Here is a 115343-nt window from a genome sequence, read left to right on the forward strand (position 1 = left end):
CCGCCCAGCGCTGGCCAAGTAGCGGGCCAATTTGCCCAGGGGTGGTGACAAAAGTCATCGCCGACATGTACTGCTCGCGCGGCACGATTTTCATTACCGTTAAGCGTCCCACCGGCACCATCATCGCACCGCCGATGCCTTGCACCACACGCGCCATCACCAGTTGATCGAGCGAGGTGGAAAAGGCGCAGAGTACCGAGCCGATACTAAACAGCACAATGGCGCAGAAGAAGATATTACGCACGCCGAAGCGGTCCGCCAGCCAGCCACTAATTGGCAAAGTGATGGCCACGGTTAATACGTAAGACACGATCACCGAATGCATATTGAGCGGGCTAACATTGAGATCGCGCGCCATCGAAGGAATGGCGGTATTGACGATAGTGGTGTCCAGCGCCTGCATAAAAAAGCCAAAGGCGACGATCCACAGCTGCCAGCGCACGGTGGCGTTTTGCGAGTTCATGGAGAGTACCGTTGTATTAAAGCCAGTTTTCGCTGATTAACCCGTTTACCCGTGAAAATTCGCGCAGGTTGTTGGTAATGAGTGTGAGAGCTTCACTTCTCGCATGTGCAGCGATGTGCAAATCATTCAGACCAATGGGCGTGCCTTTCTTTTCAAGGTCAGCGCGAATCGAGCCGTAATGAAATGCTGCCTTTTGATCGTAACTGAGCACGTCCAGACGTGAAATGAAGTCTTCAACCGTGCGTAGATTCTTTTCCGGATAAGCGCTTTTTTCCGCGCCATGAACGAGTTCAGCAAGCGTAATTGATGAGATGACCATGCGCCCGACGTTGGCATTAAATCGTTCTAAAACCTCTATCGGGCGGCGTTTAATGACATAGATGACGATGTTGGTGTCCAGCATATAACGATACATTAAAAATCTTCCCTGTCAGATTGCTCCTGTGATGCACGCTCATTCATGAAATCATCGCTTACGCTGGGGCCATCGAGGAAAAAACTATCCCAGGCGTTTTCAATTGGGGTGAGAATGCGCTCTTTACCAATCGCACGCACCGTGACATTTTTCACGTTATCAGGAAAGCGTACGTCAGCAGGAATACGCACATTTTGCGTACGATTGCTTGTGAACACGGTACCTTGAGACATATAAACCTCCTTAGTTGTTACTGGATAAAGTTTACTCGCTTTATGCTATGTAGCAAGGGTGTATAGCATGATCATTCTGTAACCAATATCCTTTTTTTACGCCGACTCAGCTTATCCATCATCATGTACACCACCGGCGTGGTGTACAGCGTCAGCAGCTGGCTCATCACTAGGCCACCGGCAATGGTGATGCCCAGCGGTTGTCGCAGTTCGGCTCCGTCGCCGCTGGTCAGCACCAGCGGCAGGGCGCCAAACAGTGCCGCCAGCGTGGTCATTAGAATCGGGCGGAAACGCAGTTGGCAGGCCATGAAAATCGCATCACGCGCTGTAAGATTACCGTTGCGCTGCGCCTCCAGCGCGAAATCCACCATCATAATCGCGTTCTTTTTCACGATGCCAATCAGCAGCAATATCCCAATCAGCGCGATCAAACTGAACGGCGTGTTAAACAGTTCCAAGGCCAGCAGCGCACCGACACCGGCCGAGGGCAGGGTAGAGAGAATGGTCAGTGGATGCACATAGCTCTCATACAAAATTCCTAGCACGATATACACCGCCGCAATCGCCGCTAGCATCAGGTAAAGCTGATTGGATTGGGACTGCTGAAACACCTGCGCTGTTCCGGCAAAGCTACCGCGCACGCTGGAAGGCACGCCCAGCGCCGTCACGGTACGATCGATGGCTTCAGAAGCCTGGGATAAAGACACCCCTTCCGGCAGGTTAAATGAAATGGTCGAGGCAGCGGATAACCCTTCGTGGTTCACCGACAGCGGCGCATTGGCAGGCTGCCATTTGGCAAACCAGCTGAGTGGAATCGCTTTGCCATCGCTGTTGATCACGAACATCTGATCAAGCGCACTGATATCTTGGGTGTAGCGCGGATCGACTTCCATCACCACTTTGTACTGATTGAGCGGCTGATAAATAGTGGAGATTTGGCGTTGGCCAAAGGCGTTATTCAGCAGCGCATTGGCGGTTGAGACTTCGATGCCGAGTCGCGCCATGCTTTCGCGGTCATAAGTCAGGTCCATTTCACTGCCGTTATCCTGCTGATCCGAGTTGACGTCGGCCAGTTCGGGCAGCGCGGCAAACGCCTGGCGAATTTTCGGCTCCCACTCGCGCAGATCGGCGAGGTTATCCGACAGTAAGCTGTACTGATAGCTGGCGTTGGATTCACGCCCGCCAATGCGAATATCCTGCACCGCGTTGAGATAGAGGTTGGCACCTGGCTCTTTTGCCAGTTTGGTACGCAAACGGGCGATCACTTCCTGGGCGCTTTCGCTGCGTTCAGACAGGGGCTTGAGGGAAACGAACATTGATCCACTGTTGGTACGCGATCCGCCAGTGAACCCGGTCACATTATCCACAGCCGGATCGGCTTTGATGATGTTCATGAAATCCTGCAATTTGCCGCGCATCGCCTGGAACGAAATGCTCTGATCCGCCGAGATAAAACCGTTCAGCCGCCCAGTATCCTGCTCAGGCATAAAGGTTTTGGGAATGGAGATAAACAACCACACCGTCAATCCCACGGTCGCGAGCAGCACCATCAACACCCAGATGGCGTGATTCAACACCCAACCCAGCGAGCGCGCATAGCCGTTTTGTACTTTCAGCATCACTTTGGCGAAACCGCGCGTGCGCGGCTGGCTGCGCTTTTCCTGGGGTTTCAGCAGGTAGGCGCACATCATCGGCGTCAGGGTGATAGAGATAAACAGCGAAATCAGGATCGCCACCGACAGGGTGATGGCGAATTCAGAGAAGAAGCGGCCAATGATGCCGCCAATCATCAGCAGCGGCAGGAACACCGCAATCAGTGACAGGCTCATCGACAGCACGGTAAAGCCCACTTCGCGCACGCCGGTCAGCGCCGCTTGCAGCGGTTTCATGCCCGCTTCGACGTGGCGCGCAATATTCTCCAGCACCACAATGGCGTCATCGACCACAAATCCGGTGGCGATGGTGAGCGCCATCAGCGACAGGTTGTTAAGACTGAAACCGCACAAATACATGGCGGCAAAGGTGCCGATCAACGAAACCGGCACCGCGGCGGCGGGGATCAGCGTGGCGCGAGCATCACGCAGGAACACAAACACCACCAAAATAACCAGCACCACCGCGATGATTAACGACTGCTCCACTTCCTGTAGCGAGGCGCGAATGGTCGGGGAACGATCCTGGGCAATTTGCAGGTCGATAGCCGCAGGGATCACCTCATGCAGCAGCGGCATTTCACTGCGGATGCGATCCACCGTTTCGATAATGTTGGCATCCGGCGACTTACGCACCACCAGTAACACCGCCGGTTTGCCATTGGTCATCCCGGCGTTACGCACGTCCTGCACCGAGTCCTGCACGTTAGCCACATCGCTCAGTCTGACCGCCGCACCGTTGTTGTAATGCACCACGAGCGGCTGATACACGCTGGCGGTTTGCAGTTCATCGTTGGTGCGTAGTTGCCAGCGCTGCTGGACATCATCAATCGCGCCTTGTGGACGACGTTGATTGGCGTTGCTGATCGCGGTGCGCACCGCATCGAGCGATACGCCCTGATTAAACAGTGCCTGTGGATTGAGGTCTACGCGCACCGCAGGCAGTGAACTCCCGCCCACCGTGACATCACCCACGCCCTGAATCTGCGACAACTTCTGCGCCAGCTGGGTTGAGGCGTAATCATACAGCTGACCGGGATTATAAATGTCCGAGGTCAACGTCAGGATCATGATCGGCGCATCGGACGGGTTGGCTTTGCGATAGGTAGGACGGCTCGGCATCCCGGTTGGCAACAGGCTTTGCGCCGCGTTAATCGCTGCTTGCACATCACGCGCCGCGCCGTTGATGTCGCGATCAAAATCGAACACCAAAATCACACGCGTGCTGCCGAGTGAGCTGGTGGAAGTCATCTCACTCACGCCCGCAATGCGCCCCAGAGAACGCTCCAGCGGTGTCGCCACCGAAGCGGCCATGGTTTCAGGCGACGCACCCGGCAGCGAGGCGGAGATGACGATCACCGGGAAATCCAACTGAGGCAACGGTGCGACCGGCAGCAAGCGGAAGCCGAGAATACCGGCCAGCGCGATGGCCAGCGTCAGCAGCGTGGTCGCTACCGGGCGATGGATAAACAGCGCGAAGAACTTCACGGCTGCGCCTCAGAACGCTTAAAGCGACGGCGCGTGGCGTGAGCCAGACGATCAAACAGCAGATAGATCACCGGCGTGGTGAACAGCGTCAGTACCTGGCTGAGAACCAGTCCGCCGACCATGGCGATCCCCAATGGCCGACGTAGTTCGGCGCCGACACCGGTACTCAGCATCAACGGCAGGGCACCGAGCAGGGCCGCCATGGTGGTCATCAGTATGGGGCGGAAGCGCAGTAAGCAGGCCTGATAAATGGCTTCACGCGGTGGCATGCCTTGTTCGCGCTCGGCGGCCAGTGCGAAGTCGATCATCATGATGGCGTTTTTCTTCACAATACCGATCAGCAAGATAATGCCGATGATGGCGATGATATCCAGTTCGTTGCCGCTCAGCATTAGCGCCAGCAGCGCGCCGACGCCCGCAGTGGGTAGCGTCGAGAGTATGGTGATAGGGTGAATAAAGCTCTCATACAGCACGCCGAGCACGATATACATCGCCACCACGGCGGCGATAATCAACCAAACCGTGCTGGAGAGCGCCGCTTCAAAGGCCAGCGTGCTGCCCTGGAACTGCGTCATCATCTCAGCAGGCATGCCAACCTGATCTTCTGCCGCGCTGATGGCCTTAACCGCCTCGCCCAGCGAATAACCTTCGGCGACATCAAACGAGAAGGTGGCCGAAGGGAACTGGTCGAGATGGTTGATACTTAACGCGGCATGGCGTTCTTCCACCTGCGCGATGGCACTGAGCGGCACGCTGCCGCCCCCGCTGCTGTTGAGGCGAATACCATCGAGGCTGGCAAGTCCCGGCGTTTGTTCGTTGTTCTGCTCCAGCACCACACGATACTGGTTGGCTTGGGTGTAAATGGTGGAGATCAAACGCTGACCAAAAGCGTTATACAGCGCGTTATCGACATCGGCCATGGAGATACCCAGCCGGCTGGCGCTGTCGCGATCGACACGGATAAACGCTTCGAGGCCTTGATCCTGCCAGTCGCTGCTGACGTCGCGCAGTTGTGGCAAGGTGCTGAGTTGATCAAGCAGCTTGGGCACCCAGATACTGAGCGATTCCAGCGAGCCGGATTGTAGCGTGAACTGATACGGCGTGCGGCTCGCCTGGGTATCGATGGTCAGATCCTGCACCGGTTGCAGCCACAGCGACACGCCCGGCACTTTATCGATCTCCTGCTGCAAGCGCTTCTGCACCGCGGGAATGCGGTCATCGCGTTCACTCAACGGCTTAAGGTTGATCTGCAAACGGGCGCTGTTGAGTGCCGCGTTGGTGCCATCGACGCCAACAAATGACGTCAGACTCTGCACCGCCGGATCTTTCATGATGATCGACGCCACATCACGGGTGCGCTGCGCCATGCTGGTGTAGGACACGGACTGCGGTGCCTGCAAGGTGCCCTGAATAATGCCGTTGTCCTGCTGTGGGAAGAAGCCTTTCGGGATGGCAATCCACAACAATACGGTGAGCAGTAAGGTACCCAGCGCCACGGACAGCGTGATCCACGGGTGCTGCAACACGCGCGTCAGCCAACGGCCATAACCGGCAATAATGCGATCAAACATCGCTTCACTGGCGCGTGAGAAGCGGTTCTGCTTACGCAGTGACTCAGCACTCAACATGCGTGCGCACATCATTGGCGTGAGCGTCAATGAGACCACGGCGGAGATTAAAATCGCTACCGCCAGGGTCACGGCAAATTCGCGGAACAAGCGACCAATCACATCGCCCATAAACAGCAGTGGGATCAGCACGGCAATCAACGAAAAGGTGAGTGAGATAATGGTAAAGCCGATTTCCCCGGCACCTTTTAGCGCCGCAGTCAGCGGCTTTTCCCCTTTCTCGATGTAGCGCGAGATGTTCTCAATCACCACGATGGCGTCATCCACCACAAATCCGGTGGCGATGGTCAGCGCCATCAGCGTCAGGTTATTGATGGAGAAGCCAAGGAAATACATCGCAGCGAAGGTGCCGACCAACGAAAGCGGCACGGCAACGGCGGGAATGATAGTCGCGGGCACGTTACGCAGGAATAAATAGATGATCATCACCACCAAGCCCATCGCCAATAACAGCTCGTGCTGCGTATCGGCAACCGAGGCACGGATGTTGGTGGTGCGGTCGGTCAACAGTTTCACATCCACTGACTTCGGCAGCGTCGCGGTGAGTGAAGGCAACAGCGCACGAATGCTGTCGGCGGTGGCGATGATATTGGCACCCGGCTGGCGTTGTACGTTAAGCACAATCGCCTGCTGACGGTTAGCCCAGGCACCGAGCCAACTGTTTTCCGCGCCTTGTTCAATCGTCGCGACATCGCCCAGTCGCACCGGTGCACCGTTGTTGTAGCTGATGATCAGCTTGCGGTAATCCTCGGCGGAGGTCATTTGGTCATTGGCGGCCAGGGTAATCGAGCGGGTTGGGCCATCAAGGCTACCCTTGGCGGAATTGACGTTGGCGTTGGTGATGGCAGTGCGCACCGTTTCACTGGTCAAGCCCAGCGCTGCCAGAGCCTGCGTGTTCATTTTGACGCGCACCGCTGGGCGCTGCCCGCCGGATAGCGTCACCAGACCGACGCCGGTGACCTGCGAAATTTTCTGCGCCACGCGCGTCTCCACCATGTCCTGCACCTGCGTTAGCGGCATGCTGGTGGTGGTGACGGCCAGCGTCATGATGGGGGGATCGGCAGGATTAACCTTGCTGTACACCGGCGGGTTCGGCAGGTCGCTCGGCAACAGGTTGGTGGCGGAGTTAATTGCCGCCTGCACTTCCTGCTCGGCGACATCCAATGACAAGGTGAGCTGGAATTGCAACGTGACCACTGACGCACCACCTGAACTCTGCGATGCCATCTGCTTCAGCCCTGACATCTGGCCGAACTGGCGCTCCAGCGGGGCGGTGATTGATGATGTCACCACATCCGGCTGGCGCCAGGGTAGAGCGTGACCACCTGAATCGTCGGGTAATCCACTTCTGGCAGGGCGGAAACCGGCAGAAAACGATAGCCGAGCACGCCCGCCAGCAGGATGGCAATCATCAGCAGCGTAGTGGCGACCGGGCGCAGAATAAACTGGCGCGACGGCCCACCGCTGCTGTCTGGAGGCATCACCTGCATTATTGACGATCTCCACGGGCAGGCTGGGCGGCGCGCGTGCTGTGTGTCGCGGTGCTTTGTGGCGACACCACTTCAACGCTAGCCCCTTCGGTCAGGCGATCCAAACCATCGGTGACCACGCGATCACCGGCTTGCAGTCCGGCGCTAATCACTACTTTCTGGCTATCCTGCAAGCCTGCGGTGACACGCTTTTTACTCACTTTGTTGTCGCTGTTCACGACCCAGACAAAGTGACCGTCGTTGCTCATCTGCAAGGCAGCGGTGGGGATCACTACCGCATCTTGCAGCGTATCCACTTTCAGCCGCGCGTTAACAAACTGGTTGGGGAACAGCGTGTCATCTTGATTATTAAAACGCGCTTTCAGCTTGATGGTGCCGGTGGTGGCATCAATTTGGTTATCCAGACTCAGTAAAGTGCCGCTGGTGAGCAGGGTTTTGTTACTGCGATCCCAAGCCTCAACTATCAGCGGTTGACCACTTTTCTGCGCTTTCAGGATCTGGCTAATGTTGTTCTCAGCGACGCTGAACACCACGTCAATCGGATGGGTTTCGGTTATCACCACCAAACCGGTGGTATCGCCAGAAGTAATGTAGTTACCGACATCAACCTGCTTCAATCCCACACGACCAGAAATCGGCGCGGTGATGCGGCTATAGGTGAGATTGAGCTGCGCGCTGGCAACGCTGCCTTCATCGGCTTTAAGGGTGCCGAGCGTTTCGCTGACCAACGCGCGCTGGGTATCGAGGTCTTGCTGCGACACCAGGGCGGTTTTCGCCAGTTTTTCATAACGGCTCAAATCACGCCGTGCATTGGACAAAGTTGCCTGGTCTTTGGCCAGCTGGCCCTGCGCCTGAATTAAAGCCACTTGATAAGGACGGGGATCGATCTCGGCTAACAGCGCGCCCGCAGCGACTTGTTGGCCTTCCTGGAAATGCAACGCCATCAGTTGTCCATCAACGCGGCTGCGCACGGTAACCGTATTGGCTGCCGTCACCGTGCCGAGGCCGCTGAGGAAATAGGGCACGCTTTGGGTTGTGGCTGCGGCTGCCTGCACCGGTGCCAGAGGACGACGCCCCGCACCGTTCCCGCCGGTGCCACGGCCATGATGCTGGCCCTGCGCCTGCGGTTGTTTGCTCGGTTCTGCTGGATGCTGCCACCCGTAATATCCGCCAGCGAGTGCGGCAATCACCACAACGGTTATCAGGCTTTTTTTCATTCGGCTGTTCATTGCTCTGTTGCTCTCCAGCGGTTTCATGTTCCCCAAATGCGAAAACAAAATGGCCGTTTCGCAAACGAAATCATTGTAGTCGCCCGATCCAGGCAGAAATTGAAGGAAATAAGAATATCGTCCCGGGCGGGCTAAGTATTCATATTACGTAAACATTTTGGCAGGAAAAGGCATAAGCGCAGCGATTTCCTTTGCTAAGCTCAAAAGCAGTCATGTCTCGTTTCAATAAGGAGAACAAAATGAGTCAACAGAAAACCCGTCAGCTTGGCGACAGTGGTATTCAGGTTCCACTTCTCACTTTTGGCGGCAACGTTTTTGGCTGGACGGTAGACGAAAAGACCTCTTTTTCGCTGCTTGATGCGCTGGTGGAGAAGGGATTGTTCTTCATTGATACCGCGGATGTGTATTCGCGTTGGGCACCGGGTAACGAAGGGGGAGAATCGGAAACCATCATCGGTAAGTGGCTGAAGAAGAGCGGTAAGCGTGACAGCATTGTGCTGGCAACCAAAGTGGGTATGGAGCTGTCACCCGAGAAAACCGGTCTGAAACCGGTCTACATTCGTCAGGCCGTGGAAGATTCCTTGCGCCGCTTGCAAACTGACGTCATCGATCTTTATCAGGCACACCGAGATGATGAAGATACCCCGCTGGTTGAGACCCTGAAAGCCTTTGATTCGTTGATCAAGGAGGGCAAAGTGCGCGCAATTGGCGCTTCCAACTACAACGCGAAACGCCTGCAGGAAGCACTGGATATCAGCAAGAAAGAGGGGCTGGCGCGTTATGAGACCTTGCAGCCGGAATACAATTTGTATGACCGCCAAGAGTACGAAAACGGGCTAGAGCAAGTGGCGGTAAAAAATGGCTTGGGTGTGATCAACTATTATTCGCTTGCCAGCGGTTTCCTCAGCGGTAAATACAAGAAGCCTTCCGATGCCAGCAAAAGCAAGCGCGGGCAGGGAATTGTCGATAAGTATCTCAATGAGCGCGGCAAACGCATCATTGAAGCGTTAGAGGATGTCGCGGCTTCGCATGATGCGTCGGCCACTCAAGTGGCGCTGGCATGGCAAATTGCTCGTCCAAGCATCACGGCACCGATTGTGAGTGCCACTTCGCTGGAACAGATTGATGATCTGGTCAAAGCCACCGAGCTTGAGCTCAGTAAGCAAGAAATCGAAGAGTTGGCCAGTGCCAGCAAAGCGTAAAGTTAACGGGGCGCTGCGGCGCCCCGGTACGTTTTAGTTTTTTGACATGCAAAAAATGCCATTCATGTAAAAAAATATTCATTCATAGACCATTGTCACAATTGCGTTAATTAACTATCACCCCGTTGTTCACTGCGCACATATTTGCAAAAGTTGACATATCCCCAGCACTATCCTCTGTTCGATCCTTTCCGATAACTCACAAAAGAATAATGATCATGAACAGATTAAAAGCAGTGCAGCATATGCCCCGCCTGGCAGCGGGAACCCTGATGTTTGCGATGCTGAGTGCGTCTGCAATGGCAGCCGATGCATTTAGCTATGACTCACCCTATATGTTTGGTGACTGGGGAGGTTACCGAACGCAGTTGGAAAATGATGGGATTAAATTTGACGTCAATTACACCATGGAAAGCGCGTCTAACCTGGGCGGCGGCTCTGATAAAAACACGTCAATGCGTTACAGCGACCAATGGGCGTTTGGCGCAAACTTTGACTTGGAAAAACTGCTGAATTGGCAGGATGCAGAATTCCAGATGACCATTACCGACCGTAATGGGCAGAACATTTCCGATCAGGTGGCTGACCGCCGCACCGGTATGCTTTCATCCGTGCAGGAGGTGTATGGTCGTGGCCAAACCTGGCGTCTGACGCAGTTCTGGTTGCGTAAAGGGCTGTTTAACGATGTCGTTGACCTAAAAGCGGGTCGCGTTACTGTCGGTGAAGACTTCGACAACTTTGACAGTAAGTTCCAGAACCTCGCTTTTGGTAGCGGCCAAGCGGGTAACTGGCGTGGCGATCGCTGGTTCAACTGGCCAGTGTCGCAATGGGGCGGTCGCGTGAAGTTCAACATTACCCCGGAAGTGTTCTTCCAGGTGGGCTTCTACAATCAGAACAGTGCCAACTACGACAGCGGTAACGGTTTCCGCCTCGATACCAACAACTCTGAGGGCAACCTGGTGCCGGTTGAATTGGGTTGGAAACCGACCTTTGGTGCTGACAAACTGCCGGGCAATTACCGCATCGGTTATTACTATTCATCAGCCAATGGCGATAACTACGGAAGCTGGCGCGATGGCGCCTACCAGAGCCAGGATCACGCTTACGGCGGCTATGTGTTGTTACAACAACAGCTGACCGCGCAAGGCGGCGATGCCAGCCGTGGTTTGGGTGTGACAGTCCAAGCGGTGATGAATGACCATAAAACGTCAAAAACCGATAATTACCAGTCGATTAGCTTCACCTGGAAAGGACCGTTTGATGCACGTCCACAGGATGAGATTGGTGTCGGTGCCGCACGTATTCACGTCAATAGCGCCTATACTCGCTCGCTGCGTGAACAGAACAATGCGAACGGCGAAACCGACTTCAACAGCCCAACTTATCTGCCGATTCAGGATGGCTCGGAATATAACTACGAGATCTATTACAACGCTCAGCTGACCAAGTGGCTGCAACTGCGTCCTAATCTGCAGTATGTGGTGGCACCGGGTGCAGTGAGTGAAGTGAAAGATGCATTTGTGGGTGGCATCGCGGCGAACATCAATTTCTGATTCGCGGATGCAAACGAAAAATGGCGGCCAGACAGGCCGCCATTTTTTTCAGATCGCTTAAAGCTGCGACGCAATTTGTTGCTCATCAGTGAGCGATACAGCCGCTTTTAGTCAGCGCGATGAATCGCGCCGCTACCAAAATGCATGATGATTTGCGCCGCTACCAAAATGCATGATGATTTGCGCCACTACCAAAATGGATGATGATTTGCACCGCTACCAAAATGCATGATGAATCACGCCGCCAACCCGGTTAACGGAACATCACCTCGGCCCAACGCGCCAGACCTGCGGTAACCGATCCGAAGTCATCGCCACCGGCGATGGGGGTATCAGGTAATGCTTGCTGCAACGCGGCTCGCAGTACTGGAGAACGTGCGCTGCCGCCCGTCAGATAAATCACTTCAGGCTTAGTTTCACAGGTTGCCAGTGCCAGATGCACCTGCTCAAGAATACGTTCCAGCGGCTGGTTGATGGCTTCTTCCAACTGCGTGGCGCTGATGTCTGCTTGCAGTGACTGGGCGATAAATGCCAGTGAAGCGTCGGTTTGCTTCAATTCGGACAGCGCGATTTTGCTTTCTTCCGCTGCGCGTACCAGCCGATAGCTGAGCTTCTGCTGCCACACCTTTAGCAGGTGCGCGACTTTGTCCCCTTCCTCAGCATCACGAATCAAATCGCGCAGCAATTTGCCGCTGGCGGCTGAATAGAAGTCGCTTTGTGCAGGAACATCGTTGATCGCGACCGCATTCCACCACGGGAGTGCTGGCAGGGCGGTGCCTTTTTGCGTATTACCGCCAAGTCCAAGCAGTGGCATCAACGTTTTGAACGCCAGAATAATATCCAGATCGTTACCGCCTACGCGGCAACCACTGTGGCCCAGCAGGCTCTCACGACGATCGGTTTTATTACGCCATTCAGGCCCCATCAACAGCATTGAACAGTCGGTGGTGCCACCGCCGATGTCCACCACCAGCACGCGCGTCTCTTTATCCAGCGTGGCTTCAAAGTCCAGCCCTGCCGCCACCGGCTCAAACTGGAATTCAACGTCACGGAAGCCTGCGCGTTTCGCGGCACGCAGCAAGATGCCCTGTGCCTGTTGGTTGGCGTCTTCACCGCCGAGGCCCTGGAAGTTGATCGGACGACCAATCACCGCTTGCTCAATCGGGCGATCCAGTTGCGTTTCACCCTGCTGGCGAATGTGCAGCATCATGGCGCACACCAGATCTTCAAAGAAGGCGATTTGCTGTGGCTTAAGGCCGTTGGCGCCGAGGAAAGACTTCGGTGATTTCACGAACCACACGTCTTCCGGATCAACCATATATTGTTGCAGCGCGGTAAGTCCGAATTGCACGCTGCCCGGCGTGACTTCGATATCCTCTTCGCGGTTAAAACGCAGTGCGCGTTGTAATAACGCCGTGCCTTCACTGTCCGGTGTTGGCACCTGATGATGACGATGCAGCCATTCACTGATCGCTTCGCGCGTTGGCGCACAAATCATGGAGGGAAGCAGGCGCTGACCCTTCTCCAGTGTCAGCAGGCGCGGTGTGCCGTTATCGCTCACTGCGATGGAACAGTTGGCCGTGCCGTAATCGAACCCGATAAACATAGTGATCCCCCATGCCAGAAAAAAGGGTGCGACTTTAGCGCAGCCAGCGCAGGCTGGCAACAAGCGGGTGGTGATTACATCTGTACTTCTTGGTAAACGTGATACTGACCCCGCCCGGCATGTTTCGCGCTGTAGCAAGCGACATCCGCCTGAGACATCACGACATTACTGATGCAATTGTGCCGATCAATTTGAGTGACACCGGCACTGGCGCCGACATGATAAGGCTGATCCTGCCAGACAAAGGTATGGTCATTAACCGCCGTCACGATGCGTTGGACGACATCTCGCATCTGATCGACGTCGCTGTTCGGTAGCAAAACCCCAAACTCATCACCGCCGAGGCGTGCCAGCATATCGCTGCTGCGCAGGTGCCTTTGCATCAGATCCGCCAGCTCGCGCAGTAACGCATCGCCTGCAGCGTGGCCTGCAGAGTCATTCACCGCTTTGAACTTGTCCAAATCGATAAACACCAGCACGTGCTGGGTTTTATTGGCTGCGGCATCATTCACCAGCCGTTTCAGCTGTTGCTCAAAGCTGTGGCGATTGGGCAGACGCGTCAGCATATCGTGTGAGGCACTGTAGCTCAGACGCTTGATCATTTTGCGTGACTCACTGACATCCTGAATAACCATCACTGCACCGATACTGGCACCCGTCAACGTTTTCAACGGCGTAATGCTGTAATGAATTTCGACCTGCGTACCTTCCGGTGTGTGCAGTACCAGCTCCGCTTCCAGATCGGGAGAAGTTTTCTCATCAGGCAGCGTACAGAGTAAAAGATTCTCAACGCGCGGCCCCTTGGCACCACGCGTGATATTCAACAGCTCGGTGATCGGGACGCCCGCGGCTTTACTCTGCGTCCAGCCGCTCAAGGTTTCAGCCACCGGGTTCATAAAGGTCACGCGCATTTCATCATCGGTACTGATCACCGCTTCCCCAATGGAATCGAGGGTGATAGCCATGCGCTCTTTTTCCTGGAACAACGCTTCGTTGAGGGCGCGTAGCGGGGTAATGTCCTGACAAATCCCCAGCATGCGTTCAATTTGCCCATCCTGGCTGAGAATGCGGTTAGCCTCCGTGCGCACGAAGCGTGAGCCGGAAGGCAAGTTAACTCGGTATTCCAGATGGAAAGCACTTCGACGTTCAATGGCTTGTTGCACGGTCAGGGCGGCGGATTCACGCTCTGACGGATCCAACAGATGCAACCACACATCATAAGTTGGCACCTGATGCGGTCCGAGCGCGAACAGTTCATACATGCGCTTATCCCACAACATTTCACCGGTGAGTAAATTCCATTCCCACACGCCAATGCCACCGGCTTCATTGGCCAGCGTAATGCGCTCCATCAGGCGTCGGTTAACCTGCTCGCTCTGCTTGAGTTCTGAAATATCGACAATCTGTGCAATGAAGTAGAGCGGCTGTAGCTGCGCATCGCGCACCATTGATACCGTCAGCCGCGACCAGACGATTTCGCCATCTTTGCGGAAATAGCGTTTCTCCATGGTGTAGGTCATGATTTCACCCGCCACCAACCGTTCCAGTTGCTGCAGGTCGCTGTCGAGATCGTCAGGATGGGTTATCTGCTGGAAAGTCAGTTTTTTCAGTTCTTCTGCTGGGTAACCCAGGGTCTGACAGAGCGACTGGTTCACCTGCTGCCAACCGCCATTTGTTGAGACCAAGGCCATGCCAATAGCGGAGTACTCCATGGCATTGCGGAAGCGGGTTTCGCTCTCGCTGATATGATGTTTTTCGCGTTGAAACGCATCCATCACCAGTGCCATTACGTGGCTGGGAATCAACACCAACAAAAACGGTAACCAGGTGGTGACCTGACCCAGCAGGGAACTGGTTTGCGGCAGATTAATCCAGTTAAAGGCGAGCAAAATGGAAATGAAACTGGCGTTTAGGAAGAACAGTAGGAAGGCTTCGAATTTTGGCAGCCATACCGCACACCAGAAAAGGATGACGACGATAAAGGTAAAGGGCCAAGGCAGAAACCGGAGCGATAAGTAGCTGGCGAGCAGCGTGACGACCAGCGTCAGTAACGTTTCCAGTTGGCGGCCGGGGGCAATCAGTTGGCGCAGTGGCTTATTAGGCCACAGTAATAACACCGGGCCAAAGGCCAGTACGCCAATCACTTCGGAAATCACCCATGTAGAGAAAAAGGGCAGGGAGGCGCGGTGACCAACATGCAACATCCATACGGCCACCACCCCGCCCAGCAGCGGTGCGATTAATCCTGCGCAGACGGCAAAACGCACCCAGTCGAGCAGTGAATTTAGGGGAGCGTGGCGACGCAGGAGAGCGCGCAACATCAAACCGCCAAGAATGGCTTGCACCATATTTAAAATGGCGAATTTGACATTGCTCAGTGCCGGGCCAATGACAATCAGATTGGCTAATGCGGTGCCCACGACACAACTGATTAGCAGTAAGGGCACGTGTTTTGAGGGCGCACGAAACACCACCACTGTCATCAGGGCAGTGGAGTACCAAAGCGGGGAAATACGCCCGCTGATAACAATGAGTTCCAGGCAAAATAACGTCAATAAAAAGGCTAAAACCCCCAGCAGCAGGGCGTTCAGCCATTTTCTTTGTGATCTATCCTGTGAGGTCAATATCTCAAGGGTCATGCACGAATCCAGCAGCGCGCATCCGTTACACGACGAAAAATGCGCCAATCATTCTCTGCTTTGCATGCTAGCACATCTCAATAAGATGTCTGCGCAGAAATCTACTGTTGCTGGGAGGCAAAAGCCCTAAGGGCGAAACAGGTCTGCGCGTGTATAAGGCTTTTCCAGCCCCGCGATATTGGCAGAGAAACGTTCCAGGAATTGCTGCGTGGTGGCCACGCGGCCGTGTCCCATTAAGACGACCGGCAGTAACAGCGCGACACACACTTGTGCCAGGCTAAAGCCTTTCAACGCCGTGCGGCGCTGCGTGACCAGGAATGCACTGCTGAGGGTGAAGCCCAGCATCAACCCCGCGATTACTTCGCTAACGGAATGTGCGTGGATCACCAGGCGTGACAGGCCAACCATCATCGGAATGAGATAGCCGATGCCAATAGTCATGCTACGCCAGAAAGCCGGGAAGCGACCTGACACCAGCCACATCATCACCGGCCAGAGGGTGGCCGACATCGCACTGTGGCCGCTGAAACCGGTGAAATTAAATCTGGCGCTACCAATGCCAAAGCCGAGAAACAGTATTTTGGAGAGGCTGACAAACAGGCCAGCCAGGCCAAAAGCCAGCAGCCAATACCAGACGGTGTGGCGATTGTCACTTTTCCACGGTAATACCAATGCGATGATCACTGCGGTCGGGATCAGCAACATGCTGTCACCAAAATAGGTCAGGGTTATCCAACTCATATTTTTCCTTGGGTTTTATTGAGTCAACCCTTGTCGCGCACAACATGGGCAGATAAACAGTGTATCGATTAAGCGTCTGGCTGCAAAAGGGGATAATCTGAAAAGCCGCTGGTCCATTTCACTGGAATCACATCGGTGAAATACCTATAATTGCCGCCAACTAACCCTCTCATTCGGCCTATTGCAGTGTCTGCTTCAATTGGCTCCAGTTATCAGGTCTTAAAAAAGTATGACTGACAAGTCTCATCAGTGCGTGATCGTTGGCATTGCAGGTGCATCCGCATCCGGAAAAAGTCTTATCGCCAGCACGCTCTATCGTGAAATCCGTGACCAGGTCGGTGACGAGCATATCGGTGTGATCCCCGAAGATGCCTACTATAAAGATCAGAGCCACCTCACCATGGAAGAGAGGGTGAAAACCAACTATGACCATCCCAGCGCCATGGACCACGACTTGCTGTTGCAGCATCTCCGTGCCCTGAAAGCAGGCCAGGATATCGAATTGCCCGTCTACAGTTATGTCGAACATACCCGCACCACTGACTGCATTCACCTGAAACCTAAGAAAGTTATTATTCTTGAAGGTATCCTGTTGCTGACAGATTCGCGTCTGCGTCAGGAGATGAATTTCTCCATATTCGTTGATACACCACTGGATATCTGCCTGATGCGCCGTATGAAGCGTGATGTGAATGAGCGCGGACGTTCAATGGATTCCGTGATGAGCCAGTATCAGAAAACGGTACGTCCGATGTTCCTGCAATTTATCGAGCCTTCAAAGCAGTACGCCGACATCATTGTGCCGCGCGGCGGAAAAAACCGTATCGCGATTGATATCCTCAAGGCCAAAATCAACCAATACCTTTGAATTTACTGCGTCCGGATGGACGTGACGCGTTGAGGTTGTCACAACAGTGGCGACCTTTCGCTACACTTAGATCATGGAGTACCAGCGATGAGATTATGCGATCGCGATATTGAAGCTTGGCTCGACAACGGTAAGTTGGCGATTGAACCTCGTCCACCGGTTGAACGTATTAATGGCGCCACCGTGGATGTGCGCTTGGGTAATCAGTTCCGCACCTTCAGCGGCCACACCGCACCTTTTATTGATTTGAGTGGTCCAAAACACGAAGTCAGTGCGGCATTGGATCGCGTAATGAGCGACGAGATTGTGCTGCCAGAAGGAGAAGCCTTCTTCCTGCATCCTGGCGAGCTCGCACTGGCAGTGACGCTGGAGTCTGTCACCATCCCTGATGATTTAGTGGGCTGGTTAGATGGTCGCTCTTCGCTGGCACGTTTGGGTTTGATGGTGCATGTGACCGCGCACCGTATCGATCCCGGTTGGCAAGGGCGCATTGTATTGGAGTTCTACAATTCCGGTAAGCTGCCGTTAGCGCTACGTCCGGGTATGTTGATTGGTGCGTTAAGTTTTGAGCCTCTTTCTGGCCCAGCTGCCCGGCCTTACAACCGCCGCGAAGATGCCAAATATCGTGGCCAGCAAGGCGCTGATGCTAGTCGCATCGACAAAGATTGATGTTCGCTTGATTAATTCGAGATGCAGCAAGGCGGCAAGAGAGTGAATCCCTTGAGCTTGCACAAGTCAGTGACGGGGTGAATGAGCGCAGCCAACGCCGCTGTAGCTTGAAGTAACAGGGTGATGAGGGACTATGAGAAGAGTGATAACAACGCTGGCCATTCTATTAGTGGTGGTCGTAGCGGGTATGACGGCACTGGTATTGCTGGTCAATCCCAACGACTTTCGTACCTATATGGTACAGCAGGTAGAACAGCGCAGTGGTTATCAGCTTGAAGTGAGTGGCGACCTGCGCTGGCACGTCTGGCCGCAACTCAGTATCCTCGCCGGCCGTATGAGCCTGACGGCTCCAGGGGCCAGTCAACCTATGGTCACCGCGGAGAACATGCGTCTTGATGTCAATCTGTGGCCACTGCTGTCACATCAGCTGAGTGTCAGTCAGGTGATGCTTAAAAACGCGGTGATCCGTGCCACGCCGGATAGTGCTGCGCAAAAAACCAGTGGGTCGCCGGTGGGCCCGAGCGATGCCGAACCCGTTAGTAGTACGAATAACGCTGGTCATTCGATATCGGCAAACTACGCCTCGCTGATAGCTTACTGATTTGGCAACAATCAGGTGGTGAAGAGTACAATTTCCGTAATTTAAATCTCTCTCTGGACCAGGATGCCAGCAAAAACGCCAGCATCGAACTCGCTACGCGCATTTCGCGCAACCAACGTAATGTCAGCGTCAATCTCAAAGGCCAGATGAATGTGGCGCAATATCCGCATCGTTTGGTGGGCCAACTGGATGAAATGGATTACACGCTGGATGGCGCCAACCTGCCACCGCAGGGTATCAAGGGCACGTTGAGCGGTCAGGGAGAGTGGAACGGTGATAAGCAGCAGTTCTCTTTACAGAAGGTGCAGTTGACGGCCAACGACAGCACGTTGGATGGCAGTGCGGAAGGGCGCTTAACGCTGCCACAGCAACTTAACCTGTCATTGCACGCCACCACACTCAATCTTGATAACCTGATGGCCAGCGCGCCTGCCAGTGATAGCAGCACTGCACAACATGCGAGTGTGACCCGCACACCGGTTATCGCCGAGCCTCGCTCCCGAGAAAATGCCGATTCTCCCCTCAATCTGATGGACCTGACGTTGAACTTGAACGCCGACAACAGCGTATGGCGTGGCCTGACACTCAGCAATCTGCAAATTGATGCCAGCAATCAGGAAGGTCTGATGACGCTGAACAAGCTGCAAGGAAAAATGGGCGATGGGCACTTCTCGCTACCGGGTTCGGTGGACATTCGCCAGCCAGTCACCCAAGTGGCGCTGCAGCCTGAGATAGAAAACATCGCCCTTGCGCCTCTGATGAAAGCCCTTGAACTGCCAGAAAGCCTGCAAGGGACGGTTTCGCTCAAAGGTAATCTCAGCGGTGCAGGCTTGAGTATTGAAGAAGCTAAACGCAACTGGCAGGGTGATGCGGAACTGGAAGCCACTAATCTACAACTGGCGCAACTGAATTTGCAGCAGATGGTACGGCGTGCCGTGGCGCGCGTCAGCAATCGCGTGAGTAACGATGAGACCGACGACCAGGGCATTCAGCAACTCAGCGGACGCGTTAGCCTGAAGCAAGGCAAGATTGTGATGCCTGACTTGCAGGGTGGCAGCAGCCGACTGGCAGTTCAGACCAAAGGCAGTATTGACATGGTGAATCAGCAGCTTGATGTGACCATTAATATGATGCTGCGCGGCTGGAAGGGCGATGACAAACTGGCCGGCCTGCTGAATGACCAGGCCATTCCATTACGCATGTATGGCGGCTGGAATAATCTGCAGTACTCGCTGCCGGTGGATGATGTGGTGCGCCAGCAGATGCAGAGCGAGGCCAAATCGCGTCTGAACGAGTGGCTGGACCGCCAACCGCCAGCGAAACAGCCTTAACCAGCGCGCGATAAATCGTGTAAAGCTTGTCATATCATTGTGTTTCGGTCGCCATGAATGGCGACCCTACATTGTTCGGTGCGGTTTTCGTAGGGTGCGCATTCATGCGTACCGGGTTAAATACGCACTCATTGGCTTAAGTGGCGGCACAATGCGATGAATCGCGCCGCGACGGTGAGCAGAAACGGAATCCAATGTCCGCACCGTCTGTAGCGGCGCAATTTATTGCGCAATCTCGGAACTGGGAACAATCTCCACCTTCTGCACCCGATGGTTCTCCACCTGCAACGTACGCAGTAAATAATCGCCCACCTGCAGCTCTTCGCCCTCTTCGGGCACGTGTTGCAGGCTATCCATCAGCAATCCTGCCAGCGTGTGGTAATTGCGTTTCTCATCCAGCGGCAAACGCACATAGGCGGCTAAATCTTCCAGCGGGATGTGACCATTCGCCAGCCACCCTCCGTGCGGCAGTGGCTGAATATCATAGCGTGCATCAATCTCTTCACCTTCATTCGGCAGATTGCCCGCAATAGTTTCCATCAGATCGCTAAGCGTCACCACGCCTTCAACAGACCCGAACTCATCCACCACAAAGGCGAAATGTGTGCGGGCGTGACGAAACTGCTCCAGCGCCTGTAGCAATGTAAGTCGCTCTGGAAAAATCAGCGGCTGGCGCACCAGCGAACGTAAATCCAGTGAATGGCTGTGCAGCGACTGATGCAGCAGGTCTATCACATGTACCACGCCAAGGGGGTCCTGACCCCGTTCCGTGACAAGAATGCGGGTATGCTGGTTGCTGTCGAGCTTCGCCATGATCGCCGCGGGATCTTCACTGAGGTCGATATGCTCAATATCGTGGCGTGAGGTCATAATGCTGCTGATATGGCGCTGGCCTAACCCCAGCACGCGCGCAATCATGCGGCGTTCCTGACGATTAAACAGTGCACCTTCTTCGTTATCACTGAGTAAGGAGGCGGTATCGGCATCCAGTTCAGCGCGTTGCGCTTCACCACGAAGAATACGCAGCACCGCTTCGGAGGTGCGTTGACGTAGCGGACGACCGGCAGTGAGATAGCGACGACGATTAAACAGTGCCATCTGATTAAACATCTCAATCAGAATGGAGAAACCAATTGCCGCGTAGAGATAACCTTTTGGGATAATGAAGCCCAGTCCCTCTGCGACCAGACTAAAGCCGATCATCAGCAGAAAACTCAAGCAAAGAATCACAATGGTGGGATGGCTGTTCACAAAGCGGGTCAGTGGTTTACTCGCCAGCAGCATCAGCAATATTGCCACCGTCACTGCTGCCATCATCACTGGTAGCTCGTTCACCATTCCTACCGCGGTAATCACGGCATCCAGCGAGAAGATGGCATCCAGCACCACGATTTGCGCCACTACTGGCCAGAATTTCGCACCGTTCTTACTTTGACCTTCCTCTTCATCACCGCCTTCCAGCCGACTGTTTAGTTCGGTAGTGGCTTTATAGAGAAGAAAAAAGCCACCGGCGAGCAGCAGCAGATCGCGTGCGCTGAAGTTGTGCTGCCACAGCGTAAACAGCGGTTGCGTCAAGGTTACCAGCCATGAAAGCGACGCCAGCAGTAGCAGGCGCATCACCAACGCTAGCAGCAACCCAATCACACGGGCGCGGTCGCGCACCGTCGCGGGTAATTTTTCAACCAGAATGGCAATAAAAACCAGGTTATCAATGCCCAACACCAGCTCGAGAACGATTAGCGTGACTAATCCTGCCCAGAGCGACGGATCAAGGATCCACTCCATCATGCTTTCATCACCTGAATGTCTGAAAATGCGTTTTGTCTGATGATAGTTAATCGACACTCAAGGTACAAATAGGCGACAGCCCCCAGCCCGCCCAATTGTTTCAGTGTTTAGGCTTATTCTGAGAGGTTACCTCTGTCCGAGGTGAAGAAAGTATGGATAAACATCCCGGTCATACGATTATCACTATTTATTCTTCTCTTCACGGATAAGCGTACGTTTTTAATGCGAACTACTTGAAGGTGAGTATCGAATTAATCTGAATTTGAAGCAGGAAAGGGCCGAAAGGGATGGTATCAATACTTTTGGCTGGTAGTCTTTTTCCTAAAATAGTGCAGGGAACACGGGGCCTACTTGTAAACAAGCCAGTAATAACTAGTATAGCAACGTGTTAGTAAATATCTGCGCCAATGCTGTTATTAGCGCGCTGTTTTGCTCCTTAATGTTGTGAATTGTGATCGAGTACGAGATAAGCCAGTCATTGGCTAAGAATAATCTCACTACTTGCGATGAAAATAGATGTGTATAGCGGTATTGGCAGCGATAGCCAAGGGCGGTAGCGTTCCTGAAGTGCGTTTCTTTGTTTAATCATGTCTGGGATGGTGGCAAGGGAAGTCAGACTAATCTGTTGGTGTTTATGACAATTCTTTGGCTTTACTAAAGAGCGAATTGGCGTAGAACCTTAAAGATCGCCGCAGATTGCCTCACCAATTGCAGTGGATATATCGCTCGTTTATTACACAGGGTTGAGGCGTTAGGGATTAAGGAAATAAAATAAAAGAGTTAAATATGCGCGATAAAGAAATTACATATAAAAGTCTCCTGACGAAAATTTTACTGGCGTGTTCGGATTTAATTTGTTTCAACGCGGCATTGTTTATTGCTCTGGCGCTGATTAATTCGTTCACAGATTCTCCACTGGCAGATATTTCTGAAAAGTACCTGAATTTAAAAATCGCCACCCATGTCTGTCTATCGATTATTTGTACAGGCTGGTTCTGGGTTCGCCTGCGTCATTATACCTATCGCAAGCCATTCTGGTTCGAGTTGAAAGAGATCTTTCGTACCATTCTTATTTTTTCTGTCATCGACTTGTCAATTTCAGCATTGTCGCAATGGCAGATGTCGCGTTTTGTTTGGGTGATGACATGGATTCTGGCATTGATTCTGATTCCCGTCGCACGTGCCATTTCTAAACGCGTACTGAATCATTTCGGTATGTGGAAAAAGCAAACCATCATCATCGGCAGCAATCGAAATGCACAGGAAGCCTGGCAGGCGCTGCAGAGTGAAGAGGTGATGGGATTTGATGTGATTGCCTTCTTCGACGTGGATGGGAGCTGCCCGCAGGCCAGCATCTCTGGCATCCCCGTCCTGCACAACGAACAAGAGCTATGGCAGCTAACGAATAGTGAAACCCAGTTCATCGTCGCGGTGGAGTTTGAGCAAAGTCAGCATCGTGACAACTGGTTGAAAATGTTGGCAATGCACAATTGTCGTTCGGTTTCAGTCATCCCCACCCTGCGTGGTGTACCGCTTTACGGCACCGATATGGCCTACATCTTTAGCCATGAAGTGATGATTTTGCGTGTTAACAACAACCTGGCGAAACGCACCTCGCGCTTCTTGAAACGTGCTTTCGATATCGTTGGCGCACTCGGCATCATTATTGCGTTGTCGCCCGCGCTGTTGGTGCTCGGCTTTATGGTTGGACGCGACGGTGGCCCGCCAATCTATGGTCACGAACGCGTGGGTATGAACGGTCGTAAGTTCAAATGCCTGAAATTCCGCTCGATGGTTATCAACTCGAAAGAGGTGCTGGAAGAAGTGCTGCGAACAGATCCGGTCGCGCGCGCCGAGTGGGATAAAGATTTCAAACTGAAGAATGACCCACGTATCACCAAAGTTGGCCACTTTATCCGTAAAACCAGCCTGGACGAGCTGCCGCAGCTGTGGAACGTCGTTCGGGGTGACATGAGTTTAGTGGGGCCACGTCCGGTGATTGAAGATGAACTCTGCCGTTATGCCGGTGATGTTGATTATTACCTGATGGCGAAGCCAGGCATGACGGGATTGTGGCAGGTGAGCGGTCGTAACGACGTTGATTATGAAACGCGCGTCTATTTCGATTCGTGGTATGTCAAAAACTGGTCGCTGTGGAATGACATTGCGATCTTGTTTAAGACGGTGGGTGTCGTACTAAAACGCGACGGCGCTTATTGATAGAACGTAGGGCAGGGGACGAAATCATTATCCCCGCCTGAAAATGCCGGTGCTGGGAGTGCCTTAACTGATAACTGCCATTATCGAGCATGAATAGAGTGGGGATGGGCCGGCAGGTTATTGACTCCCCCCTTATTGATGTCGTCCAAGGGCACGGTGACAACATAAAACCAAGGGAGCAAATGATAATGACCCACAGTTTCAGTGTTTAACCCGTCACGTTTATTTTTTTATAAGACGCTACACAGCGGCGTTTTCGCCTCTATCAATCATTAACTGATAGCGAAGAATCAGATGATAATGAAAATTAAATTGATACCTTTACTGGTATCCGCGACTTTTCTCTCCGGGTGCACCATTGAACCAGGTTCGCACCTTTCCACTAGCGGAAAAGATGTCATTGAGCAACAGGATAGCAACTTTGACATCGACAAATACGTAAACGTCTTCCCGCTGACGCCACGTCTGGTTGAACAGATGCGTGCTAAGCCACTGGTTGCGCAAGCTAATCCAGCGCTGCAAACCGAAATTCAGAGCTACGAATACCGAGTAGGTATCGGCGATGTCCTGAACGTCACCGTGTGGGATCACCCCGAGCTGACCACGCCTGCGGGCCAGTATCGTAGCGCCAGTGACACCGGTAACTGGGTACAGGCCGATGGCACTATTTTCTACCCGTATATCGGTAAAGTGCGCGTTGCAGGCCGTACCGTAACAGAAATCCGCGCTGAGATTGCGCGTCGCCTCGCGCAGTTCATTGAAAGCCCGCAGGTGGATGTCAACGTTGCGGCGTTCCGTTCGCAGAAAACCTACGTTACCGGCTCGGTCACCACCTCCGGTCAACAGGCCATCACCAACGTACCGCTGACCGTGCTGGATGCGGTTAACGCCGCCGGTGGTTTAGCTGCCGATGCCGACTGGCGTAACGTTGTGTTGACGCACCAAGGTAAAGAACAACGCATTTCACTCCAGGCGCTGATGCAAAACGGCGACCTGAGCCAGAACCATCTGCTTTATCCGGGCGATATTCTCTACGTTCCGCGTAACGATGATCTGAAAGTCTTTGTCATGGGCGAAGTGAAGCAGCAGGCCACGTTGAAAATGGACCGCAGCGGCATGACGCTGGCTGAAGCGCTGGGCAATGCGCAGGGTATGGACCAAACCACCTCTGACGCGACCGGTGTGTTCGTTATCCGTCCGATTCGCGGCGCTAATCGTACCAAGATTGCCAACATCTATCAGTTGAACACCAAAGATGCGGCATCCATGGTGATGGGCACCGAATTCCAACTGGAACCGTACGACATCGTCTACGTCACTGCGACCCCGATTACCCGTTGGAACCGTGTGATTTCTTCGCTGCTGCCAACCATCGTGGGTATCGACGATGCAAGCTCCGCAGCACTGCGTTTCCGCAACTGGTCTAACTAAGGTTTCAGTATGATCAAGTCCGTGTTAGTTGTCTGCGTCGGCAATATCTGTCGCTCCCCTACCGGGGAGCGTCTGTTCCAGCGCGCGCTACCTAAAACCCGGGTGGCTTCTGCAGGGCTCGGTGCCCTGAAAGGCTACCCGGCGGACCAGACAGCCAGCGATGTAGCCGCATTACACGGTGTATCGCTGGATGGACATCAGGCACAGCAGTTAACGGCCAGCATGTGCCGTGACTATGACCTGATTCTGGTCATGGAGAAGCGTCACGTTGAACAGGTGAATCGCATCGACCCAGCTGCTCGCGGAAAAACCATGCTGCTTGGGCACTGGCTCAATCAGCAGGAAATTGCGGATCCGTACAAAAAAAGTCGCGAGGCCTTCGAAGAGGTCTACGGGTTACTGGAAAACGCTACCCAGAAATGGGTCAACGTACTAAGCCGATAGTTGGGAATACCCATGAATATTAAAAACAAGGTTATGACCGCGCCAAAAGAAGATTCGAGTGGATGGGATCTGGCGCATCTTGTGGGACAGCTAATTGATCATCGCTGGATCATTGTTGCCGTTACCGCCTTCTTTATGCTGGTGGGAACGCTCTACACACTGTTTGCGACACCGATTTACAGCGCCGATGCCATGGTGCAGGTGGAGCAGAAGAATACCGCATCGGTTCTGAATGAATTACAAGATGTGCTGCCTACCACACCGGCTTCTGATACTGAAATTCAGATCGTTGAGTCGCGTATGGTGATTGGCAAAACGGTAACTGACTTGGGTCTGGATACCGTGGTGCAGCAGAACTACTTCCCGGTGATTGGTAAAGGTTTATCGCGACTGATGGGCAACAAGCCGTCAGAAATCGCCATCTCTCGCTTAGAGATTCCAAAGACCATTGAAAAGCGTACCGTCCAACTGGAAGTCACGGGGCCGCAAACTTACACCGTCACCAGTGATGGCGATGAGCTGTTTAAAGGTCGTGTGGGTCAGTTAGAGCAGCACGGTGAAGTGACCATGCTGGTGAGCGGCATCCAGGCAGATGAAGGCACCAGCTTCAACGTTACCAAGCTTAGCGATTTGCAGGCCATTAAAAACGTGCTGGGTGCGTTGACGGTTGCGGATAAAGGTAAAACCACCGGTGTGCTGGGTATGGAATTCCAGGATGAAGATCCGGTACAAGCCAGCCGCGTCCTGAATCAGATTGTGAACAACTACCTGTTGCAGAACGTTGACCGCAAGTCTGAACAAGCTGAAAAGAGCCTTGAGTTCTTACGCACTCAGTTGCCGCAGGTGCGTAGCGATCTGGACACTGCTGAAGACAAACTGAATACCTATCGTCGCCAGAATGAGTCGGTTGATATGTCGCTGGAAGCGAAGTCAGCGCTTGACTCCTCCGTCAGTGTGCAGAGCCAGCTGAACGAATTGACATTCAAAGAGGCAGAAGTTTCTCAGCTCTATACCAAAGATCACCCGACGTATCGTGCGCTGTTGGAAAAACGCCAGACGCTGGTAGACGAGCAGAATAAGCTGAACAAGAAAATTGCCGGCATGCCGCAAACCCAGCAAGAGATTCTGCGTCTGACGCGTGATGTCCAGTCAGGTCAGGAAATCTACATGCAGTTGCTGAACCGTCAGCAAGAACTGGGTATCAGCAAAGCCAGTACCGTAGGTGATGTGCGCATCATCGACAATGCAGAAACGGCGGGCAGCCCAGTAGCACCGAAGAAGCTGCTGATCATCGTAGCCAGCTTTATTCTGGGCTTGATGTTGTCTATCGGCTTGGTGCTGTTGAAAGCGCTGTTCCATCACGGTATCGAGAATCCAGAGCAGCTCGAAGAGTTGGGCATGAATGTCTACGCCAGCGTGCCGCTGTCTGAATGGCAGCGTAAAAAAGACACCGAAGCCTTGGCGCGTCGTGCTCACAAAGAGAAAAGCGATCCGCACAATACGCTGTTGGCGCTGGGTAATCCGACTGACCTCTCTATTGAAGCGATTCGTAGTCTGCGTACCAGCCTGCACTTCGCCATGATGGAAGCGAAGAACAATATCCTGATGATTACGGGTGCAAGTCCTGGTATTGGTAAAACCTTTATCTGTGCCAACCTTGCCACCTTAGTATCGAAAGCAGGTCAACGTGTGCTGTTTATCGATGGTGATATGCGTCGTGGTTATACCCACGAACTGCTGGCCGCGGATAATAAAACAGGTCTCTCCAACGTGCTGTCCGGCAAAAGCGAGTTTTCGCCGAGCATGATTCAAAAGGGCGTATACGGATTTGATTTCCTGCCACGTGGACAGGTGCCGCCGAACCCTTCTGAGCTGTTGATGCACCGTCGCATGAGTGAACTGCTGGATTGGGCGAGTAAGAACTACGACCTGGTGCTGATCGATACACCACCAATTCTGGCGGTCACCGATGCTTCTATTATCGGTAAGCTGGCGGGGACGTCGTTGATGGTGGCACGTTTCGAAACCAACACCACCAAAGAACTGGATGTCAGCTACAAGCGCTTCGCGCAGAACGGCATCGAGATCAAAGGCGTCATCCTTAACGCCGTGGTACGTAAAGCGTCGAATGCCTATGGTTATGGCTACGACTACTACAACTACGAGTACGGTAAAGAAACCAAGAGCTAACCTTTGGGGCGGATTATCCGCCCCTTTTTATTCCTCGTCATAATTTGTCCACAGCAGCATTGGAGCTTGTGCTGCCTTGCATTGACACAAATTATCGAGAGGAAGCTTTCATTTAAACATACACACAGCACAGTCTTAGGAAAGTCCGTGATGGATCGCTGCAGCTCAATGAGAAAGAGAAATAACGGCATGATTTTTCAGAACAAAGCCGATTCCTTTCTGAGGGCTGTCCGCGTTACCGTTGAACCTGGAACAGCTGTTTAAGAGGTGCTGGCAATGCAGGACATTCGCTTCTCAATTGTTATTCCCGCCTATAACGCGTCGGAATCAATTGTCACAACGCTGGATTGCGTTAAAGCGCAAACCTACCGTAATTTTGAAGTCATTATTGTCGATGACAAATCCGCTGATGCAGCCAAGCTGGCGCAAGTGGTGCGCAGTGAGCGTTATCAGGATCTGGATATCAAGCTCGAGCTGTCTGAGGTCAAACTCAACGGAGCTGGCGCACGTAATAAGGGTATTGAACTGGCGACAGGTGACTTCATTAGCTTCCTGGATGCTGATGATGAATGGCAAGCCGACAAGCTGCAGATCGTACACGACACCATCGTCAAACTGCAGGCGCAGGGAAAATCGCATTACGTGATTTTCAGCCAGGTCAATATTCATCAAGATGGTCAGTACCTCAAAGTCATGCCGATGCAGCCGCCGGGAAAAAATGAAACGGTTGCTGAATATCTGTTTGGTTGCTATGGCTTTATTCAGACCAGCACCATCGTGTTGAAACGCGAAGATGCCGAAAAAATCCTTTTTGATGCGCGCTACATTCGCCATCAGGATTACGACTTCTGCATCCGCGCTGACCGCATGGGCTATGAGTTCGTGATGATTGACAAGCCTTTGGCCACGTACCATCTGGTGACCAAATTTGGTTCCAAACACAAAGGTGAATCGGTCAAGTATTCCTTCTTCTGGCTGGATACCATGAAGCCGCATCTGACAACGCGCGATATCCACACTTACAAAGCGTTTAAATTGCCGCTGCGCTACAAGATGGATGGCAATTCGCTGTTGGCGAGTCTCAGTTTTGCACGCTATTTCTTCCTGACTAATCGCGACAATCGCGCTTATTTCATGAATCGCCTGCTTGATAAGGTGAAATCGCGTTTCTCAGGTGGGCGCGCGGTTTCCTGATTCATTTTTTTAGACTTTCACTTGCTCCCGTATCGGGGGCAATTTTTTGGTTCCTGAAACTCCGGGTATTCAAATGACAAATCATGTTGGCACCGTCGGTATTGTGATGCCGATGTATAACGCACGTAAAACGGTATTGCGTGCGGTTGAGTCGATCGTCAATCAGACCTATAAAGACTGGCATCTCTATCTGATTAACGACCAGTCCACCGATGATTCGCTGGCCTTTGTCCGTGAACATTGTACCGATGCACGTATTACGATCCTGAGTAATGAGGTGAATCTGGGTGCCGCGGAAACGCGTAACGTGGGCTTACGCGCTGCGAAAGAAGAGATTATTGCGTTTCTCGACAGCGATGACGAATGGCACGCGGAGAAACTCGCTGAGCAAACCGCAGCGATAGCCGCGGGAGATGATTTTGTTATTACGCACTATCACTACAAAACCAAAAGTGCCGACCACGACATTCTGTACAGTAAACCCTATCTGCAGCAGGAAAACTTCGTGAAGAAGCAGTATCGCGTCTGCTTTTCTTCCGTATGTTTCCGCCGTCCTCCACAGGGGATCTTCTTCCAGCGCAAAGGCCACGAAGATTTCCTGTTCCTCTATGAGTTGTTCCTCCGCTACAAGCAAGCCCGGGTGATCCAGAAAACGCTGGTCAACTATTACGAGCTGGGTGATTCGTTGTCACGCAACAAAAACAAAGCCGCAAAATGGCACCTCGAATTATTAAGAATTATCTATAAAAACAATCCGTTAAAAATCTATTACTATTACACGTGGTACATGGTGAACGGCGTACTTTTCGCCCTTAAGCACCGCTAAGACCCGATGTTCTTCACGCTGCCGCTGTGTTGGCTGCGCACGTTCTTCCCGGTCACTTACCTGAGTAAGCACCGAGGACTGAACGCACTTGCCGCTTGGCCGCAACGCAAATGACTAGGGTCTGGAATTGGGAATATTGAGGTGAAAAGAATCAGATGAAAAAGATCGTCTTAGTGATTAAAGATGCCTATTCGTATGCGGGCACAGAGAACATCTGCAATTTCATGTCGGAGTGTCTCGGTGAACAGCATGCCGTCACCATTTATTCGCTGGAAGGAAACGGCAAAACCTTTTACCCGTTCGATCGCGTAAAAGAGATTGTCACTTTTGAAGGCCACAGTAACCCGATTAAAAGTGCGGTCGCGCGTATTCATCAGGAAGGCTTCGACAGCGTATTTCTGATCAGCATGGGCCGCCTGAGCGTGATGTTCGCATTCTGGAATCTGATGGCGCTGAAGAAAAAGCGCTTTAAGGCCTACGCCTGTGAGCACATCGCGATTAACTCGTTCAGCAAGCCTATCAAGCTGCTGAAGTGGATGCTGCTGCGTTATTACGACCAAGTTATTGTCCTGACAGATAAAGATCATCAGGTGTTTAGCCGCTGGAATATTGCCAGCAAGCAGATTCCTAATCCGGTGGTGTACAAAGCCTTCCAGCGTCAGACGCGCAGCCGCCAGGCTCTGGCCGTAGGTCGTCTCGATAATCAAAAAGGTTTCGATCTGCTGCTGGATATCTGGGCTGACTTTAGCAAAACCCATCCTGAGTGGAAGCTGGTGATTGCGGGTGACGGTGAACTGCGCCAGCAGCTGCACGATCAGTCTGCGGCACTGGGCATAACTGACAGCGTCAATTTCGTCGGCAAAGTCAGCAACATCAATGATTACTACCGCGATAGCGATATGGCGCTGATGACCTCACGCTATGAAGGTCTGCCGCTGGTGCTGCTGGAAGCCAAATCATGGTCACTCCCTGTCGTGGCATACGACTGCCCAACCGGGCCGCAAGAGATCATCAATCATGGCGAAGATGGTTTTCTGGTGCCGATGAACGATAAAACCACATTCCTGGCGCGCATGGACCAACTGGCCAGCGATGATGGCCTGTTCTACGCCATGAGCGAAAAAACCAAAGAAACTGCACTGAAGTTTGACGGAAACCAGATCAAACAAAGCTGGCTTGCATTGGTTTAAACCAATCATTCATGCCGCAGGAAGGCGGCAAATGCTTGAGTCTCCCGTGCGCTTACATCAGTAAGTCACCGGGCGAAGGCTAGCAGGCAACGCCCCAGTGGCGTGAAGTATGACGGCGAGATGCCTCCGGGATCACACTTATGGCCCTTAAGGCCCAATATGACCACGGGATTTAAAGCATGAAAAGAAGAGAAGTCTTGCAGACCGCAGCCTCCTCCATTGTCGCCGCGCTCTCGGTGAGTGCGTTTTCCAGCTATGCCGCAAAAAGTGGTCAGCCTGCGTTGAAAGCTGTCGATCCGTCGACCGTTCCGCAGGGTGATGTTCCTATTTTGACGCCAGAAAATGTCTACACAATGCCACCCCAGTTCTGGCAGAACTTTGAGGGGAAACTATGGATTGGTCAGGCGGGCCAGGATGCCAGTAAAGCGGGTCAACAAATCCCCGTGTTTCTGCGTGACGCCAGCGGCAAAGTGTCGCAAATCAGCCAGCCCATTGCCCTGAATAAAGGTAATTTTGCGCAGTTTATTCACGATAATGCCGCGCTGATTGCGAATCCTTCACACTCTATGGTGGTGGAGGACAATCAGGGAAACACGTTGTTTTCCATCGCGGATGTTTCACGTCCTAACCAAAGCAATTTTAGCCAGCGTCTGGCGCAGCCTAATGGTTATCAGTTGATTGGTGAAATTCCTTCGGTGGAAGATCTGCGCAAAACGCGTCCGCTGTTTGCGGGGGCGAAGATCAAGCTTAAAAGCTGGCACGAAGGGTTGGAAGTGGGCGGCGGTGAATTCGTTGGCGCCTTCGGTGAAGGCAAAGATGACGGTGGGGTGATCTTCTCGGGCAACGGCTTTTATTGGCGCCGTGTAGTGGAAGATTTCAACCGCCTGTCGCTGTTTGACTTTGGCGCGATTGCCGATGGAAAAACCGATGCTGCGCCGGCAATCAAAGCGATGTATCAGTGGTCAAAAGATGCCGATCAGCCTATTTGCGTGCAGTTCCCAGCGGGAACCTTCTTTGTTTCAGGCTGCGATTTTGGCGATGAACAACAGCGCTTCTTCCGTATCTCAGGCGCGATGGTCAACTTTGGCTATTTCCCGGCGACCACGCTGGTGTCAGATGGCCGTTCCGAATTCCTGTTTTCGGTGAATGCACGCTGGACCGAAATCTCAAATCTCAATTTCAACGGCAACAATGACCAGCGCCCGAACAAACAAGGTTTGTTCCACAACACCTGTCCGGGCGGCCAGTTCTTCCGTGGGGCCAGCCTGCGTTTTAATCGTGTAGGCGGTGTCTGCCTCAGCCTGATGGATACGCTGGATTGCAAAATTGACCAGTGGTACGCCCAATCCTGTACCGGTGATGTCATTAAAGCCACTTGGTCAGGACAGAAAATCGGCGTATGGGATCACAGCACGGCGATTGAGCTTTCCAACTTCAACGCCCAGCACTGCTCGGGCGGCATGGTGCTGAATCTGCCACGCTGCGGTCAGTCACTGATTCACAACGGCTGGATTGAACATACCGAACATCCGGGTGATATCTCTGACGGTCAGTGGATTATCGATGCACTGAGCCTGGAAGATTGTAAGAACCCGCTGATCGCCCACAACTCGCGTCTCAATATGCGCCAAACCAACCTGCAGTCCGGCAGTTGGATCGACAACTCGCTGCAGGGAAAACCTTGGTTAAGCATGTGGGAGATGGGTTCGACGCGTGTTGAATCCTACGGTGTCGCCATTGATGGCAGCCTGAAATACAACTACATCACTTCGCGTTTTCGCCTCAGTAATAACACCAATCAGGAAACCTGGTTTGAATTAGCTAACTTCTTTTCACCGACCGTGGGTGACAGTTGGGAAATCGAGGTGTTTGGTCAGTCGCAGTTCAACAACGGCACGATGAACCAGCCGTTGATGGATGTCATTGATGGCAAAACCACAGGCGGACGCGCGGTTATTCAACTGCAACGCAAAACCAATAATGCCGAGGCGAGCTGGTCAGCAGAGGGCAGTTCTCCGGTGCTTGAGGTGCGCTTTGAAACGCGCAGTAAATCGGACACCCGAGTTTTCGTCAAACTGGCGGGCTGGACGCCGACTGCTGTGGTGCTGATTAAAAGTACCGCGAAGGACCGATTCCTGACCGGACAGTGCGCGCGTGTTGACGCAAAAATGGATAAGGGCAATCCCCCCAGTGGTAGCCAGCAAGCGCCGCAGCGCTTCAGTCTGCACAATGGTAAAGCGGGGATTGGCGGGAATGAGCAGGGCGACTTGCTGCTTGCCTCTCGCGCATTGAAGCCGGAACAGGTGGATACGCGTGCACCTAAAGGTTTTGTTTCGGTGGTGATCAACGGTGAGCAGGTTGCGCTGCCGTATTTTGCGTTGAAGTCCTGATAACAGTACTAAGCCGTAGCGGCGCAATTGAGTTTTACGCGATAAATCGCGTCGCTGCGGGGATGAGTCAGAGAGTTATGGCGCGGCCTGGACGGCGCCCAAAATATTAGAAGTCATTCATTTAGGGCATTGTTCCCATTAGCAGTTTTTTACACAGAGTTCACTTTGCCAGTTCAGGAAATGGCGCGGCTTGTAAAAATTAAAAAAATTTATCTGGAGTGTTTATGAAGATTTTATTGGTGGGAAACCATACCTGTGGAAATCGTGGGGATGGCGCGATTTTGCGTGGACTGATTGATTCGTTAAAGTCTGCCCGTGGGGACATCGATATCGATGTTATTAGCCGTTATCCAACAAGCTCCGGATATTTACTGCAGCAGGATATCCAGCAAGACTCCCTGTTTCTGCACAATAGCAAATCAGCTAAAGGGCTGGTGGGCAGCGTAAAGCGTAAAGTGGCGAACCGCTTGATGCCCGACATCATGATGGCACACCTGGGTAAAGGTGGGTTGTACAAATCGTTTTCGGTCCCACCTCATCTGACGGCGTTTACCCAAAGTCTGGCAAAATATGATGCGATCATTCAGGTGGGTGGCTCATTCTTCGTCGATCTTTATGGTGTTACGCAGTTTGACCACGCGCTCTGTGCACTGATGGCGAAAAAGCCGCTGCACATGATTGGCCACTCAGTAGGACCGTTCGAGAATCCTCGTGTTAATGCACTGGCCAACTTCGTGTTTGATCGCGTCGATAGCCTGGTGTTGCGTGAAGAAGTCAGCTTCGACCGTCTTAAACAAGACGGCGTCACCACCAACCGGGTGAAGAAGGGCGTCGATACCGCCTTCTTGGTGAAAGCGCGTGATGTGGAAAACCCGAGCCACAACCTGCTGCACTGGAAAAACATCATCAGCGCACGTAAAACCATCGCCATTACCGTGCGTGAATTGGCACCGTTCGATAAACGCCTCGGTGTCACGCAGAAAGAGTACGAAGCCGCCTTCGGTAAAGTGATCAACGCGATGATTGCGGAGGGCTATCAGGTGGTGGCTTTCTCTACCTGTACTGGCATCGACAGCTACGCCAAAGACGACCGCATGGTGGCGCTGACGCTGCGTGATCACGTTGATAACCCTGAGCATTACCACGTCATCATGGACGAGTTCAACGACCTCGAACTCGGCATCCTGCTAAGCCATTGTCACCTGACCATCGGCACCCGTCTGCACTCCGCCATCATCTCCATGAACTTTGGTACTCCGGCTGTGGCCATCAACTACGAGCACAAATCTCTCGGCGTGATGAACCAGCTCGGCTTGCCGCAAATGGCCACTGACGTGCAGAGCCTGATGGACGGTTCACTGATCGACCGGGTGCAAACCGTGCTGGCCGATTACGACAACGTGAAGCGCAAAGTGGACACCGCGGTGGAGCAGGAGCGTGAAATTGGCAACCGCATTACGGCAGAAATTCTCAACGTGCTGGGGTAAGTGATGAAGCTGACCTTTTTCACCATGCGTTTTCCGGTTGCCTCTGAGACGTTTGTCCTCAATCAGGTGACGCATTTCATCGACGCAGGCTACGACGTGGAGATTATCTCCGTGTTCCCAGGCGATATGATTAATCGCCACGCCGCGTTCGATGATTACAATCTGGCAGCGAAAACACACTATCTCCTGCCGGAAGAGAAAGTCTCGAATCTCGATAAACTGACGCAGCGCATTGGTTTAATGCTGCCGAAGATCGCAAAACCTGCGCTGATCAAATCGCTCAATGTCGGGCGTTACGGCGCGCAGGCCAAAAAATTGCTGTTGCCAGCGATTGTCGCTAATGCCAAGCAAACCTTCACTGCCGATGTCTTCCTGGTGCACTTTGGCTACGCCGGTGCGCTGGCCAATAAGTTGCGTGAACTCGGCGTGTTAAAGGGCAAGCAGGCGACGGTGTTCCACGGAGCCGATATTTCGCGTCATCACATTCTTGAAGAGCACAAACTCGACTACGTCAACCTGTTCAAACAGAGTGAATTGATGCTACCGATCAGTCATTTGTGGGAGAACAAGCTGATTGAAATGGGGTGCCCACGCGAGAAAGTCCATGTGACGCGGATGGGCATTGAGCCGGAGAAGTTTAACTTCATGCCGCGTGAAGCATTTCATCAACCGCTGCGTATCGTCTCGGTGGCGCGTCTCACTGAGAAGAAAGGGCTGGATGTGGCGGTCAAAGCCAGCGAAATCCTGCGGGATAACGGAGGACAGTTCCAGTTCACCATCATCGGGAACGGTGAGCAGGATGGCATGATGCGCGAGCATATTGCCCGCGCGGGGCTGGAAGAGTTTGTCACCATGCCGGGTTTCAAGCCGCAAGATGAGATTCGTCAGGCGCTCAATGATGCCGATATCTTCCTGTTGCCGTCTAAAACGGCGGCTGATGGTGACATGGAGGGGATTCCGGTGGCGCTGATGGAAGCGATGGCGGTGGGACTACCGGTGGTCTCGACCTATCACAGTGGTATTCCAGAGCTGATTCAGAACAACGTCAGCGGCTGGCTGGTTTCTGAAAATGATGCCGAGGAGCTGGCACAAACGCTGTTGCGTTTATCACGTGGCGATGTGGATGTCGCACCTGTAGTCGCTGCTGCTCGTAAAAAAGTGGAAACCGAGTTCAATCAGCACATTGCCTATGGTGAGCTGGCCAAAATTCTGGAGCAAATGGTGTGAGCGGATTAAAGAAACAGGCCGTCTGGCTGTTTGGCAGTACCTGCTTTGCAGCGTTGTTGCAGGTGTTACAGCTCAGCGTACTGGCGCGTAAACTGGAAACGCATGAGCTGGGCTTATTGGCCATTATCAATGCCATCCTGGCCGTGGCGACGGTTTTGCAGGATATGGGGATGAGCAGCTACATCGTGCATCGTCAGGACATCAATCGCCGTCAGCAAAGCACCATTTATTGGGTGAACGTTTCGCTCAGCTTGTGCACCGGCTTGATCATGCTGGCGATTGCCTTCCCGGTGGCATGGTTCTATCACCTGCCAGAGCTTACCGGGCTGATCATGCTCACCAGCCTCAACTTCTTGGTACTGGGGCATCTGTCGCAGTACCAGGCGCACTATGTGAAATCAAAACGCATGGTGACGCTGGCGAAAATTGAGATGGGAACCAAACTGTTCGCGTTCATTTGCACCGTAGCGATGCTGTATTACACGTCGCTCACCGTGGCGGCGGCCATTCTCGGGCTGTTTATCAATGCCTTCACGCGCATCCTGTGCATGATCTACTTTGGTGATAAGTCATGGCGTCCGACCTGGGAGTTTGAAGCGAAAACGTTCATCAGCGCGGTGCGTTACGGTATTTATCAGCTTGGCTCCCAGACCATTAACCAGTTACGTACCCAAGCGGATGCCCTGATTGTGGGTAAAGTGATGGGCGCGGAGATGCTGGGTATCTATTCATTGGCGAAAGAACTGATTCTGCAGCCATTGAAACTGGTCTCCCCGGTGATTAACCGTCTGGCTCTGCCGCGTTTCGCGGAGAAACAGCACGATCCTGAACAACTGAAAAAGCTGTTCCTGAGAGGTACTTTCGTCATCATGTTATTCAGTAGCGTGATGTATCTGGCGATCGGCATTCTGTCGCCGGTGATTGTCCGCGTGCTGTATGGCGCTTCACATGAGCAGGTTTACCATCTCATCCCGCTGATGCTGCTGTTTGGTATGCTGCGTCCAATGGGGGGCTTAACGGGTGCGATTTCGCAGGCGAACGGCAAAACCAATGTCGAATTTTACTGGAATATCGTGGCGAGCCTGGTGGTCGTCGTGGTGCTGGCGACGACCTATATCTGGCCAAACGTCCTGTATGTCGCGCTAACGCTGTCGATTTCACAGGTGCTGATCTCGGCCTTTGCGCATCCCTTCTTTATTAAGCCGGTTATTGGCATCCGCTTTATGCCATATGCACGCCAGTGGGTGTCAGTGTCGGTGGTGTTTGTTGGCCTGATGGTGCTGGTGAATCACTTCAACTTGTTTGTGATGCCGGAGTGGTTTGAGGGCTGGCTTTAAGTATCCCTTTCAACCTCTTATAAATCCGTAGCGGCGCCATTTATGGCGCGTTATAGCCGCAGTGCTGCTGCCAACATGCGCGATAAATCGCGCCGCTACGTTTCCCCGCTGGTTTGCATCTTTGCAGCGCCATTTGTGGCGTAATGCCGCTCACTTAAGCTAATCAGTGCGTATTCAATCCGGTACGCATGAATGCGCACCCCACGAAAACCGCACCGAACATGTAGCGGCGCCATTTATGGTGTAATGCCGCTCACTTAAGCCAATCAGTGTGTATTCAACCCGGTACGCATAAATGCGCACCCGATGAAATTCGCACCGAACAACGTAGGGGCGCCATTTATGGGGACCGAAACGCACTTAAATGACACACATTACGCCGTTTATGGCGCGATCTACCCGCGTGCACCACGATCAAATCCCGCTGAATTCATTCTGTAAACCACTGGTCTTAACCGCGCCCACTTTTACACTCACCTCCCACTGTTTTTCAGCAGTTTAACGCGTCCATTTTGCTTCGATCAGGCGAAGCGGCAGCGGGGTGCTTTTCCGATTTTTGATGTCGTGACAGAGAGTTAGTGCCGGTTTTTCAGATTAAGATTATACTTGCTGCACCGGCCGATCCTGCATAATCGACCCCACGTATTCACTTCATGAAATGGAATAAATATGACCAAGCTTAAAGCAGTAATCCCGGTTGCGGGTCTCGGTATGCATATGCTCCCTGCAACAAAAGCTATCCCGAAAGAGATGCTGCCAATCGTCGATAAACCAATGATTCAATACATTGTTGACGAGTGCGTCGCTGCGGGCATCAAGGAGATTGTGCTGGTCACCCATGCTTCCAAAAATGCAGTGGAAAACCACTTCGACACCACTTATGAGCTGGAAGCGCTGCTTGAAGCACGCGTTAAGCGCCAGTTGTTGAGCGAAGTGCAATCAATTTGTCCGCCCGGCGTGACCATCATGAACGTGCGTCAGGCGAACCCGCTGGGTCTGGGACACTCTGTACTCTGTGCTCGCCCGATGATCGGCGATAACCCCTTTGTTGTGGTGCTGCCAGACGTGTTGCTGGATGACTCAACGGCTGACCACCTGCGTTATAACCTTGCAGCTATGGTTGCTCGTTTCGAAGAGACCGGCCGTTCACAGGTTCTGGCTAAGCACATGCCGGGTGAAGATCTGACCGAATACGGTGTTCTGACCACTGAAGCGGCGATTGATAACCCAGGCGATATCAGCACCATCACCAACATCATCGAAAAACCAGAAGCGGGCCAGTTAGATTCTGACCTGACTGCGGTAGGTCGCTATGTGCTTTCCGCCGATATCTGGGCAGAACTGGAAAAGACCGAGCCAGGCGCATGGGGTCGTATTCAGCTGACCGATGCCATTGCCTCTCTCAGCAAGAAAAAACCGGTTGATGCACAATTGCTGACCGGTACCAGCTTCGACTGTGGTAAAAAATTGGGCTACATGCAGGCATTCGTTTCTTACGGTCTGCGTAACAACGCGCAGGGTCGTGATTTCCGCGAAGCTATCCAGAACATCCTGGCGAAATAATCCATTCTCATGCCGCGTCCTTTACGCGGTTTAAAGGAGTACACATGGCTATTTTGGTAACGGGCGGAGCAGGTTATATCGGCTCCCATACGGTGCTGGCGCTGTTAGAGCGCGGTGACGACGTTGTGGTCCTGGATAACCTTTGCAATGCTTCACGCGAAGCGGTTAACCGCGTGGAGAAGCTGTCTGGCAAGAAAGCTGTGTTCGTTGAAGGCGACATCCGCGATCGCGCCTGCCTGCGTGACTTGTTTGCGGCTAACGACATCTCTGCCGTGATTCACTTTGCGGCGTTGAAAGCAGTGGGTGAATCCACCCGCATGCCGCTGGAATACTACGAGAACAACGTCGCGGGTACCGTGGTGTTGCTCGAAGAGATGCGCGCTGCAGGCGTGTGGAACTTCATTTTCAGCTCGTCAGCGACAGTATACGGCGCCGATGCACTGGTTCCTTATGTGGAAACCACGCCAATCGGTGGCACCACCAGCCCGTACGGCACTTCTAAGCTGATGATCGAATTCGTTATGCGCGATTTCGCGAAAGCCGATCCGAATTTCAAAGCCATCGCACTGCGTTACTTCAACCCAGTGGGCGCGCATGAGTCCGGCGAGATTGGCGAAGACCCAACTGGCATCCCAAACAACTTGCTGCCGTACATTGCGCAAGTGGCGATTGGGCGTCTGGAGAAGCTGGGTGTGTTTGGTGATGACTACGACACGCCAGATGGCACTGCGCAGCGCGACTACATCCACGTGGTGGATTTGGCCGAAGGTCACTTGAAGGCTCTGGATCATCTGCCGAAAGTGATAGGCTACAAAGCGTATAATCTCGGTGGCGGGGTAGGGTTCTCAGTGCTGGAGATGATTAAAGCCTTTGAGAAGGCATCCGGCAAGGCGATTCCGTTCGAGTTTAAGCCGCGTCGCGACGGTGATTTACCGGCGTTCTGGGCTGATGCGACTCTGGCGAATAATGAGCTGGATTGGCGTGTAACGCGTGGTATCGATGCGATGATGCGCGATACCTGGAACTGGCAGTCGAAGAACCCGGATGGGTTTAAGTAATCTTCACACCATCAAGCGGACGTAATGTCCGCTTTTTTTCGCCCCTCATTTGACCCACTTCTTTTTTTCGTCACTTTCTGATTGCTTCCAAAAGCCCGCAGGTAGACGATCCTTCAATGACTCAACCGCACAAACGGTTAAATAGTAAACCATCGCTAACTGGCGAAGGCCATATGGGTCGTGTTCACTCAACCACAGTGGTAAAATTAAGTCCTGAAACAATTAATTCTTTCTGAACATTTCTAAAGAATTAAAATTATTTCAAGCAGATAGTGCTAGAGACCGAAAATAGGCACTATGCTTAAAGGTGATTTTTACACATCAGCATGTTGGGAGCTGTAACCCAAGGGCGGTAGCTTTGCCTGTTGCTAATGTAGCGAATACTTTTTCTCCTCTGGCCGGGATCTCTCGGCCGCAATGTCAGGAACAACCCAACGTTATGAAGATTTTAATTACTGGTGGTGCAGGTTTTATCGGATCAGCTGTGGTGCGTCATGTTATCAATGACACCAGTGATGAGGTGATTAACGTCGATAAACTGACCTACGCGGGCAACCTTGAATCGCTTAAAACGGTCAGTGATACCTCGCGTTACACCTTCTGCCATGTCGACATTTGCGACGGTGTTGCTTTGTCTAAAGTCTTCGCTGAACATCAGCCGGATGCGGTTATGCATCTCGCGGCAGAGAGCCACGTGGATCGTTCCATTACTGGGCCTGCTGAATTTGTGCAGACTAACGTTGTTGGCACCTACGCCTTACTTGAAGCCAGCCGCCAGTACTGGATGGCTTTACCCGAAGAACGTAAAAACGCTTTCCGCTTTCATCACATTTCAACGGATGAAGTCTATGGTGACTTGCCACACCCGGATGAAATGGAAGGCGAGCTTCCTATGTTCACTGAAGAAACGCCTTATGCGCCAAGCAGTCCATATTCTTCAACCAAGGCCGCCAGCGACCACTTAGTGCGTGCCTGGGGCCGTACTTATGGTTTGCCGATTGTGGTGACCAACTGTTCGAATAACTATGGCCCATACCATTTCCCTGAAAAACTCATCCCACTCATCATCAGCAATGCCTTAGAAGGCAAGCCTTTACCCATTTATGGTAAGGGAGACCAAATTCGTGATTGGCTGTATGTAGAAGATCACGCACGCGCCTTATATACCGTCGTTACCCAAGCGAAAACCGGCACGACTTACAATATTGGTGGCCACAACGAGAAGCAAAACCTCGAAGTCGTTCACAAGGTCTGCGAGTTGTTAGATGAATTACGTCCGAAAGAGACGCCTTACTCTCAACAAATCACCTACGTGGGTGATCGCCCTGGTCATGATCGCCGTTATGCGATTGATGCATCCAAGATTGAGCGCGAGCTGGGATGGAAACCGCAGGAAAGCTTTGAAACGGGTTTGCGCAAAACGGTGCAGTGGTATCTGGATAATCATGAATGGGTTGAGCATGTTAAAAGCGGTGCCTACCAGAACTGGATTGAACAAAACTACGAGAAGCGCAGCTAATGAAAATCTTGCTACTGGGTAAGAATGGCCAGGTTGGCTGGGAGCTTCAACGTGCGCTAGCACCATTGGGTGAGGTTATCGCTTTAGACCGCCATTCATTGGATTATTGCGGTGACTTGACTAATCCTGAAGGTATTGCGAAATCAGTACGCGATATTCAGCCTGATGTCATCGTTAACGCTGCTGCCTACACCGCAGTGGATAAAGCTGAAAGCGATTTACAGAATGCTGAGTTGATTAATGCCGCCAGTGTTGAAGCGTTGGCTAAGGCAGCTCGCGATGTGAACGCCTTACTGGTTCACTATTCAACTGACTACGTCTTTGATGGCAGCGGTGAGCGCCCGTGGTGTGAAGACGATGTGACTTCGCCCCTTAATGCTTATGGCAAAACCAAGCGCCAGGGTGAAGAAGCGATTGAGGCGTATGCGCCCAACTATCTTATCTTCCGCACTAGCTGGGTTTACGCTGCCAAAGGTAATAATTTCGCTAAAACCATGATCCGCTTGGCGCAAGAGCGTGAAAGTCTTTCCGTCATCAACGACCAATTCGGCGCGCCAACGGGGGCGGAATTGATCGCTGATTGCACCGCACATGCCATCAGAACCACATTGGTTGAACCAGAAAAACGCGGTATCTATAATCTGATTGCTTCAGGGGTTACCACATGGCATGCCTATGCAGATTTAGTTATTGCGCATGTGCGTGAAAAAGGGTTACCGATTAAAGCCACAGCGATCAACACTGTTGATACCTCCGCCTTTGCGACGCCAGCAAAACGCCCATTAAATTCCAGACTGAACACCAGTAAATTCACCACTGCATTTAATTTAACCCTGCCTGAATGGAAGGTTGGAGTTATTCGCATGTTAGATGAAATTTATCACTGAGTGTCTTAAAGTCAGATTAACAAATTGAAGGATAACGTTGTGACGAGTAAAAAAGGAATCATCCTTGCTGGCGGTTCAGGAACGCGCCTCTACCCAGTAACGATGGCAGTGAGTAAGCAGTTATTGCCCATCTATGATAAGCCAATGATCTACTACCCGCTTAGCACACTAATGCTGGCGGGAATTCGCGATATCCTGATTATCAGTACCCCGCAAGATACGCCACGTTTTGAAAGCCTGCTTGGTGATGGTTCCCAATGGGGTTTAAAGATTCAATATAAGGTCCAGGAAAGTCCAGATGGTTTAGCTCAAGCCTTCATTTTGGGTGAAGAGTTTATCGGTGATGATAACTGCGCGTTGATTCTCGGCGACAATATCTTCTATGGTCACGACCTTCATAAACAACTTGAAGATGCCTCTAACAAGAAAGATGGCGCAACGGTCTTTGCTTACCATGTGCATGACCCAGAGCGTTATGGCGTGGTTGAGTTTGATAAAACCGGGAAAGCGATTTCTCTGGTCGAGAAACCCACTGAGCCGAAAAGTAACTATGCAGTGACCGGCCTCTATTTCTATGACAACAGCGTTGTTGAACTGGCTAAGAATCTTAAGCCCTCTCCACGTGGTGAACTGGAAATTACCGATATCAATAATCTCTACCTTGAGAAGGGCGAACTGTCTGTCTCTATTATGGGACGTGGGCATGCATGGCTTGATACTGGAACACATCAGAGCTTGATGGAAGCGAATAATTTTATTCAGACCATCGAAACACGTCAGGGGTTGAAAGTAGCCTGCCCAGAAGAGATTGCTTACCGTATGGGCTTTATCGATGCTGACAAGCTTAAAGAGCTTGCTCAGCCGCTGCTGAAAAATGATTACGGCAAATATTTGATGGCGTTATACAACGGAAAATTATAATGAAGATTATTGATACTAAAATTCCAGATGTAAAAATTATTGAGCCAAAAGTGTTTGGTGATGATCGTGGTTATTTTTATGAAAGTTTTAACCAAGATATTTTTAATAAGGCTGTAGGCCGAAATGTAGAGTTTGTTCAGGATAATCACTCAATGTCCAAAAAAGGGGTGCTGCGTGGTTTACATTATCAACTGGACCCTCATGCGCAAGGCAAATTGGTACGTTGTGTAGAAGGTGAGGTTTTTGATGTTGCAGTCGATATCCGTAAATCCTCCAGTACCTTTGGACAATGGGTTGGTGTTCATTTAAGTGCTGAAAACCATCGCCAGTTATGGATCCCAGAAGGATTTGCACATGGTTTTCTTACGATGAGTGAACGAGTACAGTTTGTTTATAAAACGACGAACTACTATGCACCTCAATCTGAAAGAAGCATTTTATGGAATGATGCTGAGATCAATATAAACTGGCCTAAATTGGATTCGTATACTCTATCCAGCAAAGACGAAGTCGGACTATCTTTTAGCAATGCAGAGCTATTTGAATGATATGATTAATCACAAAAGAGTCGCCATTCTTCTTTGTACTTACAATGGAAGTGAATACTTAAAAAAACAGATTGACTCAATTGTTGAACAGACAGAAAAGAATTGGGTTATTTTTGCGTCAGATGATGGTTCCAGTGATAGTACATTAGATATTCTTAATGAATATCGAACTAGTTTAGGTTATGAAAAGTTTAATATCGTGAAGGGACCAGGCAAAGGATTTGCCTGGAATTTTCTATCATTACTCGAGACTTGTGGTGAGCATTTTGATTATTATGCATTTTGCGATCAAGATGATGAATGGTTTCCAGAAAAATTAGAAACTGGAATTTCAGTACTAAATTATTGTGAGTTAGCTAATCCTGCCGTGTACTGCGGCAGGACTCAATTAGTCGATGAGCATAACAACGACATAGGTAAGTCACCACTTTTCAAGAAACCACCTTCTTTTAAAAATGCTTTGATCCAAAGTATTGCCGGTGGAAATACGATGATGTTGAATGTTTCAGCCCGTAATATTGTTCTTAAAACTCCGCGTTATGAAAAAATAATTTCCCATGATTGGTGGGTTTACATCATTGTTACTGCGGTAGGTGGTGATATTTATTATGATCCCAATCCAACAATCAGATATCGTCAGCATACAGGAAATATTGTAGGTTCAAATATTGGTTGGTTTGCTCGGTTTAAGAGGATTTCCGGACTACTTGATGGACATTTTAAAAGCTGGATTGATGCTAACCTGTTAGCCTTGAAAAAATCTAATCAAGAATTAACCTATGAAAATAGAATAATTCTGCATGATTTTGAAAAGGCCAGAACCAGTGGCTTCTTCACAAGGGTAAACATTTTCTTTAAACTGGGGATTTATAGACAAACATTCCTCGGAACCCTAGGTTTATTTGTTGCCATTCTTTTTAAAAAAATGTGATTGTTGAACCTACTATCTAAAGGTGGAATTTTGCAGCAACAAAAAATACACGGTACATCTTTATGGTCTCTATGTAAGAACACACATGTCAACCGTCATATTATATTTGAAATGACGAAAAGGGACATAATCAGTAGGTATAAAGGCTCAATTATGGGCCTGCTGTGGTCTTTCATTAATCCAATATTTATGCTTGCTGTTTATACCTTAGTTTTCTCAGAGGTTTTTAATGCGAGATGGGGAACTGCAAGCGCTAATGAGTCTAAAGCCCAATTTGCTATAATCTTATTTGCCGGGTTGATTGTTCATGGGATTTTTAGCGAGGTTCTCACTAAATCTCCGGTGTTAATATTAAATAATGTTAATTATGTGAAAAAAGTGGTTTTCCCACTTGAGTCCTTCCCGGTAATCGCTCTGCTCTCCGCATGTTTTCAGGCAATAATCAATACAATAGTGTTGTTGCTGGCTTTTTTATTGTCTAACGGTTTTATTCACTGGACAGTATTTCTTTTTCCGCTAGTGTTTGTTCCCGTGATGATTTTAACCCTTGCGTTGAGTTATATAATTTCTTCTCTAGGCGTTTATCTACGGGATCTTGGGCAATTCATTACACTACTCGTTACCGTTATACTATTTCTTTCCCCAGTGTTTTACCCTCTGTCGGCAGTTCCAGAAAAGTATCAATCAATAATATTACTAAATCCACTAACGTTTATTATTGAACAAATGAGAGAGATTATTATCTGGGGGAGAATTCCAGATCTCTCAGGTTTACTTACCTATACGTTAGTATCGCTAATTACTTTATGGTTTAGCTATTTCTGGTTCCAAAAGACACGTAAAGGATTTGCAGATGTTATCTAATGAAAATGCCCTAGAGATTATTGACGTCAGTAAATGTTATCAAATTTATGATAATCCTATCAGGCGACTTAAGCAGTTTATTGTTCCTAATTTACAAAGTAGACTTGGGAAAGTGCCAAGGGTTTATCATGAAGAATTTTGGGCACTTCAAGATATTAGCTTCAATTTGCCGAAAGGTGAAACAGTTGGCATTGTTGGCAGAAATGGTTCAGGAAAATCCACTCTGCTGCAAATAATTGCTGGCACTTTGTCACCCACTCAAGGAACAGTTAACGTCCATGGAAGGGTCGCTGCATTATTAGAGCTTGGCGCTGGATTTAATGGCGATTTTACAGGCCGAGAAAATGTCTATTTAAATGGTGCACTACTCGGTTTAACTAAAGAAGAGGTGGATCAGAAATTGGATGATATTTTGTCATTCGCTGATATTGGCCACTTTATTAACTCCCCAGTAAAATCTTATTCCAGCGGGATGATGGTACGTTTAGCATTTGCCGTGCAAGCGCAAATTGATCCTGATATTTTAATTGTCGATGAAGCACTGGCGGTTGGTGATGCAAAATTTCAGGCTAAGTGCTTTGCCAGACTCAGGCAATTAAAAAATAATGGTACCTCAATTTTATTTGTTTCTCATGCTACAGAGCAAATCATTACACACTGTGATAAAGCCATTCTTTTAAATGATGGCATGGTTATGGACAGTGGCGCACCGAAAAATATTATCAATCAATATCTTGACCTGTTATTCGGTAAATCATCGCCTACAAACGCTGCAAGAAAGAATGAAGATGAACATGTTGAATTTGCCAGTGAACAAGAAAAAAAACAGTCCGAAATGTTCACTGATAAAGACGACGTTAGCCCGATTCAATCTCTCAAAGCGGACGGATTTGAAACCAGAAGGAATTACAATCCCAATGAATATCGTTGGGGTGATAGAAAGGCTGAGTTGTTAGATTTCTCCCTCTCGCAAGGGCAAGAAGAATATCCTGTGATTGTTAAAGAACAAGGCAAACTAACATTCAACTTTTTATTGAAGTTTCATGAGACTATCTTTAAGCCAATATTTGGTTTTGCAGTTAAAACTTTAGATGGTGTTACTATATATAATACCAATTCAAAAATACTCGGAATTCCACTTATTGAAATAGGTGAACCAGGGGAAACTCACAGAGTTAAGATTGAAATTCCAGTTAAACTTTATCAAGGTGATTATTTTATCTCTATTGGCATAGCAAGTTATGATGCGTCCGGAGAAGTTGTGCCTCATGATCGTCGCTATGATTCGATTCATATTACTGTTGAACCTACCCCAGAGTTTTTAGGGCTTGTAAATTTAGAGGCAATGATTTCCTGTGATAAACAATCAAATTAACTTAATTCTTCAGGAACATGATTTTATCTATGATTCCGAGCTTAATATCTGGATAGAAAGAGATAAAGAGAAATTCAATTATAATGACGGTGATGAGCATGAGAATTATATTCTTGATGTCGTGAACAATTCTATTGACTGCTCCGTATTATCCCAAGAACTCGCAAGCCAAATAAAGGACTGGCCTTCTCAGTATCACCTGACTCCGAAAAGAGCTAATTTATTACGACCATTCGGCGATAAATTTAAAGGAAAGAGAGTACTTGAAATCGGTTGCGGCTGCGGGGCTATCACAAGATTCGTTGCGGAATGTGGCGCAAATATTACTTCTGTTGAGGGAAGTAAGAGGAGGGCCACTATTACCCGTAGTCGCTGCAAGGATCTTGATAATGTCACGGTTATCTGTTCCTCTAGCCAAAACTTACCCGATATTGGTCAGTTTGATTATGTACTGCTCATTGGAGTGCTTGAATATGCTCAATGTTTTTTGGGCAGTGATGGACAAAAAAGTCTTCTGCAATCCTGTAAGTCAAGGTTAACACCCACTGGTGATTTGTTTATTGCGATCGAGAACCAGTTAGGTATGAAATACCTTGCTGGTACAAAAGAAGATCATCTTGGTATTCCCATGGTGGGCATCAATGACGCGTATTATGAGAATGGTGTTAAAACCTTTGGTCGTATAGAATTAAATAAAATCATTAAAAGTGTAGGCTTTTCCGAAATTCAAGAGTATCTACCCTTCCCAGACTATAAGCTCCCTACATTGCTAATTACGCCAAAAGGGCATGAGGAGTATAATGAGCTTATATATCCTTTAGTTAGTGAAATACACTATAAGGATGCACAGCGTTCAGAAACATACACTTTTTCTCTTGAACAAGCTACAAAGTTAATCTGGAAAAATAAGCTTTCAGCTGATTTATCTAATTCGTTTCTGATGATTGTATCTGAAGGCAATGCCAAATCAGATGATGACGGATCTTTAGCTTGGTATTATTCCGATGTCAGAAAAGATGACAGCAGTAAGAAGATAAGATTTTTTGTCGACAATAATAATATCAACACTGAAACCTTCAAGTTAGGCGGCCAGTTAATCTCAACTGAAAAATATCATCAGGGTGAGAGTCTATGGCTTGAATTAGTTAGTCTGGTTAATAAACATAGTTGGCTGGTAAAAGATGTTACACTGTGGGCCAAAAACTGGATTAGGGCAGTTTTAAATGATGCCGGTGAAAAGAGGGATTTGAAATGGGATTTAGAGTTGCCCAAAAAATATCTTGATGCAACCCCTTTTAATGTCATAAGTACTGAGGATGGTCCAAAGATATTTGATCTTGAGTTGGAAATTGACAAGCCACTTCTGATATCCCACCTTGTTTTTAGAGGGGTATTCAATTCCTTGTTAAGACTCACATCTATTGCACCGACTCAAGATGTCCCTGATTATAATATATTTAATTTAACTAAAAGAATTTTGTTAGAACTCTTCCCCGGTATGAATGATAATGCGGTTGAAAAATTATTATCTGATGAAGTAGATCTTGTCTTTGCAATTATTAATGTTAATAAAAATGACTTAATTGAAAGATATAAGAACTCCTTCTTCGTTGTTCGAAATTCGTTAAATGATTTAAATGCTGAGTTGACGAGGACTTACCATAAGAATGAAGAGTTAAATAATAAGAATGAAGAGTTAAATAACAAGAATGAAGAGTTAAATAATAAGACTGATGGGTTAGGCATTGCTCTCACTGATGGTGATAATGAAATAAAATCACTTTTAAATAAGGTGAGAGAGTTAGAGGTGAAAGTCAAAGAGGTTGAACTTGAAGGGGATTCTATTAGGGAAGAATTGAAGATAAAGAACGGATATATTGATGATGTTCATTCATCCAGAATGTGGAAGTTAGCATCTTTGTTTAAACGAGTTGTTAACCCTTTTGGGAAGTAAAGTGTATTAATTATCTGGCAAGGGGGCAATACAGTTGAAAATTTTTAGATTTGCCAAAAGAATGCTGACGCAGGGTGAGCATGATCTTATTAAGTATCGTATTAAGTTAATTACTAAGATTATTAGAGAAGATGGTGTAAAAGCAGCATATGGAAGAGTAAAGTCTGCTTATGGTAATACCTCTTCTGTAAATACACTGCGTTACTCTACACCTCTAAATGCAAGTCAAGTCGCTTCGTTATCTTCACGTGACACATTGCTAGAGGCGTGGTTAAAAAATGACTTTAAGAAAGCCGCAATAAAAGTAAATGAGCAAAGTCATTATGTCCCTAAGGCTTTAGATAGCCTGGAAGGTGCTGAACTACCTGTAAAAGTTATCGCATATTACCTACCTCAATTTCATCCCTTCAAAGAAAATAATGAATGGTGGGGCGAAGGTTTTACGGAATGGACAAATGTCAGTAAAGCAAGGCCTCAATATCTTGAACATCAACAACCACGGTTGCCAGGTGAATTGGGGTTCTACGATTTACGTTTGCCAGAAATCATGCGTCAGCAAATTAGCCTTGCTAAACAATATGGAGTAAATGGATTCTGTTTCCATCATTATTGGTTTGGTGGTAAGCGACTGATGGAAACTCCTGTCCAGAATCTCTTAGAAGATAAAACTCTGGATATTGAATTCTGTTTGTGCTGGGCGAATGAAAACTGGACTCGCAGATGGGATGGTCTGGAAAATGATGTTCTAATCGCACAGAACCATTCACCAGAAGATGACATTGCATTTTTAGATGATATTCTTCCTGCGCTTAAAGATGAAAGATATATTAAAATCGATGGCAAACCTGTACTAATTTTATATCGTGCAGGAACGCTGCCTGATGCAAAAGAAACTGGGAAGCGCTGGCGTGAACATGCTCTAAAAAATGGCTTGCCTGGACTTTATTTAGTGGTTGTCAATGCATTTGAAGTTACCAGTCCAGAGCCTTATGGTTTTGATGCTATCGTCGAATTTCCTCCGCATCAGGTTGGGGCGCAAGATATTACCGATAGTATCACCATGCTCAACAAAGATTTCAAAGGACGCATATACGATTATGAAGAGTTAGCTCTGCGAGCAGGAAGCATCACCAACGAAAAATTCCCCTATTTTAAAGCAGTTATGCCTTCATGGGATAATGAAGCCCGTAAACCAGGACAGGGGTTCTCCTTCTATAACGCTAAGCCAGAGCTTTATGCCAAGTGGTTAGATAGCGCAATTAAAACCACTATGAAACGCCGGCCAGAGGAGCGTCTCGTCTTTGTCAATGCATGGAATGAGTGGGCTGAAGGGGCGCATTTAGAGCCAGACCGCCATAATGGATATGCATATCTACATGCAACTGCCAATATTTTGAGAAATTCATTATCTAAATATCAGTGTGATAATGAATTGATTGAGGCAATTAATCAACAGTTCAAACCAAGTTCCGACTCTGCTGTCATTCTTCATGCTTATTATGAAGATTTGGCATGTGATTTGGTTGAGAAGTACATTTCGCAACATTCGAATGTTCTTGATCTTATTATCACTATCCGTAGTGATGTTAAGCAGTCAACGTTAGATCGTATTAAGGCTGCATTCAATAATGTATTCTTCATTCTTGTTGATAATCGTGGTAGAGATATCAGGCCCTTTATTAAAGCACTGAAGATTGCGGATGGATTTGGCTATAAATACATTTGCAAAGTTCATACTAAAAAGTCTCCTCACCGTGTTGATGGCCAAAAATGGCGTGAGAGTTTGTTTGGTGATCTACTTAGCTCTAAAGAACGAGTTATCGATATTATAGATGCTTTCAAAAGGGAATCAGATCTTGGTGTCATTGCACCAGCTCTTTCAATAACCGACCTCTCGATACCGGAAATAAATTTAGGTAATCGTTATTGGCTCGATAAGCTCTTTGAACGCTTGCAAAAACCGGAATTGTCAAAAGACTATAAAACCTCATTCCCGGCAGGATCAATGTTTTGGTTCAGAAAAGATGCTTTAGAGCCCTTGGCAAGTAACTTGATCGACGAAGATGAATTTGAGTTGGAAGCGGGTCAACTTGATGGCACGCTGGCTCACAGTATTGAGCGAGTGATAGGAGCAGTTGCAACTCAACAGCATTTCCGACTGATTGAAACCACTTCCCTGTAATAATAACGCATCACTCTGTACAAAGAGTGATGCGTTTTACTGTTTACTATCATTTTTTATTGGTAGCGCAGTTGTGATTCGGATGTGGTTGTGCTTTAACCCTTTGTTTAATGTGCTATTTTTTTTCATCTATTTTCATCCTTCGATCGCACCAATCATTACCTCTTATCATCTCTCTTGAGTTAACATATCGGTCACTTATTGCATGGTGTTACCAGTAACACCATGCGAGACCACTGACAGGAGTATGTAATGTCCAAGCAACAGATCGGCGTTGTAGGTATGGCAGTTATGGGTCGCAACCTGGCTCTTAACATTGAAAGCCGCGGTTACACTGTTTCTATCTTCAACCGTTCGCGCGAGAAGACTGATGAAGTCATCGCTGAGAACCAGGGCAAGCAACTCGCCCCATACTACTCAGTGGAAGAGTTCGTAGAATCTCTGGAAAAGCCTCGTCGTATTCTATTGATGGTGCAGGCGGGTGAAGCTACGGATAAGACCATTGCTTCTCTGACACCACATCTCGACAAAGGTGACATCCTGATCGATGGCGGTAACACCTTCTATAAAGACACGATTCGTCGTAACAAAGAACTGTCTGATCAGGGCTTCAACTTTATCGGTACCGGTGTTTCCGGTGGCGAAGAGGGCGCACTGAAAGGCCCATCTATCATGCCTGGCGGCCAGAAAGAAGCTTACGAGCTGGTAGCCCCAATCTTGCACAAAATTGCTGCAGTAGCTGATGAAGATGGTGAGCCGTGTGTAGCTTACGTGGGTCCGGATGGTGCGGGTCACTACGTGAAAATGGTTCACAACGGTATCGAGTATGGCGATATGCAGCTGATCGCAGAAGCTTACTCACTGCTGAAAGGTGCGTTGAACCTGAACAACGAAGAGCTGGCTGCGACTTTCACTGAGTGGAATAACGGCGAGCTGAGCAGCTACCTGATCGACATCACCAAAGACATCTTCACTAAAAAAGATGAAGACGGTAAATACCTGGTTGATGTGATTCTGGATGAAGCGGCAAACAAAGGTACCGGTAAATGGACCAGCCAGAGCTCACTGGATCTCGGCGAGCCACTGTCTCTGATCACTGAATCTGTGTTCGCACGTTACCTCTCTTCTCTGAAAACCCAGCGTGTTGCAGCTTCTAAAGTGCTGACCGGTCCAAAACCGAAAACCGTTGAAGGTGATAAGGCTGAGTTCTCTGAGAAAGTACGTCGCGCCCTGTATCTGGGTAAACTGGTTTCTTATGCTCAGGGCTTCTCTCAGCTGCGCGCTGCGTCTGAAGAGAACAACTGGGATCTGAACTACGGCGAAATCGCGAAGATCTTCCGTGCTGGTTGCATCATCCGTGCTCAGTTCCTGCAGAAAATCACCGATGCTTACGCAGAAAACGTGGACATCGCTAACCTGCTGCTGGCACCGTACTTCAAAAATATCGCTGATGAATACCAGCAGGCACTGCGTGATGTAGTGGCTTACGCGGTACAGAACGGTATTCCTACTCCAACCTTCTCGGCAGCCATCGCCTATTACGACAGCTATCGTTCAGAAGTTCTGCCAGCTAACCTGATTCAGGCTCAGCGTGACTACTTCGGTGCGCATACTTACAAGCGCATTGATAAAGACGGTGTATTCCACACCGAGTGGCTGGACTAATAGCAATGAGGCTTCCTTCGGGAAGCCTCAACTTTTTACACCACCAACAACTCACCCTCTCTTCCCGCATTTTCCCCCGCAAGCCTAACCACCAGCATCCCCGCCGTAGCAAACTTCATCAGGTTCCTCGCATACAGCACCCCACCAAACTCTGCCACCAACGGCGTCACATGATCGTTTATCGGGTCCACAATCTCCGCTACCACTTCGCCCGGTTTGATCCACTCGCCCAGCTCACGGCGATTCAACAGCAGCCCAGAGTGCGGTGCATGAATGTACTCACAACCTGCCAGCGGTGTCGCAGGATTAATCAGGGCAGGGGACTCACCCAGTTCACCAGCAATATAGCCACCTTCAATCAACGCATTGATAATCGCATCCGCATCCTTCTCCGCCTGTTCAGGAGAAACATCTGCAACCCCACGTAACTCCAGTGTCACCGGCAGCAATCCACGGGGCATCGGGTACTCACTACCAAACCGCTCAGCTAGCGTCAGCCAAGGCTCGCAGCAGGCCTCATCAAACGGCTCGCCACCAGAGATTTGCGCCAGCAGCTGAACTTCACTGCCCAGCCAGCGTGCAAGCGGTTCAATCTCCTGCCAAGCGTGAGGGGTTGTGTAGAGGTGCGGCAGTGCATCCCAGTCACAGTGCAGGTCAATCATTAAGTCTGCCTGGCTGGCCATGCGCATCAGCGTGAAACGCTGTGCTTCCAGTTCGGTTTTGGCAATACGGTCGCGGTAATGACGGTCTATAGCATCACGGATCAGTCGCTTGTTTTCGTATTCGCTTTGCGTCAGTGAACCGGCCAGTTCGGTAGCCAGTGTTTCTCCCAGTGCGGGAAAACGACGATTAAAATCTTGGCCGGATAAGGTATGAAAACGGCCCAAATGGCTGCCGTGCCAGTGCTGTCCCATGGCGAGAGGATTGGCGACTGGCACTAGCGTGATTTTTGATTTGAGTTGTCCAGCCGATTCCAGCGCCAGCAGCTTATGTTTCAAATACCACGCCACGGCCATACCTGGTAGTTCATCGCCGTGCAGTGCCGCCTGAATGTAGACTCGCTGCTGTGAATCGGTACCGAAATGGAAGCTGACGATTTCGCGCTGTGTACCGAGGGAAGCACTTAACAGAGGATGATGTTGTTGTTGCATAATGCTGTCGATGTCCTGTATCCACGGCACGATAAGCGTCGTACCTGATTAATTTATTGAATGGAATTATAGTTCTGCTGAGAAAATGAGCGGGGAAAGACGTCACAAATTATAGTAACAGGCTTGTAGAACCCATGCATTGGGCGGCCTCAAGGCCGCCTCTACTTGAATGACTTTACTGCTGGATCGAGATATCCGTTGCGAAGTACTTCTTCTGGATCTTATCGAAGGTGCCGTTCTTTTTGATTTCCGCAAAAGCGTTATCCAGCGCTATTTTCAGCTCGGTATCACCTTTACGCAGACCAATCGCCGTACCAGGACCGATAATTGGATCTTCAACAATCGGGCCAGCCAGCTCGAAATCTTTGCCTTGTGGATGCTTCAGGAAGCCGTTTGCTGCCTGCGCCGCATCGGTGAACACTACATCCAGGCGACCAGAAATTAAATCACTCTCAACTTGAGCTTGGTCGCCGTATGGCACCACATTCACGCCGTGTGGCTGCCATTTTGCCAGCGCATAGCGTTCCTGCACGGTTCCCTGCTCTACGCCAACCGTTTTGCCTTTCAAGGATTCAGCCGTTGGCAGCAAGCCAGAGCCTTTGCGTGCAATCAGCTGGGTGTGCGTATCGTACAACGGCACAGTGAAGTCAATCTGCTTCAGGCGCTCTTCGGTGATACCCATATCTGAAAGAATCGCGTCGAACTTACGCGCCTTCAACGCAGGGATCATGCCGTCAAACTGGCTCTCAACCCAGACGCATTTAGTTTGCATCTGCTCGCACAGGGCATTACCCAAGTCGATATCAAAACCAACCAGCTTGCCTTGTGGTGTTTTGGATTCGAAAGGAGGATAGGTGGGATCAACAGCGAAGCGTACCTGATCAATCTTTGCCTGTGCGCCAAATGCGCAACCTGCCAGTACAGCTAGCGCCAGCGTCTGACGCAGGCGGGCAGTAAAACGAGAACTTGCCATAATATCGGTCTTCTTTTTTCGTGATGTGGAATAACGCAGAGTACCGATCACTGTTCGCTATGGCAATTAACAGATTATTTTCACAACGTTACCACTATGCAGTGCACGATAATCTTCCACCTTCAGCACCACGGATTTCTCAAGCAGGCCCGCGTTAAAGGCAATCTCTTCGTAACGTTCAAACAGCAAAGGGTCCACCACCAACTTCAGATCGGGGTGAAAACTGAAGGGCGGAATCGCACCAAACACACAGCCGGTTAACGCGTCCACTTCTGCTGGAGAAGCCAAAGAAGCGCGACGTCCACCCACAGCTTCAGCCACTTTGCTCAGGTCTGCTTGTTGGTCAGCGGGCAATATCGCCAGCACGTGCTGTTTGATACCTTTACCTTTCACATGGCACACCAACGCCTTAGCACCTTGTCCCACTTCCGTACCACGGTTCGCGGCTACGGCTTCACACTTACCCGTTGCTTCATGCTCCATCAGACGATAGCGGGCGTGGTGCTGGTCGAGTAGGGCGATCAGTTTTTCATGGGTAGTCACAGGGGAACCGTCCTTATTAAGCACAACAAATTGCGCCGCTACGTGCCGGGTGCAGAGTGTGATAAATGCGCGGGTGAGTAGCGACGCGATTCATCGCGTGATTTGAGAAGCATACTGCTCAAATTTAGCTTTTGGAGACAATGTTGAGAAGCATACTGCTCAAAATCAGCCTTTGGAGCCAATTCTGAGCAGCTTATTGCACAATCCGTTATTTATGACGCGCACGCAGATTGTTAATGATGGTGCTCAAATCCAGGTCTTGATCCTGCAGCAATACCATCAGGTGGTACAGCAAGTCAGACGCTTCATTGGTCAGCTCATGGCGGTCATTGACCGTGGCAGCCAATGCGGTTTCCACGCCTTCTTCACCCACTTTCTGCGCGATACGCTTGGTGCCGCTGGCATACAGTTTCGCGGTGTATGAACTCTCAGGATCGGCGCTCTTACGCGAAGCCAATAACTGCTCCAACTGATACAGGAACGCCCAATCTGGCGCAGCCGGTGAGAAGCAGCTTGATGTTCCAAGGTGGCAAGTCGGCCCAATCGGGTTCGCCAATACCAGCAGTGTGTCGTTATCACAATCTGGCGTGATGCTCGCGACCTGCAAGAAGTGTCCAGAGGTTTCACCTTTGGTCCACAGGCGGTTTTTGGTGCGGGAGAAGAAGGTGACGTTGCCTTCCGCCAGCGTCTTTTGCAGCGCTTCCTCATTCATATAACCGTGCATCAACACTTCGCCAGAGACGTTGTGCTGGACGATAACAGGCATCATGCCCGCGGTTTTGGCCCAATCCAGTTTGGCCAGTTGTTCTGCAGTTAACACGCGCGAATCTCCACACCGTTGTCGATCAGGAAGTTTTTCAACTCGCCGATATTGATAATTTGTTTGTGAAACACTGAAGCGGCCAATGCGCCATCCACGTTAGCCTGCTCGAAGGCCTCAAGGAAGTGCGGCATGGTGCCTGCGCCGCCCGAAGCGATCAGGGGCACTTTACAGACATCGCGCACCTTCTTCAGCTGCACCAGATCGTAGCCGTTACGCACGCCATCCTGGTTCATCATGTTCAGTACGATTTCGCCCGCGCCCAACTTCTGCACTTCCTGCACCCAATCGAGGGTTTCCCAGGTGGTGACACGCGTACGTGATTCATCGCCGGTGTACTGATTAACGTGATACTTGCCGGTTGCTTCATCGAACCAGGTATCAATACCCACCACGATGCACTGCACGCCAAAGCGATCGGCCAGGCGGGTAATCAGAGTTGGGTCAGCCAGCGCAGGGGAATTGATGGAGATTTTGTCAGCACCATACTGCAGAATGCGCGCTGCATCTTCCGGGGTTTTGATGCCACCGGCGACACAGAAGGGAATGTCGATCACTTCCGCTACGCGAGATACCCAGCTTTTATCCACTACGCGGCCATCTGAAGAGGCGGTGATATCGTAAAACACCAGCTCGTCAGCCCCTTCCTGCGCATAGCGCTGTGCTAAAGGTACGATATCGCCAATGATCTCGTGATTACGGAATTGAACGCCTTTCACCACTTGCCCGTCACGTACGTCGAGACAAGGAATTATCCGTTTTGCCAGCATGCAATCGCCTCCGCTACGGTGAATTTATCTTCCAATAAGGCACGACCGACAATCACGCCCTGTGCGCCACTGCCACGTAGGGCAGCGATGTCATCCAGCGAGCCGATGCCGCCAGAAGACTGGAAAGCGATATCCGGGAAGGCGGTGGAGACTTCTTTATACAGCTCAACGTTGGAGCCGCTCAGGGTGCCATCACGTGAGATATCAGTGCACAACACGTGCTTCAAGCCAACCGGTTGATACCAGCCGATCACCTCTTCCAGTGTCACACCTGCCGCTTCCTGCCAGCCGCTGATTGCCACTTCTTTGCGATTGTTGGCGTCAATACGGACATCCAGAGCCAGCACAATGGCTTCAGCACCAAACTCTTTGAACCAGCTTTTCACTTCTTCCGGTTGCTTCACTGCTGTGGAGCCGACCACCACACGGGTCGCGCCAGCAGCCAGTAATGCTGCTACGTCATCCCGGTTACGGATGCCGCCACCGACTTGTACCGGCACATTCACGCCGCGCAGCAGGGTGGTCAGCAAAGGGATCTGGCGCTTGGCCGGATCTTTAGCACCGGTTAGATCCACCAGATGCAGCACTTCAGCACCTTGACGTTCGTAATCCTGCAGACGCGGCAGCGGATCGCTACCGTAGTCGCGCTGTTGGCCGTAGTCGCCCTGATGCAGGCGCACCACTTTGCCTTCGATTAAATCTAATGCGGGGATAATCATCACATCTCCAGGAAGTTTTTCAGCAACTGCGCGCCTGCTTTGCCAGAACGCTCCGGGTGGAACTGCACGCCGAAGAAGTTATCTTTCTGCAACGCAGCGGTGAACGGGTGGCCGTAATCGCACTGGGCGATGGTATTGGCGTTCACCGGCATGGCGTAGCTGTGCACAAAATAGAAATAGCTGCCGTCTGGGATATTGCGGAACAGGTGGTTGCCTGCCTGCGCTGTGATCTGGTTCCAGCCCATATGCGGCAAGGGCAAACCTTGGGTATCCATTAGGGAAACCGGCTCATCGAGAATGCCGAGCGTGCTAACGCCACCGTTCTCATCGCTGCCGCGTCCCAGCAGCTGCATGCCAAGACAAATGCCCAGCACCGGTTGGGTACAGGCTTTGATCAAATCGATTAAGTCGCGCTCCTGCAGCTGGTTCATGGCGGCCTGCGCGGTGCCCACGCCCGGCAGCAACAGCTTATCGGCGCGCAGCACCACATCCGGATCGCGGCTCACTTCTGGCGTATAGCCGAGGCGCTCAATCGCCCACTTCACCGAGGAAAGGTTGGCGCACCCGGTATCGAGAATCACCACATTCATCACAGCACTCCTTTCGAGCTCGGCAGGGTGTTGCCTTCCACGCGAATCGCCTGGCGCAAGGTGCGGCCAAAGGCTTTGAACAGGCTTTCCACACGGTGATGGTCGTTCTTGCCTTTGGTTTTCAGGTGCAGGGTGCTCATCATGGCGTAGGAGAGAGAGCTGAAGAAGTGCTCAACCATCTCGGTGCTTAGATCGCCAACGCGCTGATAGCTAAACTCGGCTTTGAATTCGATGTGCGGACGGCCAGAGATATCCAGCGCGCAGCGCGCCAGGCACTCATCCATCGGCAGCACGAAGCCGAAACGACCGATGCCACGTTTGTCACCCAGCGCTTTCAGCAGGGCTTCACCCAGCGCCAGACCGGTATCTTCCACGGTGTGATGATCGTCGATATACAGATCGCCTTTCACATCGATATTCATGCGGAAACCGCCGTGTACCGCAATCTGATCCAGCATGTGGTCAAAGAAGCCGACGCCAGTGTTGATCTTGCTGCCGCCTTCGCGGTCCAGCCACACTTCCACTTTGATCTGTGTCTCTTTGGTATCGCGTTGTACCAGCGCATGGCGATCGCGTTTGGTCAGTTGCGTTTGAATCGCATCCCAATCGATCCCTTCCTTGCCATAGCGTAGACCCTGAATGCCCATATTCTCGGCCAGCTGAATATCGGTGAGGCGGTCGCCGATCACATAGCTGTTCGCCGTGTCCAGTGCGCCTTGTGCCAGCCAGGCTGCTACCATTTTGGTTTTCGGCTTGCGGCAATCGCAATGGTCATCGGGCATGTGTGGGCAGATCAGGATGTCACTGAAGTTGATGCCCTGCGAGGTCAGGATCTGCATCATCAGGTTGTGTGGGCCATCAAAATCAGCCTGTGGGAAGCTGTCTGTGCCCAAGCCATCCTGATTGGTGATCATCACCAGCTGATAACCGGCATTTTGTAGGGCCAGCAGCGCAGGAATGGCATTCTTTTCAAACGCCAGCTTTTCCATGCGATCCACCTGAAAATCGGTTGGTGGTTCAGAGATGATGGTACCGTCGCGGTCGATAAAAAGGGTCTTCTGGCTCATGCTTACTCCACTGATAAGGCTTGCAGCGCGGCGATCAGGCGCTCGCACTCTTTACGGGTGCCAATAGAGATGCGTAGGCATCCCGCAAGGCCGGGGTTTTTATTTTGGTCGCGCAGAATAATGCCTTGATCCCACAGCGTTTTAAACACTTTTGGCGAATCCGTGAAGCGCGCCAGAATGTAGTTGGTTTCGCTCGGAAATACTTGCTGCACCACGCTCAGCTGTGGCAGCTGTTCAAACAGCCAGGCGCGGTTGGCATTGAGCTCTGCAACGTGCTGACGCATCAGGGCAATGCCTTGTTCGCTCAGCGCTTGGCCCGCCACATCGGCAACCGGGGTGGCCAGTGGATAAGGGGCGATCACTTTCATCAGTAGATCAATCACGGGCTTGTTGGCCAGCGTGAAACCGCAACGTAAGCCTGCAAGAGCAAAAGCTTTTGACAGGGTGCGCAGGATCACCAAGTGCGGGTAATCTTTCAACCAGCCAGCCAATGTCGCTTCCGGGCAGAACTCGATATAGGCTTCATCGGCGACCAGCAGCGCTTTGCCGGCGGTCATCTCCAGCAGCTTGCGGATATCATCTGGGTTGATCAGGTTGCCGGTCGGGTTGTTCGGGCTGCACATGTACACCACTTTCACGCCGTCCAGCTGCTCGGCAATGGCGGGCAAATTTAGCTGCCAGTCATCCAACGCTGCCACCGTGCGATACTCGATACCGATGGTTTCCGCGCTGACGCTGTACATACCGTAAGTCGGCGGGCAAAACAGGATCGCGTCTTTGCCCGGTTCACAAAAGGCGCGCATTAACAGTTCGATACCTTCATCAGCGCCACGACTAACAATCACTTGCTCAGGCAATAAACCGGCATAAGCCGCATAGCGCTCAATTACAATCTTCGGCTGGCATTCTGGATAGCGGTTCAGCGTCTGCTGTGACAGCTCAAACGGCACCGGCAGCGGGAATTCGTTGGCATTCAGCCACACATCACCGTTACCACCCAGACGACGCGCCGATTGATACGGCGTCAGCGCACGCACATTGGCGCGGGCTAAATCTTCAATGCTCATGCTTGCTCCTTCAGCGCGGCAACGCGCAGGGTGACGGCGTTTTTTGTGGGCTTCCAACTGCTCAGCGGCGGCTAAGGTTTCAATGGTGGCGGCCAGATTGAGGAAGCCTTGCGGCGTCAGCTCTTGCACCGTCATTCGCTTCTGAAAATCGGCCAGACCGAGGCTGGAACAGGTTGAAGTGTAACCGTACGTCGGCAGCACGTGGTTGGTGCCGGAGGCGTAATCGCCCGCAGATTCCGGTGACCAGTCGCCAAGGAACACCGAACCGGCGCTGGTGATCGCATCCACCAGATCACGCGGCTGGCGCGTCTGGATGATCAGGTGCTCTGGACCGTAGAAGTTAGAGATTTCCACACATTGCGCCAGATCGCGCAGCACAATCAGGCGACTGCTCTCCAATGCCTGACGCGCCGTAGCCGCACGTGGCAACTGCGCCAGCTGCTCTTCGACTGCCAGCGCCACGCCTTCTGCCAGTTTCAGCGAAGGAGTTAATAGAATCACCTGTGAATCCGGGCCGTGCTCCGCTTGCGACAACAGATCTGAAGCTACAAAGGCTGGCGTCGCGCCTTCATCGGCAATCACCAGCACTTCAGACGGGCCGGCCGGCATGTCGATGGCTGCACCATCCAGACGTTGGCTGACCTGACGTTTCGCTTCGGTGACGTAGGCATTGCCAGGGCCAAAGATTTTGTCCACTTTTGGCACGGTTTCAGTACCGAAGGCCAGCGAAGCAATCGCTTGCGCACCGCCTACCTGAAACACTTCTTTCACGCCGCACAGCTGCGCCGCATACAGAATCTCATCGGCAATCGGCGGTGGCGAACACAGCACCACACGTCCACAACCGGCAATACGTGCTGGCGTGGCCAACATTAATACGGTTGAGAACAGTGGGGCAGAGCCGCCAGGGATATATAAACCTACTGATTGCACCGGACGGGTGATCTGCTGGCAGCGCACGCCAGGTTGAGTCTCGATATCTACTGCGGGCAAAATCTGGGCGTTGTGGAAGGTCTCGATATTCCCCACGGCCACTGCCATCGCCTGCTTCAGCGTATCGCTCAAACGATCGCTTGCTGCTTGCATCTCTTCCGGCGTGACGCGCAGGTTTTCCACCTGCGCTTTGTCGAAGCGCGCGCTGAATTCACGCAGCGCGTCATCGCCATTTTCTTTCACTTTCACCAGCACATCGCGCACGATTTCACTGATGCTCGCCGAAGCCGAAATCGCTGGGCGCATCAGCAGCGCTTGCTGCTGTTGTTCATCACACTGTTGCCAGTCAATCGGGGTCATGATTGTGCTCATGCTGCTACTCCAACATTTTTTCGATTGGCAGTACGAGGATCGAGCTGGCGCCCAGTGCTTTGAGTTTTTCCATGGTTTCCCAGAACAGGGTTTCGCTGCTCACCATGTGCATTGCCACGCGGCTGACATCACCCGCCAGCGGCAGTACGGTTGGGCGCTCAGCACCTGGCAGGAGGGCAATCACTTCTTCCAGACGTTCGCTTGGTGCGTGCAGCATGATGTACTTAGATTCACGCGCTTTAATCACGCCCTGAATACGCATCATCATTTTATCGACCAGCTCTTGCTTGGCCGCCGGCAGTTCGCCGTCACGCTGAATCAGTACCGCTTTAGAGCGATAAATCACTTCAACTTCGCGCAGGCCGTTAGCTTCCAAAGTGGCACCCGTCGATACCAGGTCACAAATTGCATCGGCCAGACCCGCACGTGGCGCGACTTCAACAGAACCGTTTAACAGACAGGATTTGAACGCAACACCTTGTTTATCGAGATATTTCTTCAGCAGGTGTGGATAAGAGGTGGCGATACGTGAGTTCTGCAGGCATTGCGGCCCGGTATACTCTTCATCAACCGGCATCGCCAGTGACAGGCGGCAACCGCCGAAATCGAGGCGACGCAGCGTGAAGTAGCGCGGGTCTTCGCCTTGTGCGCGACGGTCCAGCATCTCTTCTTCCAGCACGTTCTCACCGACAATGCCGAGATCCACCACGCCGTCCATCACCAGGCCAGGAATATCGTCATCACGCACTCGCAGGATATCGATAGGCATGTTTTCCGCAAACGCAATCAAACGCTGTTGCTGAAGGTTAATTTTAATACCGCAACGTGCCAGCAATTCGCGTGATTCATCGCTTAAACGGCCAGATTTCTGCATAGCTATGCGTAAACGGGTGTTATCTAACATGGTTCCTGTCCTCTTATTCAATCCTGTCTGAACTCAGTTGGGTTGCGTTCGCCCATAAAAAAACCCCGGAAGATGATCTTCCGGGGGCTCTCTTTGCGTTCGCACCACTGGAAGATCCTAATCGTCTCCCAGCACACATCGCCTGAAAGACTAGTCAGGATGATGGTGATGATGGTGGTTGAACTGAACGCGTGTCATAGTAAATTCCGTTGCTGAATGAGTATTCATTTGCGTGCTGATTAACCTAACGAAGATGACGGCGCTTGGCAACCCTTTTTTAACGTCAGTTCTCGGAACCTTCCGCAACAGTTTGCACTGGTTTGCCATACACGCTGGGACTAAGATGGAATGTCTTAGCGCCGTAAAGCAGGAGTTATCATGAAAAAAGTCGCGATTGTAGGTCTTGGATGGCTGGGTATGCCGCTGGCGATGGCGTTAACGGCACGTGGCTGGCAGGTAACCGGCAGCAAAACCTCCCCTGATGGAGTAGATGCCGCACGTCGCTGCGGGATTGAGGCTTTTCCCTTAGTGCTAACCCCCGAAATTGAGTGTGAAGCCGATGAGCTTGCCATGCTTATGTCCGTTGACGCGCTGGTGGTGACGTTGCCTGCCAGCCGCACGGTTCAGGGCGGTGAAGATTACATGCAAGCGGTGCAGAACGTGGTGGATACCGCATTGGCGCACAAGGTGCCGCGTATCATCTTTACCAGTTCATCATCAGTGTATGGCACCGGTTCAGGTGTAATGAAAGAGAGCAGTGCGCTACAGCCGGAGAGCGTGGCCGGTAAGACGCTGGTGGAGCTGGAGAACTGGTTGCATGACTTGCCCGGTACCAGCGTGGATATCGTGCGTCTGGCGGGATTAGTCGGGCCGAATCGTCATCCGGGGCGTTTCCTCGCGGGTAAAACAGGGTTGGAAAATGGCGGGCACGCCGTCAATCTGGTGCATCTCGATGATGTCGTCGAGGCCATTGTGTTGCTGCTGCAATCCCCTAAAGGTGGGCGAGTCTATAATTTGTGCGCGTCGAAACATCCGTCTCGCGATGATTTTTATCCGTTTGTTTCAAAGCAACTGGGGCTGGTGGCACCGACGTTTGTTGCTGAGCCGGAGAGGTCTGCCGGGAAAGTGGTCGATGGCTCGAAGATCTGTAGTGAGCTGGGATTTGAGTACAGCTACGATGACCCGATGAAGATGCCGCTGGAGTAGGTTTATTGTCCGGGATTTAATGTTACCTTACAGGTTTTATGTATTATCCTGTAAGGTAAATTTAAAGTCACAATATTATTCATTCTCTTTGTTTTTCTTTGAAACTATATATCTTGGTCGGTTTTTGCTTTCAATATATATCCTCCCTATATATTCTCCCAAGACACCAATCCCTATTAACTGCACTCCACCTAAAAATAGCATTGACACCATTATGGAGGGATAACCTTTAACAGGGTTACCCCAAAATATGGTGTCAATTAACATCCATGCACCATAGGCGAATGACACTGCGGCAACAATCAACCCTATGTATGTCCATATTCTAAGAGGGAATGTGGAAAATGATGTTATTCCTTCCAGTGCTAAATTCCAAAGCTTCCATCCGTTAAACTTTGTTGTACCTGCCACACGATCAGCGCGTGCATATTCGACTAAAGCTGTTTTACCGCCTACCCAACTCAGCACACCTTTCATAAACAAATTACGCTCTTGTAGTAGTTTGATATTTTCTACCACCTCACGCGACATTAAACGGAAATCACCGACATTCTCTTCAATCTTAGGTGAGCTGATCTTGTTATGTAGTTTGTAGAACCACTCAGCTGTTTTGCGTTTCAGATGAGAATCTGTAATGCGGTCAACGCGTTTCGCCAGTACGATGTCCGCACCTTGTTGCCATTTTTCGAGCATCTCAGGGATGACTTCAATAGGGTCTTGCAAATCAACATCAATAGGGATGACGGCATCACCGGTTGCCGCTTCAAGCCCCGCGAATAGCGCCGGTTCTTTACCGAAGTTTCGTGTAAATGAAATATGTTTGACCAATTTATCATCGGCCTCAATTTTATTCAGAGTGGCTTCAGTCCCATCAGTGCTGCCGTCGTTGATAAACACCAACTCCACCTGATAAGTTTGGAAAGACGTAAACTCACGCACGGCTTGATAAAAGAGGGGAATAGCCTCCTCTTCATTCAGCACTGGGACAATCAAAGAAAATTTCATTAACTCTTCCTAAACACGAAAAACTTCGAATAGGCGAAGCCGCAAACAAGACTGAGTGCAGAGAAGAAAATCAGTGTCACTATCGGGCTGATATGCAGTCGGTCTGCTGTCCATCCGACTGAAAGCGCCATCGCGCCCATAAAAAAGATATAGAGGAAATATCGGGCAGTCGTCGCTTCGGCATTGAAGGTCCATTTGGCGTTCGCGAAAAAAGAGAACGTCACAGCAACGCAAAAGGCCGCAAGGTTAGACGTGGATTGGTTCGCGCCACTCGCGAAGAGTGCACCAAATACGGCCCAATGGATGAGTGTGTTAATCACCCCAACCGATGTATACCTTGCAAACAACCGCAGCATTGCATAATCCTAAAAATTAAAGTGCCTGATCCTTGCATTCCCATAACGTTATAGCAAGTTTTGGTAAAGGAACGTTGGTGAAACGTAAAGCGGACAGGTTATGTCAGTGAGGGATTTTGAGTTGGGCATGGGTGATGAAGATTGCCGATGTTTTTTCAAAATTCACACCCTTGTTTAAAAGGGAGTTGTGCTCCCTTTTTATCAAACCCCCAACCGATCCCTTAACGCATACCACACTGCGCCCATCGCCGTCAGCGGCACTTTAAACCTTCTACCACCCGGAAACGGCAAGTGCGGCAATTTCGCAAAGGCATCAAAGCGCTCTGCCTGCCCGCGCAACACTTCAGCGATCAACTTCCCGGACAGGTGCGTGCAAGTCACACCGTGTCCGCTATCTCCCTGCATAAAGAAGGCATTTTTCTCAATCTGACCAAATTGCGGCATACGAGACAGCGTGAGCAGGAAGTTGCCGCTCCAGCGATGGCTTATCTTCACATCCTTTAACTGAGGGAAAGTGCGCAACAGCTTGGGGCGGATGAGCGTTTCAATATCACCCGGTTCACGTGCGCCATAGACCACTCCGCCGCCGTACAGCAGGCGGTTATCTGCGGTCAGGCGGAAGTAATCCAGCAGGTAATTACAATCTTCAACGCAGTGATTGTTCGGAAGCAGCCCCAACGCCTGGTCACGACTCAAGGGTTCTGTGGTGATAATTTGTGAACCGCACGGCATGCTTTTGCGGCTGAGGCGCGGCTCCAGTTGTGAAGGTAGATAGGCATTACCGGCAAAGATGATAAAGGTTGCACTGACTTCACCTTTGGCGGTTTTCACGCGATGCGGCGCGCCATATTTCACTTCCAGCGCGGCGGATTGCTCATAGATGCGTCCGCCATGACGACGAATCGCTTCCGCTTCACCCAATGCCAGATTCAGCGGGTGCAAATGTCCGCCGCGCTTATCCAGCAAACCGCCAACATAGCGATCCGTCGCCACTTCACGGCGAATAGCGCGCTCATCCAGCAGTTCCAAATCATGATTACCGTAACGTGCCCAACTGGATTTCTGGCTGCGTAAATGGCCCATCTGGCGCTGATTCAGTGCCGCAAAAATCCCACCGGGACGATAATCACAGGCAATGGCGTAACGATCGATACGATCGCGAATAATCTCCGCACCTTCGAACATCATGCTGCCGAGCATTTTGGCCACGTCTTTGCCGTAACGTTGCTCAATCACATCCACATCGCGGCTGTAAGAATTGACTACTTGGCCGCCGTTGCGTCCGCTGGCACCAAAGCCGACCTTTGCCGCTTCCAGCACCACCACGTCATAGCCGGCTTCTGTCAAAAACAATGCGGAGGAGAGTCCGGTGAATCCCCCGCCGATAATACAAACGTCGCATTGAATGGATTCCTGCAGTTCCGGCCAGGGTTCATGCGCATTCGCTGATGCCGCGTAATAACTTCCCACATGTTGCATTAGACCCTCCTTTCATCGCGTGACTTCAGAAATTCGCCGGCGTATGCGCACTGATAATGCGACACGGCTGATCGGACGTATTGGTAAAACTGTGGGGCAAACCGGTATCAATCACATAGCTTTCGCCGCAATAAAGGTGATAGCTCTGACCGTTCACTACCAAGGTGATTTCGCCCTCCAGCACGGTGCCCGTCTCCTCGCCGGGATGGCGCAACTTCTCACCGGTGCTGGCGCCGGGCTCATAGCGCTCAAGCAACATAGCTAAGGCGCGTTTTTCTGCGCCATTATCGACCAACTGCAGCGAGACGCCGAGACTGCCAATCTCGACACACTCCTCCGGCCGCACTATCACTCGTGGGGACCGGTTCACTTTCGGTTCTGAGAAGAATTCGGATAGCGACAAGCCATACACTTTCAGCAGTTTCTGCAGGGTACTGAGCGCCGGGCTGACTTTGTCCTGCTCTATGGTGCTGATGGCGCTGTGCGTTAATCCCGACAACTCAGCGACACGACGCTGAGACAATCCCATCTCTTGCCGGATCTGCGATAAACGTCGTCCGGGCGCCAGAGTGGCATCATTCATGACTGTTTTTCCTTGTGATAACAGACAGCAGCGTGGATAAAGGCCGCGAACAGGCGTTGCGAGGCCGGATCTTGGTCAGAGTGCCATTCTGGATGCCATTGCACTGCCAGGGCAAACGGGTGCTGGCGCAAACTCACCGCTTCAATCAACCCATCGGGCGCACGTGCCTCCACGCGCAACTGCGGGCCGGTTTCACGGATGCCTTGCCCATGGAGAGAGTTCACCGCAAAAGCCTGATCGCTGCCCAGCACCTGCCTCAATAATCCCTCGGCTTCAGGTTGTACTTCATGCGCAGGCGCATATTGCTGATCGAGCGGCAGTGCATCATCTTCACGATGCTCCTGAAACAGGTGCGTCATATGTAGTTGGCGATATAAGGCTCCGCCGTTGGCGACGACTAACTCCTGCAGTCCACGACAAATGCCAAAAATGGGCATCTTCTTGCCAATGGCGTGTGTGATCAAACCGAAGGCGAGGCGATCGCGCGCCGGATCGGCATGTTCTTCTTTACCCTCTTCGCCGTAATGCCAGGGTTCGATATTGCTGGGGCTGCCTGTCAGTAAAATGCCGTCCAGTAGCGTCATACTGTTTTCTAATAGATGAGGGGCATGCATCAGTTGATGCGGTAAAGGCAAGGGCACACCACCGGCAAGCACGATGGCATCAAGATATTTATTGTGAACCGTTTGTCCAAGATGGCTGCTGATGTGGTTTTGGCACATCACTACGCCAATCAAGGGTTTGTCAAAAATAATGCCCATAACGTCTCCGCGTTGCTGTTCAATATTTTCACCGTTTTTGCGTGTCCGGCCTGAAAAGTGTGCAATATATTGTCAATCTAGCAACCGCCTGTTCGTTCTTTCAACAGTTTTGTTACATTTGCACACTTTTTGCGTTAGGGCTATGTTAGAAGAGTGGCTGTTATTTTGAGCATTGCGCGAACCAATACTAAACGGTAAAGGGCGGGTGGGAACATGACGAACCTCGTAGAAGTAGAAGACTTCACGCGGCATAGTGAAGAGAAACGAACAAGCGCGTTCCAGCTGGAGGTCAAAACCTGGCTGGAACGCCATCCTGAAACGCAGTATGTCGATATTCTTCTGAATGATTTAAATGGGGTATTTCGCGGTAAGCGCATTCCCGTCTCTGCATTGGCAAAACTGGAAAAAGGCTGTTATTTCCCGGCATCGGTTTTCGCCATGGATATCCTCGGTAATACCGTCGAAGAAGCCGGACTCGGACAGTCACTGGGTGAACCCGACAACCTCTGCATTCCGGTTCCCGGCACCTTAATTCCCTCAGCTGCCGATCCTGAACGCATCGCGCAGTTGCTGCTCACCATGTGTAACCAAGATGGCACTCCCTTTGACGTTGAACCCCGCAATGTCCTTAATCGTTTGTGGCAGCAGCTGCGCAATCGAGGGCTATTCCCGGTGGTAGCGGTAGAGCTGGAGTTCTATCTGGTCGATAAAAAGCGCGATGCGGAAGGGTACATTCAGCCGCCGTGTGCGCCAGGTAGTGATGAGCGAAATATGCAAAGTCAGGTTTATTCGGTGGATAATCTCGACCACTTTGCTGACGTTCTGCGTGATATCGACGATCTTGCTCGACAGCAGGGCATCCCTGCCGACGGCGCACTGGCGGAAGCTTCGCCAGGCCAGTTTGAAATCAACCTGCATCATACCCGCGACGTGTTAAAAGCCTGCGACCACGGCATTTTATTGAAGCGGTTAGTGCGTCAGGTGGCTGAAAATCATGGCATGACCGCAACCTTCATGGCGAAACCCTATGAGGAGTATGCCGGTAGCGGTATGCATGTGCATATCAGCATGTTGGACGCCGCCGATCACAACGCTTTCTCGCTGGACGATGGCAGCGATTCCCCGCTGTTAAAACGCGCGCTGGCAGGAATGATCGACCTAATGCCCGCCTCAATGGCGCTGCTTGCGCCCAATGTAAATGCTTACCGTCGTTTTCTTCCCGAGGCCTACGTTCCGCTGCAAGCGTCATGGGGGCACAATAATCGCACCGTCGCCTTACGTATTCCCTGTGGCGATGTTGATAACCATCGCGTGGAGTATCGCGTGGCGGGTGCGGATGCAAATCCTTACCTTGTGGTGTCAACAATTCTTGCCGGTATTTTGCACGGTCTGGATAATCAGCTACCCTTACCGCACGCGGTGCAGGGCAATGGACACGAGGCCGAAGGGCTGCCTTTGCCGGTACGTCAGAGTGATGCGCTGTACGAATTTGAAAATAGCTATCCGCTGCAAAAATTGTTGGGTGAACACTTCAGCGGCGTATGGCATAGCTGCAAACAGAACGAGTTGATGCAGTTTGAGCGGCTGATCACCGCGACAGAAATCGACTGGATGCTGAAGAACGCCTGACACACAGAAGAATTGCTGCAACGTCTTGTGTCCAAGGAATAAGTTGGGCAAAATACGCCGCCTGCAAAATCAGAAACTAACCGACGTCAAAAACGTCGGTTATTTTTTTGCAGAAAGAAGTACACACACAAATTACCGAGGCCGGACACGCATCCGGATAGATAAATACTGACAACACGCGTTGTGCGTGAGATTTGAGGAAAACAAAGATGGGGCTGTTTACAATTGCACCAGCGCAAGCTGGTTCTCGCTTTCGGTACGATTACGGCGCGGCGACAATCGCAAACACTATTATCACTTCTCACTGCAGCCCTTTGTGCAGTATCCCGCAGATCACCTCTGTAGGGGGCCTGAACAATGTCGCTTAACACCTCTGCCGCACCTCAGCGTGCACACCTGAAAAAAACTCTGACCTTAATGCCCGTGGTCATGATGGGCCTGGCTTATATGCAGCCAATGACCCTGTTTGATACCTTCGGTATTGTGTCTGGGTTAACCGACGGCCACGTCGCCACTGCTTATGCTTTCGCGCTGATCGCGATACTGTTTACTGCCGTGAGCTACGGCAAGCTGGTACGCCGCTTCCCATCTGCGGGCTCCGCTTACACCTATGCTCAGAAGGCTATCAGTCCGCACGTCGGCTTTATGGTGGGCTGGTCATCACTGCTAGACTATTTGTTCATGCCGATGATCAACATCCTGCTGGCGAAAAGTTACTTTGAGACGCTGGTGCCGGGTATTCCGTCGTGGATTTTCGTGGTGTTGCTGGTGGCCTTTATGACCATCTCAAACCTGCGTGGTATCAAAACCGTTGCCAACTTCAACAGCGTGATTGTGGTGCTGCAAGTGGTGGTAATGGTGGTGATTACCGGCATGGTGATCTACGGTGTGGCAAGCGGTGTTGGCGCAGGTACGTTGACCAGTAGCAAGCCTTTCTGGTCTGAGAATGCCCATGTGGTGCCGATGATTACCGGCGCGACCATTCTTTGCTTCTCGTTCCTCGGCTTCGATGGCATCAGTTCGCTGTCAGAAGAGACTAAAGATGCAGAACGCACTATCCCGCGCGCCATTTTCCTGACTGCGCTGATCGGTGGTGTGATCTTTATCGGTGTCTCTTACTTCCTGCAGCTGTACTTCCCGGATATCTCGCGTTTCCAGAATCCGGACTCATCACAGCCTGAAATCATGCTGTTTGTGGCGGGTAAAGCGCTGCAGATCGGCATCCTGATTTTCTCAGTGGTGACGGTTCTGGCATCAGGTATGGCTGCTCACGCAGGCGTTTCACGTCTGATGTATGTGATGGGCCGCGATGGTGTATTCCCGCAGCGTTTCTTTGGCTTTGTCCACCCTAAATACCGCACGCCGTCCCTGAACGTGCTGTTGGTAGGTGGGGTAGCGCTGTTAGCGATTAACTTCGACCTGGTCACGGCCACTGCGCTGATTAACTTCGGTGCGCTGGTGGCGTTCACCTTTGTGAACCTGTCGGTGATTGCCCAGTTCTGGATCCGTGAAAAGCGTAACAAAACGCTGAAAGATCACCTCAATTATCTGGTGCTGCCAGTGATGGGTGCTTTGACAGTGGGTGCGCTGTGGATCAACCTGGAAGAGACTTCCATGGTGCTCGGCTTGGTGTGGGCGGCGATCGGTATTATTTATCTGGCGTTCGTGACACGCACTTTCCGTAATCCAGTGCCGCAGTTCAGCGAAGAAGTGTAATTTCGAGTGCGCTACAACGCGCACTCTCAAGAAATTTTGCACTGAAAATGTAGGGTCGCCATTCATGGCGTAATACTTGTCACTCAAGCGCGTTTCGGTCGCCATTAATGGCGACCCTACATTGTTCGGTGCGGTTTTCGTAGGGTACGCATTCATGCGTACCGGGTTAAATACGCACTGATTGGCTTAAGTGAGCGGCATTACGCCATTCCTGGCGGCCTTTTTTTAGCCGCACAATTTCAACCCGCCAGCACCAGCTCCCAGCTCCCCGCACTCAACGTCTCGCGTCCCGACTTGCTCAATTCGGTATCCGTAATCAAGGTATCAAATCGCTCCAGCGGCAGGGCTAAATGCGTGGCGATCTTGTTGTACTTTGAACTGTCGCTCAGTAGCACGCGCTTGCTGCTCACATCACTGGCCGCTAACTTCACCGGCACTTTATCTTCATCCGGCGTATACAAACCGCGTGGTCCCCAGCAGGAGGCTGAAATGAAGGCAATATCAATCGCCAGCATGCGCAAACTGCGCGCCGCGGCTTCGCCGACACTGGAGCGGTTCTCACGGCAGACGGTGCCGCCCGTGTGAATAAGTTTGCAGTCGCTGCTCTCCATCAACAACCGCGCGATCACAAAATCATTGGTCACAACCAGCAAGTCATCGCGTTCCAGCAGTTCACGAGCGAGTGCCAGCGTAGTGGTGCCAGCATCGAGGTAGATACAGCTGTTGCGTGGGATGTGCCGCGCCGCAAACTGACCAATTGCCATTTTTTCGCTGCTGTACATGCTGGTTTTCGCCAGATGTGATGGTTCAGCGGCCAGGCGATCGGCCGAACGCACGCCACCGGAGACGGAAAGTACGGCACCTTGCTCTTCCAGTTTTTGCACATCACGACGAATCGTCATGTGCGATACCCCCCAAACGCTCGGTAAGCTCGGCAATGCTCACCACGCCACGTTCAGCAACCAGCGCTAATATCTGTTGATGACGTTCTACCGGAATCACATGACTCTCCCTGAATTATCATTTTTTCACATTGTAGAGCATCGATTCACAGGCTGCAGCACAATTTATCCTAACGAAATGTAAGCAGATTTCCTGTGTTTGTGGGGGTTGCCCGCACGAATGCCGCTTGTGAATCGATGTGACATCCCGATTGGGTAAGTTAATTTTTGTGATTTACCGCACGTTTCTCAGCCAGTAACTGCGGAAGAATTAACACCAATGAACAAATTATCACTTAATTTAACAACGGAGGTGTGCTGTGTCAGCAACCGTGAATAACGTCGGCGTGATTGGTTTAGGTTCCATGGGCATGGGCGCAGCACAGTCCTGTATTCGCGCAGGTTTGAACACCTGGAGCGTTGATTTAAACCCACAGGCGTTGGAAACCCTGCGTCAAGCCGGTGCGCGCGATGCGCAAACTTCTGCGGCCAGTTTTGCTCAAGAGTTAGATGCCGTGCTGCTGCTGGTGGTGAATGCCGCGCAGGTTAAAGCGATTCTGTTTGGCGAAAGTGGTCTGGCTTCGCAGCTCAAGCCGGGTACCGTTGTGATGGTCTCTTCTACCATTTCTTCACAAGATGCGCAGGCGATTGAACAGCAGTTAGCGCAGCACCAGTTAGTGATGCTGGATGCACCGGTATCAGGCGGTGCAGCTAAAGCCGCCGTGGGTGAGATGACCGTTATGGCCTCAGGTAGCGATGAAGCTTTTGCGCGCTTACAGCCAGTGCTGGACGCCGTCGCTGCAAAAGTCTATCGCGTAGGCAGTGAAATTGGTTTGGGTTCAACGGTAAAAATCATCCATCAGCTGTTGGCGGGCGTTCATATTGCCGTGGGTGCAGAAGCGATGGCGCTGGCTGCTCGTGCCGGTATCCCACTCGACACTATGTATGACGTGGTGACCAATGCCGCCGGTAACTCGTGGATGTTTGAGAACCGCATGCGTCACGTGGTAGATGGCGACTATTCCCCGAAATCGGCGGTCGACATCTTCGTGAAAGATCTCAACCTGGTCGCAGATACCGCCAAATCGCTGCACTTCCCGCTGCCTCTGGCTTCCACTGCACTCAACATGTTTACCGAGGCCAGCAATGCCGGTCACGGTCGTGAAGACGACAGCGCAGTCATCAAGATTTTCAGCGGCATCACGCTGCCAGCATCAAAGGAGAAGTAACCATGCGTTTAGGCGTGATTGCTGACGACTTCACCGGTGCAACGGATATCGCCAGCTTCCTGGTGCAGAACGGTCTGCCCACTATTCAGTTCAATGGCGTGCCAGCAAGCCATGATGAGCTGAGCGCGCAGGCGATTGTGATCAGCCTGAAGTCACGCTCTTGCCCGGCGCAGCAGGCGATCGACCAGTCTCTGGCGGCGCTGGAATGGCTACAACAGCAGGGCTGCGACCGTTTTTACTTCAAATATTGCTCCACATTTGACAGTACGGAACACGGCAACATCGGCCCAGTAACCGATGCGTTGCTGGCGGCGTTAGGCGAAACGCAAACGGTGATTTCGCCGTCACTGCCCGTTAACGGCCGTACTGTGTATCAGGGCTATCTGTTTGTCGCCGACCAGCTGCTGTCGGAATCGGGTATGCGCCATCATCCGGTCACACCCATGACCGATAGCAATCTGGTGCGTTTAATGACGCGCCAGGCCACAGGGCAGGCGGCGGTGATCAACGCTGTGCAGCTGGATAAAGGCGCGGATGCGGTGCGTGAACAGCTGGCTGTGCTGAAAGCGCAGGGCATCAACTATGTGGTGCTGGATGCGCTCAACGAGCAGCATCTGCTGACCCAAGGCGAAGCCTTGAAAGAAACGGTGCTGGTCACCGGCGGTTCCGGCCTGGCGATTGGTATTGCGCGCGCTTGGGCTACCCAGCAGCAGAACAGCGATGCCGAACAAGCCGGGCGCCCACAAGGCGAGCGTGCGGTGGTGATTTCTGGCTCTTGTTCGCAGATGACCAATCGCCAGGTGCAGGCCTATCGCCAGCAGGCTCCTTCCCATGAAGTACTGGTGGAGCGCTGTCTCGACAATGCCGATGCGTATGCGCAAGAGCTGTGCGACTGGGTTGCGGCGAATAACCAGCAACCGCTGGCACCGCTGCTGTTTGCCACTGCAGATGCACAGCAATTACAGGCAATCCAGCAGCAGTATGGCGCTGCACGCAGCAGTGAAGCGGTTGAGCACTTGTTTGCCGCCGTGACGCGTGAGTTGAAATCACGTGGCTGGCAGCGCTTTATCGTCGCGGGTGGCGAAACCTCTGGTGTGGTGGCACAAAGCCTGGGTGTGACGGCGTTCCACATTGGCCCGATGATCTCGCCGGGTGTGCCGTGGGTGCGAGACATCCATCAGCCGCTGTCGCTGGCCTTGAAATCGGGCAACTTTGGTGACGAACAATTCTTTGCCCGCGCACAGACGGAGTTTTCAGCATGACCGAACAGCAAGCACGCGAAGAGATGGTGCACCTTGGCGCCTCTTTCTTCCAGCGCGGTTACGCCACCGGCTCAGCAGGTAATCTGTCGCTGCTGTTAGAAGATGGCAATCTGCTGGCGACGCCAACCGGTTCCTGTCTGGGTGAATTACAGGCTGACCGTCTGTCAAAAGTGACGATGCAAGGCGAGTGGATTTCAGGTGACAAGCCTTCGAAAGAAGTGGCTTTTCACCGCGCGCTTTATCTCAACAATCCCGCCTGTAAAGCGGTGGTGCACCTGCACAGCCATTATTTGACGGCGCTCTCGTGTCTTAACGATCTCGACAGTGAAAACTGCATTCGCCCCTTCACGCCGTACGTAGTGATGCGCGTGGGTGATGTGCCGGTGGTGCCGTATTACAAACCGGGTGATGACCGCCTGGCTGAAGATCTCGCACAGCTCGCGCCACGTTACAACGCGTTCCTGCTGGCCAATCACGGTCCGGTGGTGGTGGGTAAATCACTGCGTGAAGCCGCCAATAACACTGAAGAACTGGAAGAGACCGCGCGTCTGATGTTCACGCTCGGCGACCGCTCGATTCGTTATCTCACCGATAGCGAAGTGGCGGAATTGAGGAATTACTGATGCCTAAGTTTGCTGCCAATTTATCCACGCAGTTCGGCGAACTGCCGTTTATTGAACGTTTCGCCGCAGCCGCCAACGCCGGTTTCCGTGCCGTTGAGTTCCTGTTTCCATATGACTATCCAGCAGAAGTGATCAAAGCCGAGCTGGAGAATCATCAACTGGAGTTGGTGTTGTTCAACACGGCTGCCGGGAACGTGCAGGCGGGAGAGTGGGGCGTGTCGGCGATTCCGGGACGTGAAGCAGAGGCGCGTGACGATATCGATCGGGCGCTGGAATATGCTTTAGCACTGGGCTGCCCTCAGGTGCATGTGATGGCGGCAACGGTGCCAAACGGTGTCGATCAGGCGGCGTATGAAGAGACGTTTGTGCGTAATATGCATTACGCCTCAGAGCGCTTTGCGCCTCACGGCATCCGCTTGTTACTGGAAGCACTCAATCCGGTGACTAAACCAAATTATCTCTATTCCAGTCAGTATCAGACGCTGGCGATGATGGAGCGTATTGACCGTCCAAACGTGTTTACGCAGTTGGATCTGTTTCACGCACAACTGGTGGACGGCAACCTCAGCCACCTGATCCGCGAGTACGCCGGACGTTATCGTCATATCCAGATCGCCTCCGCGCCGCATCGTCACGAACCTGATGAAGGCGAGATCAACTATCCGTACCTGTTTAACCTGCTGGATGAAGTGGGCTACGACGGTTGGGTAGGCTGCGAGTACTTCCCGCGCGGTCGCACCGAAGCGGGTCTCGGCTGGTTCGCACCGTACGCGAAATAACCTTTGTTGTACCGACCTGCGCAGGGCTTTTACGCCCTGTGCGGGCGAAGTCTTACCTGAATTCATAAAACACTAAAAATATACCCAAGTACCCCAAAAAATCCGAGTTGTAGATAGGCGGCAAGCGGGTGATTCGCCAGGAGCTTACATCAGTCAGTGGCGGGGGCGAATCCACGTAGCCAACGCGTCTACCGCTCGAAGTATGACGGGGGCAATAGAATTAGAGGTTTATCATGTCTACCGCACTACTGCTCGCGATTGCGACAGCCAGCATTGTGATATTGCTGCTGCTGGTGATTAAAGCCAAAGTCCATCCGTTTGTTGCTTTACTGATTGTCAGTCTGATCGTCGCCATCAGTACCGGTATTCCGGCTGATAAGATCATGGAAACCATCTTCAGCGGCATGGGCAACCTGCTCGGCCACATCACCATTATTATCGTGTTGGGGGCGATGCTCGGTGCAGTGATTGAAGCATCGGGCGGTGCGGAATCGCTGGCGCAGCGTTTCAGTAAGTCGCTCGGTATCAAACGCACCGTTGCGGCACTGACCATGGCGGCGTTTATCCTCGGTATTCCGGTGTTCTTCGAGGTCGGCTTTATCATTGTGATCCCGCTGATTTACGGTTTCACCAAAGTCGCGCGCGTCTCACCGCTGAAATTTGGCTTGCCGATGGCGGGCGTGATGTTAACCGTGCATGTGGCGTTACCGACGCACCCAGGCGCTGCCGCGGCTGCCGGTATTCTGCATACCGATATGGGCTGGTTGATGATGCTGGGTATTCTGATCTCGATTCCTGTTGGCATTGTTGGTTATTACGTCGCAAAAGCGATGAACCTGCGTCAGTATCACCTCTCAGTGGATGTGCTTGAGCAGTTGCAGCTGGCAAAACCTGAAGGCACGCCGAAAAGTGAAGTGCCACCGCCGGGTGCCATGACCATCGCGGGCCTGATTGTGGTGCCGATTGTGTTGATCGTGCTGGGTACGCTGGCGCATTCGATGTTGGCAGAAGGTAGCGTGCTGCGTAATGTGATGACGGTGATTGGTAATCCACCGATTGCCTTGCTGATCGCGCTGGCACTGGCAGCGTGGTTCCTCGGCGTGCGTCGTGGCTGGAGCAAAGAGAAGCTGGAAGACTTAACGGGACGCGCTATCCCAAGCTCAGCCAGCGTGATTCTGGTGGCGGGTGCAGGCGGTGCGTTTGGTAAAGTGCTGGTGGAATCTGGCGTAGGGAAAGCGCTGGCGGTAACGCTGGAAACTCTGCATCTGCCACTGGTGCCTGCCGCCTTTATTCTGTCGCTGGCGCTGCGTGCGTCTCAGGGGTCTGCCACGGTGGCGATTCTGACGACCAGCGGCTTGTTGAGCCAGGCGGTGGGCGATGTGACCGATATGCAGCGTGTGTTGGTGACGCTGGCGGCATGCTTCGGTGGATTGGGCTTGTCACATGTCAACGATGCCGGTTTCTGGGTGGTAACGCGCTATCTGGGATTGTCAGTCGCCGATGGCCTGAAGACCTGGACCGTGTTAACCACGCTGATGGGCTTAAGCGGCTTTGCGCTAACCTGGCTGGTGTGGGGCATGATTTAAATCATATTGCGCCGTTACGGATGTTGTAGCGGCGCAATTTATTGCGCGATAGCGTCTAAGACACCAACTCCTGCGCGTACAAATACAGCGCTTTCAGCTGTGCCATCTTCTCCGCGTTACCCTCATGCAAACTCGCTAGCGACTCCAGCTCTAACAGGAACGCCTGCACGCGGTCGGCATTGAGCGCTTCGCGGCGATGCTGCAACCAGCGCTGCTGTTCTTGATCATCCAGCGTGCCAGGAAAATTGCGCGCACGATAGCGGAACAACAGCTTCATGATGCGTTTATCGTCGAAGGTCAAATCCAGCGCCGGTAAATTTTGTGGCGGCGTCTGGCGTACAATGTTCATTGCCGCGCGGTCGGCATCGCTAAAGAAACCGTTATACAGCTGAGCATCCACATCCTCCGAAGGCTTAAACGGCTCCGCTTCGGCAAATAGCGCCACGGCTTTTTCACGCACTTCCGCGTGTTGACGCAGCAGTGCGAGGTTCGCCAGACAGCGCTGGCGATCAATATTCAGCCGCTCGGCATCTTCTGGACGCAAGGTATTGGCGGGTGCTAACACCGGGCACTTATTGATATGCACCAGCTTAATCGGCACCGCCGCGCGGTCGCCTAATTCACTCTGCTTGGTATAAAGCCGCTCGCGCAGTTCATCCGCATCCAGATCCAGCAGTGGCTGCATATCGCCCGCTAAATCCACCACGATCAACGCATTGCGATTGTCCGGATGCCATGCCACTGGCACCACCCAGCTGGTGTTGCCGCGCGCTGCACCGAACATGCCCGAGACGTGCACCAGTGGCTTCATCTGCGGGATATCAATCAGGTTCATCAGTTTCTGTTTATTGCGATGGCTAAACAGAAACTCGAACAGTTTTGGCTGCTTCTCTTTAACCAGTTTCGCCATCGCTAGCGTGGCATACACATCTGACATCGCATCGTGCGCCTGCTCATGCGCGACGCCGTTAGCCTTGGTGAGATGCTCCAGCTTAAAGCTAGGGAAACCGTCATCATTCTCCGGCCAGACGATGCCTTCGGGACGCAGAGCGTAGCAGGCACGCATCACATCCAACAGATCCCAGCGCGAATTGCCGTTCTGCCAGCTCCAGCCGTAGGGATCGAAGAAGTTGCGGTAGAAGATATTGCGTGTCACTTCGTCATCAAAGCGCACGTTGTTGTAACCAATCACACAGGTTTGCGCTTCAGTGAACAAACCATGAATGCGCTCCGCAAACGCCGCTTCTGTCACACCGCGCGCTTTGGCAACCTGTGGTGTGATGCCAGTGATCATCACCGCTTCAGGCTGCGGCAAATAGTCATCGGCCGGCTGGCAATAAAACACCTGCGGTTCACCTACGGCATTGAAATCTTTATCGGTACGCAGCCCGGCAAACTGCGCCGGACGGTCCAGTGAGGGACTCTTGCCGAAGGTTTCGTAATCGTGAAAGAGAAAGGTAGGTTGTTCGGGATCGTTCTTCAAAGTTTATTTCCGTTCATTATTGTTCATTAACCCACTGAAAAAGAAGCATTAACCTCTAATCTCCCGCCTTTTAAAAACTGTATGTAATTACAGTTTTTCATTAATACTTAAGTTTGTAAATGTAATATGTCGTACGATATTTGTACTAAACCACTGTTTTGCTTTGTACTAATATAATTATGGCATTGAGTCGCATCAAATTCTGTTCCATACATGGTAAACCATATTTGGGCCCCGATGGGCATGGGGTTTATGCTTCTCAGAAAGGGGGGCATCCTTTAATGCGGTTAGCAATGGGAAGGCGATATGTTATTGAGGCTTACTGAATATAATCCGTTTTGATTATCATTATATAATCCTTATGCGGTCATCTACAGTCAAGCTCAGGCCTTCGAAATAGTTGAAGGCTTTGATCTGGCTTCCAGTCTTTATAGTTGCTGCCGAATAGTTTGCTGGTATTTGCTGGGGATAGGTGAAGGTGCGCATGGTGGTTGAAGGCTAATGAGACTTACGTTACCCTTGAAATCATATGCTTAGCTAGACGATGATTCGTATTTCGGGTTAATCCCAAGGATCATTTTTAATTCTAATTTAGCTTAATTTTTGTTTGATTGTTTGATTGTTTGATGTTCTTTTGATAAAAAATATCTAATTTTATTTCCATTCTGTTCAATTAAATCATACGAAACTTTTGATAGCAATGTCGTTAAAGGCAAAATACCACCTAAGCATACGAAATAAAAAATGAATACTCCCAAGTAAGGGTTTTAACTTTAGCAATTCTTGCCCAATGATATAGATGATGTTTGCATGAATTAGATAAATAGAGTGATTTATTTCACCCATGGATTTAGTGAGGTTATATGCAATTATTTGGGGGGCTAGATGCACCAAGTGCGAATAATGCGTACAAAAAAGTACATAAAGTGCTTCGGTCGCCAAGTAAATGATAACAAATTATTTTGTGTGCAATGCGCAGGAGAAATATAATTGGTAATATTATAAATATTACATTAATCAGTGTGGTTGGCATTTTGAACGCCTCGTATTTTTTGTCAGCATGCTATAGAACAATCCCAATAATAAAGTGGGGTAAATGATGTAATATGCTGATTGTGTATAATGAGAACGCTAAGTGCTGCTATACCTCGGGAACGGTTTGTTTGGTAGAATGTCGATAGTTGCTTACAACTCAATAGAGTGGTGTCAATTTAGGCCTCACTGTGAAAAAGAAGAGTGAGGGTCTGATGCGCTTCATTATGTTTTCTCCATCTCACGGTTAAAGTGCAGGTGTGGCGTTAGGCGCTTTATTTAAATGTTTGATGACTACTCGACCCAATTTGTTCCCTGGTCTTTCAATATACTTATATGTTAACCATGAAATAGGTAGTATAGCTATCATGCAAATTGCAATGTCAATCAGGTAAGAGATGATTCCACCTTGAAAATTACTGGCAGACCATGCGAAAACTGGAGACAAAAGATAAATTATAGTGGAGTGGCAAAGATAAATAGAATAGCTAATTGTTCCGAGCTTTCTTGTAATCGGATTGACAATTACTTTGGCGGAGGTTATGGATAATCCAATTAGTAGCATTGAGTAAATCAGGGATTGCACCGTCGTCAGGTCACCAAAAGCATAAAAGCTTATCCCCCCGTACACCATACCAATGTAAGAGCAAAGACTTAAGGATATAAGAAAATACCCAATTCCCAAATTGTGGGCTTTATTATGTACTATAAGATTATAAACATGATATGCGATTACGCCTACGATGAAATTTGGAAGGTGGTGTATGATGCTAATCTGGTAATAAATTGATGCTTCATCTTGATTTTGAATGTGCTGCCCAACAAAACTCTGCCAAGCCATCCTTACACATAAGCTAGCAAGAAAGAAGGCAGATGCCTTTCCAATATTGTCTAATAATTTAAATAATAATGGGAACATAACATAAAACAGCATTTCTACACCGATAGTCCAACTGGCCCAAACGAAACCTTGTTCACTTCCTGGTATTAAATTGAAAATAAAAAGACAGCTTTTCAAAACATCTTCAAACGAGTGCCAGACACCAAAAATAACTATATCTCTAACGAAAGTAATTACAATAAAGAAATAAAAAAGAGGGGCAATCCTGAAAAATCTGCGAATAAAATAGTTAAGCGTGGGCGTAAGCTCATGTGAACTTCTTTGTTCCATGGAAAGGCACAGTGTAAAAGCACTCAAAACGAAGAACAGCATCACACCAGTGCCACCTGCATTCGTAATAGGAGAAAGCCAGGATGGAACATTTACTGAAGACGTAGAAAGGTGAGGTAAATGGTAGAGAACCACGTAAAAAGCAGCGATGCCTCGTAAAGCATCTATGAAATCAAAGTGCCTGGTTTGCATATGGGACTCGTTAGCGTCATACCTTGCTCTAATCTTACAATGCGTTGGCCTTTTTAGGAACCATCCTATTAATGATATTTTTTAAATTGCGACCGGCAACCATCTTTTCAAATAACTAATTGTTATAAAAGAAGTTTTATAGATCTGAGTCAAAGTGCGGTAATTAAAGCATAATGCTAAAAGTGTGAGTGCCTTTCACCAGAGTGGTGAATAAGTCAAGGGAAAAAACTAAAGCGTGAGCAAGATCGGAATCAAATGTAAATGTAAGATGCTAATTCCCCACAGAAATGTTCCGAGCAAAAATGACTGGATTGTTGCGGCCTCCCGTAATCGTGAAACAAAAGGGTGAACTCAGAGGCGGGAACGGCGGTATCCTGGCAATAGAAAATCAACGCACAGAATTGTCGTGTGCAGCAGGCAGCACAACCTTGTTTGCCAATGCTGCGGGCAGGCGCGCAGCATTTGTCCGCAGTTGCGCCTGTTACATCTGTACGACTATCCCATCAGGTATAAATTTTGCGTATTTTGTTAGAGAAAGGCTGATGTTTTCTTCTGAAATTTCGTAGAAATACTCATAATCACTTTCTTTAACAATCCTCGCGCCAAATCTTTCGTGGAATTTAGAAACAGAATGATTGCCTTTGGTTACCGTAAAATGCGCTGACTTCAGACCTAAAGTACGAGCAAATAGATAAATGATTAATGCAGATTCAATGGCATAAGAATTACTTACTCCATCTATGATTATCCATGAGCCCCAGCAAAATGAATTCTCATGTTGGTCGTAGAGCCTGACAGTTCCCACCTTTTGCTCATTATCTCTAATGATGAAATAAGCCTGGCTCTCATCCTGAGCATAAACAGCTAGCCAATGTTTTTGCTTATCGATATCGCTGTCGACTTTGGATATAAAACGTGATTTTTTCTCATCGATTCTTAATTGCAGAATAAATTCAGCGTCATCTTCAGTCGCATCGGTAAAAGTAAGTTTGTTACCAATGATTTTTTTGCCTTTCTAATACTTACATCGGTAGCGATTTTAGACATTGTACAACTCCGATAATCGACTTAAATTTTGACCATCCAATGGCAAGGGGATGAGAAGCATGATTATTTATATCATACTTCAACCCCAATTTTTACTCTTAACCACCCGATAGCAAGTGAGATTCACCGCGCAGTTTTTGTCCGCAGTTCATACTTTTTTTCAATTTATTCAAATATCAAAGCGCTAATTGCCGTAAAACGTGCGGCGGTAAATTCATTTTTTTGATTTGAGGAAGAAGTGTTGAAAAGGCGTCTGCTGGTAACTGTATCTGGAATGATTGTTTGGGCATCACTGGCACACGCTGACGACAGCATGCCATTCCCAATGACGCCTCCGTCGATTGATGCGGCTTCATGGGTGCTGATGGACGCCACCACGGGCCAAATCCTCACCGCCGGTAATCCCGATGAAGAGCGTAACCCGGCCAGCCTTACCAAGCTGATGACCGGCTACGTGGTGGATCGCGCGGTTGATCAGAAAAAAATCACCCGTGATGACGTAGTCACCGTGGGTAAAGATGCCTGGGCCGCGGGTAATCCGGTGTTCAAAGGCTCCTCACTGATGTTCCTGAAGCCCGGTGACAAAGTCACGGTACGCGATCTGATGCGTGGCGTGATCATCGACTCCGGCAACGATGCCTGCGTGGCGCTAGCAGACTACGTGGCGGGCAGCCAAGACAGCTTCGTCAATATGATGAACAACTATGTGCAGAAGCTCGGTCTGACGCATACCCACTTCGAAACCGTTCACGGCCTGGATGCACCAGGTCAGCACACCACCGCACGTGATTTGGCGGTGCTGTCGCGCGCCATCATCAACGGTGAGCAGGATTTCTACGCCATGTATGCGGAGAAAACCCTGAGCTGGAACGGCATCACGCAAAATAACCGTAACGGTTTGTTATGGGATCAAAACCTTCACGTGGATGGCATGAAAACAGGCCATACTGAAACGGCAGGTTTCAACATTATCGCGTCAAACATCGTTGGTCGTCATCGCCTGATCGCGGTGATCATGGGCGGTAAGAGTTCGAAAGGGCGTGAAGAGCAGGCGCGTAAGCTGCTGGTATGGGGTCAGAACAATTTTGACACCGTCCAACTGTTCCACGCGGGCAAGAAAATCGGTACCGAAAACGTGTGGTACGGTAATCCGCATAAAGTGGATGTCGGCACTACCCAGGATATCTTCTTGTCACTGCCGCGCACCGAAGTCTCTAACGTGATGGCAAAATATGTCATCGAGCGTAAAGACCTGGAAGCACCACTGAAAGCAGGTGAGCAGGTGGGTGAGATTCAGGTGATGGACAAAGATAAGCAGTTGGCGAGCTATCCGCTGTATGCCCTACAAGCGGTGGATAAAGCGGGCATCATCACGCGTATCACTGACTACGTGAAACAGAAACTGTAATCCGCAGCGGATTGCTGAGCCACTCCCGTCGATAGTCTAACGCGGGAGTGGTACGCTGGCTTTCTGCTGCAGACAGGAGGCAAAAGTATGAAAGCATCAATCGTAGAGCGTAATCCACAGTGCTGGCTGGGCTATCATCTGCAAGGGCCATGGCAGGAAACGGTGCCACACGGTTTCAATCAGTTAAAAAGCTGGGTGGAGCAGCACGGCATTGAAGGCGAGTGGTTGGCGATTTATTACGGCAATCCAGAAGTCTTACCGCCGGAAGAACTGCGCGTCGAAACGGTGATTACCGCTCCCACTGATGCGGTGCCTTCCTATGGTGACGATATTGAGCAGGGTTTACTGCCCGGCGGCCAATATTTTCACGCTCGCATTGAAGTGATGAACAACGATTTCTTCGCCGCCTGGCGCAGTTTGTTTGACCATCTTAAAGCTCAAGGCGGCTGGCAGGTGGATAATCGTCCATGCTTTGAACACTACCTTTCCGACGGTTCCGATAGCGGCGATTGGCTGGTGGATATGTACATTCCGGTCCGCGCAGCCGATTAATATCACCAGTGCGTTACATCGATGTTTATATTGAGAAAATTAGATGTAACGCACTTGTTGCTTCTTAAAAAAAGAGCAGAAAAAGTGCGGTGAAGCACTCAATGTTCGCGGCGTGCCAGGGTAACATAGCGCGCAAATTTTTATCGTTCCCGGACCACCATGCTACGTGCTGACAAGCCAATTTCGTCGATTGAGTTCTGGTTCTACCGCCACTATCGCGCCGTGCATGGCGTGCGCATCGCTATTTCTTTTGTGCTTTGTTTTCTGTTTGTCCGTCTGACCGATATTCCTGAAGGTACGTGGCCGCTGATCACCTTAGTGGTGGTAATGGGACCGATCTCGACCTGGGGCAATGTCTTTCCTCGCGTGATTCAACGCATCAGCGGCACCTTTGCCGGGCTAGCCTCGGGATTGATTGCGCTCAAGCTGGAGCTGCTATCGCTGCCGATGATGCTGGCATGGTGCTTTGTGGTGATGATCATCTGCGGCTATCTGACGCTGGGAAAACATCCCTATATGGCGTTGCTGATTGGCATCACGCTGGGCGTCGTCGTCGGAGCACCCGCCGGTGATTTCACCGTGGCGCTGTGGCGCGGCGGTGATGTCATTCTCGGTTCGGTGATGGCGTTACTGTTCAGCGCCATTCTGGCACAACGTGCTTTTACGCACTGGCGTATTCAGCTATCAGATTCGTTTCGTGCCATGGCCAAATTGCATCACACCGGGTTCTCCGCCAATCTGCTGGAGAAACCGCGCCTTAACAAGCCGTTTCAAAAGCAGCTCACCACGGTAATCAAAATGCGATCTCTGCTGGAGCCTGCCAGTAAAGAGACGCGTATTCCTAAATCGGTGTTCGAAGCCATTCAGACCATCAATCGTAATATGGTTAACACCATGCAGATGCAGATTGACGCGTGGTGGTCATCACGTGAGAGCCACCTACTCCTGTTAAACGCGCCCACGCTGCGCCGCAGTCAGAAGATGACGGAAGATACCCTGAATGCATTGGCCACGCTGATGGTGAAAGGGGAGACAGAGCAAGTGATCGCCAACAGTCACGAATTGGAAGAGATCACGCAGGAACTCGAGCAGTTGATGGCTAACCGCAGCGGTCGCTTAGAGACCACGGCGATCTACGGCTACGTATGGTTGAGTCTGGAACAGGCACGTCAGCTGGAGCGTATTACCGACCTGGTTCGCCTGGCCTTGCGCAAATAGTTTTCTCAGGCAATGACTTAATGTGAATCACCCTTTCTTTGCGCTAAGATAAGTGCCAGTCCGAAATTAGCTGTGAAAATTGCTTTCACACTCAGTCAGCCGCTAAGCTGAGATGTATGACTATTCCGCCTGCCGCGGCAGGCCTTAAGAAAGGTGCCAACATGGAAAATGCCAAGCAATCATTTCAGGACGTGCTGGAGTTTGTGCGCATGTTTCGTCGTAAAAACAAACTGCAGCGCGAAATCGTGGATAACGAGAAGAAAGTCCGTGATAACCAGAAACGTGTGTTGCTGCTGGACAACCTGAGCGAGTACATCAAACCGGGCATGAGCGTTGAGGCGATTCAGGAAATCATTGCGTCAATGCGTGTGGACTATGAAGACCGTGTTGATGAGTACATCATCAAGAACGCTGATCTGTCGAAAGAGCGTCGCGAGCTGTCGAAGAAGTTGAAAGCGATGGGCGAGCCAAAGCCGCAGTAAACATTCTGGGACCGCAAGGTCCCACATTTTTTGCATCGTGGTGGGTTGCATCACGCATTTCCACCTGTTTCCTGCGCAATACCCTGTGGCGCTTCAGCAAGCTCAGACTTTCGGTTTTAACTTCCGCGCTAACGCCTGCAACTGCCCGGCAATTTCCGCCATATCTATCCCGTCTTGCATCGGCGCAGCCGTGGTTTCGCGTAATACCAGTTCAGTCTCCAGCGGCATTGGCTGCACAATCTCGCCGGCCAGTTCTGCCAGCAAGTGATCCACGCTTACCGCACCCAACAGCTGTAGATCCTGACGCACGGTGGTCAGCGGTGGCTGATACCACGCACTTTCGGCGGTATCGTCGTAGCCAATAATTGACATCTCGCCGGGAATCTTCACGCCATGCTGGTGCAGTGCACGCATTGCACCGAGCGCCATCTGATCGTTTGCCACCAACAGTGCCTGGGGTAAGCGATCTGGCAACAACTGCAATAATGCCTGATATCCGGATGCCGCACTCCAGTCACCGTTTAGCACGCATATCGGCTCCAGCTGATGGGCCGCCAATGCCTGCTGCCAGGCATGAAAGCGTGCCCGCGCCGAGGCCGAACTGGCTGGCCCATTCAGCACACCAATCTGACGATGACCCAGCGCGACAAGATGCTCCACCGCCTGCTGCGCACCCGATTCACTCTGATACTGGCACTGGGCGACAGTAGCATGCTGTTCAACATCCAGAAACAGCACAGGCTTGCTGCCGCACTGCTGCTGCACCTGCGCCGCCTGCTCTGCATCGAGCGGCAGATTGATCAGCAACGCATCCACGCGCTGTGCCAGCAACTCATTCACCGCATCCTGGGCGCTACCGGCGGCATTGGCCATGGCGATCACCAAATGGTAACCACATGCAGCGGCACGTTCATGGATCGCCGAGGCGATTTGCGCGGGTGCCATCAAGGCCAGATCGCTGGTCGCCAAACCCAGCGTGCGCGTGGCTTTGCCCGCCAGCTGCTGAGCCACACGGTTAGGCACGTAGTTAAGCTGCTGCATCGCCGCCTCAACTTTGGCACGGGTGCGCGGCGAAACCTGCACGGAATGGTTGAGCACACGGGAAACGGTTTGATAAGAAACCCCCGCCAGTTGGGCGACATCATCGAGGGTAACGGAACGCGCAGTCATAAACTCTCCTGAATCTGATAGCGGCGAGTGTAGCAAATTTTTCTCTGCTGTCGCGGAGTTAAGCCGCTACACTGCCAGTGTTAATGCGAGGAGAACGCGATGCAGCTTAATAGCCAACAGATTCAGGATATCAATACGCTGGCCGCCTGGCTGGCGCTTGACCATATGCCCGCTGACGGCACGCTGGAGGTCGATTTAGCGATTCTTGCCGGTCATGCGGTACTGCCCAATGTGGAGGGTGTGATTGCGCTGGCGAAAAAGTATCAATTGCCACTGTTGATCAGCGGCGGTATCGGCCATTCCACGGTGTTACTGGCGGAGATGATCGCTAATCATCCGCTCTATCGTCAGATTCTGACTCAAGGCAAAAGCGAGGCAGAGTTGCTGGGCGACATGGCGCGGGTGTTTGCTGCACTGCCAGACGATCAGTTGCTGATGGAAACCGCCTCACGCAACTGTGGTGAGAATGCCGCCTTCAGCCAAAAACTGCTGGATAAGCAGAAGTGGCAGCCGCAGCACGTGCTGCTGGTGCAAGATCCGCTGATGCAGCGCCGCACCTGGGAAACGTTCCGCTATCAGTGGCGCGACAGGGCAGATGCACCGGAATTTATCAGCTGGCCAGTGTTCGTCCCACAAGTAATGATGGATGCGGGCATGCTGCGCATCATCGGTGCACCGCCGCAGGGATTGTGGTCAATGGAGCGTTTTCTGTCACTGCTGATGGGCGAGATCCAGCGCCTGCGCGACGATGAAAATGGCTACGGCCCGCGCGGCGCAGGGTTCCTCGGGCATGTCGATATCCCGGATGAGGTGGAAGCAGGCTGGCAGCGATTGATGCTGCTGCCAGGTGTGCAGTCACGGCTTTGAACACCAGGTCACCATAAATGGTGACCCTACAAAACCCGTAGGGTGCGCATTTTGCATATCTGCCAACGTCCGATGCTGCTGCCACGCGTGCAGTCGCGGCTTTGAACACCAGGTCACCATAAATGGTTACCCTACAAAACCCACACGGTGCGCATTTTGTATCTCTGCCCAATCCCCCCCGTAGTGCGCATTTATGCGCACCTGGCAAAATTCCGCAGAGGTTCAATTGAAGCATTTATGCGCACCCGGCAAAATTCCGCAGAAGTTCAAATGACGCTTTTATGCGCTGCGGTTCTGCAAATACACCTGCAAATTCACATACACCGCATTCAGCAACGGCGTCACCACACCACTGCGCGCACCACGCACCAGCAGATCGCCAATCACCTGATCCGCCTCGATATCATAACCCTGGGTTAAATCGCGGTACATCGACGAGGTCATCGCCACCTGCGGATTATTCAACGTCTCATAAATTTTTGCCGTCACCGCTGGACGCTCCTGATAACCGTCCGCGCTGAGTACGGACAGCACCTCGGCGAAAATCCCCTGCAACAACGCTTCACCACCTTGAGAGCGCAACACCTGCTGCGTATTACCCCGCGCAATGCAGCACACCGCACCCAAGGTACTCAGCAGCAACCATTTCTCCCACAGCTCGCTGATAATGTTGTCGGCAAACACCGTATCAAACTGCGCTATCTTCAATGTCTCATCGACGCGCTGCAGACGCACATCATTGTGACCATCAAGCGCACCGTAGTAGAGAATATGCAGCGGGGTCATCTGCATGACTTCGCCTTGCTCACCCAACGTCGCATTGATTTTGCACAAGCCGCCAATCACCTTGTCACCAAAGCGCGCTCGCAGCGTATCGATATGGCGCATGCCGTTGAGGATCGGCATGATCAGCGTCTCTGGCCCTACAGCCGGTGCGATATCTGCAATAGCCTGATCCAGCCCGAAGCTTTTCACCGTCAGGATAATCAGATCAAACTGGCCTTCGAGCTTGCCGGTTTGCGCCAGCTGCGGCTGAATCACGTCCGTGCCGCCCGGCGTTTTCAGTACCAACCCCGTTTGCTGTAGCTGTTGAAAGCGGCGCTCGCGCACCAGAAAAGTCACATCACGTCCTGCTTGCGCCAGACGTGCACCGAAATACCCGCCGGTGGCACCGGCGCCGACAACCAGAATGCGCATGGTTAAATTTCCCGTTGAGAGTGAAGTCCTTACCATAAATCGCACAACGCAAGCTTGCCAGCCCGTAAATGCTGAATTCAATGCAAGATTTCCCCGATGGTTAGAAAAGGCTCAAACTGTTCGTATTTACTCGTACAATGGGTCTATGCTGTTGCGCAGCGGCGGGCAATGGTGCTCGCCTATTTATCCAGTCGAACAGACTAAGGACGCATCATGCCCCGACCCCTACCTATCGAACGTTATCGCAACATCGGCATCTCCGCGCACATCGATGCCGGTAAAACCACCACAACGGAGCGCATCCTGTTTTACACCGGGATGAGCCACAAGTTGGGTGAAGTGCACGATGGCGCGGCAACCACTGACTGGATGGCGCAGGAGCAGGAGCGTGGCATTACCATCACCTCGGCGGCAGTGAGCTGTTACTGGCCGGGCATGGATGGCAGTTTTACGCCGCACCGTATCAACATTATCGATACTCCCGGACACGTGGATTTCACTATCGAAGTCGAACGCTCGATGCGCGTGTTAGATGGTGCCGTCATGGTGTATGACGCCGTGGGTGGCGTACAACCGCAGTCAGAAACCGTGTGGCGTCAGGCCAACAAATATCACGTACCGCGCATTGCCTTCGTCAACAAGATGGATCGCCAGGGCGCGGACTTCTTCCGTGTGGTGCAGATGATGAAAGATCGCCTGCATGCCAACCCAGTGCCGATTGTGATTCCCATTGGTGCGGAAGAGCACTTCGCGGGCGTGGTGGATCTCAACAAGATGCGCGCCATCTATTGGGATGATGCCAGCCAGGGCATGACGTTTAGTTATGCGCCAATCCCTGATGAGCTGCAGGCGCTGGCCGCCGAATGGCGTGAGAACATGGTGGCCGCTGCGGCAGAAGCCAGTGAAGCGCTGATGGATCGCTATCTGGAGCAGGGCGACCTGAGCGAAGAAGAGGTGATCGCCGGATTGCGTCAGCGCACGCTGATTGGCGAGATCCAACCGATGCTGTGCGGTAGTGCTTTTAAAAACAAAGGCGTACAGCGCATGCTTGATGCGGTGATTGAGCTGATGCCTTCGCCACTGGACGTGCCGCCAGTTTCCGGTGTGAACGAAAAAGGCGAACACGATGAACGCCATGCTGATGACGATGAGCCGTTCTCAGCGCTGGCCTTCAAACTGATGAGCGATCCCTATGTGGGCCAACTCACCTTCGTGCGTGTCTATTCGGGTGTCTTACGCAAAGGCGACAGCGTGTGGAATGCGGTGAAAGGGCGCAAGGAGCGCATCGGGCGTATCGTGCAGATGCAGGCAAACGATCGCATCGAAATCGAAGAGATTCGTGCAGGTGATATTGCCGCCTGTGTCGGTTTAAAAGAGGTGACGACTGGCGAAACGCTGTGCGATCCGAATGCGGTGATCACACTGGAACGTATGGAGTTCCCGGACCCGGTGATTTCGCTATCGATTGAGCCGAAAACCAAGGCAGATCAGGAGAAAATGGGGCTGGCGTTGCAGCGCTTAGCCGCAGAAGATCCGTCATTCCGCTTGCACACCGATGAAGAGTCAGGGCAGACGATTATCTCCGGTATGGGTGAGTTGCATCTGGAGATCATCGTTGATCGTATGAAGCGGGAATTCGGTGTGGAAGCCAACATTGGTCGTCCACAGGTGACCTATCGTGAAACCATTCGTAAGACGGTTCACGATGTGGAAGGCAAGTTTGTGCGCCAGTCGGGCGGTAAAGGGCAGTATGGCCATGTAGTGCTGACGCTGGAACCGCAGGCAGCAGGTGCAGGATTTTCCTTTGAGGATGCCACCAAAGGCGGCGTGGTGCCGCGCGAGTTTATTCCTTCAGTGGAGAAGGGGATTCGTGAAGCGCTGAATTCCGGTGTACTGGCCGGTTATCCGGTGGTGGATCTTAAGGCCACACTGACCTTCGGTTCCTATCATGATGTCGACTCCTCGGAAATGGCCTTCCGCATGGCAGCGATTTTTGGCTTTAAAGCGGCCGCGAAACAAGCCGATCCGGCCATTCTGGAGCCGGTTATGCAGGTGGAAGTGGAAACGCCTGAGGAGTATGCCGGCAACGTAATGGGCGATCTGTCGTCGCGTCGCGGTTCGCTGCAAGGCATGGACGAGCGCTTTGGTGCACGCATTATTCGCGCTGAAGTGCCGTTGTCAGAGATGTTTGGCTACGCCACCACGCTGCGATCCATGTCGCAAGGCCGTGCGACCTACAGCATGGAATTTGCGCATTACGCCGAAGCCCCACGCAATGTGGCCGAGAGCATTATGGCAGCACGCGCGGAGTAATTTTTTGGGCGGCACGGATGCCGTATTAAAATATTGCGCGATAAATCGCGCCGCTACAAATACAAGTTTTATCCGTAGCGGTGCAATTTATTGCGCTTTTTTTTCGCCTTTAAATCATTTCATCACATCGATTGCCATAATTGTCGTTTTACTTTTATTTATCCGGATTTTAATAATTTAGCGGGAATTAAAAACAGGCCGGACTACGGCTATTCAAAATAACACCTGCTATCACCAAGGATAATATGAAAAAGAATTCTCTCGCTTTAGCGCTGGGCATTAGCCTGCTGGGAAGCGCATTCAGCGTTATTGCCGCCGATAAACCGGTCAGCGGCGGCAGCCTGACGGTGGGCGTGGAAACTGAACCCACTACGTTTAACCCGCAACTCAACGGGCAGGATAAAGCCGAAATCACCTTGCGTAACTTCTGGGAATCGTTGCTGGCGCGCCGTCCTGATGGCAGTTTTGTGCCCTGGCTGGCCGAGAGTTATCAGGCCAGCGAGGATGGCAAAACCTTCCGCTTTACGCTGCGCCGCGATGTGACCTTCTCCAACGGAGAAAAGTTGGATGCGAACGCGGTAGCAGAAAACTTCCGCCAAACCCAAGTGGCACAATACTGCGCCGGCACCAGTCTGTGCCTGATGGGATCGCATATCGACAAGATTGAAACGCCAGACGATCACACCGTGGTGATCACGCTGAAAGAGGTTTATTCGCCGTTCCTCTCTTTCGCCGCCGGGCTGCAAATCCTGTCTCCCTCCAGTTGGAAATCGTCGCAGCTGAAATCCGGCGGTCCAGAGATTGCGGGCACCGGGCCGTTTATTTTGCAAAGCTACGAGAAGGGCCAGCAGGTCACTTACGTCAAAAACCCGAAATACAATTGGGCACCCGCCACCGCGACGCATCAAGGTCCGGCGTATCTCGATCGCGTGACCTATCGCTTCTTGCCGGAATCGTCGGTGCGAACCGGCGCCTTACTCTCTGGCCAGGTGGATGCCATTGAGGGGATCTCCGGTAACGATGCCGGTGAATTCAAGGACAACAGCGATTTTACCTACCAACACGCGCTGAATACCGGCACGCCTTACTCGCTGTTCCTCAACGTCGAATACGGCCCGACGCATGATGTCAAAGTGCGCCAGGCGCTGCTGCAAGGGCTGGAGATCGACCCGCTGCTGAAGTCGGTATATCGCGGTGAACGCACGCGTGCGTGGGGCATTACCTCACCGATTGATCCGCTCTACAACAACGAGCTGGAAGGGAAATACGGTAATAACCCGGAAGCCGCTAACAAGTTGCTGGATGAGGCAGGTTGGCAAACCCGCGACAGCGAAGGCTTCCGCACTAAAAATGGCGAGCGCCTGCGCATTGAGCTGATTCAGGCCCAAGCCACAGTGCGTGACCAGCGTGACGTCTTGCTGCAAGCCATTCAGGCACAGGCGCGCCAGCGTTTGGGCATCGATCTTAAGCTCAACTATGTGGATTCCGGCACCTATGCGGACGTACGCAAGAGCGGCAAGTTCGGCACCATTGCTAACTCCAACACCCCGACCGATGGCGTGGATATTGAAAACCACTACCGGCCGATCGCGCAAGGTGGCGCGATTAACTACAGCCGCGTCAATGATGCCAATATCAATGCATTGCTGGATAAAGCCGCCGCCACATTGGATTTGAAACAGCGCCGCCAGTTCTACACTGAGTTGCAACAGCGTGCACTGCCGCAGTTAGCGTTGGCCGTTCCACTGTATGAGCCGGAAGATCAGCTCGCCACCGCCAGCTATGTGCACGGTTACGGATTCCGCAGTTACAAGCAGATGCCGGAGAGCGTTTACGACGTGTGGCTGAGCCAACATTAATTAATCATACCTAATCGTAGCGGCGCAATTTATCGCGCATATCTCCAGCAAGTTTATTGCTAATGGATGCGCAATAAATTGCGCCGCTACGCTGTGTCAGGGAATAATGGTTTCTTATTGCTACAATTAACAAATCCATTGCCACTATTCTCGTTTTACTTTAATTCCCGCTATTTCAATAATTCCCTGAAGATAAATTCAGGAAGTCCGAATATGAGCCAATCCATTCAGGTCGCCACCGCCGACGACGCCGAAGAAATATTTGCCTTACTACAACGTGCCTATGCCTCGCTGGTGGCGCTGGATGTGCACTTCACTATTTCACAGGGCAACGTCGAGCAGGTTCGTCGTGTCATTGAGCAGGAAACGGTGTTGGTGCTGCGTAAGTGGAAGCGCGCCGTTGCGACGGTCACGGTGCGTTTTCCATGGCAGCAGGAGACGGATGCGCCCTCATCGCTGCCGTTTATCCACTGGTTTGCCGTGGACCCCGATTTCAAAGGGCAAGGCTATGGCCGTGAAATCATCAGCTACGCCGAAGACACACTGCTGAAGCAAACGCTCAAAGCGCCGGGAGTTTATCTGGCGACGGCCACCAAACATCCCTGGCTGAGTGAGTTGTATCTGCGTCGTGGTTATCAGCCGTTTTATCATCGTACTAATGCGTTGGGCGAAGCGCTGGTGTTCCTGAAAAAGGAATTCCACCCGCAGCCCATCGCCAAAATCGCCTGATTCACACCAAAAAACAACAGGGACATTATGAAAGCGAATTCAATCACGCTGGCGCTAGGACTGGCGTGCCTGCTGAGCAGCATAACCAGCTTGGCGGCAGAACAACCGCGCATCGGCGGTTCACTCACTTATGGCGTGGAAACGGAACCGGCACCGTTAAACCCGCAGTTAAATGGGCAGTCAAAAGCGGAAGTCACGCTGCGTAATGTGTGGGAATCACTGCTGGCGCGCCGTACCGATGGCAGTTTTGTGCCTTGGCTGGCAACAGGATACGAAGTCAGCCCGGACGCGAAAACCTATCGATTCACGCTGCGGCGTGATGTCACGTTTTCAAACGGTGAAAAATTGGATGCTAACGCGGTAGCGGAGAATTTTCGTCATGTTCAGGACCCAAAATATTGCGCCGGTACCAGCATCTGCGCACTGAGCGCCCGTATTGCCAGCGTCGAAACGCCCGACAATGACACGGTGCTAATCACCCTAAAACAGGGTTATGCGCCATTTCTCTCTTTTGCCGCGAAGTTACAGATTCTGGCTCCTGCCAGTTGGAACGATCCGCAGCTTAAAGCCGGTGGCAAATCGATCGCCGGAACCGGGCCGTTTATCATCGAAAGCTACGAAAAGGGCCAGCAGCTGACACTGGTGCGCAATCCCCATTACAACTGGGCACCGGCGACGGCACATCACCAAGGGCCCGCTTATCTGGAGCGGGTGACCTATCGTTTTCTGCCGGAATCATCGGTGCGCACCGGTGCACTGCTCTCCGGTCAATTGGATGTGATTGAAGGTATCTCGGGCAATGATGCCAGCGAGTTTAAAGACAGCGCGGATTTCACCTACCAGCACGCCCTCAACACCGGTACACCCTATTCGTTATTTCTCAATGTGGACTATGGCCCTACGCAGGATGTGAAGGTGCGCCAGGCGCTGCTACAAGGGTTGGATATCGATCCGTTGCTGAAGTCGGTGTATCGCGGTGAGCGTACCCGTGCGTGGGGCATCACCTCACCCGTGGATCCGCTCTACAACAACGATTTGGAAGGGCAGTACGGCAACAACCCGACGGCGGCAAATAAACTGCTCGATGAAGCGGGATGGCAAACCCGTGATAGTGACGGTTTCCGCACCAAAGCGGGCCAGCGCCTGAGTATCGAAGTGATTCAGGCACAGGCCACAGTGCGCGATCAGCGTGATGTATTGTTACAGGCGATTCAGGCTCAGGCACGGCAACGTCTTGGCGTCGAAATCAAACTGCGTTATGTCGATTCCGGCACCTATGCGAGGTGCGTAACAGCGGCCACTTTGGTTCGATCGCCAACTCGAATACTGAAACCGATGGCATTGATATCGAAAACCATTACCGTCCAGTCAAGGCCGGCGGGGCGATCAACTACAGCCGGGTAAATAGTCCTGAAATCAATGGCTGGCTCGATCAGGCCGCCGCCACCTTGGATATCAACCAACGCCGCAAATTCTACAGCCAGCTGCAGCACTACGCACTGGCGCAGCAGGCATTAGCGATTCCGTTATATGAACCGGAAGACCAGATTGCGGCAGCCCGCTATGTGCACGGTGCAGGCTTCCGCAGCTACAAGCAGATGCCGGAGAACGCGTACGACATCTGGCTCAGCGACCATTAATCAGGAGGCGAAGATGAGTCTGGAAAGCATCGTAACCCGCGCACCGCGACCGCGTAAGCCAGCCCTCTGGCGTGGTGAACTGTCGCGTCGCATTATGGGCCGCTTGCTGGGAGGTGTGCTGGTGCTGTGGGCCGCCGTCTCACTGGCCTTCCTCGGTGTGCACTTAGCCCCCGGCGATATCGTCAGTTTGCTGATTGGTGAGCAGGTACGCACTCCGGCGATTGAAGCGGCGATTCGTGCCGAATGGGGGCTGAACGAACCGCTGTGGTGGCAGTATCTGCACTACCTGTGGCGAGTGCTGCACGGCGATTTTGGTCGTTCCTATATGCTCAACACTGAGGTGAGCCATCTGCTGTCGACCCAGCTGTGGCCGACTCTCAAGCTCACGCTGGCAGCACTGCTGGTGAGCATTATTTTCGCCGTAGCCGTTGCTGTGGGAACGGCACATCGTCGCATTGGGCGCCATGTTGCCAACAGCGTTGAGCTGTTGCTGGCGTCCACGCCTTCATTCTGGATGGGCATCGTGTTGCTGTTTATTTTCAGCTTCACGCTGCGTTGGTTCCCGGTGGCGGGCGATCGATCGTTATCTTCTCTGGTGTTGCCCGCGCTGGCGCTGGGCCTGGCGCAAGGGGCGGTAATGGCACAGTTGCTGCGCCGTGAGCTGGAGCGTGCGCTGGACGCTCCGTTCACACTGACACTGCGCGCTTGGGGTGTCGGGGAAACCACCATACGTTTGCGCCACGCGCTGCGGCATGCCGCGTTACCGGCAGTGACCTTAACCGGCTGGCTGGTGGGGGGCTTACTGAGCGGCGCGGTGATCACGGAGCAGGTGTTTGGTCGCCCTGGCCTCGGCAAGCTGACCGTTGATGCCGTCTTAGCCAAGGACCTTCCGGTGGTGCTGGCGGTGGCGATTCTCTCGGCGCTGATCTACGTGGTGATGAGTACGCTGGTCGATATCCTGTCACTGTGGATCGACCCGCGTCTGCGTGGGGAGAGCAAATCATGATTGCTGCACTGCAAAGGCTACCGACTACATTACCCAGCGCAGTGTGGCTGGCACTGCTTTACCTGGTATTACTCGCCATCGCGGTGATAGCGCCGGGTGTGCTCACCCACAGCGATCCATTGTTAGCCGATCCGGTCAATGCCCAGTTGCCGCCTTCCGCCGCACATTGGCTGGGCACCGATCAGCTTGGACGTGATCTGCTGACTCGCGTCATTTTCGGTAGCCGCTATTCGCTGTTGATCAGCGTGGCCGCCATGGCTCTGGCGGTGGTGTTTGGCACCTTACTGGGTCTGTTTGCTGCGCTGGCGCGTGGCGTGACCGATGAGCTGTTAAGCCGCGCGGTGGACGTGATTTCAGCATTCCCGGATCTGCTGCTGGCACTGATGCTGATTGCCTTTACCGGACCGGGCACCAATAACCTGATTATTGCACTCGGCGTGGCGTCGGTGCCGCGTTTTGCCCGCGTGGTGCGTGCACAAACCTATACGGTAATGACCTCTGGCTATGTTGAGCAGGCACGTACATTTGGTTTGTCACGCTTCACCTTGGTCACTCGCCATATCCTGCCACATGCCATCGCGCAAGTGCCTGCTTTAGCCACGCTGGGTCTTGGCACCGCCATTATCGGCACCGCCGGATTGAGCTTCCTCGGCATGGGGCCACAACCGCCGACTGCCGAATGGGGCTTGATGCTGGCGGAAGGGCGTAACTATCTGCGCAATGCCTGGTGGATCGCCGTATGGCCGGGGGTGTTTATCACCCTGACCGTGATTGCGGTGAATACGCTGGGCCGCTATTGGCAGGCCCGTTTTGAAGGAAGAAGCGCATGAGCCAACCCTTTATCGATATTCAAAATCTCAGCATTCGCTTTGGCCCACAGCAGGTGGTGAAAAATCTCAACCTACAGGTATGGCCGGGTGAATCGGTGGCGCTGGTAGGGGAATCTGGATCGGGTAAAACCCTGACCGCACGCAGCTTGCTCGGTTTGTTGCCCGAAGGGGCGGAGATCAGTGCAGACCGCTTCCAGATTGATGGTCGCGACATGCGCAAGGCTAGCCGCAATGACTGGCGTGCACTGCGTGGTCGGCGCATCGGTTATGTACTGCAGGATGCGTTGGTGTCACTCGATCCGTTGCGCCGTATTGACCAGCAGCTGAGTGATGCATTGAATGCCGCTGGACATCGTGAGGGGATTGAGGAGAAGAGTCTGGCCCTGCTGAAAGCGGCGGGTATCCATGATGCCGAGAGTCGCCTGACGCGTTATCCTCATCAGCTTTCCGGCGGCCAGAGGCAGCGTGCGTTGATTGCCACCGCGCTGGCGGGCAGCCCCACGTTACTGATTGCCGATGAACCGACGACCGCGCTGGATATGACGGTGCAGCGCCAAATCCTGCAACTGCTGGCCCAGCGCCGCCGCGACGGCCACGGTTTGTTGCTGATCAGCCACGATCTGGCGGTGGTAGCGGAGCTGGCGGATCGCGTTTTAGTGATGCGCGAGGGAGAAGTGGTGGAGCAGGGCGACAGTGGCGCGTTGCTGAGTCAGCCCCAACACGCTTGGACCCAACGTCTGTTGCGCGCGATTCCAACCCCCGCCACGCGCGGACTGCGCTTAAGTGCCACCGAACCCACACCGTTACCACCGCGCCCAAAGCTGGGCAAATCACCGTTGCTGGAGAGCATCAACCTCAACAAAGCCTATGGCGAGCGTCAGGTACTCAACAACATCAATTTCACCCTGCATGCCGGAGAAACCCTGGGCGTGGTCGGAGAATCTGGCTCCGGCAAAACCTCGCTGGTGAAAGTGGTGATGGGCTTAACGGAACCCGACAGCGGCACGCTACAGCTGGAAGGTGAACGCTGGGATCGCCTGCCAGAGAAAGCCCGCCGCGCGCGTCGTGCCCGTCTACAACTGATTGCGCAGGACCCGTTCAGCTCATTCGACCCACGCTACACGGTCGAGAAACTTATCGGCGAGAGCCTCGACAGCGTCGGTATCTTTGGCGATGCGCGGCGTCAGCGCGTGCGTCAGTTGCTCGATGAAGTGCAGCTTGGCGACCGCTTCTTGCAGCGCTATCCGCAACAGCTTTCAGGCGGGCAGCGCCAGCGCGTGGCGATTGCGCGTGCCTTTGCGCCCAATCCCGCACTGCTGGTGGCCGACGAGCCGGTGAGCGCACTGGATGTGTCAGTGCAGGCACAGGTGCTGGATCTGCTGGCAGAAATGCAGGCCGAGCACGGTACCGCACTGCTGTTTATTTCTCACGATCTGGGCGTGATTCAGCATCTGGCGGATCGCGTGCTGGTAATGCAAAACGGCCACATTGTGGAAAGCGGGGAACTGACGCAGGTGTTTGCTGCACCGCAGCACCCGTGGACACAAAAACTACTTCAGGCGCTACCGGTCATACCTGACTGGCAGCCCGTACACGTATAAGAGGAGCATGACATGAGTCAGACACAACGCCAGCTGCGGTTAGGCGCCATCATTCAAGGTGTATCCGGCAATATGTCCGCATGGCGCCATCCTGATGCAGTAGCCGATGCCAGCATTAATGTCGATTATGTGCTGGATCTGGCGCGTAAAGCCGAGCAGGCGAAGATTGATTTTTTATTTGTCGCCGATGGCTTGTACATCACGCCGCAGTCGATCCCGCATTTCCTTAATCGCTTTGAGCCAATAACGTTGCTCTCGGCGTTATCACTGGTGACGAAAAAGATCGGTTTAGTCGCGACGCTGTCCACCTCATACAGCGAGCCGTTTACCGTGGCACGCCAGTTTGCCAGCCTTGATCAGCTCAGTGGCGGCCGTGTTGGCTGGAATGTCGTGACCTCGCCGCTGGAAGGTTCAGCGAAAAACTTCTCACGTGCGACTCACCCTGAACACGATGAGCGCTATCGTGTTGCCAGCGAATATTTGCAGGTGGCGAAAGGGCTGTGGGATTCCTGGGAACAAGATGCCTTCGTACGCGACAAGGCCAGCGGTCAGTTCTTTGATGCAGACAAACTGCACACGCTGAATCACAAGGGGAAATACTTTGCCGTGCAAGGGCCATTAAACGTTGGCCGCTCACCGCAGGGACGCCCGATTGTGTTCCAGGCGGGTGCCTCTGAAGCGGGGAAAGCCTTTGCGGCAGAAGCAGCGGATGCGATATACACCCGCCAGGAGACGCTGGAAGAGGCACGAGAATTCCGTGAAGACGTGCGCCGTCGTTTAGTGGCGCGCGGCCGTGATGCCGATGATATTCGTGTGTTCCAGGGCATCAGTGTGATCATTGGTGCAACCGAAGAGGAAGCCGAGCAGCGCTATCAGCAAACCGCCGAGCTGGTGACCATCGACAAAGCGTTGGAGTATCTGGGGCGCTATTTTGAACATCATGATTTCAGCCAATATGCACTGGACGAACCCTTCCCAGAGATTGGCGATCTCGGCGCAAACAGCTTCCGCAGCACCACCGATAAGATCAAACAGAATGCTCGTGAGCGCGGATTGACGTTGCGCCAGGCGGCACTGGAAGAGGCCACACCGCGTCCGAGTTTCCTCGGCACCGCACAGCAAGTGGCAGACGGACTGGCGCAATGGTTCCTTGCAGGTGCAACCGACGGCTTTATCGTACGCGGCGGCACGCCAAATGCCTTTGATGATTTTGTAGAACAGGTGATCCCACTGCTGCAGGCACGTGGTATCTACCGCACGGAGTATGAAGGGGAAACCTTGCGTGCGAACCTGGGCTTAGCCGAGCCAGCAAACCAGTTTGCCGATCAGCGCCGTCAGCACGTGGCGTAAAACTCTGTTAAAGCGCACGACAGCATGTGGCGTAATACTCTGTTAAAGCGCACGACAGCATGTGGCGTAATACTCTGTTAAGCGCCCGACAGCATGTGGCGTAATACTTTGATAAAGCGCCCGACAGCATGTGGCGTAATAATCTGTTAAAGCGCCGCACAACCCGTAGCGGCGCGATTTATCGCGCATCATTTAACCGCATGGCACCAGGCAGACAGACACATCTCGCCGCTACCCCTCATATCACAACGCAGTCACACCATATTCTGCTGCCTGATCTTCCCACGCTTGCACCTCGTCATAAAATGCTCGATCTGGCACAGCAAAACCGCTGATCAGACTTTGTGCCAACAGCAGCTGATACTTCTTATCCGTGGTGAGTTCGGTTAGGGCGCTGCGCAAATGCTCAAGGGTGGCGGCATCGGTTCTCGCAGAGGTAATCAGTGGCAGCGCCGCACACAGCGGCGTTTCGCCGATGATCTCTAACCCAGCAAGTTCTTCAGGATGGTGAGTACGCAGCAGTGCCCAAGTGATGCAATCAATCGCCGCGACATCCGCACGCTGTTCGCGTAGAGCCGCCAGAGACTGACGATGGCTGCCGCTAAGCAGCGTTTCACTAAAAAATGCGCCGTCGTGCGCCAGTGGGGCGATCACATAGCGCAGTGAGTTAAAGCCGGAGTGTGAATCTTCGCTGTTGCATACCGCGCGGCGACCGCGAAAATCACTCAAGGTGAGATTCTCATCCTCTTTACGCGCCACCAACCAACTGCGATAGCGCAACCCCTCACAGCCTTGCGCGCTGGATTGAAACGCGCCGACCAGTTGTACATCGGGCAAAGAGGTCACCAGTGGATAGCCGCAGGTCTGGCTCAACAGCACATTATCGTCGCGCCAGTGCGGCAATAAATCGCTGTGCCATTCAACCTCAGCCTGCACGCCGCGTTTTTTCAGCAGCGTCGTTAGCGCTGCGGTCAGGCCAAGCGTCGTCGGATGGTGGATGTCGTACATCGGCAATGAAATGATTGGCATGCTGTGCATCCTTGTGCGTACCCGGATGGGCGTTAACGTTGACCGGTTTGCGCCAGAAGCGCAGCAACCACTCGCCATAACCGGCGACGCGGAAACCGTGATTGCGCTGATGGTAACCGTCGCGATACAGCAGATAGACTTTGCGCAAACCGTACCATGGCAAACCGGGCAAATCGTGATGTACAGAATGATAGTTGAGATTCAGGAATAGCAGGCGCCACGGCCACGCGGCTTCGTTATTCACGGAGCGCGCCAGGGGCGCTTCTTCTGCGCGATGCTCGTAGAAGGATCGCACTTTAGTCAGTGCCAGTGCCGGATAACTCACTGCACACACAAACCACAGCGGCGACAATCCTTGCTGCTGCATCCAGTAAAAAAGCCCCGCCAGTAGTGTGAGATGAATCACCCACATGGTGATAGCTGCACGATCCCGCGCCAGCAGCATCATCTTAAGCGTAGCCGCGATATCCAGCAGCGGCCCCAGCAGTAAACGGCCGGGAAAAGTATTGCGCAGATGGATTATGCGCTGCTGCCACGGTTTGAGCTGCGCCCAGCGTTCCGGTGACAAGTAATAGGTTTCCGGATCTTCATCCGGCTCGGTCAGGGTGTGATTGCGGTGATGTGCCAGATGCGAATCGCGATATAAGCCATAGGGATACCACACCGCCAGCGGCAGGGTGCCAAACAGCTGGTTGAGTCGAGGGAAACGCGTGGGATGGCCATGGATCAACTCATGCTGTAGCGACATATACCAGGTGGTCAACACAATCAGCAGCAGGGTAGTAGCGAGCAGCCCCAGCGTTTGCCAGTAAATCACACAGGCAAACCAGCCGCCGTACACGGTCACCATCAATGCCCACGTTGGCAACTCGCTGCGCCACAGCCAGCTCCGCGCTAGTTGATGCACCACTGCGCGCTGTTGGGTGTTGATATAGTCGTTTGCCATGCGAGTACCCTAAACCTGCAAAACCGGGGAAATTCTCCGCACGATGATTGATCACCGTGATAAACACAAAGACCGTGTTTTTATGACTTATACAAAAATGTTGATGAAGCGCACGAAAACTATTGGCTATCAGTCACCTCAAGGCTGGCGTAACCTTTCTCCATCGAAACTTAATGCATCATGTGCGGGCCAGTGCGGTCCCCTTTGGAGATTTTCACCATGAAAAAGATTGGCTTCTTGTCCTTTGGTCACTGGACCCCGTCATCACAGTCAGCCACCCGCTCCGCGCAGGATGTGTTGTTGCAGTCCATCGATTTAGCCGTAGCGGCGGAAGAGTTGGGGGCGGATGGCGCTTACTACCGCGTACACCACTTTGCGCGTCAGTTAAGCTCACCTTTCCCACTGTTGGCCGCCGTCGGTGCGAAAACCAGCCGTATTGAAATTGGTACTGGCGTGATCGACATGCGTTATGAAAACCCGCTGTATATGGCAGAAGACGCCGGTGCGGCAGACCTGATTTCTAACGGTCGTCTGCAACTCGGTCTGAGCCGTGGCTCCCCGGAGCAGGTTATCGAGGGTTATCGTTACTTCGGTTTTAATCCGAAAGAGGGTGAAACCGATGCCGATATGGGACGTCGTCACACTGAAGAGTTATTGGAAGTGCTGCGCGGTGAAGGTTTTGCCAAACCGAATCCACAGCCGATGTTCCCGAATCCGCCAGGATTACTGCGTCTTGAGCCGTTCTCTGAAGGCCTGCGTGAGCGTATCTGGTGGGGTTCTGGTTCAAACGCCACCTCAGTTTGGGCTGCACAGCAGGGCATGAACTTGCAAAGTTCAACGCTGAAGGATGATGAAACCGGCGAGCCTTTCCATATTCAGCAGGCGAAGCAGATCCGCGCCTACCGTGAAGCCTGGAAAGCGGCTGGACACCAACGTGAACCGCGCGTTTCAGTGAGCCGCAGCATCTTTGCGCTGACTAACGACACTGACCGTGCTTACTTTGGTCGCAGCGGGCAAGATCAGGATTCCGTAGGCTTCCTTGATGAGAAAACCCGCGCCATCTTCGGTCGTAGCTATGCGGCAGAGCCAGAGCAGTTGATCAAACAGCTGTCGCAGGACGAAGGGATTGCCGAAGCGGATACGCTGCTGCTCACCATCCCGAACCAGCTGGGTGTGGATTACTGTGTGCATGTGATGGAAAGCATCCTGACCCACGTGGCACCTGAGTTGGGCTGGCGTTAATGTTAATCAGGGCGCACTTTTCATGGTGCGCCCTGACATTCAAGGCGGCCTGAGGCCGCTCTCTCAGTACGGAGGTTTGAGTCAAATCTAGTTAACCCCTAGCTCCCACCACAATTTATCCAGCGCGTAATAACGATCGCGTTCGCTTTCCGGCTGGTTCAGATCGCGCTTCCAGGGTTTGGCTAAAATGAAATGCAGGTTTTTCACGTCTTCCTCGCGCCACATCGCGCTGTGCTGGAACGCCAGCGTTTTCAGCGCGTTGTAAATATAGGGCAGTGGCAGCCAGCGATTCTCGAACACTTCATTGAGCAAATCCTGTTCAGAGAACGGATAGCGGCGTAAATCCGTGATGGCTGCCACTTTCTGTTGTAGCCAGCTAAACACCTCTTGATCCGGTTCGAGCACCAAAAAGCCGCCATTCAGATAACGGTCAAGGCTAGCGGGGGCCGGTTCGCCACGATCCTGCCAGGTGTAATGGCAATTTTCAGGGTGCCAGCTGGCAGGGTAACTGGCGATTTTGTTGGGGTTACAGCGGCAAGCGTGGCAGGCTGCCAGATCGTGATCACCCAGATCCAGCGTGAACAGTTCATCCATATTACGCAGCACCAGCATATCCGCGTCGAGAAACACCACGCGCTCGCAGCCGGTCAGTTCCCATGCACGCAGTTTGCTCCACACTTCACCAAACTGGGCAGAGGCGTAGTGCTGCTCCAGTTCGTCGTTCGGCATCAGAGGTTCGACTGGGTGAATCACACATCCCAATTCCTGTAAGGATTCACGCGTTTCGATATCAATCGCATCGGTGACCATGACAATTAACGGCCATTTCGTTTCGCTGCGTTTAAGCGAACGGTGCAAGGCTTTTACGCCAATAAAATAGTCTGGCTGCGTCAGCAGTGTTACCCATGCATACATAATTTCTCCCCCCGAAAAATTCAATCAAATAGCGCCGTAATATAGTCATTGCTAAAACGATGTTGCGGGTCAAGTCGCTCGCGCACCGCGCGGAACGCATCCCACTGCGGATAGATATCACGCCAGCTGTAGCGCTGAGGATCGTAGTATTTGCCCCAGTGCGGTCTTCCGCCCTCTGCCGCTAGCAGCTTTTCAACTTCAGTGAGGAAATGCAGACCGTCCTGCGACAGCGAACCGTCATCGGCGTAATAGACCACAAAGCCAAAGAAGCAGGTGGGGTGTTGATAAGCCGGGCTCAGCCAGGCCTCCGACGCGCCAGTGCAACGCAGGATGATGGGGTAGTGCATGTGCGGATGATTCTCCGCATACCAGGCTTTAATTTTGCTGATGATAAGTGGTGTTTTTTCTAACGGCACGCCAATTTCCACATTGATTTGCGGCACCGCAATACCACGACAAAACAGCTGGTAGATGTCGCCGCTGAGGTCGGTGAAATCGCGGAAGCGCGTTACCGTGCGGAACTGTTTACCGCCTTTGCCTTCGATCTGCGTATCACGATGCATGTGCGCTAGCGTCTGATCGATGGTGTCATTCAGACTGCTGTCGGTATCATCGCCATGCTCGATCACTTCGCCGCCATTGGCGTGCCACGCCTGAACATCTGCTTCACTGGCAGGGTTGGCATTCCAGACGTGCATCAGGTTGTCATCCACAAACCACCAGGCTTTGCTCAGTTCATACTGCTGATTCCAGCGCGGCAGATCTTGCTCCAGGGTATCGGCAGACTCGGCAAACTTATGGCAGGTAAACAAACGAAACGGCTCGGTACGCATCGTTACCGCGGTCACAATTCCCAGTGAGCCTAGTGAAGTCTGTGCCGCAGGGAAATCGCTATCGCCATGTTGAAACTCCCGCACGCTGCCGTCAGCCATGACCATACGGATGCTGATCACTTCATCCGCCAGTGAACTCTGATCCAATCCCTGACCGTGGGTGCCCGTTGCTATCGCGCCGGCAAGCGTCTGCACCGATATCACGCCTGGCGAACAGGCCAGCATGCGATTGCGCGCGGTGAGTGCGTCGAACACCTGCTGAAGAAGCGTGCCTGCCGCGAAAGTGATGCTGCTGTCATCCTCTCCCAATACGCCTTGCATGGCGCTGAGATCGAGCAACAGATCGTCGTTATTCACACACAACATGCGTCCGGGTGATAAACGGCTGCCGATGACGCGCACTTTGCCCTTGGACGTTTTCAGTAGTTGTTGCAGTTCGACTTCATTGTGCGGTTGATGAACTTGCTTACGCTGACCCACCACGGTGTTTTGCGCCCAGTTCCACAACGCGCTGTCATGCTCGGTATTTTGCGGGTTGCGAAGAGGATAAAGGAGGGAATCTCTGTTCACTACGGCGTTCCTTATACTGAGGTCTGTGACGGTCCCAAGCTTTAAGCGTAGACCATCACAGTACTGCCCAGCTTTAAGGCGCCTTACGGATGTAGCGTAACGTAGCGGTAACGGCCAACTGGCGGTTACGGCGAATACTGTCTTCTTCCTTATCATCAGGTGTGAAAAGGAAATGGAAGGTGTAACGGTTTGCCACGTGGTGCACACAGATACTGCTGAGTAAACGGTGCACATCCACGGTATTTAAGCCTTCAATGAAGATGCCTTGTTGTTGACCGCGCGTCAGGATGTCATCCAGCAGATCGAGTGTGCTTTTATTGAGTGCCTTGATGCGCTCTGACTGCACAATATAACGTCCACGTAACAGGTTCTCAGTACATACCAGGCGCATAAAGTCCGGATGCGAAGCATGGTAATCGAAGCTGGCTTCTACCAGTTTGACCATGGCCTCCTCCGGCTCCATCTTCGCCAAATTTAGCCCGGTTTCGTGCTCACGAATCGCTTGATAGACCTGCTCTAGCACCTCGATATAAAGCTCCTCTTTATTGACGAAGTGATATACCACCATACGTTTGGTGGTTTGGGCGTGTTCGGCAATCTGCTCAAGACGTGCACCCTGCATGCCGAATTCAGCAAAGGTTTTAAGGGCACCAGCAAGGATGCGTTTCTTTAGCCCTTCAGGGTCATTTTTACGTTTAGTTGGAGTGTCAGACATATCGCTCAATAACAGATCAATCAAAACGGCATGGTATCACAGCCACAGCATTGCTTGTGGCGATGAGAGCGGCTGAAATCGTTTATTCATTTTCGGTATAGTTATTCTGAAAATAGCATTATTAGGGAATAAGCAACTGCGTATACTGCGGCTATCTGTTCATCACGACAGTGTACTTTGACCCTCGTAATGATTACTTATGGAAAATACTGAATGCACATACGACTGGCCTCCACCAAAAATAAATTTTTAATGACGGCTGGCGCCTTGTTGCTGGCCAGCTCCGCCTTGGCTCCCCTGTCTTTGGCGCATGCTGCGGACAAAACCTCGATTAAAGTCGGCATCATGAGCGGTGAGGATGAAGACGTTTGGCGAGAAGTCATCAAACAGGCGGCTTCCAAAGGCTTGACGGTGAAAACGGTGGTGTTCAATGACTACAACCAGCCGAATGAAGCACTGCAAAATGGTGAAGTCGACGCGAATGCTTTCCAGCATCAGCCGTTCCTTAATAACCAAATCAAGGTCAATCATTACGATATCGTGCGCGTGGGCGATACTGCAGTCTGGCCGATTGGCCTTTACTCGAAGAAAGTGAAGACGGCGGCAGAGCTGAAAGACGGTGCCGTGATTGGCGTACCGAACGATCCTTCCAACGAAGCGCGCGGCTTAGTGCTGCTGGAACAGCAAGGCCTGATCAAACTGAAACCAGGCGTCGGCATTGCCGCTACAACCGCGGATATCACCGCGAATCCACATCATCTGCAAATCAAAGAACTCGACTCCGGCATTATTGGCCGTTCAGTACCAGACTTGGACGCGGCCGTGGTGAACACTGACTGGGCATTGAAAAGCGGCTTGACGGCTGACGACCGCATTGCGCAAGAACCGGTGAAGGACAATCCTTACAACAACTTTATCGCTGTGAAGAAAGAGAACGTGGGCGCGCCTTGGGTGAAAACCCTGGTGACCTCTTATCAGAACGACGCTGTGAAGACGGTATTTGACAAGGTCTACAAAGGCACCGGCGAAACGGCCTGGTAAGGAAATAACATGACGATTTTCTCAGGAGCCGAAGCGCCGTTTAACGCGTTAACGCGCGGCGTAGTGGAGAATGCCCAAGATCGTGAGCGGCTGGCCCGCGAAAGCGGCAGGGTGGTGCGTTTGCAGGGCGTTTCCCGTCGGTTTGGCGAAACCCAGGCGCTGCGCAATATTTCACTGACAGTGCAGAAGGGCGAAATTCTTGGCCTGATTGGCCGCAGTGGCGCAGGCAAATCCACACTGATTCGCTGTTTAAATGGTCTGGAGCAACCTGACGAAGGCGTCATCGAAATCGAAGGCCGGGATATTACCGGCCTGTCGGAAAAACAGCTGCAAACCGTGCGAAGCCGTGTGGGCATGGTCTTCCAACACTTCAATCTGCTGTCAGCGAAAACGGTGGCGAAAAACGTGGCGCTGCCACTGAAAATTGCCGGTCTGGATAAAGTACAGCGTCAGCAGAGAGTGGCTGAACTGCTGGAACTGGTAGGGCTTAGCGATAAGGCGCAACACTACCCGGCGGCACTGTCCGGCGGACAGAAACAGCGTGTCGGCATTGCCCGTGCGCTGGCGGCAAGTCCAGCTTTGTTGCTGTGTGATGAGGCGACTTCTGCCCTCGATCCTGAGACCACCCGATCTATTCTGGCGCTGCTGACGTCTTTAAATAAGAGACTCGGCATTACGATCCTGCTTATCACCCATGAGATGGAAGTGATCAAATCGGTGGCACATCGTGTCGCGGTGATTAATGCTGGCGAGATCATCGAGCAAGGCCCGGTGTGGCAGGTGTTTGCCCATCCGCAGTCGGACCTGACGCGCACTTTACTACGTGGACTGCTGCCACAACTTCCGGACGCGATTGCAGCTCGCATCGATGAGCACAAGCAGGGAGAGGCCATCTACAGCGTGCATTATACTGGCGAGGATGCCCAGGGCGACTTGCTCACCCGCTTTGCTGCTGCGTTGCCGGGAAAATTTCGCCTGCTACAAGGCGGCATCGACCATATTCAGCACTATGCGATAGTGCGCTTTTTTATCGCGCTTCCGGCCGCTAACGCCGCCGATGAGCAACAGATTCTCAGCTGGCTGCGGACGCAGCAGGCGCAAGTGGAGTTAGTGGGTTATGTCTCCAGTGATGATTGATTTACTGCTCAATGCGTTAGGTGAGACCGTTTTGATGACCCTTATCAGCGGGCTGATTTCGCTGGTGGCAGGGTTGCCGCTGGGGTTAATTCTGGTGATGACCAGCGCGGGAGGCATTGCGGAACATCGTGGTGTGAATCGTGTACTGGGGCTGGTGATTAATGGTTTTCGTTCGCTGCCTTTCATTATTTTGTTGGTCGCGCTGATTCCCCTAACGCGTTTTCTGGTGGGCACCTCTTTGGGTACCTGGGCAGCCATTGTGCCGTTGTCGATTACCGCAACGCCTTATTTTGCCCGAGTGGCCGAAGTCTCACTGCGCGAGGTGGATCGTGGTTTGATTGATGCCGTTCGCGCGATGGGTGCCAGCAAGCTGCGCATCGTGTGGGATGTACTGGTTCCAGAGGCGCTGCCCGGCATTCTCTCTGGTTTTGTGGTGACGCTGGTCGCGCTGATTGGTGCCTCGGCGATGGCCGGTGCGATTGGTGCGGGTGGGCTTGGCGATTTGGCCATCCGCTATGGGTATCAACGTTTTGAAACCTCGGTGATGCTTGCGGTAATCGCCGTGTTGATCGTGCTGGTGTGCGGCATTCAGTGGCTGGGCGACCGGTTAGTACAGCGTATTGATAAGCGGCATTAGACTTCGTGCGGCGATACCGATTTAGAGGCGCTGCGTATCTTAACTGACGTCTTGCACATCAAGCATTTGTGGGGGGTGGCCTTAAGGCCGCCCGATACAGGCGCGCCCCTGCGAAATAACGCTAGCGGCGCAATTTATTGTGCGTTTTTGCCGTCAATCAGTTGTGCATTTTCCCGCAAACCTTATCACTATTTCGTTTTAAACATCAGCAGATAACGCGCATACAGTGATGGCAATGTCTTGCCATGATTCAGGAGAATCCGTTATGTCGCTGAACGTCCTTCAGCTCACGCTTGAAAACCATCTCGAACAACACAGCGCCTCGTATATTGCGGTGGCGAAGTCGATCTTTGCTAAGCCGGAAACCGGTAACAACGAATACTTTGCCAGTGAGCAGCTGACTCAGTTGCTTACTGAGCAGGGCTTTGAGGTGACGCGCAATGTTGCCGGCCATGAAACGGCATTTTACGCGGTGAAAACCAGCGGCAAACCGGGGCCGACCATCGCTTTTCTCGCAGAATATGATGCATTAATCGGCATAGGCCATGCCTGTGGTCATAACCTGATTGGTACCACCAGTGTTGCCGCGGCAATCAGCTTGTCACAGGTACTGGAACAAACCGGTGGCCGGGTCGTTGTGTTGGGTACACCCGCTGAAGAGGGTGGTTTAGCCGGTCCCGGTGGACCAAAAGGTAACGTTAAAAAACGCTTTGTTGAAGCCGGGCTACTCGACGAGGTTGATGTGGCACTGATGGTGCATCCCGCGGGAAAAACGCGTCTCACAGAATCCACTCTGGCGAACAATCATCTTTATTTCCATTTCTATGGCAAACCTTCGCACGCGGCTAGCGCGCCGCATGAAGGAATTAATGCCTTGGATGCGCTAGTGCTGCTCTATAACGGCATCAGCGTACTACGTCAGCAGTTGCCCGATGGGGTGCGGGTGCACGGCATTATCACGGATGGCGGTCAGGCGCCGAATGTGATCCCAGAATACGCCTCGGCGCATTACTACATCCGCGCCAATAGCCGCGAGGTGGTGGAGTCACTGGAACCTCGTCTGCGGGCCATTGCTGAGGGCGTGGCGCTGGCGACCGGCGCACGCGTGGAGATTGATCATCAAATCGGTCCGCGTGATTTCAAACTCAACCCAGCGCTGGACGCCCTGTTGCTGGAGGAGTTTAGCGCGGTGGGTGAACAGGTCGATGTGTCACCCCAAAAGAATAAAGTTTCAACGGATGCGGGAGACATCAGTCATGCGGTGCCGACTGCACATCCGTGGCTGAAAATCGGTCCCGACGATCTGATTTTTCACACGGTTCCCTTCCGCGAAGCGGCCAACTCTGAGCGAGGTTATCAAGCGTTATTGATCGGCGCTCGTGTACTGGCACGCACTGGACTTCGTTTGTTAAGCGATGCCGAGGCCCTTCACACCGTTAAAGCAGATTTTGCGCGTCAAGCCTAAAGGAGATTGCTGTGTCGCAAACCTATCGTAGAAAACTTAAAACCTTAGTGGGTGCCAGTAGTGTGATTTCAGCAGGCAATGACAGCCAGCCCGGCGTAGGCATCGCGCGTGCCGTTGAACTGGCGAAAATCGCCGAGCGTGAAAAAATCACGGGGTTATTTACTGCCGATCTGCTGCAAGCCGATCCTGCTGGTCTGGCGGGCACGACGGGAACGCAGGACCCGCTGATCGCTTTAGCTGCGTTGAGCCAAGTGACATCACAGATTGGCCTGATTGCTACGGTTAGCACCAGCTGGCTTCATCCCTATAATTTAGCGCGTCAGGTTGGCACGCTGGATCATATCAGTGGTGGGCGAGCGGGTTGGAATGCAGTGACCTCTTCGGTGGGTGAAGAAAACTTTGGTGAGAGCCAGCTACCCTCACCACAGGAGCGTTATGCCCGTGCGACAGAGTTTATTGAGGTGATGAATGCACTTTATGATGCGAACGATCGTGCCTCGGTGCAGCGCACCGCAAGCGGTGGTATTCGCGTCGATCACCGCAAACTGCATCCTATCAATTATCGTGGTGACTTTTTCCAGGTTGCTGGGCCGCTCAATGTGCCGCCACCGCCCCAGCGCCGTCCGGTGCAGTTTCAGGCTGGACAGTCCGAAGCCGGCGTGACGTTGGGTGCGCGCTATGCCGAAGTGATCTACACCTCACAGCCAACCTTCGAAGCGGCACAGGGCTTTGTGGCTGACGTACAGCAGCGTGCGCGTCGATTTGGCCGAGAACACAATCCTCCACTGATTATGAATTCGTTCCATTCCATCATTGGTGAGAGTGATGCAGATGTTGCCCGTCGGCTGCGTGATAAACATGAACGCATTAATTATCAGCAGGGTCGGTTACGTGTGGCAGATATGCTGGGTGGAGAGGTGGATCTCAGCGATGTTGCGCTCGACCAGCCATTACCTGCTGCGCTGATTCCGCAGTTGGAGCAGGTACATCGTCGTCAAGGTCGTGCCGCCATTTTCAGGCAGTATGCGCTGGAAGGACTGACCCTGCGCGAGCTTATTATTAAAGCGGAAGAGACAGGGCACTGGTTTGTCGCGGGTACGCCAGAGCAACTCGCAGATGCCATTGAACAGCGTTACCGAGCGGGTGTACTGGATGTGATCTCATTGCATGGCTAGGTAATCCTGACCAGCAAGACTTGCTGCTTAATGGACTGTTGCCGGAATTACGCCGCCGCGATCTGTTGGATAGCGATTACCAAGGCAGTGACTTCCGCAGCAGTCTGGAGTTGGCACCTCTGCCATCTGCCATAGATTGAGTTAACAAGCCTCACATAAGCCCGCTCAGGATGTTTGAGCGGGCTTTTTTTATTGGAATTCCGCTCCACAAATCATTCCTGAAGAAGTGCTTTACACGTTATGCCGCGCCACACTGGTTATCGCTTGCAACCTATATAGCATTTGACCTATATCAGTGAGGGAGTATTATGTGGCAGATAATAACGACGGACACTTTTGATCATTGGCTAGTCGGATTGGACGATACAGATCGCGCCTGTGTGCTCGCGTCTATGCTCGTTCTGCGCCAAATTGGTCCCGGATTGAGCAGGCCCTATGCGGACACCTTAAAAGGCTCTTGCTACAAAAATATGAAAGAGCTGCGGGTACAGAGCAAAGGGGATCCTATTCGAGTGTTTTACGCTTTTGATCCCTGCCGCAATGGCGTCGTGCTCTGTGCTGGTCATAAAGTTGGTAATGAGAAGCGATTTTATAAACAGATGATTCCTTTGGCGGATTTGGAATTTACCCATCATCTTAAGCGTGGCAAAACGAAGGGGTAATCTCATGGGCAGAACACTTGAAGATATTCTTGCAACAGAAAAACCTGAAGTGGTTGCAGATGCCAAAGGCATCGCGGCAGAAATCCTGTTGAATATTCACCTTGCTGAATTACGTGAACGCGTATGTAAAACACAGGTAGAAATGGCTCAAGCGTTAAGCGTTAAACAGCCGACGGTGGCAGGAATGGAAAAGCCTGGGCGAGACATTAAACTCTCCACACTCAAACGTTATGTTGAAGCCGCTGGTGGAAAACTTCGCCTGGATATCGAGCTTGCAGACGGGTCACATTTTGAGTTTGTTGTTTAGGATTTCTCGCTCACTTGTCAACCTATCGAACAAGTCCACTACTCTGATAATTCTTATCAGTTAGACATGTGGTGATAACGCAATAGGGTGTCGCTCAGGGGCTTGGGAGTCCTCACGCCGCTGACGCGCTGCCTTCACGCCATTATTTTTCCTTTCAGCCAACCCCTAGCCCCCTAAAAATGACCTTGGTTGTTAACTTTTTTGCATACATGAAAAATACAAAGGAAATACAAAAAAATAGTATAAAAGCACCAAGATAAAATATTAAATCATTAAATATCAGTTGGTTAATTAGTCATATCGCGTGAAATAATTTTCTAATTGATTTCTGAGAGTGATCACATTCTCGCAATATCGTGCGCTTGAGTGTATTTACAGCGCTGTGAAAGCAGCATAGTTTGAGCATGAAGTTAACCAACAAAGCACGTATTCAGAAAGATCGAACGCTGTGCTAAACCTGGTAACATATAGCGCGGAAAAATAATCAACCGCAAAGGTTGAGATGATTTAAATAGCGGAGTGAATACGCTCACGTCCGATCGAAAAATAGCGCGGTTAATTAGCTAAAAAAGATTACCGCATCGCAATTCATCATGCGGTGTGTTGGGAACGCTTACGCCTGAAAACTTGCTAGAGCAGGTAAACGCACGTGTTACATCAGGGATAGATAAGGCAACAACCTGTTGAATAAAACTATTCCGGAGAAGAATGCCCGTAATTTAATGACCTGAGCTTTTATTTCCAAATTCACGCTTACTGAATCACCTGTGATTCAGGCGGACAGCTGTACCCAAAAAAGATTAATTAACAGGAGATACCCTGCTATGAATAACAACAATATATCCATTGAAGATGTCCCCCTTAATAACTTTCACCAGTTAATGTCTCTACGCGCCGGTGGTGGCTGGATTCTTGATGGTTATGTACTGAGTATTATCGGTGTGGCTATTGTGCAATTTTCTCAGCATCTGCAACTGGATACCTTTTGGCAGGGTATGGTTGCCGCCTCAGCGATGCTTGGCACCTTCTGCAGTGGTTTTCTTGGTGGCTGGTTAACCGATATCGTCGGCCGTCGCCGCCTGTTTTTCGTCGGGCCTATTCTGTTTATCCTCGGGTCGGTTGGTACCTTCTGGGCAGAGTCGGCGATGATGCTGTTTTTACTGCGCTTCCTGGTGGGCGTGGGGGTAGGGCTGGAATATCCCGTTGCTGGCTCGCTGCTTACAGAGTTTTTGCCACAGAAACATCGCGGGAAACGTTTGGCAGGGCTAACCATTCTGTGGTTTGCCGGCGCTGCGCTGGCCTACATTGTCGGTAACGTGATTCTTTCAATTGGTGGTGATGCTGCCTGGCGTCTGGTGTTGGCCAGCCCTGCCGTGCTCGGTGTCCTGCTCTTCGTTCTACGTTTAGGCACACCGGAGTCACCGCGCTGGTTAATCAGCAAAGGACGTTTCACCGAAGC

General features: G+C 51.8%; 91 protein-coding genes, 5 pseudogenes and 1 other annotated feature (1 of these 97 running past the window's edge). Of the genes and pseudogenes, 58 read left to right on the forward strand and 38 right to left on the reverse strand.

Going from position 1 to position 115343, the window contains the following annotated elements; all coding sequences use genetic code 11:
- The 6 genes and pseudogenes from HA51_RS13570 to HA51_RS13595 form a co-directional block, all read right to left on the reverse strand.
- Positions 1–463, reverse strand: a 463-nt coding sequence (locus HA51_RS13570) for an MFS transporter (protein ID WP_139810685.1), incomplete at its 3' end; no start/stop codon positions are given.
- A gap of 16 nt (positions 464–479) precedes the next feature.
- Positions 480–878 carry a type II toxin-antitoxin system tRNA(fMet)-specific endonuclease VapC gene (gene vapC / locus HA51_RS13575; RefSeq protein ID WP_084935016.1) on the reverse strand — a complete coding sequence of 133 codons (399 nt, stop codon included), beginning with the start codon at positions 876–878 and terminating at the stop codon, positions 480–482.
- Complete coding sequence (gene vapB / locus HA51_RS13580; RefSeq protein WP_084935017.1) at positions 878–1111, reverse strand: type II toxin-antitoxin system VapB family antitoxin; 234 nt, start codon at positions 1109–1111, stop codon at positions 878–880. The genes vapC and vapB overlap by 1 nt, the downstream gene beginning before the upstream one ends.
- A gap of 71 nt (positions 1112–1182) precedes the next feature.
- Positions 1183–4251, reverse strand: coding sequence for a multidrug efflux RND transporter permease subunit MdtC (gene mdtC / locus HA51_RS13585; RefSeq protein WP_084935018.1), 3069 nt, complete (start codon positions 4249–4251; stop codon positions 1183–1185).
- A pseudogene (locus HA51_RS13590) lies at positions 4248–7369 on the reverse strand (MdtB/MuxB family multidrug efflux RND transporter permease subunit). The gene mdtC and the pseudogene HA51_RS13590 overlap by 4 nt, the downstream one beginning before the upstream one ends.
- Positions 7369–8598 (reverse strand): MdtA/MuxA family multidrug efflux RND transporter periplasmic adaptor subunit, encoded by a 1230-nt coding sequence (locus HA51_RS13595; RefSeq protein WP_084935019.1) that lies wholly within the window; start codon positions 8596–8598, stop codon positions 7369–7371. Before HA51_RS13595 ends, HA51_RS13590 begins: the two are co-directional and overlap by 1 nt.
- Positions 8599–8837: 239 nt before the next feature.
- Between HA51_RS13595 and HA51_RS13600 the strand changes: the two genes are divergently transcribed.
- Positions 8838–9800: an aldo/keto reductase gene (locus HA51_RS13600; protein WP_084935020.1), complete on the forward strand. Its 963-nt coding sequence runs from the start codon at positions 8838–8840 to the stop codon at positions 9798–9800.
- 212 nt (positions 9801–10012) lie between these two features.
- On the forward strand, positions 10013–11353 hold the full coding sequence (locus tag HA51_RS13605; RefSeq protein ID WP_084935021.1) for a carbohydrate porin: 1341 nt from the start codon (positions 10013–10015) through the stop codon (positions 11351–11353).
- 253 nt (positions 11354–11606) lie between these two features.
- Here HA51_RS13605 and yegD read toward each other — a convergent pair whose 3' ends face one another.
- The 3 genes from yegD to HA51_RS13620 form a co-directional block, all read right to left on the reverse strand.
- Positions 11607–12959, reverse strand: coding sequence for a molecular chaperone (yegD, locus tag HA51_RS13610; RefSeq protein ID WP_084935022.1), 1353 nt, complete (start codon positions 12957–12959; stop codon positions 11607–11609).
- 74 nt (positions 12960–13033) lie between these two features.
- Complete coding sequence (locus HA51_RS13615) at positions 13034–15598, reverse strand: diguanylate cyclase (RefSeq protein WP_084935023.1); 2565 nt, start codon at positions 15596–15598, stop codon at positions 13034–13036.
- Positions 15599–15724: 126 nt separating this feature from the next.
- Positions 15725–16339 (reverse strand): phosphatase PAP2 family protein, encoded by a 615-nt coding sequence (locus HA51_RS13620; protein ID WP_084935024.1) that lies wholly within the window; start codon positions 16337–16339, stop codon positions 15725–15727.
- Positions 16340–16568: 229 nt separating this feature from the next.
- On the opposite strand from HA51_RS13620, the gene udk reads away from it, so the two are divergent.
- The 3 genes and pseudogenes from udk to asmA all read left to right on the forward strand — a co-directional run bounded on the left by udk (position 16569) and on the right by asmA (position 19808).
- Entirely contained in the window at positions 16569–17207 is a 639-nt protein-coding gene (udk, locus tag HA51_RS13625) for a uridine kinase (RefSeq protein WP_084935025.1), read from the forward strand.
- 87 nt (positions 17208–17294) lie between these two features.
- Positions 17295–17876: a dCTP deaminase gene (gene dcd, locus HA51_RS13630; protein ID WP_084935026.1), complete on the forward strand. Its 582-nt coding sequence runs from the start codon at positions 17295–17297 to the stop codon at positions 17874–17876.
- Positions 17877–18009: 133 nt separating this feature from the next.
- Positions 18010–19808, forward strand: a pseudogene (gene asmA / locus HA51_RS13635) (outer membrane assembly protein AsmA).
- 222 nt (positions 19809–20030) lie between these two features.
- Here the strand turns inward: asmA and HA51_RS13640 are convergent.
- Entirely contained in the window at positions 20031–21596 is a 1566-nt protein-coding gene (locus HA51_RS13640) for a TerC family protein (RefSeq protein ID WP_084935027.1), read from the reverse strand.
- Positions 21597–22382: 786 nt separating this feature from the next.
- Between HA51_RS13640 and wbaP the strand changes: the two genes are divergently transcribed.
- The 23 genes from wbaP (at position 22383) to gndA (ending at position 52999) form a co-directional block, all read left to right on the forward strand.
- Positions 22383–23816, forward strand: coding sequence for an undecaprenyl-phosphate galactose phosphotransferase WbaP (gene wbaP, locus HA51_RS13645; protein WP_084935028.1), 1434 nt, complete (start codon positions 22383–22385; stop codon positions 23814–23816).
- A 300-nt stretch (positions 23817–24116) separates the two neighbouring features.
- Entirely contained in the window at positions 24117–25247 is a 1131-nt protein-coding gene (locus tag HA51_RS13650; protein ID WP_139810686.1) for a polysaccharide export protein, read from the forward strand.
- Between the two features lie 9 nt (positions 25248–25256).
- Positions 25257–25691: an arsenate reductase/protein-tyrosine-phosphatase family protein gene (locus tag HA51_RS13655; RefSeq protein WP_084935030.1), complete on the forward strand. Its 435-nt coding sequence runs from the start codon at positions 25257–25259 to the stop codon at positions 25689–25691.
- 12 nt (positions 25692–25703) lie between these two features.
- Complete coding sequence (wzc, locus tag HA51_RS13660; protein WP_084935031.1) at positions 25704–27881, forward strand: tyrosine-protein kinase Wzc; 2178 nt, start codon at positions 25704–25706, stop codon at positions 27879–27881.
- 276 nt (positions 27882–28157) lie between these two features.
- A complete protein-coding gene (locus tag HA51_RS13665; RefSeq protein WP_084935032.1) occupies positions 28158–29075 on the forward strand; it encodes a glycosyltransferase family 2 protein in 918 nt (305 codons plus the stop codon).
- 73 nt (positions 29076–29148) lie between these two features.
- Positions 29149–29901, forward strand: coding sequence for a glycosyltransferase family 2 protein (locus HA51_RS13670; RefSeq protein WP_084935035.1), 753 nt, complete (start codon positions 29149–29151; stop codon positions 29899–29901).
- A gap of 155 nt (positions 29902–30056) precedes the next feature.
- Entirely contained in the window at positions 30057–31091 is a 1035-nt protein-coding gene (locus HA51_RS13675; RefSeq protein ID WP_084935036.1) for a glycosyltransferase, read from the forward strand.
- A gap of 179 nt (positions 31092–31270) precedes the next feature.
- The gene (locus HA51_RS13680; RefSeq protein ID WP_084935039.1) at positions 31271–33481 is read left to right on the forward strand and encodes a phage tailspike protein; all 2211 of its coding nucleotides are present in this window, start codon (positions 31271–31273) and stop codon (positions 33479–33481) included.
- A 224-nt stretch (positions 33482–33705) separates the two neighbouring features.
- On the forward strand, positions 33706–34968 hold the full coding sequence (wcaK, locus tag HA51_RS13685; RefSeq protein ID WP_084935041.1) for a colanic acid biosynthesis pyruvyl transferase WcaK: 1263 nt from the start codon (positions 33706–33708) through the stop codon (positions 34966–34968).
- 3 nt (positions 34969–34971) lie between these two features.
- Positions 34972–36195, forward strand: a complete 1224-nt coding sequence (locus HA51_RS13690) for a glycosyltransferase (RefSeq protein ID WP_084935044.1) — start codon at positions 34972–34974, stop codon at positions 36193–36195.
- Positions 36192–37532, forward strand: a complete 1341-nt coding sequence (locus HA51_RS13695) for a lipopolysaccharide biosynthesis protein (protein ID WP_084935046.1) — start codon at positions 36192–36194, stop codon at positions 37530–37532. Before HA51_RS13690 ends, HA51_RS13695 begins: the two co-directional genes overlap by 4 nt.
- Positions 37533–38201: 669 nt before the next feature.
- Positions 38202–39095, forward strand: coding sequence for a UTP--glucose-1-phosphate uridylyltransferase GalF (gene galF, locus HA51_RS13700; RefSeq protein ID WP_084935048.1), 894 nt, complete (start codon positions 38202–38204; stop codon positions 39093–39095).
- Between the two features lie 44 nt (positions 39096–39139).
- Positions 39140–40153 (forward strand): UDP-glucose 4-epimerase GalE, encoded by a 1014-nt coding sequence (gene galE / locus HA51_RS13705; protein WP_084935051.1) that lies wholly within the window; start codon positions 39140–39142, stop codon positions 40151–40153.
- A 439-nt stretch (positions 40154–40592) separates the two neighbouring features.
- Positions 40593–41672, forward strand: a complete 1080-nt coding sequence (gene rfbB, locus HA51_RS13710; protein WP_084935054.1) for a dTDP-glucose 4,6-dehydratase — start codon at positions 40593–40595, stop codon at positions 41670–41672.
- Positions 41672–42559: a dTDP-4-dehydrorhamnose reductase gene (gene rfbD / locus HA51_RS13715; RefSeq protein WP_084935056.1), complete on the forward strand. Its 888-nt coding sequence runs from the start codon at positions 41672–41674 to the stop codon at positions 42557–42559. The genes rfbB and rfbD overlap by 1 nt, the downstream gene beginning before the upstream one ends.
- Positions 42560–42598: 39 nt before the next feature.
- Positions 42599–43480, forward strand: coding sequence for a glucose-1-phosphate thymidylyltransferase RfbA (gene rfbA / locus HA51_RS13720; RefSeq protein WP_084935059.1), 882 nt, complete (start codon positions 42599–42601; stop codon positions 43478–43480).
- A complete protein-coding gene (rfbC, locus tag HA51_RS13725; protein WP_084935061.1) occupies positions 43480–44028 on the forward strand; it encodes a dTDP-4-dehydrorhamnose 3,5-epimerase in 549 nt (182 codons plus the stop codon). The genes rfbA and rfbC overlap by 1 nt, the downstream gene beginning before the upstream one ends.
- A gap of 1 nt (position 44029) precedes the next feature.
- Complete coding sequence (locus tag HA51_RS13730) at positions 44030–44959, forward strand: glycosyltransferase family 2 protein (RefSeq protein WP_245840217.1); 930 nt, start codon at positions 44030–44032, stop codon at positions 44957–44959.
- A gap of 111 nt (positions 44960–45070) precedes the next feature.
- The gene (locus HA51_RS13735) at positions 45071–45823 is read left to right on the forward strand and encodes an ABC transporter permease (RefSeq protein ID WP_211282942.1); all 753 of its coding nucleotides are present in this window, start codon (positions 45071–45073) and stop codon (positions 45821–45823) included.
- On the forward strand, positions 45813–47198 hold the full coding sequence (locus tag HA51_RS13740) for an ABC transporter ATP-binding protein (RefSeq protein ID WP_084935069.1): 1386 nt from the start codon (positions 45813–45815) through the stop codon (positions 47196–47198). Before HA51_RS13735 ends, HA51_RS13740 begins: the two co-directional genes overlap by 11 nt.
- Positions 47179–49152 (forward strand): class I SAM-dependent methyltransferase, encoded by a 1974-nt coding sequence (locus HA51_RS13745; RefSeq protein ID WP_084935072.1) that lies wholly within the window; start codon positions 47179–47181, stop codon positions 49150–49152. The genes HA51_RS13740 and HA51_RS13745 overlap by 20 nt, the downstream gene beginning before the upstream one ends.
- Before the next feature lie 34 nt (positions 49153–49186).
- Complete coding sequence (locus tag HA51_RS13750) at positions 49187–51334, forward strand: glycoside hydrolase family 99-like domain-containing protein (RefSeq protein ID WP_084935075.1); 2148 nt, start codon at positions 49187–49189, stop codon at positions 51332–51334.
- A gap of 252 nt (positions 51335–51586) precedes the next feature.
- Complete coding sequence (gene gndA, locus HA51_RS13755) at positions 51587–52999, forward strand: NADP-dependent phosphogluconate dehydrogenase (protein WP_084935078.1); 1413 nt, start codon at positions 51587–51589, stop codon at positions 52997–52999.
- A gap of 35 nt (positions 53000–53034) precedes the next feature.
- Here gndA and HA51_RS13760 read toward each other — a convergent pair whose 3' ends face one another.
- The 12 genes and pseudogenes from HA51_RS13760 to hisL form a co-directional block, all read right to left on the reverse strand.
- Positions 53035–54150 (reverse strand): succinylglutamate desuccinylase/aspartoacylase family protein, encoded by a 1116-nt coding sequence (locus HA51_RS13760; protein ID WP_084935080.1) that lies wholly within the window; start codon positions 54148–54150, stop codon positions 53035–53037.
- 175 nt (positions 54151–54325) lie between these two features.
- The gene (locus HA51_RS13765) at positions 54326–55123 is read right to left on the reverse strand and encodes an ABC transporter substrate-binding protein (RefSeq protein WP_084935082.1); all 798 of its coding nucleotides are present in this window, start codon (positions 55121–55123) and stop codon (positions 54326–54328) included.
- A 66-nt stretch (positions 55124–55189) separates the two neighbouring features.
- Positions 55190–55666 (reverse strand): YbaK/prolyl-tRNA synthetase associated domain-containing protein, encoded by a 477-nt coding sequence (locus tag HA51_RS13770; protein ID WP_084935085.1) that lies wholly within the window; start codon positions 55664–55666, stop codon positions 55190–55192.
- A gap of 208 nt (positions 55667–55874) precedes the next feature.
- Positions 55875–56486 carry a bifunctional phosphoribosyl-AMP cyclohydrolase/phosphoribosyl-ATP diphosphatase HisIE gene (gene hisIE / locus HA51_RS13775; RefSeq protein WP_039327843.1) on the reverse strand — a complete coding sequence of 204 codons (612 nt, stop codon included), beginning with the start codon at positions 56484–56486 and terminating at the stop codon, positions 55875–55877.
- Positions 56480–57256, reverse strand: a complete 777-nt coding sequence (gene hisF, locus HA51_RS13780; protein WP_084935087.1) for an imidazole glycerol phosphate synthase subunit HisF — start codon at positions 57254–57256, stop codon at positions 56480–56482. Before hisF ends, hisIE begins: the two co-directional genes overlap by 7 nt.
- A complete protein-coding gene (hisA, locus tag HA51_RS13785) occupies positions 57238–57975 on the reverse strand; it encodes a 1-(5-phosphoribosyl)-5-[(5-phosphoribosylamino)methylideneamino]imidazole-4-carboxamide isomerase (RefSeq protein ID WP_084935089.1) in 738 nt (245 codons plus the stop codon). Before hisA ends, hisF begins: the two co-directional genes overlap by 19 nt.
- Positions 57975–58565 (reverse strand): imidazole glycerol phosphate synthase subunit HisH, encoded by a 591-nt coding sequence (gene hisH / locus HA51_RS13790; RefSeq protein WP_084935092.1) that lies wholly within the window; start codon positions 58563–58565, stop codon positions 57975–57977. The genes hisA and hisH overlap by 1 nt, the downstream gene beginning before the upstream one ends.
- A complete protein-coding gene (gene hisB / locus HA51_RS13795) occupies positions 58565–59632 on the reverse strand; it encodes a bifunctional histidinol-phosphatase/imidazoleglycerol-phosphate dehydratase HisB (protein WP_084935094.1) in 1068 nt (355 codons plus the stop codon). Before hisB ends, hisH begins: the two co-directional genes overlap by 1 nt.
- Before the next feature lie 2 nt (positions 59633–59634).
- On the reverse strand, positions 59635–60699 hold the full coding sequence (hisC, locus tag HA51_RS13800) for a histidinol-phosphate transaminase (protein WP_084935097.1): 1065 nt from the start codon (positions 60697–60699) through the stop codon (positions 59635–59637).
- Positions 60696–62004: pseudogene (gene hisD, locus HA51_RS13805) on the reverse strand (histidinol dehydrogenase). The gene hisC and the pseudogene hisD overlap by 4 nt, the downstream one beginning before the upstream one ends.
- Positions 62005–62008: 4 nt before the next feature.
- Entirely contained in the window at positions 62009–62908 is a 900-nt protein-coding gene (gene hisG, locus HA51_RS13810) for an ATP phosphoribosyltransferase (protein ID WP_084935099.1), read from the reverse strand.
- Between the two features lie 54 nt (positions 62909–62962).
- Positions 62963–63083 (reverse strand) — a sequence feature (His leader region).
- Complete coding sequence (gene hisL, locus HA51_RS26960) at positions 63059–63106, reverse strand: his operon leader peptide (RefSeq protein ID WP_100396937.1); 48 nt, start codon at positions 63104–63106, stop codon at positions 63059–63061. It overlaps the preceding feature by 25 nt.
- A gap of 180 nt (positions 63107–63286) precedes the next feature.
- On the opposite strand from hisL, the gene HA51_RS13815 reads away from it, so the two are divergent.
- Entirely contained in the window at positions 63287–64114 is an 828-nt protein-coding gene (locus HA51_RS13815) for an SDR family oxidoreductase (RefSeq protein ID WP_084935101.1), read from the forward strand.
- A 75-nt stretch (positions 64115–64189) separates the two neighbouring features.
- On the opposite strand, the gene HA51_RS13820 is transcribed toward HA51_RS13815, so the two are convergent.
- The 5 genes from HA51_RS13820 to puuD all read right to left on the reverse strand — a co-directional run bounded on the left by HA51_RS13820 (position 64190) and on the right by puuD (position 68298).
- A complete protein-coding gene (locus HA51_RS13820) occupies positions 64190–65119 on the reverse strand; it encodes a glycosyltransferase family 2 protein (RefSeq protein ID WP_084935103.1) in 930 nt (309 codons plus the stop codon).
- Positions 65119–65475: a GtrA family protein gene (locus HA51_RS13825; protein ID WP_084935105.1), complete on the reverse strand. Its 357-nt coding sequence runs from the start codon at positions 65473–65475 to the stop codon at positions 65119–65121. Before HA51_RS13825 ends, HA51_RS13820 begins: the two co-directional genes overlap by 1 nt.
- A 201-nt stretch (positions 65476–65676) precedes the next feature.
- The gene (locus HA51_RS13830) at positions 65677–66954 is read right to left on the reverse strand and encodes an NAD(P)/FAD-dependent oxidoreductase (protein ID WP_084935108.1); all 1278 of its coding nucleotides are present in this window, start codon (positions 66952–66954) and stop codon (positions 65677–65679) included.
- A gap of 25 nt (positions 66955–66979) precedes the next feature.
- Positions 66980–67537 carry an HTH-type transcriptional regulator PuuR gene (gene puuR / locus HA51_RS13835; protein WP_084935110.1) on the reverse strand — a complete coding sequence of 186 codons (558 nt, stop codon included), beginning with the start codon at positions 67535–67537 and terminating at the stop codon, positions 66980–66982.
- Positions 67534–68298 (reverse strand): gamma-glutamyl-gamma-aminobutyrate hydrolase, encoded by a 765-nt coding sequence (gene puuD, locus HA51_RS13840; protein ID WP_084935112.1) that lies wholly within the window; start codon positions 68296–68298, stop codon positions 67534–67536. Before puuD ends, puuR begins: the two co-directional genes overlap by 4 nt.
- A gap of 213 nt (positions 68299–68511) precedes the next feature.
- Between puuD and HA51_RS13845 the strand changes: the two genes are divergently transcribed.
- Positions 68512–69927, forward strand: a complete 1416-nt coding sequence (locus HA51_RS13845) for a glutamine synthetase family protein (RefSeq protein ID WP_084935115.1) — start codon at positions 68512–68514, stop codon at positions 69925–69927.
- A gap of 357 nt (positions 69928–70284) precedes the next feature.
- Positions 70285–71643 carry an APC family permease gene (locus HA51_RS13850; protein WP_084935116.1) on the forward strand — a complete coding sequence of 453 codons (1359 nt, stop codon included), beginning with the start codon at positions 70285–70287 and terminating at the stop codon, positions 71641–71643.
- Between the two features lie 239 nt (positions 71644–71882).
- On the opposite strand, the pseudogene ygbI reads toward HA51_RS13850, so the two are convergent.
- Positions 71883–72645 (reverse strand): annotated as a pseudogene (gene ygbI, locus HA51_RS13855) (DNA-binding transcriptional repressor YgbI).
- Positions 72646–72904: 259 nt separating this feature from the next.
- On the opposite strand from ygbI, the gene ltnD reads away from it, so the two are divergent.
- From ltnD to HA51_RS13880, 5 genes are all read left to right on the forward strand, one after another.
- Positions 72905–73813, forward strand: coding sequence for an L-threonate dehydrogenase (gene ltnD, locus HA51_RS13860; protein WP_084935119.1), 909 nt, complete (start codon positions 72905–72907; stop codon positions 73811–73813).
- 2 nt (positions 73814–73815) lie between these two features.
- Complete coding sequence (gene otnK / locus HA51_RS13865; protein ID WP_084935121.1) at positions 73816–75075, forward strand: 3-oxo-tetronate kinase; 1260 nt, start codon at positions 73816–73818, stop codon at positions 75073–75075.
- Positions 75072–75698: a 3-oxo-tetronate 4-phosphate decarboxylase gene (gene otnC, locus HA51_RS13870; RefSeq protein WP_084935122.1), complete on the forward strand. Its 627-nt coding sequence runs from the start codon at positions 75072–75074 to the stop codon at positions 75696–75698. The genes otnK and otnC overlap by 4 nt, the downstream gene beginning before the upstream one ends.
- Positions 75698–76477, forward strand: a complete 780-nt coding sequence (locus HA51_RS13875) for an HPr family phosphocarrier protein (RefSeq protein ID WP_084935124.1) — start codon at positions 75698–75700, stop codon at positions 76475–76477. Before otnC ends, HA51_RS13875 begins: the two co-directional genes overlap by 1 nt.
- A gap of 233 nt (positions 76478–76710) precedes the next feature.
- A complete protein-coding gene (locus HA51_RS13880) occupies positions 76711–78063 on the forward strand; it encodes a GntP family transporter (RefSeq protein WP_084935127.1) in 1353 nt (450 codons plus the stop codon).
- A gap of 55 nt (positions 78064–78118) precedes the next feature.
- Here HA51_RS13880 and sbcB read toward each other — a convergent pair whose 3' ends face one another.
- The 3 genes from sbcB to HA51_RS13895 all read right to left on the reverse strand — a co-directional run bounded on the left by sbcB (position 78119) and on the right by HA51_RS13895 (position 82944).
- Positions 78119–79546 (reverse strand): exodeoxyribonuclease I, encoded by a 1428-nt coding sequence (gene sbcB / locus HA51_RS13885; protein ID WP_084935130.1) that lies wholly within the window; start codon positions 79544–79546, stop codon positions 78119–78121.
- Positions 79547–80825: 1279 nt separating this feature from the next.
- Complete coding sequence (locus HA51_RS13890) at positions 80826–81941, reverse strand: acyltransferase family protein (RefSeq protein ID WP_084935135.1); 1116 nt, start codon at positions 81939–81941, stop codon at positions 80826–80828.
- Positions 81942–82422: 481 nt separating this feature from the next.
- Positions 82423–82944 carry a GNAT family N-acetyltransferase gene (locus tag HA51_RS13895; RefSeq protein ID WP_084935136.1) on the reverse strand — a complete coding sequence of 174 codons (522 nt, stop codon included), beginning with the start codon at positions 82942–82944 and terminating at the stop codon, positions 82423–82425.
- Positions 82945–83229: 285 nt separating this feature from the next.
- Between HA51_RS13895 and dacD the strand changes: the two genes are divergently transcribed.
- From dacD to tmaR, 4 genes are all read left to right on the forward strand, one after another.
- Positions 83230–84396 carry a serine-type D-Ala-D-Ala carboxypeptidase DacD gene (dacD, locus tag HA51_RS13900; protein ID WP_211282941.1) on the forward strand — a complete coding sequence of 389 codons (1167 nt, stop codon included), beginning with the start codon at positions 83230–83232 and terminating at the stop codon, positions 84394–84396.
- A gap of 87 nt (positions 84397–84483) precedes the next feature.
- A complete protein-coding gene (locus tag HA51_RS13905) occupies positions 84484–84948 on the forward strand; it encodes a GyrI-like domain-containing protein (RefSeq protein WP_084935140.1) in 465 nt (154 codons plus the stop codon).
- A gap of 159 nt (positions 84949–85107) precedes the next feature.
- Positions 85108–86166 (forward strand): FUSC family protein, encoded by a 1059-nt coding sequence (locus tag HA51_RS13910; protein ID WP_084935143.1) that lies wholly within the window; start codon positions 85108–85110, stop codon positions 86164–86166.
- A gap of 161 nt (positions 86167–86327) precedes the next feature.
- Entirely contained in the window at positions 86328–86648 is a 321-nt protein-coding gene (tmaR, locus tag HA51_RS13915; protein WP_034824689.1) for a PTS system regulator TmaR, read from the forward strand.
- A gap of 102 nt (positions 86649–86750) precedes the next feature.
- Here the strand turns inward: tmaR and HA51_RS13920 are convergent, their stop codons facing one another.
- Positions 86751–87818 carry a LacI family DNA-binding transcriptional regulator gene (locus tag HA51_RS13920; protein WP_084935145.1) on the reverse strand — a complete coding sequence of 356 codons (1068 nt, stop codon included), beginning with the start codon at positions 87816–87818 and terminating at the stop codon, positions 86751–86753.
- A 99-nt stretch (positions 87819–87917) separates the two neighbouring features.
- On the opposite strand from HA51_RS13920, the gene HA51_RS13925 reads away from it, so the two are divergent.
- Complete coding sequence (locus HA51_RS13925) at positions 87918–88685, forward strand: YdcF family protein (protein WP_084935147.1); 768 nt, start codon at positions 87918–87920, stop codon at positions 88683–88685.
- A 279-nt stretch (positions 88686–88964) separates the two neighbouring features.
- Here HA51_RS13925 and HA51_RS13930 read toward each other — a convergent pair whose 3' ends face one another.
- On the reverse strand, positions 88965–89882 hold the full coding sequence (locus HA51_RS13930; RefSeq protein ID WP_084935150.1) for a ketopantoate reductase family protein: 918 nt from the start codon (positions 89880–89882) through the stop codon (positions 88965–88967).
- Between the two features lie 213 nt (positions 89883–90095).
- On the opposite strand from HA51_RS13930, the gene fusA reads away from it, so the two are divergent.
- The 8 genes and pseudogenes from fusA (at position 90096) to HA51_RS13970 (ending at position 101210) form a co-directional block, all read left to right on the forward strand.
- A complete protein-coding gene (gene fusA, locus HA51_RS13935; RefSeq protein ID WP_084935153.1) occupies positions 90096–92195 on the forward strand; it encodes an elongation factor G in 2100 nt (699 codons plus the stop codon).
- Between the two features lie 245 nt (positions 92196–92440).
- A complete protein-coding gene (locus HA51_RS13940; RefSeq protein ID WP_084935155.1) occupies positions 92441–94054 on the forward strand; it encodes an ABC transporter substrate-binding protein in 1614 nt (537 codons plus the stop codon).
- 213 nt (positions 94055–94267) lie between these two features.
- Positions 94268–94783 carry a GNAT family N-acetyltransferase gene (locus tag HA51_RS13945; protein WP_084935158.1) on the forward strand — a complete coding sequence of 172 codons (516 nt, stop codon included), beginning with the start codon at positions 94268–94270 and terminating at the stop codon, positions 94781–94783.
- A gap of 27 nt (positions 94784–94810) precedes the next feature.
- A pseudogene (locus HA51_RS13950) lies at positions 94811–96423 on the forward strand (ABC transporter substrate-binding protein).
- A 13-nt stretch (positions 96424–96436) separates the two neighbouring features.
- Entirely contained in the window at positions 96437–97429 is a 993-nt protein-coding gene (locus HA51_RS13955) for an ABC transporter permease (protein WP_084935161.1), read from the forward strand.
- Positions 97426–98259, forward strand: coding sequence for an ABC transporter permease (locus HA51_RS13960; protein WP_084935164.1), 834 nt, complete (start codon positions 97426–97428; stop codon positions 98257–98259). Before HA51_RS13955 ends, HA51_RS13960 begins: the two co-directional genes overlap by 4 nt.
- The gene (locus tag HA51_RS13965; RefSeq protein ID WP_084935167.1) at positions 98256–99860 is read left to right on the forward strand and encodes a dipeptide ABC transporter ATP-binding protein; all 1605 of its coding nucleotides are present in this window, start codon (positions 98256–98258) and stop codon (positions 99858–99860) included. The genes HA51_RS13960 and HA51_RS13965 overlap by 4 nt, the downstream gene beginning before the upstream one ends.
- 12 nt (positions 99861–99872) lie before the next feature.
- Positions 99873–101210, forward strand: a complete 1338-nt coding sequence (locus tag HA51_RS13970; RefSeq protein WP_084935169.1) for an LLM class flavin-dependent oxidoreductase — start codon at positions 99873–99875, stop codon at positions 101208–101210.
- Between the two features lie 243 nt (positions 101211–101453).
- On the opposite strand, the gene HA51_RS13975 is transcribed toward HA51_RS13970, so the two are convergent.
- Both HA51_RS13975 and HA51_RS13980 read right to left on the reverse strand, forming a co-directional pair.
- Positions 101454–102248 (reverse strand): phosphate/phosphite/phosphonate ABC transporter substrate-binding protein, encoded by a 795-nt coding sequence (locus HA51_RS13975; protein WP_084935172.1) that lies wholly within the window; start codon positions 102246–102248, stop codon positions 101454–101456.
- On the reverse strand, positions 102136–103185 hold the full coding sequence (locus tag HA51_RS13980) for a fatty acid desaturase (RefSeq protein ID WP_084935174.1): 1050 nt from the start codon (positions 103183–103185) through the stop codon (positions 102136–102138). Before HA51_RS13980 ends, HA51_RS13975 begins: the two co-directional genes overlap by 113 nt.
- Positions 103186–103404: 219 nt before the next feature.
- Here HA51_RS13980 and HA51_RS13985 point away from each other — a divergent pair, with 219 nt between their 5' ends.
- Positions 103405–104427, forward strand: a complete 1023-nt coding sequence (locus HA51_RS13985; protein WP_084935177.1) for an LLM class flavin-dependent oxidoreductase — start codon at positions 103405–103407, stop codon at positions 104425–104427.
- A gap of 87 nt (positions 104428–104514) precedes the next feature.
- On the opposite strand, the gene HA51_RS13990 is transcribed toward HA51_RS13985, so the two are convergent.
- From HA51_RS13990 to HA51_RS14000, 3 genes are all read right to left on the reverse strand, one after another.
- Positions 104515–105342: a glycosyltransferase family 8 protein gene (locus HA51_RS13990; RefSeq protein ID WP_084935180.1), complete on the reverse strand. Its 828-nt coding sequence runs from the start codon at positions 105340–105342 to the stop codon at positions 104515–104517.
- Positions 105343–105362: 20 nt separating this feature from the next.
- Positions 105363–106745, reverse strand: a complete 1383-nt coding sequence (locus HA51_RS13995; protein ID WP_084935182.1) for a D-arabinono-1,4-lactone oxidase — start codon at positions 106743–106745, stop codon at positions 105363–105365.
- 73 nt (positions 106746–106818) lie between these two features.
- Positions 106819–107460 carry a TetR/AcrR family transcriptional regulator gene (locus tag HA51_RS14000; protein ID WP_084935185.1) on the reverse strand — a complete coding sequence of 214 codons (642 nt, stop codon included), beginning with the start codon at positions 107458–107460 and terminating at the stop codon, positions 106819–106821.
- Positions 107461–107673: 213 nt separating this feature from the next.
- On the opposite strand from HA51_RS14000, the gene HA51_RS14005 reads away from it, so the two are divergent.
- The 8 genes from HA51_RS14005 to HA51_RS14040 form a co-directional block, all read left to right on the forward strand.
- A complete protein-coding gene (locus tag HA51_RS14005; protein WP_084935188.1) occupies positions 107674–108501 on the forward strand; it encodes a MetQ/NlpA family ABC transporter substrate-binding protein in 828 nt (275 codons plus the stop codon).
- A gap of 9 nt (positions 108502–108510) precedes the next feature.
- Entirely contained in the window at positions 108511–109638 is a 1128-nt protein-coding gene (locus HA51_RS14010; RefSeq protein WP_084935191.1) for a methionine ABC transporter ATP-binding protein, read from the forward strand.
- Positions 109619–110275 (forward strand): methionine ABC transporter permease, encoded by a 657-nt coding sequence (locus HA51_RS14015; RefSeq protein WP_084935193.1) that lies wholly within the window; start codon positions 109619–109621, stop codon positions 110273–110275. Before HA51_RS14010 ends, HA51_RS14015 begins: the two co-directional genes overlap by 20 nt.
- Positions 110276–110540: 265 nt before the next feature.
- Positions 110541–111740, forward strand: a complete 1200-nt coding sequence (locus HA51_RS14020; protein WP_084935196.1) for a M20 family metallopeptidase — start codon at positions 110541–110543, stop codon at positions 111738–111740.
- 11 nt (positions 111741–111751) lie between these two features.
- Positions 111752–112915 carry an NtaA/DmoA family FMN-dependent monooxygenase gene (locus HA51_RS14025; RefSeq protein ID WP_245840215.1) on the forward strand — a complete coding sequence of 388 codons (1164 nt, stop codon included), beginning with the start codon at positions 111752–111754 and terminating at the stop codon, positions 112913–112915.
- 308 nt (positions 112916–113223) lie between these two features.
- Positions 113224–113577, forward strand: coding sequence for a type II toxin-antitoxin system RelE/ParE family toxin (locus HA51_RS14030; RefSeq protein WP_084935199.1), 354 nt, complete (start codon positions 113224–113226; stop codon positions 113575–113577).
- Positions 113578–113581: 4 nt separating this feature from the next.
- Positions 113582–113884, forward strand: coding sequence for a helix-turn-helix domain-containing protein (locus tag HA51_RS14035; RefSeq protein ID WP_084935201.1), 303 nt, complete (start codon positions 113582–113584; stop codon positions 113882–113884).
- 824 nt (positions 113885–114708) lie between these two features.
- Positions 114709–115343 carry the 5' end (the start) of an MFS transporter gene (locus tag HA51_RS14040; protein ID WP_084935204.1) on the forward strand. Its footprint extends 697 nt past the window's final position, so the window shows 635 of its 1332 coding nt (coding positions 1–635); it begins with the start codon at positions 114709–114711; its stop codon lies off the right edge, out of view.

Source organism: Pantoea rwandensis (genome assembly GCF_002095475.1).
GTDB classification, from domain to species: Bacteria; Pseudomonadota; Gammaproteobacteria; order Enterobacterales; family Enterobacteriaceae; genus Pantoea; species Pantoea rwandensis.

Coding starts and splice junctions, on each gene's coding strand:
- vapC (WP_084935016.1), bottom strand. CDS start 878: ATGTATCGTTATATGCTGGACACCAACATCGTCATCTATGTCATTAAA.
- vapB (WP_084935017.1), bottom strand. CDS start 1,111: ATGTCTCAAGGTACCGTGTTCACAAGCAATCGTACGCAAAATGTGCGT.
- HA51_RS13595 (WP_084935019.1), bottom strand. CDS start 8,598: ATGAACAGCCGAATGAAAAAAAGCCTGATAACCGTTGTGGTGATTGCC.
- HA51_RS13600 (WP_084935020.1), top strand. CDS start 8,838: ATGAGTCAACAGAAAACCCGTCAGCTTGGCGACAGTGGTATTCAGGTT.
- HA51_RS13605 (WP_084935021.1), top strand. CDS start 10,013: ATGATCATGAACAGATTAAAAGCAGTGCAGCATATGCCCCGCCTGGCA.
- yegD (WP_084935022.1), bottom strand. CDS start 12,959: ATGTTTATCGGGTTCGATTACGGCACGGCCAACTGTTCCATCGCAGTG.
- HA51_RS13615 (WP_084935023.1), bottom strand. CDS start 15,598: ATGACCCTTGAGATATTGACCTCACAGGATAGATCACAAAGAAAATGG.
- HA51_RS13620 (WP_084935024.1), bottom strand. CDS start 16,339: ATGAGTTGGATAACCCTGACCTATTTTGGTGACAGCATGTTGCTGATC.
- udk (WP_084935025.1), top strand. CDS start 16,569: ATGACTGACAAGTCTCATCAGTGCGTGATCGTTGGCATTGCAGGTGCA.
- dcd (WP_084935026.1), top strand. CDS start 17,295: ATGAGATTATGCGATCGCGATATTGAAGCTTGGCTCGACAACGGTAAG.
- HA51_RS13640 (WP_084935027.1), bottom strand. CDS start 21,596: ATGATGGAGTGGATCCTTGATCCGTCGCTCTGGGCAGGATTAGTCACG.
- wbaP (WP_084935028.1), top strand. CDS start 22,383: ATGCGCGATAAAGAAATTACATATAAAAGTCTCCTGACGAAAATTTTA.
- HA51_RS13650 (WP_139810686.1), top strand. CDS start 24,117: ATGAAAATTAAATTGATACCTTTACTGGTATCCGCGACTTTTCTCTCC.
- HA51_RS13655 (WP_084935030.1), top strand. CDS start 25,257: ATGATCAAGTCCGTGTTAGTTGTCTGCGTCGGCAATATCTGTCGCTCC.
- wzc (WP_084935031.1), top strand. CDS start 25,704: ATGAATATTAAAAACAAGGTTATGACCGCGCCAAAAGAAGATTCGAGT.
- HA51_RS13665 (WP_084935032.1), top strand. CDS start 28,158: ATGCAGGACATTCGCTTCTCAATTGTTATTCCCGCCTATAACGCGTCG.
- HA51_RS13670 (WP_084935035.1), top strand. CDS start 29,149: ATGACAAATCATGTTGGCACCGTCGGTATTGTGATGCCGATGTATAAC.
- HA51_RS13675 (WP_084935036.1), top strand. CDS start 30,057: ATGAAAAAGATCGTCTTAGTGATTAAAGATGCCTATTCGTATGCGGGC.
- HA51_RS13680 (WP_084935039.1), top strand. CDS start 31,271: ATGAAAAGAAGAGAAGTCTTGCAGACCGCAGCCTCCTCCATTGTCGCC.
- wcaK (WP_084935041.1), top strand. CDS start 33,706: ATGAAGATTTTATTGGTGGGAAACCATACCTGTGGAAATCGTGGGGAT.
- HA51_RS13690 (WP_084935044.1), top strand. CDS start 34,972: ATGAAGCTGACCTTTTTCACCATGCGTTTTCCGGTTGCCTCTGAGACG.
- galF (WP_084935048.1), top strand. CDS start 38,202: ATGACCAAGCTTAAAGCAGTAATCCCGGTTGCGGGTCTCGGTATGCAT.
- galE (WP_084935051.1), top strand. CDS start 39,140: ATGGCTATTTTGGTAACGGGCGGAGCAGGTTATATCGGCTCCCATACG.
- rfbB (WP_084935054.1), top strand. CDS start 40,593: ATGAAGATTTTAATTACTGGTGGTGCAGGTTTTATCGGATCAGCTGTG.
- rfbD (WP_084935056.1), top strand. CDS start 41,672: ATGAAAATCTTGCTACTGGGTAAGAATGGCCAGGTTGGCTGGGAGCTT.
- rfbC (WP_084935061.1), top strand. CDS start 43,480: ATGAAGATTATTGATACTAAAATTCCAGATGTAAAAATTATTGAGCCA.
- HA51_RS13730 (WP_245840217.1), top strand. CDS start 44,030: ATGATTAATCACAAAAGAGTCGCCATTCTTCTTTGTACTTACAATGGA.
- HA51_RS13735 (WP_211282942.1), top strand. CDS start 45,071: ATGACGAAAAGGGACATAATCAGTAGGTATAAAGGCTCAATTATGGGC.
- HA51_RS13740 (WP_084935069.1), top strand. CDS start 45,813: ATGTTATCTAATGAAAATGCCCTAGAGATTATTGACGTCAGTAAATGT.
- gndA (WP_084935078.1), top strand. CDS start 51,587: ATGTCCAAGCAACAGATCGGCGTTGTAGGTATGGCAGTTATGGGTCGC.
- HA51_RS13760 (WP_084935080.1), bottom strand. CDS start 54,150: ATGCAACAACAACATCATCCTCTGTTAAGTGCTTCCCTCGGTACACAG.
- HA51_RS13765 (WP_084935082.1), bottom strand. CDS start 55,123: ATGGCAAGTTCTCGTTTTACTGCCCGCCTGCGTCAGACGCTGGCGCTA.
- hisF (WP_084935087.1), bottom strand. CDS start 57,256: ATGCTGGCAAAACGGATAATTCCTTGTCTCGACGTACGTGACGGGCAA.
- hisA (WP_084935089.1), bottom strand. CDS start 57,975: ATGATTATCCCCGCATTAGATTTAATCGAAGGCAAAGTGGTGCGCCTG.
- hisH (WP_084935092.1), bottom strand. CDS start 58,565: ATGAATGTGGTGATTCTCGATACCGGGTGCGCCAACCTTTCCTCGGTG.
- hisB (WP_084935094.1), bottom strand. CDS start 59,632: ATGAGCCAGAAGACCCTTTTTATCGACCGCGACGGTACCATCATCTCT.
- hisC (WP_084935097.1), bottom strand. CDS start 60,699: ATGAGCATTGAAGATTTAGCCCGCGCCAATGTGCGTGCGCTGACGCCG.
- hisG (WP_084935099.1), bottom strand. CDS start 62,908: ATGTTAGATAACACCCGTTTACGCATAGCTATGCAGAAATCTGGCCGT.
- HA51_RS13815 (WP_084935101.1), top strand. CDS start 63,287: ATGAAAAAAGTCGCGATTGTAGGTCTTGGATGGCTGGGTATGCCGCTG.
- HA51_RS13820 (WP_084935103.1), bottom strand. CDS start 65,119: ATGAAATTTTCTTTGATTGTCCCAGTGCTGAATGAAGAGGAGGCTATT.
- HA51_RS13825 (WP_084935105.1), bottom strand. CDS start 65,475: ATGCTGCGGTTGTTTGCAAGGTATACATCGGTTGGGGTGATTAACACA.
- HA51_RS13830 (WP_084935108.1), bottom strand. CDS start 66,954: ATGCAACATGTGGGAAGTTATTACGCGGCATCAGCGAATGCGCATGAA.
- puuR (WP_084935110.1), bottom strand. CDS start 67,537: ATGAATGATGCCACTCTGGCGCCCGGACGACGTTTATCGCAGATCCGG.
- puuD (WP_084935112.1), bottom strand. CDS start 68,298: ATGGGCATTATTTTTGACAAACCCTTGATTGGCGTAGTGATGTGCCAA.
- HA51_RS13845 (WP_084935115.1), top strand. CDS start 68,512: ATGACGAACCTCGTAGAAGTAGAAGACTTCACGCGGCATAGTGAAGAG.
- HA51_RS13850 (WP_084935116.1), top strand. CDS start 70,285: ATGTCGCTTAACACCTCTGCCGCACCTCAGCGTGCACACCTGAAAAAA.
- otnK (WP_084935121.1), top strand. CDS start 73,816: ATGCGTTTAGGCGTGATTGCTGACGACTTCACCGGTGCAACGGATATC.
- otnC (WP_084935122.1), top strand. CDS start 75,072: ATGACCGAACAGCAAGCACGCGAAGAGATGGTGCACCTTGGCGCCTCT.
- HA51_RS13875 (WP_084935124.1), top strand. CDS start 75,698: ATGCCTAAGTTTGCTGCCAATTTATCCACGCAGTTCGGCGAACTGCCG.
- HA51_RS13880 (WP_084935127.1), top strand. CDS start 76,711: ATGTCTACCGCACTACTGCTCGCGATTGCGACAGCCAGCATTGTGATA.
- HA51_RS13890 (WP_084935135.1), bottom strand. CDS start 81,941: ATGCAAACCAGGCACTTTGATTTCATAGATGCTTTACGAGGCATCGCT.
- HA51_RS13905 (WP_084935140.1), top strand. CDS start 84,484: ATGAAAGCATCAATCGTAGAGCGTAATCCACAGTGCTGGCTGGGCTAT.
- HA51_RS13910 (WP_084935143.1), top strand. CDS start 85,108: ATGCTACGTGCTGACAAGCCAATTTCGTCGATTGAGTTCTGGTTCTAC.
- tmaR (WP_034824689.1), top strand. CDS start 86,328: ATGGAAAATGCCAAGCAATCATTTCAGGACGTGCTGGAGTTTGTGCGC.
- HA51_RS13920 (WP_084935145.1), bottom strand. CDS start 87,818: ATGACTGCGCGTTCCGTTACCCTCGATGATGTCGCCCAACTGGCGGGG.
- HA51_RS13925 (WP_084935147.1), top strand. CDS start 87,918: ATGCAGCTTAATAGCCAACAGATTCAGGATATCAATACGCTGGCCGCC.
- HA51_RS13930 (WP_084935150.1), bottom strand. CDS start 89,882: ATGCGCATTCTGGTTGTCGGCGCCGGTGCCACCGGCGGGTATTTCGGT.
- fusA (WP_084935153.1), top strand. CDS start 90,096: ATGCCCCGACCCCTACCTATCGAACGTTATCGCAACATCGGCATCTCC.
- HA51_RS13940 (WP_084935155.1), top strand. CDS start 92,441: ATGAAAAAGAATTCTCTCGCTTTAGCGCTGGGCATTAGCCTGCTGGGA.
- HA51_RS13945 (WP_084935158.1), top strand. CDS start 94,268: ATGAGCCAATCCATTCAGGTCGCCACCGCCGACGACGCCGAAGAAATA.
- HA51_RS13955 (WP_084935161.1), top strand. CDS start 96,437: ATGAGTCTGGAAAGCATCGTAACCCGCGCACCGCGACCGCGTAAGCCA.
- HA51_RS13960 (WP_084935164.1), top strand. CDS start 97,426: ATGATTGCTGCACTGCAAAGGCTACCGACTACATTACCCAGCGCAGTG.
- HA51_RS13965 (WP_084935167.1), top strand. CDS start 98,256: ATGAGCCAACCCTTTATCGATATTCAAAATCTCAGCATTCGCTTTGGC.
- HA51_RS13970 (WP_084935169.1), top strand. CDS start 99,873: ATGAGTCAGACACAACGCCAGCTGCGGTTAGGCGCCATCATTCAAGGT.
- HA51_RS13975 (WP_084935172.1), bottom strand. CDS start 102,248: ATGCACAGCATGCCAATCATTTCATTGCCGATGTACGACATCCACCAT.
- HA51_RS13980 (WP_084935174.1), bottom strand. CDS start 103,185: ATGGCAAACGACTATATCAACACCCAACAGCGCGCAGTGGTGCATCAA.
- HA51_RS13985 (WP_084935177.1), top strand. CDS start 103,405: ATGAAAAAGATTGGCTTCTTGTCCTTTGGTCACTGGACCCCGTCATCA.
- HA51_RS13990 (WP_084935180.1), bottom strand. CDS start 105,342: ATGTATGCATGGGTAACACTGCTGACGCAGCCAGACTATTTTATTGGC.
- HA51_RS14000 (WP_084935185.1), bottom strand. CDS start 107,460: ATGTCTGACACTCCAACTAAACGTAAAAATGACCCTGAAGGGCTAAAG.
- HA51_RS14005 (WP_084935188.1), top strand. CDS start 107,674: ATGCACATACGACTGGCCTCCACCAAAAATAAATTTTTAATGACGGCT.
- HA51_RS14010 (WP_084935191.1), top strand. CDS start 108,511: ATGACGATTTTCTCAGGAGCCGAAGCGCCGTTTAACGCGTTAACGCGC.
- HA51_RS14015 (WP_084935193.1), top strand. CDS start 109,619: ATGTCTCCAGTGATGATTGATTTACTGCTCAATGCGTTAGGTGAGACC.
- HA51_RS14020 (WP_084935196.1), top strand. CDS start 110,541: ATGTCGCTGAACGTCCTTCAGCTCACGCTTGAAAACCATCTCGAACAA.
- HA51_RS14030 (WP_084935199.1), top strand. CDS start 113,224: ATGTGGCAGATAATAACGACGGACACTTTTGATCATTGGCTAGTCGGA.
- HA51_RS14035 (WP_084935201.1), top strand. CDS start 113,582: ATGGGCAGAACACTTGAAGATATTCTTGCAACAGAAAAACCTGAAGTG.